This window comes from Stenotrophomonas sp. ZAC14D2_NAIMI4_6, assembly GCF_003086875.1.
Lineage (GTDB): Bacteria > Pseudomonadota > Gammaproteobacteria > Xanthomonadales > Xanthomonadaceae > Stenotrophomonas.
The window spans coordinates 4224569-4337824 of sequence record NZ_CP025996.1; the positions used below are offsets into that span (position 1 = coordinate 4224569).

107 protein-coding genes and 1 pseudogene (2 of these 108 only partly in view) are annotated in these 113256 nt (G+C 67.8%); 32 read left to right on the top strand and 76 right to left on the bottom strand.

Annotated features, from left to right (window positions below; genetic code table 11):
* Window positions 1–61: the start of a S9 family peptidase gene (locus C1933_RS19150; protein WP_108754533.1), read on the bottom strand. The gene continues 2165 nt to the left of window position 1, outside the view; the window shows 61 of its 2226 coding nt (coding positions 1–61); it begins with the start codon at window positions 59–61; the stop codon falls past the left edge of the window.
* 134 nt (window positions 62–195) lie between these two features.
* On the bottom strand, window positions 196–885 hold the full coding sequence (locus tag C1933_RS19155; RefSeq protein ID WP_108751277.1) for a glutathione S-transferase N-terminal domain-containing protein: 690 nt from the start codon (window positions 883–885) through the stop codon (window positions 196–198).
* A gap of 110 nt (window positions 886–995) precedes the next feature.
* Here C1933_RS19155 and C1933_RS19160 point away from each other — a divergent pair, with 110 nt between their 5' ends.
* The 3 genes from C1933_RS19160 to C1933_RS19170 all read left to right on the top strand — a co-directional run bounded on the left by C1933_RS19160 (window position 996) and on the right by C1933_RS19170 (window position 3685).
* Window positions 996–1619: a TIGR00645 family protein gene (locus C1933_RS19160; RefSeq protein WP_108754534.1), complete on the top strand. Its 624-nt coding sequence runs from the start codon at window positions 996–998 to the stop codon at window positions 1617–1619.
* A 199-nt stretch (window positions 1620–1818) separates the two neighbouring features.
* Entirely contained in the window at window positions 1819–2835 is a 1017-nt protein-coding gene (locus C1933_RS19165; protein ID WP_108754535.1) for a TonB family protein, read from the top strand.
* A gap of 211 nt (window positions 2836–3046) precedes the next feature.
* Window positions 3047–3685 (top strand): transposase, encoded by a 639-nt coding sequence (locus C1933_RS19170; RefSeq protein ID WP_108754536.1) that lies wholly within the window; start codon window positions 3047–3049, stop codon window positions 3683–3685.
* Here C1933_RS19170 and C1933_RS19175 read toward each other — a convergent pair.
* From C1933_RS19175 to C1933_RS19190, 4 genes are all read right to left on the bottom strand, one after another.
* On the bottom strand, window positions 3672–4856 hold the full coding sequence (locus C1933_RS19175; RefSeq protein WP_108754537.1) for an ABC transporter permease: 1185 nt from the start codon (window positions 4854–4856) through the stop codon (window positions 3672–3674). The genes C1933_RS19170 and C1933_RS19175 overlap by 14 nt on opposite strands.
* Window positions 4853–5599 (bottom strand): ATP-binding cassette domain-containing protein, encoded by a 747-nt coding sequence (locus tag C1933_RS19180; protein ID WP_108751282.1) that lies wholly within the window; start codon window positions 5597–5599, stop codon window positions 4853–4855. The genes C1933_RS19175 and C1933_RS19180 overlap by 4 nt, the downstream gene beginning before the upstream one ends.
* Entirely contained in the window at window positions 5596–7122 is a 1527-nt protein-coding gene (locus tag C1933_RS19185) for an alpha/beta fold hydrolase (protein ID WP_108754538.1), read from the bottom strand. Before C1933_RS19185 ends, C1933_RS19180 begins: the two co-directional genes overlap by 4 nt.
* Window positions 7123–7266: 144 nt before the next feature.
* Window positions 7267–8016, bottom strand: coding sequence for a ferredoxin--NADP reductase (locus C1933_RS19190; RefSeq protein ID WP_108754539.1), 750 nt, complete (start codon window positions 8014–8016; stop codon window positions 7267–7269).
* A gap of 84 nt (window positions 8017–8100) precedes the next feature.
* On the opposite strand from C1933_RS19190, the gene C1933_RS19195 reads away from it, so the two are divergent.
* The 5 genes from C1933_RS19195 to C1933_RS19215 all read left to right on the top strand — a co-directional run bounded on the left by C1933_RS19195 (window position 8101) and on the right by C1933_RS19215 (window position 12645).
* On the top strand, window positions 8101–9069 hold the full coding sequence (locus C1933_RS19195; protein WP_164274990.1) for an ABC transporter ATP-binding protein: 969 nt from the start codon (window positions 8101–8103) through the stop codon (window positions 9067–9069).
* Window positions 9066–9857, top strand: coding sequence for an ABC transporter permease (locus C1933_RS19200; RefSeq protein ID WP_108751287.1), 792 nt, complete (start codon window positions 9066–9068; stop codon window positions 9855–9857). Before C1933_RS19195 ends, C1933_RS19200 begins: the two co-directional genes overlap by 4 nt.
* Before the next feature lie 165 nt (window positions 9858–10022).
* On the top strand, window positions 10023–10574 hold the full coding sequence (locus tag C1933_RS19205; protein ID WP_159094025.1) for a hypothetical protein: 552 nt from the start codon (window positions 10023–10025) through the stop codon (window positions 10572–10574).
* Window positions 10575–10795: 221 nt separating this feature from the next.
* Window positions 10796–11734, top strand: a complete 939-nt coding sequence (gene panE / locus C1933_RS19210) for a 2-dehydropantoate 2-reductase (RefSeq protein ID WP_108754541.1) — start codon at window positions 10796–10798, stop codon at window positions 11732–11734.
* A complete protein-coding gene (locus tag C1933_RS19215; RefSeq protein ID WP_108754542.1) occupies window positions 11731–12645 on the top strand; it encodes an NAD-dependent epimerase/dehydratase family protein in 915 nt (304 codons plus the stop codon). The genes panE and C1933_RS19215 overlap by 4 nt, the downstream gene beginning before the upstream one ends.
* 311 nt (window positions 12646–12956) lie before the next feature.
* Here the strand turns inward: C1933_RS19215 and C1933_RS19225 are convergent, their stop codons facing one another.
* Window positions 12957–13754, bottom strand: coding sequence for a TatD family hydrolase (locus C1933_RS19225; protein ID WP_108754544.1), 798 nt, complete (start codon window positions 13752–13754; stop codon window positions 12957–12959).
* Between the two features lie 68 nt (window positions 13755–13822).
* Here C1933_RS19225 and hrpB point away from each other — a divergent pair, with 68 nt between their 5' ends.
* Entirely contained in the window at window positions 13823–16327 is a 2505-nt protein-coding gene (hrpB, locus tag C1933_RS19230) for an ATP-dependent helicase HrpB (protein WP_108754545.1), read from the top strand.
* Between the two features lie 214 nt (window positions 16328–16541).
* Entirely contained in the window at window positions 16542–16931 is a 390-nt protein-coding gene (locus C1933_RS19235) for a hypothetical protein (protein ID WP_108751293.1), read from the top strand.
* 98 nt (window positions 16932–17029) lie between these two features.
* On the opposite strand, the gene C1933_RS19240 is transcribed toward C1933_RS19235, so the two are convergent.
* Both C1933_RS19240 and C1933_RS19245 read right to left on the bottom strand, forming a co-directional pair.
* Complete coding sequence (locus tag C1933_RS19240) at window positions 17030–17569, bottom strand: pseudouridine synthase (RefSeq protein WP_108754546.1); 540 nt, start codon at window positions 17567–17569, stop codon at window positions 17030–17032.
* A gap of 80 nt (window positions 17570–17649) precedes the next feature.
* Window positions 17650–18510 (bottom strand): class I SAM-dependent methyltransferase, encoded by an 861-nt coding sequence (locus C1933_RS19245; protein ID WP_108754547.1) that lies wholly within the window; start codon window positions 18508–18510, stop codon window positions 17650–17652.
* A 169-nt stretch (window positions 18511–18679) separates the two neighbouring features.
* Between C1933_RS19245 and C1933_RS19250 the strand changes: the two genes are divergently transcribed.
* Together C1933_RS19250 and C1933_RS19260 are read left to right on the top strand one after the other, a co-directional pair.
* Window positions 18680–19636: an aldo/keto reductase gene (locus tag C1933_RS19250; protein WP_108754548.1), complete on the top strand. Its 957-nt coding sequence runs from the start codon at window positions 18680–18682 to the stop codon at window positions 19634–19636.
* Between the two features lie 396 nt (window positions 19637–20032).
* Window positions 20033–21253: an RtcB family protein gene (locus C1933_RS19260; RefSeq protein ID WP_108754550.1), complete on the top strand. Its 1221-nt coding sequence runs from the start codon at window positions 20033–20035 to the stop codon at window positions 21251–21253.
* Window positions 21254–21303: 50 nt separating this feature from the next.
* Here the strand turns inward: C1933_RS19260 and C1933_RS19265 are convergent, their stop codons facing one another.
* A complete protein-coding gene (locus C1933_RS19265; protein ID WP_108754551.1) occupies window positions 21304–22245 on the bottom strand; it encodes an NAD(P)/FAD-dependent oxidoreductase in 942 nt (313 codons plus the stop codon).
* Entirely contained in the window at window positions 22235–22690 is a 456-nt protein-coding gene (locus C1933_RS19270; RefSeq protein WP_108754552.1) for an Rrf2 family transcriptional regulator, read from the bottom strand. Before C1933_RS19270 ends, C1933_RS19265 begins: the two co-directional genes overlap by 11 nt.
* Window positions 22691–22873: 183 nt before the next feature.
* On the opposite strand from C1933_RS19270, the gene C1933_RS19275 reads away from it, so the two are divergent.
* The gene (locus tag C1933_RS19275) at window positions 22874–24994 is read left to right on the top strand and encodes a methyl-accepting chemotaxis protein (protein ID WP_108754553.1); all 2121 of its coding nucleotides are present in this window, start codon (window positions 22874–22876) and stop codon (window positions 24992–24994) included.
* 44 nt (window positions 24995–25038) lie between these two features.
* On the opposite strand, the gene C1933_RS19280 is transcribed toward C1933_RS19275, so the two are convergent.
* Window positions 25039–25941 carry a LysR family transcriptional regulator gene (locus tag C1933_RS19280; protein ID WP_108754554.1) on the bottom strand — a complete coding sequence of 301 codons (903 nt, stop codon included), beginning with the start codon at window positions 25939–25941 and terminating at the stop codon, window positions 25039–25041.
* Between the two features lie 105 nt (window positions 25942–26046).
* Between C1933_RS19280 and C1933_RS19285 the strand changes: the two genes are divergently transcribed.
* Window positions 26047–27261 carry an MFS transporter gene (locus C1933_RS19285; RefSeq protein ID WP_108754555.1) on the top strand — a complete coding sequence of 405 codons (1215 nt, stop codon included), beginning with the start codon at window positions 26047–26049 and terminating at the stop codon, window positions 27259–27261.
* 87 nt (window positions 27262–27348) lie between these two features.
* Window positions 27349–28158 (top strand): 2,5-didehydrogluconate reductase DkgB, encoded by an 810-nt coding sequence (dkgB, locus tag C1933_RS19290; RefSeq protein WP_108754556.1) that lies wholly within the window; start codon window positions 27349–27351, stop codon window positions 28156–28158.
* A gap of 154 nt (window positions 28159–28312) precedes the next feature.
* Here the strand turns inward: dkgB and C1933_RS19295 are convergent, their stop codons facing one another.
* Complete coding sequence (locus tag C1933_RS19295; RefSeq protein ID WP_108754557.1) at window positions 28313–29020, bottom strand: alpha/beta hydrolase; 708 nt, start codon at window positions 29018–29020, stop codon at window positions 28313–28315.
* A gap of 123 nt (window positions 29021–29143) precedes the next feature.
* On the opposite strand from C1933_RS19295, the gene C1933_RS19300 reads away from it, so the two are divergent.
* Both C1933_RS19300 and C1933_RS19305 read left to right on the top strand, forming a co-directional pair.
* A complete protein-coding gene (locus C1933_RS19300; protein WP_108754558.1) occupies window positions 29144–29524 on the top strand; it encodes a YbjQ family protein in 381 nt (126 codons plus the stop codon).
* A 122-nt stretch (window positions 29525–29646) separates the two neighbouring features.
* Complete coding sequence (locus C1933_RS19305) at window positions 29647–30006, top strand: hypothetical protein (RefSeq protein WP_108754559.1); 360 nt, start codon at window positions 29647–29649, stop codon at window positions 30004–30006.
* A gap of 31 nt (window positions 30007–30037) precedes the next feature.
* Here C1933_RS19305 and C1933_RS19310 read toward each other — a convergent pair whose 3' ends face one another.
* Together C1933_RS19310 and mgtE are read right to left on the bottom strand one after the other, a co-directional pair.
* Window positions 30038–32758 carry a bifunctional acetate--CoA ligase family protein/GNAT family N-acetyltransferase gene (locus tag C1933_RS19310; RefSeq protein WP_108754560.1) on the bottom strand — a complete coding sequence of 907 codons (2721 nt, stop codon included), beginning with the start codon at window positions 32756–32758 and terminating at the stop codon, window positions 30038–30040.
* Between the two features lie 738 nt (window positions 32759–33496).
* Window positions 33497–34867: a magnesium transporter gene (mgtE, locus tag C1933_RS19320; protein WP_108754562.1), complete on the bottom strand. Its 1371-nt coding sequence runs from the start codon at window positions 34865–34867 to the stop codon at window positions 33497–33499.
* A gap of 346 nt (window positions 34868–35213) precedes the next feature.
* Between mgtE and C1933_RS19330 the strand changes: the two genes are divergently transcribed.
* The gene (locus tag C1933_RS19330) at window positions 35214–36989 is read left to right on the top strand and encodes a monovalent cation:proton antiporter-2 (CPA2) family protein (RefSeq protein WP_108754563.1); all 1776 of its coding nucleotides are present in this window, start codon (window positions 35214–35216) and stop codon (window positions 36987–36989) included.
* An 84-nt stretch (window positions 36990–37073) separates the two neighbouring features.
* Here the strand turns inward: C1933_RS19330 and C1933_RS19335 are convergent, their stop codons facing one another.
* From C1933_RS19335 to C1933_RS19465, 27 genes are all read right to left on the bottom strand, one after another.
* Window positions 37074–40412, bottom strand: coding sequence for an ankyrin repeat domain-containing protein (locus tag C1933_RS19335; protein ID WP_108754564.1), 3339 nt, complete (start codon window positions 40410–40412; stop codon window positions 37074–37076).
* On the bottom strand, window positions 40405–40665 hold the full coding sequence (locus C1933_RS19340; RefSeq protein ID WP_108754565.1) for a YcgL domain-containing protein: 261 nt from the start codon (window positions 40663–40665) through the stop codon (window positions 40405–40407). Before C1933_RS19340 ends, C1933_RS19335 begins: the two co-directional genes overlap by 8 nt.
* A 160-nt stretch (window positions 40666–40825) precedes the next feature.
* Window positions 40826–41266, bottom strand: a complete 441-nt coding sequence (locus C1933_RS19345) for an excinuclease ATPase subunit (protein ID WP_108754566.1) — start codon at window positions 41264–41266, stop codon at window positions 40826–40828.
* A 36-nt stretch (window positions 41267–41302) separates the two neighbouring features.
* A complete protein-coding gene (locus C1933_RS19350) occupies window positions 41303–42541 on the bottom strand; it encodes a beta-ketoacyl-ACP synthase (protein WP_108754567.1) in 1239 nt (412 codons plus the stop codon).
* Window positions 42541–43272 carry a 3-ketoacyl-ACP reductase FabG2 gene (locus tag C1933_RS19355; RefSeq protein ID WP_108754568.1) on the bottom strand — a complete coding sequence of 244 codons (732 nt, stop codon included), beginning with the start codon at window positions 43270–43272 and terminating at the stop codon, window positions 42541–42543. Before C1933_RS19355 ends, C1933_RS19350 begins: the two co-directional genes overlap by 1 nt.
* Window positions 43269–43676 (bottom strand): hypothetical protein, encoded by a 408-nt coding sequence (locus tag C1933_RS19360; RefSeq protein WP_108754897.1) that lies wholly within the window; start codon window positions 43674–43676, stop codon window positions 43269–43271. The genes C1933_RS19355 and C1933_RS19360 overlap by 4 nt, the downstream gene beginning before the upstream one ends.
* 47 nt (window positions 43677–43723) lie before the next feature.
* Window positions 43724–44908 carry a beta-ketoacyl-[acyl-carrier-protein] synthase family protein gene (locus C1933_RS19365; protein WP_108754569.1) on the bottom strand — a complete coding sequence of 395 codons (1185 nt, stop codon included), beginning with the start codon at window positions 44906–44908 and terminating at the stop codon, window positions 43724–43726.
* The gene (locus C1933_RS19370; RefSeq protein WP_108754570.1) at window positions 44905–45462 is read right to left on the bottom strand and encodes a DUF3261 domain-containing protein; all 558 of its coding nucleotides are present in this window, start codon (window positions 45460–45462) and stop codon (window positions 44905–44907) included. Before C1933_RS19370 ends, C1933_RS19365 begins: the two co-directional genes overlap by 4 nt.
* Window positions 45450–46700, bottom strand: coding sequence for an NAD(P)/FAD-dependent oxidoreductase (locus tag C1933_RS19375; RefSeq protein WP_108754571.1), 1251 nt, complete (start codon window positions 46698–46700; stop codon window positions 45450–45452). Before C1933_RS19375 ends, C1933_RS19370 begins: the two co-directional genes overlap by 13 nt.
* 56 nt (window positions 46701–46756) lie before the next feature.
* Entirely contained in the window at window positions 46757–49111 is a 2355-nt protein-coding gene (locus C1933_RS19380) for an MMPL family transporter (RefSeq protein ID WP_199911392.1), read from the bottom strand.
* Complete coding sequence (locus C1933_RS19385) at window positions 49104–49733, bottom strand: outer membrane lipoprotein carrier protein LolA (RefSeq protein ID WP_108754573.1); 630 nt, start codon at window positions 49731–49733, stop codon at window positions 49104–49106. The genes C1933_RS19380 and C1933_RS19385 overlap by 8 nt, the downstream gene beginning before the upstream one ends.
* Entirely contained in the window at window positions 49730–50161 is a 432-nt protein-coding gene (locus C1933_RS19390) for an acyl-CoA thioesterase (protein ID WP_108751320.1), read from the bottom strand. The genes C1933_RS19385 and C1933_RS19390 overlap by 4 nt, the downstream gene beginning before the upstream one ends.
* The gene (locus C1933_RS19395) at window positions 50148–51698 is read right to left on the bottom strand and encodes an aromatic amino acid ammonia-lyase (protein ID WP_108754574.1); all 1551 of its coding nucleotides are present in this window, start codon (window positions 51696–51698) and stop codon (window positions 50148–50150) included. The genes C1933_RS19390 and C1933_RS19395 overlap by 14 nt, the downstream gene beginning before the upstream one ends.
* Window positions 51688–52629, bottom strand: a complete 942-nt coding sequence (locus C1933_RS19400; RefSeq protein ID WP_108754575.1) for an acyltransferase — start codon at window positions 52627–52629, stop codon at window positions 51688–51690. The genes C1933_RS19395 and C1933_RS19400 overlap by 11 nt, the downstream gene beginning before the upstream one ends.
* A 1-nt stretch (window position 52630) precedes the next feature.
* The gene (locus C1933_RS19405) at window positions 52631–53401 is read right to left on the bottom strand and encodes a glycosyltransferase family 2 protein (RefSeq protein ID WP_108754576.1); all 771 of its coding nucleotides are present in this window, start codon (window positions 53399–53401) and stop codon (window positions 52631–52633) included.
* On the bottom strand, window positions 53391–55073 hold the full coding sequence (locus tag C1933_RS19410; RefSeq protein ID WP_108754898.1) for an AMP-binding protein: 1683 nt from the start codon (window positions 55071–55073) through the stop codon (window positions 53391–53393). Before C1933_RS19410 ends, C1933_RS19405 begins: the two co-directional genes overlap by 11 nt.
* On the bottom strand, window positions 55066–55617 hold the full coding sequence (locus C1933_RS19415) for a hypothetical protein (RefSeq protein WP_108754899.1): 552 nt from the start codon (window positions 55615–55617) through the stop codon (window positions 55066–55068). Before C1933_RS19415 ends, C1933_RS19410 begins: the two co-directional genes overlap by 8 nt.
* A 22-nt stretch (window positions 55618–55639) precedes the next feature.
* The gene (locus C1933_RS19420; protein WP_108751324.1) at window positions 55640–55897 is read right to left on the bottom strand and encodes an acyl carrier protein; all 258 of its coding nucleotides are present in this window, start codon (window positions 55895–55897) and stop codon (window positions 55640–55642) included.
* Window positions 55898–55912: 15 nt separating this feature from the next.
* Window positions 55913–56170 (bottom strand): phosphopantetheine-binding protein, encoded by a 258-nt coding sequence (locus C1933_RS19425; RefSeq protein WP_005411610.1) that lies wholly within the window; start codon window positions 56168–56170, stop codon window positions 55913–55915.
* Window positions 56157–56954 (bottom strand): lysophospholipid acyltransferase family protein, encoded by a 798-nt coding sequence (locus C1933_RS19430; protein WP_108754577.1) that lies wholly within the window; start codon window positions 56952–56954, stop codon window positions 56157–56159. Before C1933_RS19430 ends, C1933_RS19425 begins: the two co-directional genes overlap by 14 nt.
* Window positions 56947–57690: a beta-ketoacyl synthase chain length factor gene (locus tag C1933_RS19435; protein ID WP_108754578.1), complete on the bottom strand. Its 744-nt coding sequence runs from the start codon at window positions 57688–57690 to the stop codon at window positions 56947–56949. The genes C1933_RS19430 and C1933_RS19435 overlap by 8 nt, the downstream gene beginning before the upstream one ends.
* 216 nt (window positions 57691–57906) lie before the next feature.
* Complete coding sequence (gene cydB / locus C1933_RS19440) at window positions 57907–58920, bottom strand: cytochrome d ubiquinol oxidase subunit II (protein WP_108754579.1); 1014 nt, start codon at window positions 58918–58920, stop codon at window positions 57907–57909.
* Between the two features lies 1 nt (window position 58921).
* Window positions 58922–60319, bottom strand: coding sequence for a cytochrome ubiquinol oxidase subunit I (locus C1933_RS19445; protein WP_108754580.1), 1398 nt, complete (start codon window positions 60317–60319; stop codon window positions 58922–58924).
* A 262-nt stretch (window positions 60320–60581) separates the two neighbouring features.
* A complete protein-coding gene (locus C1933_RS19450) occupies window positions 60582–60791 on the bottom strand; it encodes a hypothetical protein (protein ID WP_108754581.1) in 210 nt (69 codons plus the stop codon).
* Entirely contained in the window at window positions 60788–61432 is a 645-nt protein-coding gene (locus C1933_RS19455; protein WP_108754582.1) for a sigma-70 family RNA polymerase sigma factor, read from the bottom strand. The genes C1933_RS19450 and C1933_RS19455 overlap by 4 nt, the downstream gene beginning before the upstream one ends.
* A 36-nt stretch (window positions 61433–61468) precedes the next feature.
* Window positions 61469–61798 carry a hypothetical protein gene (locus C1933_RS19460; protein ID WP_108754583.1) on the bottom strand — a complete coding sequence of 110 codons (330 nt, stop codon included), beginning with the start codon at window positions 61796–61798 and terminating at the stop codon, window positions 61469–61471.
* Between the two features lie 79 nt (window positions 61799–61877).
* Complete coding sequence (locus C1933_RS19465; RefSeq protein WP_234414589.1) at window positions 61878–62387, bottom strand: hypothetical protein; 510 nt, start codon at window positions 62385–62387, stop codon at window positions 61878–61880.
* Window positions 62388–62471: 84 nt separating this feature from the next.
* Between C1933_RS19465 and C1933_RS19470 the strand changes: the two genes are divergently transcribed.
* From C1933_RS19470 to hemF, 4 genes are read left to right on the top strand one after another with little or no spacing between them, the layout of a single operon-like run.
* Window positions 62472–64838, top strand: coding sequence for a S9 family peptidase (locus C1933_RS19470; protein WP_108754585.1), 2367 nt, complete (start codon window positions 62472–62474; stop codon window positions 64836–64838).
* On the top strand, window positions 64835–65254 hold the full coding sequence (locus tag C1933_RS19475; RefSeq protein ID WP_108754586.1) for an NUDIX domain-containing protein: 420 nt from the start codon (window positions 64835–64837) through the stop codon (window positions 65252–65254). The genes C1933_RS19470 and C1933_RS19475 overlap by 4 nt, the downstream gene beginning before the upstream one ends.
* Window positions 65255–65288: 34 nt before the next feature.
* Window positions 65289–65852, top strand: coding sequence for a hypothetical protein (locus tag C1933_RS19480; RefSeq protein ID WP_108754587.1), 564 nt, complete (start codon window positions 65289–65291; stop codon window positions 65850–65852).
* 31 nt (window positions 65853–65883) lie between these two features.
* The gene (gene hemF, locus C1933_RS19485; protein ID WP_108751334.1) at window positions 65884–66780 is read left to right on the top strand and encodes an oxygen-dependent coproporphyrinogen oxidase; all 897 of its coding nucleotides are present in this window, start codon (window positions 65884–65886) and stop codon (window positions 66778–66780) included.
* A gap of 581 nt (window positions 66781–67361) precedes the next feature.
* Here hemF and C1933_RS19490 read toward each other — a convergent pair.
* Together C1933_RS19490 and polA are read right to left on the bottom strand one after the other, a co-directional pair.
* Entirely contained in the window at window positions 67362–67847 is a 486-nt protein-coding gene (locus C1933_RS19490; protein ID WP_108754588.1) for a YetF domain-containing protein, read from the bottom strand.
* Between the two features lie 316 nt (window positions 67848–68163).
* Window positions 68164–70938 (bottom strand): DNA polymerase I, encoded by a 2775-nt coding sequence (polA, locus tag C1933_RS19495; protein WP_108754589.1) that lies wholly within the window; start codon window positions 70936–70938, stop codon window positions 68164–68166.
* Between the two features lie 86 nt (window positions 70939–71024).
* On the opposite strand from polA, the gene C1933_RS19500 reads away from it, so the two are divergent.
* Window positions 71025–71309: a DUF2782 domain-containing protein gene (locus C1933_RS19500; protein ID WP_108754590.1), complete on the top strand. Its 285-nt coding sequence runs from the start codon at window positions 71025–71027 to the stop codon at window positions 71307–71309.
* A 129-nt stretch (window positions 71310–71438) separates the two neighbouring features.
* Here the strand turns inward: C1933_RS19500 and C1933_RS19505 are convergent, their stop codons facing one another.
* The 4 genes from C1933_RS19505 to C1933_RS19520 all read right to left on the bottom strand — a co-directional run bounded on the left by C1933_RS19505 (window position 71439) and on the right by C1933_RS19520 (window position 76367).
* A complete protein-coding gene (locus C1933_RS19505) occupies window positions 71439–71885 on the bottom strand; it encodes a universal stress protein (protein ID WP_108754591.1) in 447 nt (148 codons plus the stop codon).
* Between the two features lie 131 nt (window positions 71886–72016).
* Complete coding sequence (gene rtcA, locus C1933_RS19510) at window positions 72017–73033, bottom strand: RNA 3'-terminal phosphate cyclase (RefSeq protein ID WP_108754592.1); 1017 nt, start codon at window positions 73031–73033, stop codon at window positions 72017–72019.
* A gap of 57 nt (window positions 73034–73090) precedes the next feature.
* Window positions 73091–74317 carry an RtcB family protein gene (locus C1933_RS19515; RefSeq protein WP_108754593.1) on the bottom strand — a complete coding sequence of 409 codons (1227 nt, stop codon included), beginning with the start codon at window positions 74315–74317 and terminating at the stop codon, window positions 73091–73093.
* 502 nt (window positions 74318–74819) lie between these two features.
* Window positions 74820–76367: a VWA domain-containing protein gene (locus C1933_RS19520; RefSeq protein ID WP_108754594.1), complete on the bottom strand. Its 1548-nt coding sequence runs from the start codon at window positions 76365–76367 to the stop codon at window positions 74820–74822.
* Window positions 76368–76554: 187 nt separating this feature from the next.
* On the opposite strand from C1933_RS19520, the gene rtcR reads away from it, so the two are divergent.
* Window positions 76555–78150 carry an RNA repair transcriptional activator RtcR gene (rtcR, locus tag C1933_RS19525; protein ID WP_108754595.1) on the top strand — a complete coding sequence of 532 codons (1596 nt, stop codon included), beginning with the start codon at window positions 76555–76557 and terminating at the stop codon, window positions 78148–78150.
* A gap of 73 nt (window positions 78151–78223) precedes the next feature.
* A complete protein-coding gene (locus tag C1933_RS20190; protein ID WP_159094026.1) occupies window positions 78224–78370 on the top strand; it encodes a hypothetical protein in 147 nt (48 codons plus the stop codon).
* A gap of 80 nt (window positions 78371–78450) precedes the next feature.
* On the opposite strand, the gene C1933_RS19530 is transcribed toward C1933_RS20190, so the two are convergent.
* Window positions 78451–79005, bottom strand: a complete 555-nt coding sequence (locus tag C1933_RS19530) for a hypothetical protein (protein WP_108754596.1) — start codon at window positions 79003–79005, stop codon at window positions 78451–78453.
* Window positions 79006–79143: 138 nt separating this feature from the next.
* Between C1933_RS19530 and C1933_RS19535 the strand changes: the two genes are divergently transcribed.
* On the top strand, window positions 79144–79770 hold the full coding sequence (locus C1933_RS19535) for a hypothetical protein (RefSeq protein WP_108754597.1): 627 nt from the start codon (window positions 79144–79146) through the stop codon (window positions 79768–79770).
* Window positions 79771–79855: 85 nt separating this feature from the next.
* Here C1933_RS19535 and C1933_RS19540 read toward each other — a convergent pair whose 3' ends face one another.
* The 6 genes from C1933_RS19540 to rpmB all read right to left on the bottom strand — a co-directional run bounded on the left by C1933_RS19540 (window position 79856) and on the right by rpmB (window position 86024).
* Window positions 79856–80182: a low molecular weight protein tyrosine phosphatase family protein gene (locus C1933_RS19540; RefSeq protein ID WP_108754598.1), complete on the bottom strand. Its 327-nt coding sequence runs from the start codon at window positions 80180–80182 to the stop codon at window positions 79856–79858.
* Window positions 80183–80340: 158 nt separating this feature from the next.
* On the bottom strand, window positions 80341–82533 hold the full coding sequence (gene uvrD, locus C1933_RS19545) for a DNA helicase II (protein WP_108754599.1): 2193 nt from the start codon (window positions 82531–82533) through the stop codon (window positions 80341–80343).
* Between the two features lie 9 nt (window positions 82534–82542).
* Window positions 82543–83964: an FAD/NAD(P)-binding protein gene (locus C1933_RS19550; RefSeq protein WP_108754600.1), complete on the bottom strand. Its 1422-nt coding sequence runs from the start codon at window positions 83962–83964 to the stop codon at window positions 82543–82545.
* Between the two features lie 30 nt (window positions 83965–83994).
* A complete protein-coding gene (gene cls / locus C1933_RS19555) occupies window positions 83995–85413 on the bottom strand; it encodes a cardiolipin synthase (RefSeq protein ID WP_108754601.1) in 1419 nt (472 codons plus the stop codon).
* Window positions 85414–85609: 196 nt separating this feature from the next.
* Complete coding sequence (rpmG, locus tag C1933_RS19560; RefSeq protein WP_170272460.1) at window positions 85610–85777, bottom strand: 50S ribosomal protein L33; 168 nt, start codon at window positions 85775–85777, stop codon at window positions 85610–85612.
* Between the two features lie 10 nt (window positions 85778–85787).
* Window positions 85788–86024 (bottom strand): 50S ribosomal protein L28, encoded by a 237-nt coding sequence (rpmB, locus tag C1933_RS19565; protein ID WP_005411638.1) that lies wholly within the window; start codon window positions 86022–86024, stop codon window positions 85788–85790.
* A gap of 282 nt (window positions 86025–86306) precedes the next feature.
* On the opposite strand from rpmB, the gene C1933_RS19570 reads away from it, so the two are divergent.
* Entirely contained in the window at window positions 86307–87545 is a 1239-nt protein-coding gene (locus C1933_RS19570; protein ID WP_108754602.1) for a glycosyltransferase, read from the top strand.
* A 165-nt stretch (window positions 87546–87710) separates the two neighbouring features.
* Window positions 87711–88559 carry a hypothetical protein gene (locus C1933_RS20195; protein ID WP_159094027.1) on the top strand — a complete coding sequence of 283 codons (849 nt, stop codon included), beginning with the start codon at window positions 87711–87713 and terminating at the stop codon, window positions 88557–88559.
* An 89-nt stretch (window positions 88560–88648) separates the two neighbouring features.
* On the opposite strand, the gene dnaQ is transcribed toward C1933_RS20195, so the two are convergent.
* A complete protein-coding gene (gene dnaQ / locus C1933_RS19575; RefSeq protein ID WP_108754603.1) occupies window positions 88649–89158 on the bottom strand; it encodes a DNA polymerase III subunit epsilon in 510 nt (169 codons plus the stop codon).
* 146 nt (window positions 89159–89304) lie between these two features.
* Entirely contained in the window at window positions 89305–90198 is an 894-nt protein-coding gene (locus C1933_RS19580; RefSeq protein WP_108754604.1) for a LysR family transcriptional regulator, read from the bottom strand.
* Window positions 90199–90307: 109 nt separating this feature from the next.
* Here C1933_RS19580 and C1933_RS19585 point away from each other — a divergent pair, with 109 nt between their 5' ends.
* The gene (locus C1933_RS19585) at window positions 90308–90706 is read left to right on the top strand and encodes a RidA family protein (RefSeq protein ID WP_108754605.1); all 399 of its coding nucleotides are present in this window, start codon (window positions 90308–90310) and stop codon (window positions 90704–90706) included.
* Between the two features lie 6 nt (window positions 90707–90712).
* On the opposite strand, the gene C1933_RS19590 is transcribed toward C1933_RS19585, so the two are convergent.
* From C1933_RS19590 to C1933_RS19655, 14 genes and pseudogenes are all read right to left on the bottom strand, one after another.
* Window positions 90713–91399 carry a hypothetical protein gene (locus C1933_RS19590; RefSeq protein ID WP_108754606.1) on the bottom strand — a complete coding sequence of 229 codons (687 nt, stop codon included), beginning with the start codon at window positions 91397–91399 and terminating at the stop codon, window positions 90713–90715.
* Window positions 91400–91565: 166 nt separating this feature from the next.
* The gene (locus C1933_RS19595; RefSeq protein WP_199911461.1) at window positions 91566–94733 is read right to left on the bottom strand and encodes a CusA/CzcA family heavy metal efflux RND transporter; all 3168 of its coding nucleotides are present in this window, start codon (window positions 94731–94733) and stop codon (window positions 91566–91568) included.
* Window positions 94734–94752: 19 nt separating this feature from the next.
* Window positions 94753–95565 (bottom strand): annotated as a pseudogene (locus C1933_RS19600) (efflux RND transporter periplasmic adaptor subunit); the annotation flags it as partial.
* 155 nt (window positions 95566–95720) lie between these two features.
* On the bottom strand, window positions 95721–96992 hold the full coding sequence (locus C1933_RS19605; protein WP_108754609.1) for a TolC family protein: 1272 nt from the start codon (window positions 96990–96992) through the stop codon (window positions 95721–95723).
* A gap of 58 nt (window positions 96993–97050) precedes the next feature.
* Entirely contained in the window at window positions 97051–97428 is a 378-nt protein-coding gene (locus C1933_RS19610) for a hypothetical protein (protein ID WP_108754610.1), read from the bottom strand.
* Window positions 97429–97504: 76 nt separating this feature from the next.
* Entirely contained in the window at window positions 97505–99277 is a 1773-nt protein-coding gene (locus C1933_RS19615) for a DUF885 family protein (RefSeq protein ID WP_108754611.1), read from the bottom strand.
* 267 nt (window positions 99278–99544) lie between these two features.
* Window positions 99545–99886, bottom strand: a complete 342-nt coding sequence (locus C1933_RS19620; RefSeq protein ID WP_108754612.1) for a lipid-A-disaccharide synthase N-terminal domain-containing protein — start codon at window positions 99884–99886, stop codon at window positions 99545–99547.
* A complete protein-coding gene (locus tag C1933_RS19625; RefSeq protein ID WP_108754613.1) occupies window positions 99886–100608 on the bottom strand; it encodes a glycosyltransferase family 2 protein in 723 nt (240 codons plus the stop codon). Before C1933_RS19625 ends, C1933_RS19620 begins: the two co-directional genes overlap by 1 nt.
* Window positions 100609–100698: 90 nt before the next feature.
* A complete protein-coding gene (locus tag C1933_RS19630) occupies window positions 100699–101664 on the bottom strand; it encodes an NAD-dependent epimerase/dehydratase family protein (protein ID WP_108754614.1) in 966 nt (321 codons plus the stop codon).
* Between the two features lie 49 nt (window positions 101665–101713).
* The gene (locus tag C1933_RS19635; protein ID WP_108754615.1) at window positions 101714–102439 is read right to left on the bottom strand and encodes a suppressor of fused domain protein; all 726 of its coding nucleotides are present in this window, start codon (window positions 102437–102439) and stop codon (window positions 101714–101716) included.
* A 70-nt stretch (window positions 102440–102509) separates the two neighbouring features.
* Window positions 102510–103430, bottom strand: coding sequence for a ParB/RepB/Spo0J family partition protein (locus tag C1933_RS19640; RefSeq protein ID WP_108751359.1), 921 nt, complete (start codon window positions 103428–103430; stop codon window positions 102510–102512).
* Window positions 103430–104227, bottom strand: a complete 798-nt coding sequence (locus C1933_RS19645; RefSeq protein ID WP_108754616.1) for a ParA family protein — start codon at window positions 104225–104227, stop codon at window positions 103430–103432. Before C1933_RS19645 ends, C1933_RS19640 begins: the two co-directional genes overlap by 1 nt.
* Window positions 104228–104340: 113 nt before the next feature.
* Window positions 104341–104979 carry a 16S rRNA (guanine(527)-N(7))-methyltransferase RsmG gene (rsmG, locus tag C1933_RS19650; RefSeq protein ID WP_108754900.1) on the bottom strand — a complete coding sequence of 213 codons (639 nt, stop codon included), beginning with the start codon at window positions 104977–104979 and terminating at the stop codon, window positions 104341–104343.
* Window positions 104980–105031: 52 nt separating this feature from the next.
* Entirely contained in the window at window positions 105032–105631 is a 600-nt protein-coding gene (locus C1933_RS19655) for a 4'-phosphopantetheinyl transferase superfamily protein (protein WP_108754617.1), read from the bottom strand.
* Between the two features lie 84 nt (window positions 105632–105715).
* On the opposite strand from C1933_RS19655, the gene C1933_RS19660 reads away from it, so the two are divergent.
* A complete protein-coding gene (locus C1933_RS19660; RefSeq protein ID WP_108754901.1) occupies window positions 105716–105967 on the top strand; it encodes a GlsB/YeaQ/YmgE family stress response membrane protein in 252 nt (83 codons plus the stop codon).
* Between the two features lie 79 nt (window positions 105968–106046).
* Here C1933_RS19660 and xth read toward each other — a convergent pair whose 3' ends face one another.
* The 3 genes from xth to C1933_RS20200 all read right to left on the bottom strand — a co-directional run bounded on the left by xth (window position 106047) and on the right by C1933_RS20200 (window position 109147).
* Window positions 106047–106814 carry an exodeoxyribonuclease III gene (xth, locus tag C1933_RS19665; protein ID WP_108754618.1) on the bottom strand — a complete coding sequence of 256 codons (768 nt, stop codon included), beginning with the start codon at window positions 106812–106814 and terminating at the stop codon, window positions 106047–106049.
* A gap of 109 nt (window positions 106815–106923) precedes the next feature.
* Window positions 106924–108333 (bottom strand): coniferyl aldehyde dehydrogenase, encoded by a 1410-nt coding sequence (locus C1933_RS19670; protein WP_108754619.1) that lies wholly within the window; start codon window positions 108331–108333, stop codon window positions 106924–106926.
* Window positions 108334–108553: 220 nt separating this feature from the next.
* Window positions 108554–109147, bottom strand: coding sequence for a hypothetical protein (locus C1933_RS20200; protein ID WP_159094028.1), 594 nt, complete (start codon window positions 109145–109147; stop codon window positions 108554–108556).
* A 570-nt stretch (window positions 109148–109717) separates the two neighbouring features.
* On the opposite strand from C1933_RS20200, the gene C1933_RS19675 reads away from it, so the two are divergent.
* The gene (locus tag C1933_RS19675) at window positions 109718–110563 is read left to right on the top strand and encodes a hypothetical protein (protein ID WP_159094029.1); all 846 of its coding nucleotides are present in this window, start codon (window positions 109718–109720) and stop codon (window positions 110561–110563) included.
* Window positions 110564–110613: 50 nt separating this feature from the next.
* Window positions 110614–111252, top strand: coding sequence for a hypothetical protein (locus C1933_RS19680; protein WP_159094030.1), 639 nt, complete (start codon window positions 110614–110616; stop codon window positions 111250–111252).
* Between the two features lie 157 nt (window positions 111253–111409).
* Here C1933_RS19680 and C1933_RS19685 read toward each other — a convergent pair whose 3' ends face one another.
* Both C1933_RS19685 and C1933_RS19690 read right to left on the bottom strand, forming a co-directional pair.
* Window positions 111410–113074 (bottom strand): MFS transporter, encoded by a 1665-nt coding sequence (locus tag C1933_RS19685; RefSeq protein WP_108754622.1) that lies wholly within the window; start codon window positions 113072–113074, stop codon window positions 111410–111412.
* 145 nt (window positions 113075–113219) lie between these two features.
* On the bottom strand, window positions 113220–113256 hold the final stretch of the coding sequence (locus C1933_RS19690) for a DcaP family trimeric outer membrane transporter (RefSeq protein ID WP_108754623.1). 1385 nt of this gene lie beyond the right edge of the window; only the last 37 of its 1422 coding nucleotides appear in the window; the start codon falls outside the window, past its right edge; it ends in the stop codon at window positions 113220–113222.

The window sequence follows — 113256 nt, forward strand, 5'->3', positions numbered from 1 at the left end:
CGGCGTGGGCAACAGTGCTGGTGGCGATCATGAGGGCAAGCGAGGCGAACAGGTGGCGCATGGGACATCCCGGGCAACGTCAGTGTCCATCCTAACCAAGCCGGTGCGCGAAGGCAGCATGACCTTCTGCCCATGGCCAGCGGGGGGCAGAGCCCTTTGCGGCGCAAAGGGATCTGACCCCGGTTTCGCCAAGCGTCAGCGCTGGCCGAACAGCTGCTTGCGCTCTTCGTCGCTCAGCGGCTTGCCGGCGTTGGGGTTCACCTTGTCGCGCAGGGCGTAGGCGCGCTGGGTGGCCGGGCGTGCGGCGATGGCTTCGTGCCAGCGCTTCAGGTTCGGGAACGCGGCAAAGTCGACCGGAATCTTGTCGTAGGCGCCGATCCACGGGTAGCTGGCCATGTCGGCAATGCTGTACTCGGCACCGCCCAGGTAGGCGTGCTCGGCCAGGCGCTTGTCCATCACCCCGTGCAGGCGGCGCACTTCGTTGTCGTAGCGCTCGATGGCATAGCCGATCTTTTCCGGCGCATACACGTTGAAATGGCCCATCTGCCCGCTCATCGGGCCCAGCCCGGCCATCTGCCAGAACAGCCATTCCAGGGTGGCGATGCGCCCACGCGGGTTGGTGGGCAGGAACTGGCCGGTCTTTTCGGCCAGGTACAGCAGGATCGCGCCGGATTCGAACACGCTCTGCGCGGCGCCGCCGTCGGCCGGGGCATGGTCGACGATGGCCGGCATCTTGTTGTTGGGCGAAATGGCCAGGAAATCCGGCTTGAACTGGTCGCCGGCGCCGATGTTGACCGGGTGCACGCGGTAATCCAGTCCGGTTTCTTCCAGCAGCAGGGTCACTTTGTGGCCGTTCGGGGTGGGCCAGTAATACAGGTCGATCATGGCGTCGGCTCGGCGTCGTTCAGGAAAGTGCCAGTCTAGTGCCTTGGTTGGCTTGGCACCGTCATGGTGGGCCGGTAACCTCGCCGCTTCCCCGCAACGCACTGTCCTGCATGAGCCCCCAACGCCCCCTGTCCCCGCTGTCCTCGCTGATCTTCGCCTCGCGCTGGCTGCAGCTGCCGCTGTACCTGGGCCTGATCGTGGCGCAGTGCGTCTACGTGTTCCTGTTCGGCAAGGAGCTGTGGCACCTGATTTCCCACTCGGCCTCGATGGGCGAGCAGCAGATCATGCTGATCGTGCTGGGCCTGATCGACGTGGTGATGATTTCCAACCTGCTGGTGATGGTGATCGTGGGTGGCTATGAAACCTTCGTGTCGCGCCTGCGCCTGGAAGGCCACCCGGACCAGCCGGAATGGCTGAGCCACGTGAACGCCAGCGTGCTGAAGGTGAAGCTGGCGATGGCGATCATCGGCATCTCCTCCATCCACCTGCTGAAGACCTTCATCGCCACCGGCGCGCTGGGCGGCATTCCGCTGTGCACCCCGGAACAGATGGCCGTGGCCGCCGCCAACATCGGTGCGGCCCGCTGCGCCATGCTGACCGCCGATGGCGTGCTGTGGCAGACCATCATCCACTGCGTGTTCATCCTGTCGGCCATCGGCATTGCCTGGACCGACAAGCTGATGTCCAACGGCCATGAGAAGGCCGAGGGCCACGGCAAGGGCGGCGCGCACTGAGCCCTGCGGGCCGGCAGCCGCCCCGTGCTGCTGCCGGCCACGGCCACTGCCCTTGTACGCAATGGCGGCGGGGATGCTAGATTGCACCCTCGCCGCAGTCGGCGCCGGCGTCGGGAAACGCCGGCGGCCACGCCCGGATCCCGATCCCGGCGCTGCAGCCACACGCACTACGTAACGTCGTCTTCTAAAGGGGAGCAGGATGTCGCACGTCTCTACGATCGCTGCCGCGCGCCGGTGGATGCCGGTTGCCCTGGTGCTGGCCCTGGCGGCCTGCTCGGGCAAGGAAGAAACACCCGCCGCTGCCGCACCCGGGGCCGCCGCGCCCGCCGCAACGGCCCCGGCCGATGCCGCCGCACCGGCGGTCGCCGCCAAGGTGCAGTCGATGGGCACCGAACAACTGCGCGAGGCCGCCAGCCAGGCCCTGCGCGAGAACCGCATGTACGCGCCGGCCGGCGACAACGCCATCGAGTACTACCTGGCCCTGCGTGACAAGACCCCGGACGACGCCTCGGTGAAGAGCGCGCTGACCGACCTGCTGCCGTACACGCTTATTGCCGCCGAACAGCACCTGGGCCGCGAGGACTTCAGCGAAGCCCAGCGCCTGGTCGCGCTGATCGAGAAGGTGGACCCGTCCGCCCCGGCCCTGCCGCGCCTGAAGGAAGGCATGACCAAGGGCGTGCAGGTGGCTGCCAAGCGCACCGAAGACGAGACCGCCAAGGTCAAGAAGGACGCCGAAGACCGCGCCAAGCAGCTGGTGGAACAGCAGCGCCTGGCCGACCAGCGGGTGAAGGAAGCCGAGGCCGCCAAGCAGATTGCCGCCCAGCAGGACGCGGCCCGCCGCGACAGCGAGCGCCAGGATGCCGAACGCCAGGCCGCCGCACGCCGCGAGGCCGAGCAGAAGCAGCAGCAGGCGGCCGCCCAGGCCGCGACGGCCGCACGCCAGGCCGCTGCCACCGCGGCACCGAGCCTGCGCCCGGTCAGCACGCCGGCGCCGCGCTATCCGTCTGAGGCGCTGCGCTCGGGTACGTCCGGCGAAGTGCTGGTGGAGATCACCGTGGGCACCGACGGTTCGGTGACCAATGCACGCGTGCTGCGCGCCACACCGTCGCGCGTGTTCGACCGCGAGGCACTGAACGCGGTGAAGCGCTGGCGCTTCGAGCCGGTGGGGGCACCGGTCACCACCCGCCGCACGCTGGTGTTCGCGCCGGGCGGTTGATCCACCCGCCACGACTGCGAACTGCCTGCAGGGCCCGGAGCGATCCGGGCCCTGTTGCGTTGTGGGTATTGGGCCCTGTGCGGGGAACCTGTCGCGTCTGGCTGCGAGGGGGCTGCCGCCGACACGCTGCGGGCCTTGCTGGCGTGTTGCCCGCTCGCGCCGCCGTTGCGGGCCGTGCAGGCTGGGGGATTCCCTGCGCCAGGCACGCGCGATGCACCATCCGCCACTGTCCCCCTACCCGCCCTGCCTGGTGCGGCAGCGCGCGCGCCACCCGGCCACCTTGTTCGTCGACGACGACGATCGTCGCCAGCTGCTGGCCCTGCTGCACAGCGCGCTGCTGAAGCACGGGCTGCTGCTGCATGCCTACGTGGTGATGGATGACCATCTGCATCTGCTGGCTACACCGCGCACAGGCGATGGGGTGGTGCGTGCGCTGCGCGCGTGCTGCGCCGCCTACAGCCGGGCCTTCAGCCAACGGCATGGGCGCCCCGCGCCGCAGTGGCAGACCGGGCTGCAGTGCCTGCCCGTGCAGGACCCGGCGTATCTGCTGGGGGCGCACCGCCATGTGGAACGGGGACCGGTGCATGCGCGTGTGGTGGAACACCCCGAACAGCACGCCTGGTCCAGCATCCACGGCAACCTCGGGCTGCGCGAAGATGCGCTGCTGACAGCGCACCCGCAGTACCTGGCGCTGGGCGCAGATGCGCAGGAGCGTGCCCTGCGCTACGCCGCCTTCCTGTGCGATGGCACCGCGCATGCCGATGCCATCGCGATCGAGGCTCTGGCACGGCGACCGCCTGCCCTCGGGGTGGCGGTCACCCTGCGCGCGCCCCGGCTCAGCCGGAAATAGCCAGGCGCTCGTTGTGGTAGCGGCGCACGGCAGCGAACCACAGCACCGCGGCCAGGCCCAGGCTGGCACCCAGATAGATGCCCCACACCGTCGGCGAGATCGCTTCGTGGCGGATCACCTTCAACAGCATCTGGTTCTGCGACAGGAACGGCACCGCGTACTGCCACAGCTCGCTCTTCACCGGGTAGGCCATCAGCGCGTAGCCCGGCAGCATGGGCAGCAGCACCAGCCAGGTCATGTGGCTCTGCGCTTCCTTCATGCTCTTGGCGGCCGCCGACAGGTAGGTCAGCAGCGAGGTGCCGATCAGCAGCATGGGCAGCATGACCAGCAGCATCTGCAGCATGGACACGATGTTCATGTTCAACTGCCGGCCGACATTGCCGGGGGCGATCTGCGCGCTCAGTTTGAATGCCACCAGCGTGAGCAGCAGCGAGGCAAAGCCAACCACGCAGGCCGCGGCGATCTTGCCGCTGACAATCGCACTGCGCGAACCCGGCGTGGCCAGCAGCGGCTCCAGCGACTGCCGCTCACGCTCGCCGGCGGTGGAATCCATCACCAGGTAGGCGCCACCAATGAACGAGGTGAGCGTGAGCAGCACCGGCAGCAGCATGGACAGCATCATGCCGCGCTTGGCTTCGGCGCTGGCCATGTCCTGCTGGGCCACATCCAGCGGGCGTGCCACCTGCGCATCCACGCCACGTGCCATCAACCGCAGTGCCCCCACCTGGCCGTTGTAGGTGGCCAGCGCCGCCTGCAACCGCGCACTGGGCACTTCGGCGGCACGCCGGGTGCTGTCACGGATCACTTCCACCAGCGCCGGCTTGCCGTCGGCCCAGTCCTTGCCGAAATCGGCACTGATGCGCAGGGCAACATCGATGTCCTGCGAACGGATGGCCTCGGCCAGATCGGCCGGTGCGGTGGTGGCATTCAGGCCCTGTGCGGCCAGGAAGCGCACCAGGTTGGGCGCGTGTTCGGCGCCGATGGTGGGAATCTGCAGCGGCTGTTCAATCTGCGTGCGCACCCGGCTTTCCGACAGCTTGCCCATGCCCAGGATCAGCAGCGGGTACAGCAGCGGCCCGAACAGCAGGGTCAGCGCCAGCGTGCGGCGGTCACGCGACAGATCGCGCAGTTCCTTGCGCATCACCGTCATCAGGGTCGACATCATGCTCATGCGTGCAGGCCCTCTTCGCTGCCGATCAGTTTCACGAACGCATCTTCCAGATTGGTTTCGCCCGCCTGTGCACGCAGTTCATCGCTGCTGCCGGCGGCCATCACGGTGCCCTTGGCGATGATGACGATGTGGTCACACAGCGCGCCCACTTCCTGCATGATGTGGCTGGACAGGATCACGCAGCGCCCTTCTTCGCGCAGGCCCAGCAGGAACCGGCGCAGTGCGCGGGTGGTCATCACGTCCAGGCCGTTGGTGGGTTCGTCCAGGATGACGTTGCGCGGGTCGTGCACCAGCGCACGCGCGATGGCGGTCTTGGTCCGCTGGCCCTGCGAGAAGCCATCGGTCTGCCGGTCCAGGATGTCGCCCATGTCCAGCGCATGCGACAGCACCTCGGTGCGTTCGCGGATCTGCTGCGCCGACAGGCCGTGCAGTTCGCCGAAGTAGGCGATGTTCTCGCGCGCGGTCAGCCGCTTGTAGACGCCACGGGCGTCGGGCAGTACGCCCAGGTGGCGGCGCACTTCCACCGGATCGCGCGCCGCGTCGATGCCATCGACGGTGATGCTGCCCTGGTCGGGGGTCATCAGCGTGTACAGCATGCGCATGGTGGTGGTCTTGCCGGCGCCGTTGGGGCCCAGCAGGCCGGTGATGCGGCCATCAGCAGCAGTGAAGCCGACGTTGGCCACGGCCTGGATGCGGCCGGTGCGGGTGTCGAAACCCTTGTGCAGGTTCTCGGCGACGATCATGGGGCCCATCCGTTGAACGAGGTGAATGCCGGCACGTAGCTCAGCGTGTCCAGGCAGCTGGCATCCAGTGCCTTGGCGTCGGTGGTGTCGATGAACTGGCCGAGCAGGCGCGGCATGCAGCCGGCGCTGAGCGTGCCGTGGCCCTGGCCGCGGGCGACCAGGGCGCGCCCGTTGGGCAGGCCCTTGACCACCTGGTCGGCGTAACGCGGTGGGGTGACCGGGTCCAGCTCGCCGGACAGCAGCAGCACCGGAAGGTCGCCCTTCAGCGCGGCGGTGGTCGCTGCCGGTGCCGGCTGGTGCGGCCACACCGGGCAGGCGGCGAAGAACGCGCGTGCCGCCTCGGCACCGAACAGGGCGTCATCGCTTTCCGGCGGCGCCTGGAAGCGCGGCGCGTCTTCGCTGCAGATGACCGACCACTGCATGCCACGGTTGATCTGGAAATCCATGCTGCGGGTGGCACCGCGTACCAGCGAGGCCAGCGGCGCGTAACGGCCCTGCGCCGCTTCATCCAGCACCAGCGGCAGCAGCGATGAATATTCCGGCACGTAGGAGAAAGCGAACGCCAGGCCGACCACGCTGTCCGGCGACAACACGTCCTGGCGCGGCGCATTGGTGCCGGGGTCGCGGTAATCCACGGTGACCGGCGCACGGCGCAGGGTGTCGGCCACGCTGCGCAGCTGTTCGCGGGTATCCACCGGGAAGCGCTTGCTGCAGGCGGCATCCTTGCGGCACTGCGCCGACTGCAGGGTGATGGCGTTGTCGAAGGTCTTGGCGAACTCGCCGCCGACCACCAGGTCGTTGGGTACCACGCCGTCAATGACGATGCTGCGGGTGTGCTGCGGGTAGGCCATGGCATAGCGCTGGGCCACGCGCGTGCCATACGAGCCGCCCACCAGGTTCAGCTTTTCCGCGCCCAGCGCCTGGCGCACGGCGTCCAGATCGGCAATGGCTTCGGTGGTGGTGTAGAAGCGCGGGTCGGCACGGCCCTTCAGCGAGGCCAGGCACTGCGTGGCAAAGTCGCGCATCACCGCTTCGGTGGGCGCAGCGTCTTCGTCCAGCTGCAGTTCCTTGCCATCGGCACCCAGGCAGCTGAGCGGGTTGGAGCCGCCGGTGCCGCGCTGGTCGATCAGGAAGATGTCGCGCTGCTTGCGCACCTGGCGCAGGGCGGTATCGACAATGACGGCCACTTCGCTGGCGGCCTGGCCCGGCCCACCGGCCAGGAAGAACACCGGGTCCGGCGCACCGGCACCGCTGTTGCCCGCTTCCAGCAGGGCAATGCGCAGGTCGATGCTGCGGCCGGCCGGGTTGGCGCGGTCCTCGGGCACCTTGAAGGTGGCGCACTGCGCTTCCACGTTGGCGCTGGCGCCCACGGTGGACAGCGTGCAGGGACGGAAATCGATCTGGCCGTAGCGACGGCTGGGACTGTCGCCACCATCGGCGGTGCCGGCGGAAGGCGGCGCGCTGCAGCCGGCGGCAAGCAGGCTGGCCAGTACCCCGGCCAGTACAAGTGGGTGCTTTTGCATCGTGCGTGTTTCCCCTGGAGGACGTTCCTGTCGACCACGACGCGCGGTCGCGGCGGATGTGACCAACTGCAGGGGACAACTTACACGGGCACGCTGCTGGCGGCGATGGGCGCCGGTCGAAAAACCGGGCGCCCTCCAGCAGCCTTACTTGCTGCTGACGTACTTCTCGCGCCGCACCTGCGGGTTGCCCAGGCCGGCCGCCTTCAGCGCCTCGGCGCAGGCATCGACCATGTCCGGGTTGCCGCACAGGTAGGCGATGTCGGTGACCGGGTCCGGCTGGATGCCGGCCAGGGCCTGCTGCACGTAGCCGTGGTGCACGTCCGGGTGCGGCTCGGCCGGCAGTTCGCGCGACAGGCACGGCACATAGCGGAAGTTCGGGTGCTTTTCGGCGAAGCTGTAGAAATCATCGCTGTACAGCAGTTCGCCGGGGCTGCGTGCGCCCTGCAGCAGCACCACCTGCACGCCGCGCTCGGCCATGGCCGTAGCCAGCAGTGGCAGCATCGACCGGTACGGGGTGACGCCGGTGCCGGTGGCGATCAGCAGGTAGCGGGCATTGTGGTCGCCGGGCTGCAGGCAGAAGCGGCCGTAGGGGCCGGACGCGCTGACCTGGCCGCCGATGTCCAGGGCCTCGAACAGCGCCGTGGCGGCGCCGCCGGGCACGAAGCTGACGGCGATGTCGACCGCTTCGCCGGGGCCCAGGGCGTGGTCATGGATGGTTGCCAGCGAGTAGCTGCGCTTGGTTTCGGTGCCGTCGGCGTAGGCGAAATGGACCTGGATGAACTGGCCGGGCTGGAAATCCAGCGGCTGGCCGTCATCACGCACGAACTGGTAGTGGCCGATGGTCGGCGCCAGCATGCGGCGGCCGACCAGCTTGATGGGGAATTGGACAGGCACGACTTTTCGGGACAGTGTGTAGCCGGGGCAAGCCCTCGGGGTCTTCTATAATAGACCCTCCCCGCCCCTCTCCTGCGCCAGCCCATGGGCGCGAAGGCTGCAAGCTTGGCTTCCCTGAACGAAACGGCGCCCGCCCTGCGCGTGCGCGACCTGCGCAAGACCTACGACAACGGCACCCAGGCCCTGAAGGGGGTCTCGCTGGAGGTCGCCCCGGGCGACTTCTTCGCCCTGCTGGGCCCCAACGGCGCCGGCAAATCGACCCTGATCGGCATCATCAGCTCCCTGGTCAACCTGAGCCAGGGCAAGGTGGAAGTGTTCGGCAGCGACCTGGTGCAGCACCGCAGCGCCACCATGCGCCTGATCGGGCTGGTGCCGCAGGAAATCAACTTCAACCTGTTCGAGAAGCCCTTCGACATCCTGGTGAACTACGCCGGTTTCTACGGCGTGGCCCGCGAGGAAGCCGAGCAGCGCGCCGAAGAAGAGCTGAAGCGTGCCCACCTGTGGGAAAAGGCGCAGGTGATGAGCCGCACCCTGTCCGGCGGCATGAAGCGCCGGCTGATGATCGCCCGCGCGATGATGACCCGGCCGCGCCTGCTGATCCTGGACGAACCCACCGCCGGCGTGGACATCGAGATCCGCCGCGACATGTGGCGGGTGCTGAAGGAGATCAATGCCGCCGGCACCACGATCATCCTCACCACCCATTACCTGGAAGAGGCCGAGTACCTGTGCCGCAACCTGGCCATCATCAACCACGGCCAGATCGTGGAGCAGGGGCCGATGCGGACCCTGCTGGCCAAGCTTGATGTGGAAGGCTTCCTGCTGGACATCGACGGTGACCTGCCGGCGCAGCTGCCGGTGATCGAGGGCGCGACCCTGACCGCACCCGATGCGCACACGCTGGACATCGACATGCCGCGCGCCATGGACCTCAACCGCGTGTTCGCCACGCTGAACGAGGCCGGCATCCGCGTACGTTCGATGCGCACCAAGAGCAACCGCCTGGAGGAGCTGTTCGTGCGCCTCACCGGCAACCAGGAGACGTCTGCATGAGCACCACCGAGCTGACCGACGGCCAGCGCAACCGCATCGCGCTGATGACCATCGTGCGCCGGGAAGTCGCGCGCATCCTGCGCATCTGGGGCCAGACCCTGGTGCCGCCGGCGATCACCATGACCCTGTACTTCCTCATCTTCGGCCGCCTGATCGGCTCGCGGGTGGGCGACATGGGCGAATACAGCTACATGGAGTTCATCGTGCCGGGCCTGGTGATGATGAGCGTGATCCAGAACAGCTACGGCAACATCAGTTCCTCGTTCTTCGGCGCCAAGTTCGGCCGCCACGTGGAAGAGCTGCTGGTCAGCCCGATGCCGAACTGGGTGATCCTGTGGGGCTACGTGGCCGGTGCGGTGCTGCGCGGCCTGATGGTTGGCGTGATCGTGCTGATCATCGCCATGTTCTTCACCCCGGTGCGCATTCCGCACCCGCTGGTGACGCTGAGCACGGTGATCCTGGGCGCGACGATCTTCTCGCTGGCCGGCTTCATCAACGCGGTGTACGCCAAGAAGTTCGATGACGTGGCGATCGTGCCGACCTTCATCCTGACCCCGCTGACCTACCTGGGTGGCGTGTTCTATTCGGTGAAGCTGCTGCCGACCTGGGCCGAAGCGGCCACCCATGCCAACCCGATCTTCTACATGGTCAACGCGTTCCGCTACGGCCTGCTGGGCAGCAGCGACGTGCCGGTGTGGGTGGCCTATGCCCTGATGATCGGTTTCGTGGTGGTGCTGACCGCACTTGCGCTGTGGCTGCTGCGCCGCGGCGTGGGCATGCGCAGCTGAGGTAATCCCCCCCCCCTGCGTGGGGGGACCGGTTCCGGAGGCGCCAGGGCACTTGCCTGGCGCCCGGTTCGGTCGTCTAATCGGTGCGCTTCACCAGACCGACCAGCGGGCCCCCGGGCCGGCTGGTTTTTCATATGTCATGGACGCACCAGGGGACCCAACCAGATGTTCACCCGTCGTACTGCCGGCCCTGCCCGGCTCGTCGCTGCATCGCTGTTCCTGCTCGTTCTGGCCGGCTGCGCTTCCCGGCCCATTCCGTTGAACTACGCCCCCAGTTCGGTGCTGAGCGCCGAAGGCCGGGTGGATGTGACCGCGTTCGAGTACCTGCCGGCCAAGGGCGGGGAGATCAAGCCCAACCAGGTGCGCAACACCGCCATGGGCAACATCCTGTTCGAGAAGAACGTGGATGCGATCATGCGCGATGCGGTGTTTTCCGAGCTGCGCCTGGTCGGCATCAAGATGGACAAGGAAGGCAACGTCCTGAGCGGCAAGGTGGAAGAGTTCCTGATCGACGATCTGGGCTACAGCGTGGACTGGACCCTGCGCGTGCGCTACGTGGTGACCGACCCGCAGGGCCAGGTGGTCTACGACCAGGTGAAGAACGTGCAGCGCAACACGTCCAAGTTCGTGAACATCTTTGGTTCGTTGAACGAGACCATCAAGCTCAACATCGAACAGACCATCAAGGATCCGGCCTTCATCACCGCGATCAATTGAACCGTGGCGGGTCATCCATGCCCTGCGTGGATACCGTCTGCTGAAGAGCCGGGCGCATGCCCGGCTTTTCTTTCTGCTGCTGCGCCGCGCGTGGCAGTGGTCAACACCGTCAGCGCGAACGTCTTCCCGCCCCTTGTTCTGATCCGCCACCAGCTGCACCGCCACGGACTGCGATCTCCGGCACAATCTGCAGGTGACCCCACAACTGCGGTGAAGGTGTGATGCGTATCCTGATTCTTGGTGCCGGCGGCACCGGCGGTTACTTCGGCGGCCGCCTGGCCCAGTCCGGGGTGGATGTGACCTTCCTGGTGCGCCCCGCGCGCGCCGCCCAGCTCGACCGCGACGGGCTGGTGATCCAGAGCCCGCTGGGCGATGCGCGCTTCCCGGTGCAGCATGTCACCGCCGATGCCCTGCCCGCGCTGGCCGCCGCGCAGCCGTTCGACCTGGTGATGCTGAGCTGCAAGGCCTACGACCTGGACAGTTCGATTGACGCGATCGCCCCGGCCGTGGGCCCGGCGACCACCGTGCTGCCGATCCTCAATGGACTGCACCACTACGCCGCGCTGGATGCACGCTTCGGCCGCGAGGCGGTACTGGGTGGGCTGTGCTTCATCAGCGCCACCAAGGCCGCCGACGGCGCGGTGCTGCACCTGGGCCGGCCGGCCAAGCTGACCTTCGGCGAGCGTGATGGCGGCGCCCTGTCGCCGCGCGTGCAGGCCTTCGCTGCCGCCTGCGTACAGGCCGGCGTGGACCACCTGGCCAGCGGCCAGATTGGCCAGGAGCAGTGGATCAAGTACACCTTCCTGACCGCGCTGGCCGCCGCAACCTGCCTGCTGCGCGCGGACATCGGCACCATCGTGGCCACCGACGATGGCCAGGCCATCGTGCGCGGCCTGTACGACGAATGCCTGGCCGTGGCCGAGGCCGCCGGCGAACCGATTCCCGACGATGCACAGGACGTTGCCCGCAGCACCCTGACCCAGGCCGGTTCGGCGCTGAAGGCCTCGATGCTGCGCGATCTGGAGGCCGGCCAGCAGGTCGAGGCCGCGCAGATCGTGGGCGACATGCTGGCCCGTGCACGCACCGCCGGCCAGGAAGCCTTGCTGCTGCAGGTGGCCTACAGCAGCCTGCAGGCCTACCAGGCACAGCGCGCGGCGTGAACACGGCGCTGCCCGCACCGGTGCTGATCCTGGGCCTGGGCTGGAGCGGCCGCGTGCTTGCCGCCCGCCTGCAGGCGTTGGGGGTGCCAGTGGCAGGCACGGTGCGTGACCCCACCGCCGCGCCCGCTGACGGACTGCAGCGGTTCGCACTGCATGCCGATGCGGCGCCGCCAGCGGCCCTGCTGGAGGCCGTTTCGCAGGCGCAGGCCGTGCTGTGCAGCGTGCCGCCCGATGCCGACGGAGATCCGGCGCTGCGCGTGCTGCAGCCGGCGTTGCTGGCCAGCCCGGCGCTGCGCTGGGTAGGCTATCTGTCGTCCACCTCGGTGTATGCCGACCGCGACGGTGGCTGGGTGGATGCACACAGCGTGGCCGACAGCACCGAGGCGGCGGGTGTGCAGCGTCTGCGTGCGGAAGCGCAATGGCAGGCGCTGGCGAGGGAGCGCGGCATCGATTCGGCGGTGTTCCGCCTGCCGGGCCTGTATGGCCCTGGCCGCAATGCGCTGCTGCAGTTGGCGCAGGGCCGCGCCCGCCACGTGCTGCGGCCCGGGCTGGTGTTCAACCGGCTGCACGTGGAGGATCTGGCCGCGGTGGTCATCGCGGCGATGCGACGGCCCACGCCGGGGGGGTTGTACCTGCCCGCCGATGACGAACCGGCGCCACCGCAGGACGTGCTGGCGTATGCCGCGCAGCTGGGGGGCTTCACCCTGCCCCCGGCAGTGGCCTGGGACGACCCGGCGGTGAGCCCGACGCTGCGCCGCTTCTATGCCAGCAACAAGCGCATCGACAGCCGTGGCACGCGCGAAGCGCTGGGGTGGGCGCCGCGGTTTGCGACGTATAGCGAGGGGCTGGAAGATCTGGCCGCTGCGCTCGCCGGGCATGGCCCGGCGCTACCTGCTGCCGGCGTTGATTGATCCGGGCGCTCGTGGATTGCCCGCACCGCCGGGCGATGACGGATGACGGATGACGGATGACGGATGGCCGGATGGCCGGATGGCCGGATGGCCGGATGGCCGGCATCGTAGAGTCGAGCTTGCTCGACTGCTTCTGCCAACAGCAGTCGAGCAAGCTCGACTCTACGGCGCAAGGTCGGCTCGTTCGACATCGCGGCGCAATGTCGGTTCGTTCGACATCACGGCGTATGATCGATGCGTTCGACATCACGGCGTAACGTCGGTCCGTTCGACATCGCGACGCGTGGCGTTTCGCCACGCCGCCCACGCGCTCAACCCGCGTCGGGCAACCGGAAGAACGTGCGCGTGGCTGCGGTGGCGTTGGCTGCGGTCACCGCCACGTCTTCGCCACGGTCGCGAGCCAGCTCTTCCACGATGTGCGACAGGAACATCGGTTCGTTGCGGCGGTCCTTCGGCATCGGCTTCAGGGTGCGCGGCAGCAGGTACGGCGCGTCGGTCTCGATCATCAGGCGGTTGGCCGGAATGTTCTTCACCAGTTCGCGCAGGTGTGCGCCGCGGCGTTCGTCGCACAACCAGCCGGTGATGCCGATGTACCAATCCTGGTCCAGGTAATCGAACAGTTCGTCACGCTCGCCGGTGAAGCAGTGCACCACTGCCGGGCCCAGGCGGCCGTCGAAGTTCTTCATCTGCGCCATGAAATCGGCGTGCGCGTCGCGCTGGTGCAGGAACAACGGCTTCCCATTGTCGGCCGCCAGCTGCAGCTGGCGCTCGAACGCACGGTGCTGCGCCGGGCGCGGCGAGAAATCACGGAAGTAATCCAGCCCGCATTCGCCCACGGCCACCACTTCGGCATGCGCATGCAGCGCGCGCATTTCCGCATCGCATTCGTCGGTGTATTCCACCGCGTGGTGCGGGTGCACGCCGGCGGTGGCGTACAGGAAGCCCGGATGCTGCTGCGCCAGCTGCAGGGCCAGCGGCGAATGCTCGCGGCTGGCGCCGGTGATCACCATCTGCACCACCCCGGCCTGGCGTGCGCGGTCCAGTACGGCGTCGCGGTCGCGGTCGAAGGAATCGTGGGTGAGGTTGGCGCCGATATCGATCAGGTGCATGGGGGCAGCAGAGACAGGAAAACCCGCGCATTGTACCTGCGCCGCGCTGCGCCCCTTATCCTTTGCACATGAATGCCCCGCTCTTCCCGATTTCGCCGCTGCTGCCGCAGATCCAGCAGCACCTGGCCGACCACCCGCGCCTGGTGCTGGAAGCCCCGCCCGGTGCCGGCAAGACCACCCAGGTGCCGCTGGCCCTGCTGGATGCACCGTGGCTGCAGGGCCGCAGGATCATCCTGCTGGAACCGCGCCGGGTGGCCGCACGCAGCGCGGCGCTGTTCATGGCCCGGCAACTGGGCGAGGACGTGGGTGGCACGGTGGGCTACCGCATCCGCTTCGAGAACAAGGTTTCGGCGCGCACCCGCATCGAGGTGGTCACCGAGGGCATCCTGACCCGCATGCTGCAGGACGACCCGATGCTGGAGACAGTGGGCGCGATCCTGTTCGATGAATTCCACGAACGCCATCTGAGCGGCGACCTGGGGCTGGCACTGGCGCTGGACGTGCAGGCGCAGCTGCGCGAGGACCTGCGCCTGCTGGTGATGTCGGCCACCCTGGACGGTGAGCGCCTGGCGCGCTTCCTGGATGCACCACGACTGAGCAGCGAAGGCCGCAGCTACCCGGTGGCGATCAGCCACTTCCCGGCCCGGCGCGACGAGACGCTGGAACTGCAGGTGCGCCGCGCGGTGCAGCAGGCCCTGGCCGAACACCCCGGCGACGCGCTGGTGTTCCTGCCCGGCCAGCGCGAGATCGCGCGCGTACAAGCCGGCCTGCAGGACGCGCTGGACAGCAGCGTGGAGGTGCTGGCCCTGCATGGTGAACTGCCGGTGGAACAGCAGGCGCGCGTGCTGCAGGCGGCCAGCGATGGCCGACGCCGCGTGGTGCTGGCCACCAACGTGGCCGAATCGTCGGTGACCCTGCCCGGCGTGCGCGTGGTGATCGACAGTGGCCAGGCCCGCGAACCGCGCTACGACCCCAACAGCGGCTTCACCCGGCTGGACGTGGTGGCGATCGCGCAGGCCTCGGCCGACCAGCGTGCCGGCCGCGCCGGCCGCGTGGCCGAAGGCGTGGCCTGGCGGCTGTGGCCGCAGTCGCAACGGCTGGAGCCACAGCGGCGTGCGGAAATCGAACAGGTGGAACTGGCCGGGCTGGCGCTGGAGCTGGCCGCCTGGGGCAGCAGCGATCTGCGCTTCGTCGATACCCCGCCCAGCGGGCCGATGGCCGCCGCGCGCGAGCTGCTGCAACGGCTGGGCGCACTCAGCAGCAGCGGGGCGATTACCGCGCTGGGCCGACGCGTGCTGGCGCTGGGCACCCACCCGCGGCTGGCGGCGATGCTGCTGGCCGCTGCGGATGCACGCGCGCAGGCGCTGGCCGCCGATCTGGCCGCCCTGCTGGAAGCACGCGATCCGCTGCGCCAGGGCGGCGATGCGCTGGCGGCGCGCTGGCGCGCACTGGCCGCGTTCCGCAATGGCCGTGCACCGGCCGATGCCAACCGCAGCGGCCTGGCCGCGATCGATGCGGCGGCCAAGCAGTGGCGCCGACGCCTGCGATGCGATGCGCTGCCACCGGCCAGCATCGAAGCGCACGAACTGGGCGATCTGCTGGCCCATGCCTTCCCCGACCGCATCGCGTTCCAGCATCCGTCCGACCCGCTGCGCTACCTGCTGGCCAACGGCCGCAGCGCGCGCCTGCACGAGCTGAGCGACCTGCGCGGTGAACCGTGGCTGGTGGCCAGCGAATTGCGCTTCGAGGCCCGCGATGCACTGCTGCTGCGCGCCGCGCCGGTGGACGAAGGCTATCTGCGTGCCACCTGGCCGCAGCGCTTCGTGACCGAGGACACCGTGCGCTGGGACAGCGAACGGCGCGCCCTGGTGGCCCTGCGCGAGACCCGCTTCGACCGCATCGTGCTGGACAGCCGTTCGGCCGGGCGGGTGGACCCGCAGCACGCCGCGCAGGCGCTGACCGATGCCGTGGCCGAACTGGGACTGCAGGCATTGCCGTGGACCGAGGGCCTGCGCCAGTGGCAGGCGCGGGTGGAGTCGCTGCGCCGCTGGATGCCCGACCTGGGCCTGCCCGACTGCAGTGATGCGGCCCTGCTGGCCGGCCGCGCGCAGTGGCTGCAACCGGCCTTTGCCGGCAAGACGCGGCTGGATGCGCTGGACGAGAGCAGTTTCGGCGAAGCGCTGAAATCGCCGCTGGAGTGGGCGCAACGGCAACTGGTGGAACGCCATGCGCCCACCCGCATCAGCGTGCCTTCGGGACTGGAGCGGGCGATCACCTATGGCCTGGACAGTGAAACCGGCGAGCCGCAGCCGCCGGTGCTGGCGGTGAAGCTGCAGGAGCTGTTCGGCCTGGCCGACACCCCGCGCATTGCCGATGGCCGGGTGCCGCTGACCCTGCACCTGCTGTCGCCCGGCGGCCGGCCGCTGCAGGTCACCCAGGACCTGCGCAACTTCTGGGAAAACACCTATGCCGAGGTGAAGAAGGAAATGAAGGGGCGCTACCCGCGCCACCCCTGGCCGGATGACCCGTGGACGGCCACCGCGACCCACCGCGCCAAACCGCGCGGCACCTGAGTGATGGGGGTCGGATCCCTTTGCAAAGCAAAGGGCTGTGACCCTCTGGGCGCGCAGCGGGGTCAGAGCCCTTTCCCACGGGAAAGGGATCCGACCCCACCCTTCCTGTTGCTGAACGGCTGCGGTAGCGTCAAGGCGCATGCCCGCCTGCCTGACATACCGTTTACAGGCAGCACGACACACTGGACTTCGACCCGAGGCAAAGGACCCCCGCATGAGCAAGCTGACCGTAATCACCGACCGCGCCCTGGAGCGCGCCCTGGACCTGGCCCACAGCGCTGGCGATGGCCTGAAGAGTGCCGGCGGCAGCCTGCGCCACCTGGGCCCGCAGGCCAGCGACTGGATCAAGACCGGCGCTGCGCTGGGTGCGGTAAAGACCGGGGGCAAGGTGGCCACCAAGTTCGCCCGCCGCAACCCGGCGGTGACCATTGCCGCCGCAGCGGTGGGCGTGGGCCTGCTGGGCTACGCGCTGTACCGCAAGCAGCAGAAGAAGAAGGCGGCCAACGGCCATGTGGTGAATGGCCAGGCGCAGCGCATCCACGCGCGTGACCGCCGCAACGACACCGTGGTGGACGAGCACAGCGATATCGGCAGCGATACCTGAGCCCCATCAGAGGGGTCAGAGCCCTTCCTGCGGAAGGGGTCTGACCCCGATCAAGGGTCGGATCCCTTCCGCGAGGAAGGGCTCCGACCCTTTTCGTTTCAGCCGATCTGCCGCCACTGCCCCGGCTGCAGGTCGTCCAGCCGGTACGGGCCCATCGCCACGCGCACCAGGCGCAGGGTCGGCAGGTTCACCGCGGCCGTCATGCGCCGCACCTGGCGGTTGCGGCCCTCGCGAATGGTGATGGCCAGCCAGCTGTCGGGCACGGTCTTGCGGAACCGCACCGGCGGATCGCGCAGCCACAGCTCCGGCGCGGGATCGAGGCGCTCGATCTTCGCCGGCAGGGTCGGCCCGTCATTCAGTACCACGCCATCGCGCAGCTGCTGCAGCTGCTCGTCGCTGGGCGTGCCTTCCACCTGCACCCAGTAGGTCTTGTCGGCCTTGTGCCGCGGGTCGGTGAGCTTGTGTGCCAGCGTGCCGTTGTCGGTCAGCAGCAGCAGGCCCTCGCTGTCATGGTCCAGGCGGCCGGCGGCATACACGCGCGGCGGCAGGCCGAACCCGGCCAGGGTCGGCCGCGGCGGCACGCTGCGGTCGGTGAACTGGCAGAGCACGTTGAAGGGCTTGTTGAAGGCGATCAGCATTGCAGGGGGCGGCAGGCGGCGATGGGCTATTGTCCCACGCCGCGCTGCGCGCTCGCCGGGCGTGGCCCGGCGCTACCCTCTTACGGCTTCACGAACCGCAGGGTCATGCGGTCGCTCTCACCGATGGCCTGGTACTTGGCGTCGTCGGCCTTGTCATGCTGGTTGGTCGGCGGCAGGGTCCACACGCCATTGGGGTGGTCCTTGGTATCGCGCGGGTTCGCATTCACTTCGGTACGCGCGTCCAGCTTGAAGCCGGCGGCCTCGGCCATGGCGATCACCTGCTGCTGGCCCACATAGCCGGTGTCATCGTCGTCGGCCACGTCGGCCTTGGCACGGTGCTCGACCACGCCCAGCACGCCGCCCGGCTTGAGCACGTTGAAGAAGCCCTGGAACATGCCCTGCGCCTGGCCGGCCTTGCGCCAGTTGTGCACGTTGCGGAAGGTCAGCACCACATCGGCCGAAGCGGCCGGGCCGAACACCGGCTTGGCCGGGTCGTAGGCCACCACGGCGGTCTTGTCGAACTGCGCCGGGGCGCCGGCGAACTTCTTTTCCAGGCCATCACGGCTGCGCTGCTGGTAATCGCGGCCACGCCCTTCGGCCACCGCCTGCGGATCGACCACCGCGGCAATGTAATGGCCCTTGTCGCGCAGCAACGGCGCCAGGATTTCCGAGTACCAGCCGTTGCCGGGGGTGATCTCGATGACGGTCTTTTCCGGTGCCACGGTGAAGAACGCCAGCGTCTGCGCAGGATGACGGTATCCGTCACGCTTTACGTTGTTGGCATCGCGGGTAGGCGCCTTGATCGCAGCTTCCAGTGCCGGCGATACCTGGATCTTGGCCGGCGCCACGACGGCAGCGGGTGCGGCGATGGCGGGAACCGCTACCAGCAGCGCCGAAGCAAGCAGCAGGCGGCAACCACGCAGGGACGAAACAGCATTCATCGGGACGACTCCAGCGGAAGATGCGGCGAGACTAGCAGTCGCCGCGCCGCAGGTGTTCACAAAACGTTAGCGGCGTGCGCGCTGCGGAACACTGTTTTGTGGTCACCGCCGCAGCATGGTCACAGGTGGCGCTCTATGCTGGAGGACTTCCCCCAAGGAGTCCGTGTCCATGACGGCAACCCGCGAACTCGGCCGTTCCGGCCTGCATGTACGTCCGCTCGCCTTCGGCGGCAATGTGTTCGGTTGGAGCGCCGATGAAAAGGCCAGCTTCGCCCTGCTCGATGCCTTCGTCGATGCCGGGTTCAACCTGGTCGATACCGCCGATGTGTATTCGGCGTGGGTACCGGGCAACCAGGGCGGTGAATCGGAAACGCTGATCGGCAAGTGGTTCGCCCGCAGCGGCAAGCGTGACAAGGTCATCCTGGCGACCAAGGTGGCCAAGTGGGCCGAGCGCCCGGGCCTGACCCCGGACAACATCAACGCGGCGGTGGAAGATTCGCTGCGCCGCCTGCAGACCGATGTGATCGATCTGTACCAGGCCCACGAAGATGATGAGTCCACCCCGCTGGAGGCCACTCTGGCCGCGTTCGGTCGGCTGATCGAGGCCGGCAAGGTGCGCGCCATCGGCGCGTCCAATTACAGCGCCACGCGCCTGGCCGATGCGCTGAAGGTATCCAGCGATTACAAGCTGCCGCGCTACGAAACCCTGCAGCCGGAGTACAACCTGTACGACCGCGCCGGCTATGAAACCGAACTGGAGCCGCTGGTGCAGCGCGAACAGATTGGTGTGATCGGCTACTACGCGCTGGCCAGCGGCTTCCTGAGCGGAAAGTACCGCACCGCTGCCGATGCGGCCAAGAGCCCGGCGCGTGGCGAGATGGTGGTCAAGCGCTATCTGAACCCGCGCGGCCTGCGCATCCTGCAGGCGCTGGATGATGTGGCAAGCAAGCACAACGCCAGTGCCGCACAGATTGCACTGGCCTGGCAGATCGCACGGCCGTCGATCACCGCGCCGATTGTCAGCGCCACCAGCGTTGAACAGCTGCACGATCTGCTGGCCGCGGCCAACCTTGGCCTGAGCGTGCAGGACATCGCGCAGCTGGATGCGGCCAGCGCGGAAGGCTGAGGCAACGGATCAATCGCCCTGCATTGCGTGGTTGCGCACCACGGGTTCGTGGTTTATGGTGCGCGCCACGTTTCAACAGCTACCGGATTCCTTCCTTGAACACACCCGCCGTCGCCATCGCCAACCTGCTGCCATGCCTGCGCATGGACGTGGCGATTCGTGCGTCGGTGAAGGAATTCCCGCTGACAACGGCCTGATACCCGCGCTGCGGAGATCGGTCGCCCCGATCTCCGAGGCTTGGCGACGCCCTCGGAATGCAGTTCCGGGGGCGTTTTCGTTTGCGTCGTCACACGTATCGGCATTGCGCCGCGCACGCCTTCGTGCCCGCACTGCAACCACAGGAAAATGCCCACGGCCGCGCCGTGGTGCGGGCCTGTGCAGGACATTCATCACGACATGGACATTCAACACAATTATCAATGGCTGCATGCCGAAGGCAGCACGCCGATCAAGGGCTGGGTGGACGGCGTTCCGCTGGAAGCCGAGGCCCACGCGCAGCTGCGCAACATCGCCGCGATCCCGTTCGTCGGGCCGTGGGTGGCGGTCATGCCCGACGTTCACCTGGGCAAGGGCGCAACGGTCGGCTCGGTCATCCCTACCCGGGGCGCGATCATTCCCGCCGCGGTGGGCGTGGACATCGGCTGTGGCATGGCGGCGGTACGCACCACGCTGCGCGCCAACGACCTGCCCGATGACCTGCGCCAACTGCGCAGCGGCATCGAGCGCAGTGTGCCGGTCGGCAACGGCCGTGGCGGCGAACACCAGCGGCTGCCCGACAGCATCGGCACCCGATTGGTGCAGTCGGGGCTGGCCGCGGGGCTGGAGCGCATCAAGGAAAAGCACCGGAAGATCCGTACCGACAAGCTGGACTGCCAGCTGGGCACGCTGGGCGGTGGCAACCATTTCATCGAACTCTGCCTGGATGAAACCGATGCAGTGTGGGTGATGCTGCACAGCGGCTCGCGCGGCACCGGCAACCTGATCGGCACCTACTTCATCGAGCAGGCGCGGCGTGAACTGGAACGCCGCGTGCTCGGCTTCCATCTGCCCGACAGGGACCTGGCGTTCTTCATGGAAGGCGAACCGCTGTTCGACGATTACGTGCAGGCGGTGTCGTGGGCACAGGACTACGCCCGGCAGAACCGCGAAGCGATGATGGCGCGCGTGCTGGCCGAGATGCGCCAGCGCCTGCCGAAGTTCAAGCTGGCGGCGATGGCGGTGAACTGCCACCACAACTACGTGCAGAAGGAATCGCACGCCGGGCAGGAACTGCTGGTGACGCGCAAGGGTGCCGTCAGCGCCCGTGCCGGCGAACTGGGCATCATTCCCGGCAGCATGGGCACGCGCAGCTACATCGTGCGCGGCAAGGGCAACGCGGACAGCTTCCACAGCTGCAGCCACGGTGCCGGCCGGGTGATGAGCCGGGGTGCGGCGCGCCAGCAGATCACCCTGGCCCAGCACCGCGAAGCCACCGCGCACGTGGAGTGCCGCAAGGACAGCGGCGTGCTGGATGAATCACCGGCGGCGTACAAGTCGATCGATGATGTGATGGCCGCGCAGCGGGACCTGGTGGAAGTGGTGCACACGCTGCGCCAGGTGCTGTGCGTGAAGGGCTGAGGGTTCCCACCGCTCCGGTAGGTGTCGACCTTGGTCGACACATCGCGGGGTCAGAGCCCTTTCTGCGAAAGGGATCCGACCCCGGATCCGACCCCGCTGCTGTCTTCGCTCACCAGGGCGTGGTGGACGCCGATGCCGGCGCGCACGCCTTCGGCCATCGCCAGGGTGATGTTGCCCACCGTGGTCGCATCGCCGGCGGCATATACGTTCGCCACGCTGGTCTGCTTCATCGCATCCACCTGCACCAGCACGCCCAGCGGGTGTTCCACCAGCGCGCAGCCCAGCTGCTGTACCAGCGGGGTCGCCATCGCCTGCGGTGCGGCCACGAAAAGCGCACGCTGGGCGATGCGGCGGCCGTCGGCCAGCTCCACTTCCAGCCACGTGTCCTGATCGCCGCGCACGCCCAACACGGGCGTGTCTTCCACCTGCACGTTGCGCTGCTGCATGGCCGCGCGCTCGTCCTCGCTGATCGGCAGGCCCTGGCTGTAGAACGTGACATTGCCCCATTCGGCGAACAGCGGCGCCTTGCCTGCCGACAGTGGGTGGCCACCCAGCACGCCGATGGCGCCGCCGCCCACCTCGTAGCCATGGCAGTACGGGCAGTGCAGCACGGTGCTGCCCCAGCGCTCGGCCAGGCCCGGCAGATCCGGCACCTGGTCGGCGATGCCGGTGGCCAGCAGCAGCTTGCGCGCCGCCACTACCTGTCCATCGGCGGTGCGCACCTGCACGCCGTCGGCGCCGGCCTGCGCATCCACCGCTTCGCCGTGCAGCCAGCGTACGGTGGGGTAATCCAGCAGCTGCTGGCGCGCGTTCTTCAACAGATCGGCACCGCTGATGCCGTCCTGCCCCGGCACGCCGTGCGAGTGGCTGGCGAAGCGGTTGCGCGGCAGGCCGCTGTCGATGACGGTGATCGGGCGCCGTGCGCGCGCCAGGATCAGGCCGGCGGCGATGCCGGCGTAGCTGCCGCCGACGATGATGACATCAGGATTCATGGGAGCCTTCCAGGGAACGGTGATGGGCAAGGTGACGGGCGAAGTCGGCGCCCAGCTGGTCCAGCGTGCTGGCCTGCAGGCGCGCTTCCAGCAGGCGCTGGGCCTCGCGCGCGCCGTCCAGCAGCGCTTGGTTGACCAGCTGCTGGATCGGGCAGCCGCCGCCGCTGTCACGCGTACCGATCTGCACCAGCGGCGGTGAGCCCACCGCCACGTAAACGTCGTGCAGGGTGATCGCGGCCGCATCGCGGGCCAGTTGGCTGCCGCCGCCGTGGCCGCGGCTGCTGTGCACCAGCCCCGCCTTGTGCAGCTGCGCCAGCAGGCGGCGGATCACCACTGGGTGGGTGGGCAGGCACGCGGCCAGTTGTTCGGAGGTACGCGGGCCCGGCTGGCCGACCAGATGGGCCATGACATGCAGCGCGTCGGACAGTGGATTGGCGGATTTCATGTAACAACAATAGTTACATTTAAACCGCCCGTCTACTGTCCGCTTTCGTCTCGTCTGGACACATCTGTCCTATGAAACACAACCTTCACCTCCCTAAACGGAACGGTAATGTGATCTGAATCTCACTTCAGGAGGCTCAAGAACGGTCGATACCGCATCGCCATTCATCCGTGAGCCCCTTCCATGAACGTGTCGTCCGCTGCGCCGCGACTGCAGTCCAAGTTGCTCGGTGCCGTCTCTGTTGGTCTGGCTGTCGTACTGCTGTGTGCCCTGGCCGGTCTGGCCACGGCCTGGCTGAAGTTGTCCACCGAAGTGCCGCCGGAGGTCGCGCTCAGCCGCGATGCCGAGCGCCTGCAACGCGAGTTCCGCAGCCAGGTGCAGGAGTGGAAGAACGTGCTGCTGCGCGGTCACGACGACGCGCTGCGGCAGCGCCATCTGGATGCCTTCGACAGCGAGGGCCGCGTGGTGGCCGAGCTCGCGCAGCGTGTGGCGGCCAGCCCCGATGCACGCACGCGCGAGCTGGCGCAGGCCTTCAGCGCGCAGCACACGCAGCTGCAGCAGGCCTACCACGGTGCGCTGCAGGCTTTTGCCGAGGCCCAGTACGACCCGGCCGCCGGTGACACCCTGGTGCGCGGCAAGGACCGCCCGGTCGCCGCCGCGCTGGATGCCCTGGGTGACCACACTGCGAAGGTGGCCGAAGCCGCGGTGGCCGCACGGTCGCAGGCGGCGCGGCACATGCTGGTGGTCAGCGGTGGGCTGACGATAGGCGCTGCCATCGCTCTGCTGCTGGCCCTGGGCTGGTGGCTGCGGCGCGCGGTGGTGCAGCCGGTGCTGGCGGTGGAAGCCGCCGCGCGCGCGGTCGCCGCCGGCGATCTGGACCACACCGTGCAGGTCCGCAGCCGTGACGAAATCGGTCGCCTGGCGCAGGCCATGCAGGCCGTACAGAACACCCTGCGTGGCGTGCTGGCCGCACAGGCCGGCATGGCCGAGCAGCACGAGGCCGGCACCATCAGCCACCGCATGGATGCCAGCGCTTTCCCCGGCGCTTACGGGCGCATGGTGGCCGACACCAACGCATTGGTGGACGCGCACATCCAGGTAAAGATGCGCGCGATCGCCATCATGGGCCGCTATGCCATTGGCGATCTGAGCCAGGACATGGAACGCCTGCCGGGCGAAAAGGCGGTGATCACCCAGGCGCTGGATGCAGTGAAGGCGAACCTGGGGGCGATCAACGGGCAGATCCGCGGTCTGGCCGAAGCCGCGGCGGCAGGTGATTTCAGCCAGCGCGGCGACAGCAGCCGTTTCCAGCACGACTTCCGCAGCATGGTGGAAGGCCTGAACCGCCTGATGCAGACCACCGAGCACAACCTGGGCGAGGTCTCCAGCATGCTGCGCGCCATCGCCGATGGTCGCCTGGGCGCGCGCATGCACGGCGATTTCCAGGGCGTGTTCGCCCGCATTGCCGGCGATGCCAATACCACTGCCGCCCAGCTGGCTACCATCGTCACCGATATCAAGCACACCTCGGGCAGCATCCACAGTGCGGCGGCGGAAATTGCCGCGGGTAACAACGATCTGTCACGGCGCACCGAGCAGCAGGCGGCGAACCTGGAAGAAACCGCCGCTTCGATGGAAGAGCTGACCTCGACCGTGCGGCAGAACGCCGAGCACGCACGCCAGGCCAATCAACTGGCGATCGGCGCACATGGCGTGGCCTCGCAGGGCGGCGCGGTGGTCGGCCAGGTGGTGGCGACCATGGATGCGATTGAAGCGTCGTCGCGGCAGATCGCCGAGATCATCAGCGTGATCGACGGCATTGCGTTCCAGACCAACATCCTGGCGCTGAACGCAGCGGTGGAAGCGGCGCGCGCGGGCGACCAAGGCCGTGGTTTTGCGGTGGTGGCCAGTGAAGTGCGCACGTTGGCACAGCGCTCGGCCGGCGCCGCCAAGGAGATCAAGGCGCTGATCGAAGCATCAGTGGAACAGGTGGGCCAAGGCACGCAGCACGTGCGCCAGGCCGGCAACACGATGGCCGAAATCGTGGCGTCGGTGCAGCGGGTGACCGACATCATGGCCGAGATTTCCGCCGCGTCGCAGGAACAGAGCGCGGGCATTGAACAGGTCAGCCAGACGGTGATCCAGATGGATGGCACCACCCAGCAGAACGCTGCGCTGGTGGAAGAAGCCAGTGCCGCAGCACGCAGCCTGGAACAGCAGGCCGACCGCTTGATCGACGCGGTGGACGTGTTCGATCTGTCGAGCGACACCGCGACGAAGAAAGCGTTGGCGCGCGCGGCGTAACGGTGTTGCATAGGTAGCGCCCGACCGTTGGTCGGGCGACGACCTCAGCGCGGGTCCTGGCCCTGCGCCATCGCCTCGCCCAGGTAATCCAGGAACGAACTGATGCGTGCCGATACGGCGGTGTTGCGGTAGTACACCGCGTGGATTGGCTGGTACACATCCAGCGTCTGCGCGGACAGCACCGGCACCAGCGTGCCGGCGGCGCGGTCGCGCGCGGTCACGAAGTCGGACAGGCAGGTGATGCCCACGCCTTCCACCGCCAGCCGGCGCAGCGTTTCACCGCTGGAAACGGCCACGTCCGGGCGCACCAGCAACTGCCCGTCGGCATCGCCCGGCAGCGGCCAACGATTCAGCGATTCCGGTTCGTTGAAGCTCAGCAGTGTGTGCTGCCCCAGCGCCGCCACGCTGCTCGGCTCGCCGTGGGCGGCCAGGTAGGCCGGGCTGGCCACCAGCTGCAACCGATAGCGGCCCAACGGCCGCGCATGCAGGGTTGAATCGGCCAGCGGGCCAATGCGGATGGCCAGGTCGGTACGCCGCTCCAGCAGGTCGATATAGCGCTCGGAACTGTTGAGCTCCAGCTGCACTTCGGGATAGCGCGCACGATAGCCGGCCACCAGCGGTGCGATCACATGCAGTACGAACGGCATCGCCGCATCCACCCGCAGTCGACCGACCGGGCACTCGCGGCGAGCGGCCATCTGCTCCTCGGCCGATTCCACCGCATCGATGATCGCCCGCGCGTGGCGCAGGTAGGCCTCGCCTTCGGCGGTCAGGTGCAGCCGGCGCGTGGTGCGGGTCAGCAGGGTGGTACCCAGCTTTTCTTCCAGCCGGCCCAGCGCGCGGCTGACCCCCGAAGGGGTCTGCCCCAGCTGCTCGGCGGCGGCACTGATCGAACCGCTGTCGATCACCGCCAGGAAGGCCTGCATTTCGTCGAGGGTGGTCTTCATGCCGCCATTATTGACCAGCAGGCAATAGTGATTGGCGTGAAGACCGGTTTTTCAGCAAAGGTGGGCCGCGCACACTGCCCGCCTTCTCCTCCTCTGGACCCTGTCATGATCCGTGGCATTCCCCTGGCCCTGCTGGCGCTGACGCTCGGCGCGTTCGCCATCGGCACCACCGAATTCGTCATCGTCGGCCTCATCCCGACCATCGCCGCCGACCTGCACGTCAGCCTGCCCTCGGCCGGCCTGCTGGTTTCCCTGTACGCGCTGGGCGTGGCCATCGGCGCGCCGGTGCTGACCGCGCTGACCGGGCGCGTACCGCGCAAGCAGCTGCTGGTGGCGCTGATGGTGCTGTTCACCCTGGGCAACATCATTGCCTGGATGGCACCGGGCTATACCTCGCTGATCGCCGCGCGCATCCTCACTGGCCTGGCCCACGGCGTGTTCTTCTCCATCGGCTCGATCATCGCCACCGCGGTGGTGCCGAAGGAAAAGGCCGCCAGTGCCATCGCCATCATGTTCACCGGCCTGACCGTGGCGCTGGTGACCGGTGTGCCGCTGGGCACCTTCATCGGCCAGCACCTGGGCTGGCGTGTCACCTTCCTGGCCGTGGCCGCGCTGGGCGTGGTCGCCCTGCTGGGCGCGCTGCTGTTCGTGCCGCGCACGGTGCCGCAGAGCGCGCCGGCCAGCTTCCGCCAGCAACTGGGCGTGCTGGCGCAGCCGCGCCTGCTGCTGGTCTATGCGATGACCGCGCTGGGCTACGGCGGCACCTTCCTGGCCTTCACCTACCTGGCGCCGATCCTGCAGGACGTGACCGGCTTTTCGGCCAATGCGGTCAGCCTGGTGCTGCTGGTGTACGGCGTGTCGGTGGCGATCGGCAACCTGTGGGGCGGCCGCCTGGCCGACCGGCTGGGCCCGGTGCCCGCACTGAAGCGCATCTTCGCCCTGCTGGCGCTGGTGCTGTTCGTGCTCACGTTCACCGCCCACAACACCTGGTTGATGCTGCTGACCGTGCTGGCGCTGGGCGCGGTCGCCTTCGGCAACGTGCCGGGCCTGCAGGTGTACGTGGTCAAGCAGGCGCAGCGCTATGCACCGCAGGCGACCGACGTGGCCTCGGGCCTGAACATCGCCGCGTTCAACATCGGCATCGCCCTGGGCGCCTCGCTGGGTGGCCTGGTGGTGGAGCATATCGGCCTGATGCACACGCCGTGGCTGGGTGCGCTGGTGGTCCTGGCCGCCTATGCACTGACCGCACTCAGCGGCCGCCTGGACCGCCGCGATGGCGTGGACCACCGCGCCGAGGGCATTGCCGCCGCCGCACACTGACCGGCCATGCAATGCACCGTTGCCGGCATGCATACGGCCGCTGACCTACCCTTCCTGTTCACTCCTTTCCCCCCGTTGGAGCTTCCCATGACTGTCCCCGCCTTTGGCCTTGGCACCTTCCGCCTGAAAGACCAGACCGTGATCGATTCGGTGCGCAACGCACTGGACGTCGGCTACCGCGCCGTGGATACCGCGCAGATCTATGACAACGAGGCCGAAGTCGGCCAGGCGATCGCCGAATCCGGCGTGCCGCGCGAGGATATCTACCTGACCACCAAGGTGTGGATCAGCGAGTTCAAGCACGACGCGCTGCTGGCCAGCCTGCGCACCAGCCTGCAGAAGCTGCGCACCGACCATGTGGATCTGGCACTTATCCACTGGCCTTCGCCGAACGACAAGGTGGATGTGCCGATGGAGGAATACCTGCCGGCACTGGCCGAGGCCAAGGCGCAGGGCCTGACCCGCGAGATCGGCATTTCCAACTTCACCATCGCCCAGACCCGCAAGGCGATCGAGATCCTGGGCGCCGATGCCATCGCCACCAACCAGATCGAGATCCACCCGTACCTGCAGAACCGCCTGCTGGTGAAGTTCCTGCAGGACAACGGCATCCGCATTACCGCCTACATGAGCCTGGCCTATGGCGAGGTGTTGAAGGACCCCGTAATCCAGGCCATTGCCGGCCGCCACCAGGCCACCCCGGCCCAGGTTGCGCTGGCCTGGGCGCTGCAGCAGGGCTTTGCGGTCATTCCCTCGTCCACCAAGCGCGAGAACCTGGCCGGCAACCTGGAAGCCGCCGCGATCCGCCTGACCGACGATGATATGGCGCAGATCGCCAAGCTGGACCGCGGCCATCGCCTGGCCAACCCGGAAGGCATTGCCCCGGCCTGGGATTGATCCCGGCTGCGGTTACCGGCTGGAATTGGTAGGTGCCGACCTTGGTCGGCACTGGGCTCTGATCGATCGTTGAAACACCGTGCCGACCAAGGTCGGCACCTACCGGAAGCGGTGCATTGTGCCGACCAAGGTCGGCACCTACCAGAAGCGGGGTTCAGCCCCTGCTCTGCAACAGCCAGCCGCGCATTGCCGCACTGACTTCGTCCGGCTTTTCCATCGGTGCCAGGTGCCCGCAATCGGGCACCACCACCAGCTGCGACTGTGGCACCAGCGCGTGCATTTCCTCGCTTACCGCCAACGGCGTGATGCGGTCGTTGGCCCCGCAGACGATCAGCAGCGGATCGCGGTAGGCGGCCAGCACGTCATGGCCATCGCGGCGTTCCAGCCCACTCTGGCGCATGAAAACTTCCGCCCCCAGGCGTGCGGTCATATCACGTACGCGCTGCACCAGCACGTAGTCGTCCAGCCGCGAGGCATCAATGTAGCTGCGCATCAGCGCATCGCCAAACCCATGGAATTTGCCCGGCAGGCGCACGCTGGCGCGCTGACTGCGGCGCTGCTCGGCGCGCTCCGGCGAATCGGCATGGATCGAGGTATCGACCAGCGCCAGCCGCAGCACGCGCTCGGGCGCGATGCGCAGGATCTGCTGGGCGACGAAGCCGCCCAGGGAGAAACCGGCCAGCGCGAAGCGCTCGGGCGCCTGCGCCAGCACGTCCTCGGCCACAGCCTGCAGGGTTTCACCACGGGTCTGGTCGCCCACCGTGCAGTCGGCGATGTCGGCCAGATCGGCCAGCTGCGCGCGCCACAGCTCGGCATCGTTGAGCAGGCCGGGCAACAGCAGAAGGGGGATGCGTTCGGTCATGGGGGTATTGTCGCGCCGGCGGGGCGACGTGGCCATGCCGGAACGGGCGATTGCACGGTAGAGTCGAGCACAGCCAGTCGAGCACGGCTCGACTCTACAAAAGGCACCGACACGGACGCGATCATGGCAGACCCTTACAACAGCGGCATCCCTTCCCCTCCAGCCCTGCGCTTCGAGGATTCGCTGGTCACCACCGCCTTCGAGCTGCCCGGCTACCGGGTGGCCCGCAACCTGGGTGTGGTGCGCGGCATCACCGTGCGCTCGCGCTCGATCGTCGGCAATTTCCTTGGTGGCATCCAGACAATCTTTGGCGGCAACATCACCATCTACACCGAGCTGTGCGAACAGGCCCGCGAGGAGACCTACCGGGATATGGTGAAGCATGCGCGGCAGCTGGGGGCCAACGCGATCATCGGCATGCGCTACGACGCCACCGATGTGATGACCGGACTGACCGAGGTGCTGTGCTACGGCACGGCGGTGGTGGTGGAGCCGTTGCGATGATCCTGGCGTAGAGTCGAGCTTGCTCGACTGCGGTGCGCAAAGCAGTCGAGCAAGCTCGACTCTACGAAGATCCAGAGCAGTCGAGCAAGCTCGACTCTACTCTTTGTCCGGGGAGATGAGTGATGTCCAGATTGTCGATGATCACGCTGTGCCTTGTTCTGGCATGCCTACCCGTTGCGTGTGGAGCCTCCGGGAAGGTTTCGCTGCAGACACTGCCTGAAAAGACACGCGCCAATATTCTGGCCGCCAGGGAGCAACCCGACTGCGTGCGTGTTGTGGACGCCTACGTCTCGCGTACCCGGGCTTGGAAAGCCACGACCTACTTTGTAGCCCTGTCGTCCTCCGTGGCAGATGGTCGTGCCTTTGACGTATTGCATGAGGAGGACCTTGCCGATCCACTGTCCATGGCCGAACGCAGATCGTTCCATGTGGAGTTGGATCAATCCTGCAGCAAGGTGACTGAAGAGTTGCGCTTCCAGTAAGGAGCGCGGGATTGCGCTATCAAGGCGCCGGTCATGCCGGCGCCGCGGGCACCTCAACCTGCTGCACCGGCAGGGTCACCACCATCACGGTAGGGTCGTCCGGGTCCAGCTTTGCCTTGAAGCCCAGGCTCTGGCACATCGCCAGCATGGTGCTGTTCTCGCGCAGTACCTGCCCTTCCACCACGTCCAGGCCCAGCCATTTGGCGTAGTCGATCATGATCGCCATCAGGCGCCAGCCAATGCCGTGGCCCTTCAGGTCCGAGCGGATCAGGATGCCGTACTCGCCGCGGTGGTAATCGGCATCGGCGTGCAGGCGCACCGCGCCCAGCATGTCGCCGCTGCGCGGGTCGATGGCCACCAGCGCGATCGAGCGCGCGTAGTCGAGCTGGGTCAGGCGCGCGATGAATTCATGGCTGAAGTGCTTCACCGACTGGAAGAAACGCAGGCGCAGGTCTTCATCGCTGACCCGGGCGAAGAACGCGCGGAACAGCGCATCGTCTTCCGGCCGCACCGGGCGCACGAAGGCGCGGCCACCATCGGACAGATCGATGGTGCGCTCCCACTCCTTCGGGTACGGGAACACCGAGAAGCGCGGATGGCCACGGCCCTTGTGCAGGATGCGCGAGGGTGCGATGGCCACGCGCGCATCGAGGGCGAGGATGCCCTTGCTGTCCACCAGCAGGGGGTTGATGTCCAGCGTGCGCACTTCGGGAATATCGGCGGCCAGTTGTGCCAGCTTCACCAGGGCCAGCGCAAGCGCGCGTTCGTCGGCAGCAGGCACATCGCCATAGGCCTTCAGGATGCGCGACGCGCGGGTCTGGCCGATCAGTTCGTGCGCCAGGCGCAGATCCAGCGGTGGCAGCGCCAGCGCCTTGTCGTTGATCACTTCCACGGCGGTGCCGCCGCGCCCGACCACGATCACCGGCCCGAAGGTTGCATCATCGGCAATGCCGACGATGATCTCGCGCGCCTTCGGCCGCACGATGGTGGGCTGCACCAGCAGACCGTCGATGCGCGCATCGGGGCGCAGCTGGCGCGCGCGGGCAAGAATCGCGTTGGCCGCGCTCTGCACCGCCGGCAGCGTGGCCAGGTTCAGGCGCACGCCATCCACTTCCGATTTGTGCGGGATATCCGGTGACAGAATCTTCAATGCGACCGTGGCGCCGCGCTCCAGCAGCGGCTGGGCCAGGTCCATCGCCTCGTGCGCATCGCGCGCATGCAGCACCGGCGCCGACGGAATGCCGTAGGCCTTCAGCAGCTCATGGGTGGCCAGCGGATCGAGCCACTGCTGGCCGTTGCCCAGTGCAGATTCGACCAGCGCGCGCGCACGCGCGGTGTCTACGCTGAAATCCTGCGGCAGGCTGGGTGGCGTTTCCATCAGCGCGTTCTGCGCCTCGCGGTAGCGCACCAGGTGCTGGAAACCGCGCACGGCTTCGGCTTCGGTCGGATAGGTTGGTACGCGCGCGGCATTGAGCGTGGCGGTGGCCTGGTCATCGTTGCCCAGCCAGACGGCGAACACCGGCTTGTCGCGGTGGTGGCGCGGGCGCAGGCCAAGGGTGCGGGTGAGGGCCTGCGCCGCATCGGCCGACGAGGTGAACGCGGTGGGCACGTTGACCACCATCACCGCATCGTTTTCGCTGTCGGCCAGCAGCGCCTCGATGGCGGCGGCGTAGCGGTCACCATCGGCGTCCACCACGATGTCCACCGGGTTGCTGCGCGACCAGCCCTGCGGCAGCACCTTGTCCAGTGTTTCGACCGTGCTGTCGGACAGCTGTGCCAGGGTGCCGCGCAGGGCGACCAGCTGGTCCACGGCCAACCGGCCGACGCCGCCACCGTTGCTGAGCACGGCCAGTCGGCGGCCCGGGAACGTGCCGAGGCGGCCCAGGGTTTCGGCGGCGGTGAACAGCTCGTCCAGCGCACTGACGCGCAGCAGCCCGGCGCGGTTGAAGGCGGCGCCGTAGACATCATCGGCGCGGGCGAGCGCCTGCACATGGGTATCGGCGCTGCCGGGCTGAACGCGCTCGGCGCGGCCGGACTTCACCACGACCACCGGCTTGGCGCGCGCGGCGGCACGCGCGGCCGACATGAACTTGCGCGCGTCCTTGATGTGTTCGACGTACAGCAGGATGGCGCGGGTGCGATAGTCGGTGGCGAAGTAATCGAGCAGGTCACCGAAGTCGACGTCCAGGGTGTCGCCCAGCGATACCACGGCGGAGAAGCCGACCGAACGTGCGACGCCCCACTCCACCAGCGCCGCGGCAATCGCCGAGGATTCGGAAATCAACGCGAGGTCGCCGGCCTGCGGGAAATGCGCGGCGATGCTGGCATTGAGCCGCGCGTGCGGCGCGATCACGCCCAGGCAGTGCGGGCCGAGGATGCGCAGGCCATGCTTGCGCGCCACCGTTTCCACCTGTTCGGACAGCGAGCCCGGGCCTTCGCCCAGGTGCGCGGTGAGGATGATGGCCGCCTGCACGCCGCGTTCGGCGGCGGTGCGCACCACCTGCGGCACGATGGCCGCCGGCGCGGTGATCACCACCAGGTCGGGTACCCAGTCCAGGTCCTTCAGCCGCTTCACCGTGCGGATGCCATCGATCTCGGCATGGCGCGGGTTGATCCACGCCACCTTGCCGGGGAAGCCGGTGCCACGCAGGTTGCGCATCACCGCGCGGCCGGCCGAGCGTTCGCGCGGGCTGCCGCCGATCACCGCAACCGACTGCGGGCGGAACACGGACTGCAGATGGTAGGTACTCATGCGCCTACGGTACCGAAATTCCGTGGTGAAGGGGTCGGATCCCTTTCCGCAGGAAAGGGCTCTGACACCCGCGTGACCGTGGCGTGCCCACCAAGGTGGGCACCTACCAGAGCACGCGGCGCGCGTTGGTGAAGGGGTCGGATCCCTTTCCGCAGGAAAGGGCTCTGACCCCGGCGTGGCCGTTGCGTGCCCACCAAGGTGGGCACCTACCAGAGCACGCGGCGCGCGTTGGTGAAGGGGGTCGGATCCCTTTCCGCAGGAAGGGGCTCTGACCCCCCGCGTGACCGTTGCGTGCCCACCAAGGTGGGCACCTACCAGAGCACGCGGCGCGCGTTGGTGAAGGGGTCGGATCCCTTTCCGCAGGAAAGGGCTCTGACCCCGCGTGACCGTGGCGTGCCCACCAAGGTGGGCACCTACCAGAGCACGCGGCGCGCGTTGGTGAAGGGGTCGGATCCCTTTCCGCAGGAAAGGGCTCTGACCCCCGCGTGACCGTGGCGCGTGCCCACCAAGGTGGGCACCTACCAGAGCACGCGGCGCGCGTTGATGAAGGGGGTCGGATCCCTTTCCGCAGGAAAGGGCTCTGACACCCGCGTGACCGTGGCGTGCCCACCAAGGTGGGCACCTACCAGAGCACGCGGCGCGCGTTGGTGAAGGGGTCGGATCCCTTTCCGCAGGAAAGGGCTCTGACCCCGGGCGTGACCGTGGCTTGCCCACCAAGGTGGGCACCTACCAGAGCACCTACAGCAGGGTGCCGTGCAGGATCATCGCGGCGATGCTGAAGTAGATGACCAGGCCGGTTACATCCACCAGGGTGGCCACGAACGGGGCCGAGGCGCTGGCCGGGTCGAAACCCAGGCGCTTGAGGATGAAGGGCAGCATGGAACCGGACAGCGAACCGAAGGTGACGATGCCCACCAGCGCCGCACCGATGGTGATGGCCAGCAGCACCCAGTGCTCGCCGTAGTCGTGCAGGCCACCCAGCTGCCAGATGACGATGCGCACGATGGCCAGGCAGCCCAGGATCGCGCCCAGCACCATGCCGGTGGGCACTTCGCGCAGGGCCACCTTCCACCAGTCACTCAGACGCAGTTCGCGCAGGGCCAGGCTGCGGATCAGCAGCGAGGTGGCCTGGGAACCGGAATTGCCACCGGAACTCATGATGAGTGGAATGAACAGGGTCAGCACCACCGCGCGCGCCAGTTCATCCTCGTAATGCTGCATGGCGCTGGCGGTCAGCATTTCGCCCAGGAACAGCACGCTGAGCCAGCCGGCGCGCTTGCGCAGCATCTCGAAGAAGCCGATCTGCATGTACGGCTTGTCCAGCGCTTCCATGCCGCCGAACTTGTGCGCGTCCTCGGTCGACTCTTCAATCAGGGCGTCCAGCACGTCATCGACGGTGACGATGCCCAGCAGGTGCTGCTGCGCATCGACCACTGGAATGGCCAGCAGGTCGTGGCGGCGGATCAGCCGCGCTACTTCTTCCTGGTCCAGCAGGGCATCGACGGTGACCGGCGGGTTGACCTGGGCTACGTCCAGGATCGATTCCTCCGGCAGGCCGGTGATCAGCCGGCGCATGGTCACCACCTGCTGCAGCTGCTGGCTGGCCGGGTCCAGCACGTAGATGGCGTACACGGTTTCGCGGGTGCGCTCGACCTGGCGGATGTGCTGCAGGGTCTGGGCCACGGTCCAGCTGGCCGGCACCGCCACGAATTCGGTGGTCATCAGCGCGCCAGCCGTGTTCGGCGGGTAGCTGAGCAGGGTCTGGATGGCCTGGCGGGCTTCGCTGCCGAGCAGCGGAATCAGCCGGGCACGCTCGTCCTCGTCCAGCTCGTGCACGATGTCGGTGGCACGGTCGTCGGCCATCAGGCCCAGCAGCGCGGCTGCACGCGCCGGCGGCAGCGCCGCCACCAGTTCACCGCTGCGGTGCAGTTCCGGTGCTTCCAGCATCTTCACCGCGCGCGGCAGCGGCAGTGCCGCCAGCGTGTCAGCGGCGCGCTCAAGTTCCAGGGTGTTGAGGAATTCCACCGCGTCGGCGGTGTTGTAGTCGGCCAGGGGGGCGGCCAGTGCGGCGGCATCGGCCACCGGACGCAGCAATTGCTTCTGGTTCATGGATCTGCCTTTCGTGGGTGCGACCTCGCGCAACGCCAACGCAGGCAGACCGTCCCGATGTCAGGCGGTTGCCATGGCTGGCGTCGAACGAGGTCGACTTCTACTGTCGCTGGACATGGGTTGGGGACTCCGGATGGGTGTACTGCCGCAAGACACCGGCAGCGGCGGGCAGTCTGGACCTGCCCACTGCCGCGGTCAACCCCGGTTCCGGCGCTGGCCGGTTGCCGGTTGCGGTGCCGTTGTCGTTCGTGCACGGGCAGGCGCGCATAATGCGCGCAGGGCACTCCTCCGCCCTTCCCCCAACCGAACGGACGCGCCCCGGCCACTGCGATGACCAGGTATTCCCATGCATAGCGGTGGTCTGGAACTGGCACTGGTGCTGCTGCTGGCCGCGGTGATCGCCGTGCCGGTGTTCAAGAAGTTCGGCTTCGGCGCGGTGCTGGGCTACCTGGCTGCCGGCGTGGTGCTGGGCCCGGACGGGCTGGGCTTCGTGCAGGATGCCGACCGGATCCTGGGCGCGGCCGAGATTGGCGTGGTGATGCTGCTGTTCGTGATCGGGCTGGAACTGTCACCCTCGCGCCTGAAGGTGATGCGGCGGTCGGTGTTCGGTGCCGGTGCGGCCCAGGTGGCGGTGTCCGGCCTGCTGCTGGGCGGGCTGTTGCTGCTGGACCATTTCCAGTGGAAGAGCGCGCTGGTGGTGGGCATCGCGCTGGCCCTGTCGTCCACGGCGGTGGGCCTGCAGCTGCTGTCCGAACACAAGGCGCTGAACAGCGACCATGGGCGGCTGGGGTTTGCGATCCTGCTGTTCCAGGACCTGATCGCCATTCCGCTGCTGGCCGCCATTCCGCTGCTGGGCGGGGCGCGCAACCAGACCCTGCGCTGGGAAGATGTGGCGGTGGCGCTGGGTGCGCTGGCGGTGGTGATCCTGTGCGGGCGCCCGGTGCTGCGGCGGGTGTTTGGCGTCATCGCGCGCACGCGCAGCCCCGAAGTGTTCACCGCCACCGCCCTGCTGGTGGTGCTGGGCACCGCCTGGTTCATGCAGGAAGCCGGGCTGAGCCCCAGCCTGGGCGCGTTCCTGGCCGGCGTACTGCTGTCCGATTCGGAATTCCGCCATGAACTGGAAGCGCAGATCGAGCCGTTCAAGGGCCTGCTGCTGGGGTTGTTCTTCATTGCCGTGGGCATGGGCATCGACCTGGACCGCATTGCCGCCGAGCCCTGGCTGATCGCCACCGGCGTGGGCGTGCTGCTGCTGGTGAAGTTCAGCGTGCTGTATGCGATCGGCCGGGTTGCCCGACTGACAGCGCGGCAGTCGCTGCTGCTGGGCAGTGTGCTGTGGCTGGGCGGCGAGTTCGCCTTCGTGGTGTTCAACGAGGCGCAGCGCGCGCACCTGCTGGGCAATGCCAACCACGACCGGCTGGTGGCGGTGGTCGGCCTGTCGATGGCCATCACCCCGCTGTTGATGATCGCGCTGTTGAAGCTGCTGGGACGCGAGCGCGTGGCGCCGCGTGATGCCGCGCCGGCCGACAAGGTGGCGCCGGGCAACCAGCCCAAGGTGCTGATTGCCGGCATGGGCCGCTTCGGCCAGGTGATCGCGCGCCTGCTGACTGCGCAGAAGGTGCCGTTCGTGGCGCTGGAGGCGAACCCGGACACTGTGGCCGACCTGCGCCGCTTCGGCAACCAGCTGTACTACGGCGACCCGACCCGGCCGGAAATGCTGCGCGCGGCCGGTGGCGAGCGCATCGATGTGTTCGTGATCACCGTGGACGACCCGGAAACCAACCTGCGCGCGGTGCGCATGGTGCGCCGCCTGTATCCGGAAGCGAAGGTGCTGGCGCGTGCGCGCAACCGCCAGCATGCGTGGCGCTTGATGGACATGTCGGCCGAGCCGTTCCGCGAAGTGTTCGGCACCAGCCTGGAGATGAGCGGCCGCGTGCTGACCGCGCTGGGTGTGGCGCCCGATGTGGCCGAGCGCCATGTGCAGCGCTTCCGCGAGCACGACGAACAGCTGCTGCGTGACCAGTACCTGGTGTACGACGACGAAGCCGCGGTGATCCAGACCTCGCGCGATGCCCGCAACGACCTGATGCATCTGTTCGAAGCCGACGCCGAGCGCGACAAGTAGATCCACGCCGTGCGTGGATGAGCATGCATGCCGCCGTGCAGGGGTCAGAGCCCTTTCCTGCGGAAAGGGATCCGACCCCGCACCTCAGCCGTTGTCGCGCAGGAAGCGGGCCATGGAGGACACGCCGGGGACGCGCGGTTCGAATTCGCCGGCCACGTCGATGAAGCCGCGCATGACCGCGATCTCGCGCGGGCTGCGGTTCAAGCTGTCGCGGGCTTCCGGGTCGGCGCCGGCGCGCAGCAGGCGCTGCACCAGCAGCGGCAGGCCGTGCAGAGCGGCCAGATGCAGCGGGCCGAAGCCACGCGGATCGCGCACGTCCAGGCTCACCTCTTCATCCAGCAGGCGCTCCACCGCGGCCATCACCACCTGTTCGTCGCAGGCCGTGCCCGGCTCGGCGCGCGCGCCCAGCAGCAGCAGCAACGGCGTGACCGAACCGGCAGCGGCCTGGTCCGGCTCGGCACCGGCCAGCAGCAGGGTGTCCAGCAGCGCCAGCAGGCGCGAGCGGTCGCGCGCACTGAAACCGTACAGCGCTGCGCAGTGCAGCGGACCCAACTGCTGGGCATCGCCGGCATGCACGTCGGCACCGGCGGTCAGCAGGCGCGCCACGATGTCCGGCAGGCCCAGCGCCGAGGCCAGCATCAACACGGTTACGCCGCCGGGCAGGCGGTGTTCCAGCTGCGCACCGGCATCAAGCAGGGCCGACACGATATCCACCTGGCGCATGCTGACGGCCGCCGACAACGGCGTGGCACCACTGGCCGCGCCATGCTGCGGATCGGCGCCACGGGCCAGCAGCAGATCGACCACCGCCAAGTGGCCGCCACCGGCCGCGCGCAGCAGGGCCGTGCAGCCCTGTGCATCCACCGCATCGATGGCAAAGCCCAGATCGTTCAGACGACGCACGGCGTCGACGTCACCGGCCATGGCGGCGGCCGGCAGATCGCTCTCGCGCAGCGTGCGGCGCGGCAGCGGCCACACGCGCCAGTCCAGCCAGTCGGCCAGGTCGCGACGGCCGATCGACAGCGCCACGCCCAACGGAGTCTGGCCGTCGGCGGCGCGCGCTTCGGGCGATGCACCGTGCTGCACCAGCAGCTTCAATGCGCCTTCGCGGGCCAGGGCGGTAGCCAGGTGCAGGGCGGTCATGCCGTGGCTGTCGCGCGCTTCGCGGTCCACGCCGGTGTTCAGCAGGGCCTGCTGCAGGCGCAGCCAGCCCAGGCGCACGGCCAACGACAACGGCGGATCACCTGCAGGCGAAGGCGCGAACGGATCGGCGCCGCGTTCCAGCAGTTCCAGCGACAGCTGTTCCAGGCCACGGGCGGCCTGGTCGTGCTGTGCGCAGGCGGCCAGGAAGCGCGCCAGGCCACCCCGGCCGGCCGGGGACAGGCCACGCTGCAGCATCACCTGCAGCGCCGGCACGGCATCGATGCCACGCGCCAGCAGGGCGAACATCGGGGTGTCGGCGCAGGCATCGCGCACGTACGGGTCGGCGCCATGGCCCAGCAGCCAGTCCACTGCGCGCGGTTCCAGGGCCAGTTCCGGGTCCAGCAGCAGGCTGCCCAGTTCTTCGGGCTGGCACAGCCTGGCCAGGGCGGCCATGCCATCGGTATTGCCGAAGCCCAGCGCTTCGCGCAGCAGGGTCAGCGGCGGGCGGTCCGGCAGCAGGCCGCTGGCGGTGGCGGCATCGCCACGTTCGGCCAGGCCATCGCTGACGGCCGCTGGCAGCGGATAGCTGGGATCGAGCAGGGCCACGATCGCCCAGCGCCCGGCTTCGGCGGCGTAATCGACGGCGCGCCGGCCCAAGGGATCGCTGGCATCGGCGGCGATGCCCAGGTCCACCAGACGCTTGACCAGCAGCGGCGACACATCGTCGGCCATGGCGGCCAGCAGCACCGCGTTGCGGCCTTCGCCATCGACGGCGGTCAGGTCGGGCTTGTGCGGCAGCAGGTGTTCGATCACCGCTGCGCGGCCGGCACGGGCTGCTTCCAGCCACGGGGTGCGGCCCAGCGCGTCGCGGGCTTCCAGGTTGGCACCGGCGCCCAGCAGCACGCCGATGATGTCCACGTGGCCGGCCAGCGCGGCGTCGTGCAGCGCACTGCGGCGCTGGCGATCACGCGCATCGGCACGGGCCTTGTGCTTCAGCAGCAGCTGCACGCCGGCCGGGTCATCATCTTCGGTGGCCGCTGCGGCCAGCAGCACCGGGGTGCCCTCGGCCGGTTCGGTACGCGCGCCGCGCTCCAGCAGGAAGCGTGCAAGGCGCCAGTTGCCGACCTGGCAGGCCACCGCCAGCGGCGACCAGCCTTCATGGTTCAGCGCGTCCACTTCGGCAGCGGCATCGCGCAGCAGCGCGGCCACGCCGGGGTCGGAACTGCGTGCGGCATGGTGCAGCGGGGTGTTGCCATCGCTGTCGGTGGCGCGCGAATCGGCACCGTTGGCCAGCAGGGTCATCACCGCTTCGGGGCGGCCATGCCAACTGTCACGGGTGGCGGCCAGCAACGGGGTCATGCCGCGGTGCGGAGCGTTCACGTCGACGCCGCGGCCGATCAGTTCACGCAGCAGGCGCAGGTCCGGCAGCACCGCCGCCAGCACGGCCAGGCTGCGCTGGTCGCGCCAGCTCGAATCGGGCAGCGCGTGCGCGTCGGCACCGGCCTGCAGCAACTGCAGCGCGCGGTCGACACGGCCGTGGCGGGCCGCTTCGAACAGCGACGGGGTGAGTTCCTGCGGCGCCATGGCTTCCAGCGGGGTGCTGTCGGCCACGGCAGTGAACTGGGGTGCCGCGTCGTCGCTGGCGGTGTCCAGCACACGGCTGCGCAGTGCCACCAGCGGTGCCGGCTGCACCTTCTGCAGCAGCAGGTGCAGCGGCGGCGACAGCAGCAGCACGGCCAGCGCGGCCGGCCAGCGTGCGCCTTCGGGCAACAACTCCGGCCAGGCCGGCAACACCACCAGCGCGGCCAGCGCCACCACGATCGCGGCCACGCCCAGGCCACGCCAGGCGCTCAGATCGCGCCCGGCCAGTGCCTGCCAATGCGGGCCCAGGCCACCATCCAGACGTTCGACATCGTTCCACAGCGGCCAGGTACGCCAGGCCGCCAGCAACGCGGCGCTGACCAGTACGCTCAGGCCGAGCACGGCGGCCAGGCTGCCGCTGTCGCGCAGCGCCGCCAACGGCCAGGCCAACAGCAGGGCCAGCAGCAGCGGCGCAGCGAACCACAGCGCCAGCAGCGCCGGCACGTCCTGGCGCAGGGTCTGCTGCAGCGGCAGCAGGGCACGACTGCGCCGCCACCACGACACGCCCAGCGCGAACGCCGGCTGCGCCAAGGCGGCCAGCAGCGCACCCGGCAGGCCACCCAGGGCCGAACCCAGCGCCAGCACGGCGCCCAGCCCGAAGGCCGTCGTCAGGGCGCGCGAACGGGACAGCTCAGTCATAGTGGCGCGGCATCAGGCTGGCCACCGACGGCGGCACCTGCAGGTAGAAACCACGTTCGGTCAGTTCGCTGCGGACCTTGGCCGGATCGGCCTGGGCCAGGCGACGCGAAGCATCCAGCGCGATATCCAGCACGAAGGTGAGCGCGCCCAGCGACGCTGCCAGCGGCGCAGGCAGCGCACTGAAGTCATCACGACGGGCGAGATAGACGTAGGTGTCCGGCTTTTTTTGGCTTTTATAGACGTAGGCGTGCATGTCCGCGGGACGATAACCCGGGAAGAGCCATGATTGTGTCGGAAAGCCGGGGGCGGGGAAAGCCGTCACGCGACGATGGCGGCGCGATCGACGGCGTTTCCCCACCGGGGTTCAGCAATGTGGCGGCGGCGTTCAGCCAGCACCGGGCGCTGCGCGGGCCTTACTTGACCTTCGCGTAGGTGCCCTTCAGCGCCACGCCTGCCAGGATCGTGCCGGCATAGCATTCGTAGTTGGTGGCGCTCTTGAACTCGTTCTTCTTGTAGTAGCTGACGATGTCGACCACGGCGTTGGCGCCGCGCGACTTGGCGCCATCCTGCAGCGCGCGCAGCGCCGACAGGGCCACCCAGCGGCAGGCTTCTTCGTCGCTCTTGTTGGCGGCGTTGGTCTTCTTGTTGGTCACGTCCTCGCCCAGGCGCTGCTGCACGCTGACCGGCTGGCCGGCCAGGTAGAAGCGGACGCTGCCATCGATGCCGGCATCTTTGGCGGCCTGCGAATTGACCAGGTCACGCAGGGACTGCTCGACGCGGGTGTCGCGGGCCGAGGCGGTGGAGGACAGGGCCAGCAGCGCGGTGGCGGCGGCGATCAGCAGGGTGCGGCGCATCGGAACATCTCCTTGTTGGGGTGCGGGTACAGCGGGTCACTCGCTCCAGCGGCGGAACACCAGCGAGGTGTTGATGCCGCCGAAGGCGAAATTGTTGCTCATTACGTACTCGGCCTGCAGTTCACGGCCCTGGCCGGTGATGAAATCGAGCTGGCCACAGCGCGGATCGACCTCGCCCAGGTTCAGGGTGGGCGCGAACCAGCCGGCGCGCATCATCTCGATGCTCATCCAGGCCTCGAACGCGCCGCAGGCGCCCAGCATGTGGCCGACGTAGCTCTTCAGCGAGCTGATCGGCACGGCGTTGCCGAATACCTGGGCGGTGGCCTGGGTTTCGGCGATGTCGCCGTGGTCGGTGGCGGTGCCATGGGCATTCACGTAATCGATCTGCGACGGCTCAAGGCCGGCGTCTTCCAGGGCCAGGCGCATGGCCTGGGCCATGGTGTCGGCGCTGGGCTGGGTGACGTGCTGGCCATCGCTGTTGGTGCCGTAACCCACGATCTCGGCCAGGATGGTGGCACCGCGCGCCTGCGCGTGCTCCAGGTCTTCCAGGATGAGCGTGCAGGCGCCCTCGCCCAGCACCAGGCCATCGCGGCCGGCATCGAACGGGCGCGGGGTGGTCTGCGGCGCATCGTTGCGGGTGCTGGTGGCGAACAGGGTGTCGAACACCGCCGCGGCGGTGGCGTCCAGCTGTTCGGCACCGCCGGCCACCATCACCGTCTGCTTGCCACTGCGGATCGCCTCGTAGCCGGCGCCCACGCCCTGGCTGCCCGACGTGCAGGCGCTGGAGGTGGTGTAGACGCGGCCGGACAGGCCGAAGAACACGCCGATGTTCACCGGCGCGGTGTGGCTCATCATCTTCAGGTAGGTGGTGGCACTGATGCCATCGGTGGTGAATTCATGCAGCATGCGGCCGAATTCACCGGTGGCTTCATGGCTGCCCGACGACGACCCGTATGCCACGCCGGCACGGCCGCTGCGCAGCACCGGGTGCTCGTACAGACCCGCTTCGCGCAGCGCCACTTCGGTGGCGCGCACCGACATGATGGCGACCTTGCCCATCGAACGGGTGGTCTTGCGGTTGTAGTTCGGCGGCAGGTCGTAATCCTGCGCGGGCGCGGCCAGCTTGGTGTTCAGGCCGGCATAGACATCCCATTCGGGCATGCTGCGCACCGCATTGCGGCAGCTGCGCAGATGCGCCTGGATGGTCGGCCAGTCGTGGCCAAGCGGGCTGATGGCGGCGGCACCGGTCACCACGACGCGACGATCGGCGGCCATCAGATCATGCCCCCGTTCACCGAAATGACCTGGCGGGTGATGTACCCGGCCGGCTCGGACAGCAGGAAGGCCACGGTGGCGGCCACTTCGTCCGGGCGGCCGACGCGGCCGGCGGGAATCAGCTTCAATGCGTGTTCGACCACTTCTTCATTCAGCATGTCGGTCTCGATCAGGCCCGGGGCCACGCAGTTCACGGTGATCTGGCGGCTGGCCAGTTCCAGCGCCAGTGCCTTGGTGGCGCCGATGATGCCGGCCTTGGCCGCGCTGTAGTTGACCTGGCCGCGGTTGCCGGCCACGCCGGATACCGACGACAGGGTGACGATGCGGCCCGGCTTGCGACGGCGCACCATCGGCATGATCAGCGGGTGCAGCACGTTGTAGAAGCCGTCCAGGTTGGTGTGGATGACCTGGTCCCAATCGTCTTCGGACAGCGCCGGGAAGGCGCCGTCACGGGCGATGCCGGCATTGCAGACCACCCCGTAGTAGGCGCCGTGCGCTTCCACGTCGGCTTCCAGCGCCGCACGCGCGGCAGCCCGGTCGGCCACATCGAAGGCCAGCACGCGGGCCTGTTGGCCAAGCGCCTGGATTTCCGCAGCCACGGCCTGCGCTTCTTCAACGCGGCTGCGGCAATGCACCACCACGTCGAAGCCATCGCGCGCGATACGCAGCGCGATGGCCCGGCCGATACCCCGGCTGGCGCCGGTCACCAGCACACTCCGATTCCCTGTCATGCCTGTCCACTCTCCAGATAGGCCATCGAGTCGGCCGGTTCGAACACCGACACGTTGGCAACTGCCCATTCTTCGTCGCCCGCCAGGATGCAGCAGGCGAACATTCCCAGCCCATTGTCGCCCAACAGCTCGCAGCGCGCCTGTACGCGCAGACAGGTGCCGCTGGGGAAGCTGCTGCGGTGGCTGCTGTAGCGGCGGCTGCCGAGCAGGAAGCCCAGCTGCGGCGGGCGCCCGGCGGTGCGTGCGCGGCACCCCGCCCACGCGGCAATGGCCTGGGCCATGTATTCGATGCCCACCCAGGCCGGAATGCCGCCGTCTTCGACGAACAAGCCCGTCTCGGGCACGACCAGCTCGGCCTCGATGCCGTCATCGTCCCAGTGCACGATGCGCTCCAGCAGGCACATGTCCTGGCGGTGCGGCACCACCTCTTCAATGGCGTACAACGGCCGGCTCACAGGCGCTCCAGCGCCAGCACGGCGTTGCTGCCACCGAAGGCGAATGAGTTGCTGAGGGCGCGCCGCGGCGCCTGCGCCGTGCGCGTACCGGGTGCCACCAGCGGCAGCGCCGGCAGCGCCGGGTCGGCCACGCCGTCCCACCAGTGCGGCGGCAGCTGCTGCTGCGGGTTGTCGGCCAGCACGATCCAGCACAGCGCGGCTTCGATCGCGCCGGACGCGCCCAGCGTGTGCCCGGTCAGCGGCTTGGTGGAACTGGCCGGCACGGTGGTGCCCAGCACCTGCGCAACCGCCTGGCTTTCCATGGCGTCGTTGTGGCCGGTGGCGGTGCCGTGCAGGTTCACGTAGTCCACCTCCTGCGCGGCCCAGCCGGCACGCTGCAAGGCCTGCTGCAGCGCGTCGATGGCACCCAGGCCCTGCGGATCGGGTGCGGACATGTGGTGCGCATCGGCCGATTCACCCCAGCCGGCCAACCGCACGCCGCCCGGCTCGCGGGTCAGCAGGAACAGTGCGGCGCCTTCGCCGATGTTGATGCCACTGCGGTGCTGCGAGAACGGATTGCAGCGCTGCGGCGATACCGATTCCAGTGCGCTGAAACCCGCGACGGTGAAACGGCACAGCGAATCGGCGCCACCGGCGATGACGGCGTCGACAACACCGGTGCGCAGCATGCGTGCGGCCGACATCAGTGCCTTGGCGCTGGACGAACAGGCGGTGGACAGCGTCCATGCCGGGCCCTGCGCGCCACTGCGCTGGCGCACGAACTGGGCGGCGGTGCCCATTTCCTGCTGTGCGTAATCGAAACCTTCGGGCCAGTGGCCCTGCTCGGCGCGGGTGCGCAGCGCCTGTTCGGATTCACCGATGCCCGAGGTGCTGGTGCCCAGCACCACCGCCACGCGCGATGCGCCATAGCGGGCAATGGCCGCGGCAACCGACGGCGCGATCTGTGCCAGCGCGACGTCCAGCAGCGTATTGTTGCGGCCGCGCAGGGCGACCGGCAGATCGTCCAGCGCCGGCAGCGGCGTGCGCACTTCACCCAGCGCCAGGGTCTGCCCCGGCAGCAGCGTGTGGTTGTCGCTGAGCCCACCGGGGGCGTCGGCGAACAGCGCGGCGGCCACCTCGGCGCGGCCCGCGCCCAGCGCGCAGACCACGCCCAGGTCGTTCAGGAAAATCGGTGCGGTCATTCGTGCTGCCCGGCCATGTCGATCGATTCAATGCGCAGGGCGTAGCCCTCGGCGCGGTTGTCCAGTTCCACGCTGCCATCAGCGCGGCGCTGCAGCTGCAGCCACACCGTGCCGTCGCGTGAGAGCGTGCGCTGCTGGCCGTCGTCGGCCACCTGCCAACCCGGCGGCAATGCCGCGGCAATCGCGGCGGTCGGCCACAGCGCGAACTGCAGGTCGTCCAGCACGCGTTCGGCACGCACCTGCGGCGGCAGCCACGGCGCGCGCTGCTGGGTCAGCTGCTGGCCATCCCACTGCAGGCGCACGCCGGTCTGGCCCATGGCCTGCACCGCCAACTGCACCTGCTGGGCATCGGCTTCCAGCAGCGCGTCCAGGTCGCGCTCGTGGCTGCCGAAACGGAAATGCAACTGCTGCTGCAGCGCCAGCGGGGCCGGCAGACTGGCCGGCGGCAGGCGCAGCGGCGGCAGTTCGACCAGGGGCCGCGGCATGCGGCTGGCACAGGCGGCCAGCAGCACGCACAGCAGCACGGCCGTGAAACGGACGATCAGGCGCTGCACAATTCCTCCAGCACACGCATGCGGCGGCCGCTGTCATCGGCCACGTACGGGTTCTTGGTATCCCACGCATAGCCGGCCAGGATGGAGCTGATCATGTCGCGCACGGCAGGCTGCTGCTCGGGGTGGTAGATGATTTTCTGGAAACCGCCCTGGTACCAGGCTTCGACGAACCGGCGGAAGGTCTTCACGCCGGCGCGCAGCGGAATGGAGAACTCTGCTTCCCAATCCACGGTTTCACCGGCGTAGCGGCGCTTCAGGCATTCGCTGGCCAGCTGCGCCGACTTGAAGGCGATGGTGACGCCGGAGGAGAACACCGGATCGAGGAACTCGCCGGCATTGCCCAGCAACGCGTAACCCGGGCCCCACAGCGAGCTGACATTGGCCGAATAGCCGGTGATGCGGCGCACCGGCAGCACCGCCCATTCGGCGTTGGCCAGCAGGCGGGTCAGGTTCGGGTCTTCGCCCACGATGGCCTGCAGCTTCTGCAGATCGTCGCCTTCATAGCGTTCGAAGAACGACGGTTCGGCCACCACGCCCAACGAGCAGCAGCCGTTGGAGAACGGAATGGTCCAGTACCAGACGTCGATGTGCTCGGGGTGGGTGGTGATCAGGATCTTGTTGCGGTCGAAATCGGCCTCGGCCGGAATGTTGTCGCGCACGTGGCAGAAGATCGCCCCGCGCACCGGGAAGTTCGACGGCGATTCCAGGTCCAGCAGGCGCGGCAGCAGGCGTGCGAAGCCGGAGGCATCGAGGATGAAGTCGGCCTGGATGCGGTACTCGCTGCCGTCGGGACGGCGCACGCTGACCACCGGCTGTTCGCCCGGCTCGACCGCCAGCACTTCATCGCCGAAGCGCAGCGTGGTGCCCATGCGCTCGGCGCCACGCGCCAGCACGTTGTCGAAGTCGGCGCGCTGCACCTGGTAGGTGGTGCCCCAGCCCGGCGAGAACTTCTGGCGGAAATCGAAGGCGGTACGCGCTTCGCCGTGCACGAAGGCCGCACCGTTCTTGTACTGGAAGCCCGCTTCCACCACGTCCTGCAGCAGGCCAGCCGCTTCGATGTATTCCATGCTCTGCGGCAGCAGGCTTTCGCCGATGGAGAAGCGCGGGAACTGCTGACGCTCCAGCATCAGCACCTGGCGCCCCTGCTGGCGCAGCATCGCGGCGGCCACCGAACCGGCAGGACCGGCACCGATGATCAGGATTTCAGTACGTTCGACAGCATCCACAGCAGTGTTCATCGGTGCGTCCTTGTTGCTCGATCAGGTGGGAAGAAGGGAATACGGCGGTGCCGGCGTCATGCCGGCGGCAGGTCGTGCGGCGGTGGCCGGAACAGCGGCGAAATCAGCCAGACCAGGCCGATGCCGAACAGCAGGGTGAGCCCGAACGCGCGCAGCGCCGGGGTCTGCGACAGGCCGAGCAGGCCGAACGACAGCCAGGTGCTGGCCGCGCCCACGCACACCGCCAGCCAGGCACTGGCATCGCCGCGATGCTCGATCAGGAAGATGCCGTAGTCGATGCCCATGCCCAGCAGCAGCATCAGCGCCAGCACGTTGAACAGCTGCAGCGGCTGCCCGAACAGGCCCAGCAGGCCCAGGGTGAGCGCACCGGCTATCAGCGTGGGTGCGAATACCCGCCACGCCTGGCGGCGGTAGCGCAGCCACAGCGCACCGAACACCAGCGCGATGCCGACCAGCAGCAGGCCGCCCATCAGCTTGCGGTAGTGGCCCAGCAGCTTGGAGAAATCGGCGGTGCGATCGACCCAGCGCACGCCGGGCAGGCCTTCGGCCGCGCCCTGCAGGGTGGCCAGCGCATCGGCACGCGACAGGTCGTCCACCATCACCACGCTGACCTTCTGCCCGCCCACGCTGCCCACCCACAGGTGGCGGAACGGCTTGGATGCTGGCGATGCCAGGAATGCCTGCGCGGTCAGCGGACCGGCAGCGAAATCCGGGCGCGGCAGCGGTTCGCCCACCGCTTCGCCCACCGCCGACAACACGCCCGGTTCGACCTTCGCCGTCAGCGCGGCATCGGCCTGCTGGCGCGCCGGCGACGGCAGCCAATCGCTGATCGCACGGTAGCCACCGATGCGCTTGTCGTGGGCCAGCACGCGCAGGCGCTCGGTCAGCGCTTCTTCGCGCTGCAGCAGCTGTGCGTCATCTTCGCCCTGCACCAGGTAGAACTGCGCCGGGCTGGGCATGCCCAGCAACTGGCTCAGGCGGATCTGTTCGGCCATCAGCGCCGGCGGCGACGACTGCAGGCTGCGCAGATCGTCGTTGCTCTGCAGACGCGCGATGCCGATGGCCGACAGCGCCAGTGCGGCCACGATGAACAGCGTGACCGGGCGCGTACCGTGCAGGCGCGGGAAGCGCTCCAGGGTGTTGCCCAGCCACTGCGAGAAACGCGTCTGGCGGATGTCACCGCCGTCCAGCCACGGGAACCAGAAGATCACCGTCAGGAACGCGGCGGCCAGGCCCACCACCGAGAACAGCGCCATCTGCCGCAGGCCGGGGAACGGGGCCAGGCCCAGTGCCAGGTAGGCCAGCGCGCTGGTCAGCAGGGCCAGCCACAGGCCGGGCAGCAGGTGCCGCAGCAGCTTCCAGCGGCGGTCCGCCGGTTCGGCTTGGCGCGAGGCGAACCAGTGGATGCCGTAGTCCTCGGCCACGCCCACCAGCGATGCACCGAACACCAGGGTCAGCACGTGTACCTTGCCGAACACCAGCACGGTGACCGCCAGCGCCACGCCACAGCCGATCAGCAGCGAGGCGGCCACCAGCAGGATCGGGCGCAGCGAACGGAACGCCAGCCAGACCAGCAGCAGCACGGCGGCCAGCGACCCCCAGCCGATGGTGTTGATTTCCTGGTTGGCCTGTACGGCCGCGGCTTCGGCATGCAACGGCACGCCGGCATGCAGGATCTCCAGATCCGGTGCAGCCGCCTTGGCGGCTTGGCCGGCACGTTCCAGCAGGCCATCGATATGACGTTCGCCATCGAGCTGGAACGCCGAGCCCGGCGTATCGAACTGCAGCGCGGCCCAGTGCTTGCCTTCGGCTTCCAGCAGGCCATCATCGCCCAGGCGCAGGCCCGAGCCCTGTGCCTGCTGCTGCCACCACTGCGGCCACAGCGACAGCGGGTCCTGCCGCCAATCGGTCAGCCGCGGTGCGCCCATCGGCCCGTACAGCGCGCCCAAGGCCTGTTCTGCCAGCGCACCCGGTTCGGCCTGCTGCAACTGTTCGCGCTGGCCTGGGGTCAGCAGGCGGTCGCGGTACGGCGCGTAGAACGCGCGCGCCTCATCGAACCAACCTTCGATCGAGCCACTGGGGACCAGCAGCCCGCTGTCGGCATCGCCGGCCATCGCCTTGGCGAAGGCGGCCTGCGCGCGCTTGGCGGCGGCGCCATCGGTACTGCCCAGCAGCACCACCACCTGGCGCGAGCTGCCATCGGCAATGCGCCGGGTGACATCGCTCAACAGGCGATCGTGTGCATCCTGCGGCAACAGCGCCAGAATGTCGGTGTCGATCCGCGACTGTTCGCTCCACAGCCGCCACTGCTGCACGCCCAGCACCAGCAGCACCAGCAGCCAGGCAATGCCCAGCCAGTGCCACCAGCGGCGCAGGCGGTCCGCTCCGTTCGCGCTTCCCAGATCAGTCAAAGCGGCGCGCCTCGTCGGCATTCAGCGTGGCCGGTGCTTCGCTCAACGCGTTGAACTGGATCTGCGTGCGGTCCTTGTTGGCCTCCACGATCTGCACCTGGCGCACGTAGCGGTCGCCCTGCAGGGTCAGCGATTCGAAAGCCTTGGCCAGCATCGCCGACTTCGGGGTCAGCTTCAGCGTCCAGCCCTGCCCTTCGCGGCTGGCCTGCACGTTGAACTGGCTGGACAGCGCCTGCACGTCACCGCTCATCAGCGCGAACATGATCGCGTTCACCGAGCGCATGGCCGGCTGCTGCCGCGCATCCAGTTCGACCCGGGTGCTGCCGTCGCGCTGGCGGCTGAGGATGCGGTCGGCGGTGACCACCACTTCCGAGGGGAAGGGCTTGAGCGTGGTCCAGATGACGCCGTGCTGGCGCGCGACCACGAACTGGCCCTGCGAACGCAGCGGGTTCTTGAAGCCGCTGACCTGCTTTTCCTGGGTGAACTGGCCACGCAGTACGTCTGGCCGCGCCACCGCCTGGGTGATCGCATCCACCGCCGGGTCGGCGGCCTGGGCCAGCGGCGCGGCGGCCAGCAACAGCGCGCACAGCAGCGCGCGCGGAACAGTGAACAGGGTCTTCATGGTGCAGGCACTCCCAGGCGCTGCCACAGCACCGGCGGGCACTGGTACAGCATTTCCTTGCTGGCCGCGTCCACCGCGACCTGGATGGTCATTGCACGGGTCAAGCGCTGGCCGCTGCCCGCATCGAAGATTTCGTACTCGATCTTCAGCCGGTTCTCCCATTCCACGATGCGCGCCACGATGCGCAACGGCTGGTTGAACAACAGCGGGCGCACGTACTTCACCCGCGCATCGACCACCGGCCACAGGTAGCCCGATTCGAGCATCTGCGGGTAGTCGTAGTCGTAGCGGCCGAGCAGCGCGCAGCGCGCGATCTCGAAATATTTAAAGTAGTTGCCGTGCCAGACCACGTTCATCGGATCGCAGTCATGGAAGGCAGGGGTCAGGGTGATTTCCCCGACCAGTTCCGTGTGTTCATTCACCGGCATACAGTTCCCAGCGTTGCGCGCGGATCTCCACCAGCAGTTCCCGCAGTTCGCGATCCAGCGCGCGGTCTTCTTCGACCAGGGCGAGGCGCTGCCCCAGGTCGGCATACATGTCGGCCAGACTGCCATGCAGCTGCGCGTTCAGGCCAACCCGTTCGCGCAAGGCCAGGCCCTGGCGGGCGGCGATCAGCATCGCGGCCACCACCTGCTCGGTCAGTTCGATCACGCGCAGGCAGTCGCGCGCGGCGATGGTGCCCATGCTGACCTTGTCCTGGTTGTGGCATTCGGTCGAACGCGAGAACACGCTGGCCGGCATGGTCTGCTTCAGGGCTTCGGCGGTCCACGCCGACACGCTGATCTGCAGCGCCTTCAGGCCATGGTTGATGGCCGCGCGCGGGCCGGTGGCCGCCGACAGGTTGGCCGGCAGGCCGTGGTTGTAGCGGGCGTCGACCACCAGCGCCAGCTGCCGGTCCAGCAGGTCGGCCACGTTGGCCACGGTGTTCTTCAGCGTATCCATCGCCAGCGCGATGTGGCCGCCGTAGAAATGACCGCCATGCAGGATGCGCTCGCCGTCGGCATCGATCAGCGGGTTGTCGTTGGCGCTGTTCAGTTCGGTTTCGATCAGCTGGCGCAGGAACGGCAGGCTGTCTTCCAGCACACCGATCACGTGCGGCGCGCAGCGCAGCGAATAGCGGTCCTGCAGGCGCTGTTCGTTGCGCGGCGGGCGCTCGCTGTGCAGGTCGCTGCGCAGGCGCGCGGCAATGCGGCCCTGGCCGGGGTGCGGCTTGGCGGCGAACAGGGTTTCATCGAAGTGGTGCGCGTTGCCGTCGCTGGACAACACGTTGAAGGCAGTCAGGCGCGTGGCCATGCGGGCCAGGTAGTCGGCGCGCTGCCAGGCCAGGCAGGCCAGGCCGGTCATCACCGCGGTGCCGTTCATGATCGCCAGGCCTTCCTTCGGGCGCAGCTTCAGCGGGGTCATGCCGATCTTCGCCAGCACCGGACCGGCCGCCTGTACCTGGCCTTCGAACAGCACCTCGCGCTCGCCACACAGCACGGCGGCCACGTAGGACAGCGGGGTCAGGTCACCACTGGCGCCGACCGAGCCTTCGGCCGGAATCAGCGGCAGCACGTCGTGCTGCAGCAGGGTGGCCAGGCCTTCCAGCAGCGGCACGCTGACGCCGGACATGCCACGCACCAGCGAGGCCAGGCGCGCGGCCAGCACGGCACGCGTTTCCGCCGGGTCCAGGTAACGGCCCAGGCCGCAGCCGTGGTAGGTGTACAGGTGGTGCGGCAGCTCGGCCACCAGCGCCGGCGGAATGTTCACCGTGCACGAATCACCGTAGCCGGTGGTCACGCCATAGATCACCCCATCCTCGCGCAGCAGGCGGTCGAGGAAATCGGCGCCGCGCTGGATGTGCGCGCGGAACGCGGGCGCCTCACTCAGGGCGGCCTCGCACTGGCGCTGGGCCAGCGCCACCACGTCTTCAATGGTCAGCGGTGCATCACCGAAACGGCATACGGGTACGGAGTCAGTCGTCATGGGGGGCCTGATCCCAGAAGGGGAAGAAATTGAACCAGTCCAACGGGGACTGGATGACCTGGAGTTCCAGCCAGCGCGCGAAGCGCTGCGCCTGTTCGGCCAGGGCGGCATCACGCGAACCGCGCGGCAGCACCACGCGTTCGGCGAACTGTTCAAACGCCACGCGATAGCCATCGCCATCGTGCAGGCAGGACATGGTGTAGACCGGGCAGGCCAGCGCAGAGGCCAGCACATAGGCACCGATCGGGAACGGCGCGCGGTGGCCCAGGAAATCGGCCATCACGCTGCGCCCGCCCTGCACCGGCACGCGGTCGCCGACGATGGCCACGAAGCCACCGGAAGCGACCTTGTCGGCCAGCAGCATCGCCGTGGCTGGGCCCATTTCGGTCACCTGCACCAGCTCCACCGCGGCCAGCGGGTCCAGCCGCTGCAGCAGGCGGTTGAAGCGCTGCGCATGGGCGGTGTGGACCAGCACGGTAATGCGGAAGCCGGGCACCTGTTCGGCCAGCACCTGGCACAGTTCCAGGCAGCCGATATGCGCGGTCAGGATCAGGCCGCCTTCGCGGCGCGCGATCTTGCCCAGCACCAGGTCGCGCTGCAGGTGGATGCGTTCGGGCGGGTAGCGCCCGCCCAGGCCCAGCAGCTTGTCCAGCAGGGTATCGGCGAAGCTGAAGAAGTGGCGCAGGCTGTCGCGCCAGGTGGGCGCATGGCCCAGCGCGCCGCTGTGCGCCTGCAGCCGCTGCAGGTACTGCATCGACGCCTGGCGGCCGACACGGTTGCCCAGCCAGTGGCAGGCCACCACCGGCCACACGCACAGGTGGAACGGCCAGCGCCCGAACCAGCGGTGCACCCAGCACAGGAACAGCACACCGGCCACCGAGGTGGATTCGCCGATGTCGGCCCAATGCGGTGCGTCCTGCGTGCGCGCCATGTCAGCCCTGGCCCCGCAGGCGGCGCCACAGCAGGCGCGGCGCGCGCGGCAGCATGCCGAAGAACAGGCGTGTGTGCATGCGGCTGATGCGCACGTTGTCGCGCCACACATCGAAGTGCGACACGCCATCGGCCGGATAGGTCACGCGCGTGGCCAGGTGCTCTACCGGCACCTGCCGCCAGTACAGGCGGACCATGATTTCCGTATCGAAATCCATGCGCCGGCCGATGGTTTCCTGGCCGACCAAGGCCAGCACCGGTGGCAGCGGATAGACCCGGAAGCCACACATGGTGTCGCGCAGGTGCAGCGACAGCGTGTTGATCCAGACCCAGATATGGGTGGCGTAGCGACCGTACAGGCGCGCCTTGGGCACGCTGGCATCGTAGGCGGGAATGCCGCAGATCACCGCCTGCGGGCGGGCCCGGGCAGCGGCGATGAAGCGCGGCAGATCGCCGGTGTCATGCTGGCCGTCGGCATCGATCTGCAGCACATGGCTGTAGCCGCGCCGGGCCGCTTCGGCAAAACCGGCCAGCATGGCACCGCCCTTGCCCTGGTTCTGGTCCAGCCGCAGCAGATCGACGCCGGGCTGCGTGGACAACGCGCGCAGCACGGCCGCGCACGCAGGCGATGATCCATCGTCCACCAGCAGGCACGGCAGGCCCGCGGCCTGCACGCCCTGCACCACGGCGCCGATGGCGTGTTCGTGGTCGTACACGGGAATGACCACCAGCGGCGCGAAGGCGCCCCCGGTCGGCGCCGGCTCAGTGCGCATCGGTCAGGATCACCTTGCCGCTGGCATGCACGCCGTGCAGGGAGGTGTAGCGGAAAGTCAGCACGCCGCGCGGCGCATCCCAGTCCAGCTGCAGGGTCAGCTCATCGCCGGGCCGCGCCACCTTCTGGAACTTCACCACATCCATGCGCACGAAGCCGCCTGGCAGATCGAAGGCCTGGCGGCCGAAGCGCACCGCCCAATCCAGCTGGGCCACGCCGGGCAGGATCGCCGCCTGCGGGAAGTGGCCCTGGAACGCGCGCAGCGCCGGGGCCAGGGTCATGCGCAGGGTCGCGCTGGCGTCGCCGCGCTGGTCCCACTGCGGCACCGGCAGCAACGGCTGGAACAATGCCGCCAGCGCGGCCTGGGTCACCTTGCCCTGGGCATTGATCGGCAGTGCCTGCACCAGCCGCCAGCGGCGCGGGCGGGTCACCGCATCATGGCCCTGCGCCAGGCGGGCGCCCAGCCGCTGGCCCAGCGCGCGACGTGCGGCATCACCGGCCTCGGCCAGCGCCGGATCGGCGGGCACCACCACGGCGGCCAGTTGTTCACGGTGCCCTTGCAGCACCAGCACGCGCGCGTCCTCCACTTCGGGGTCTTCGCGCAGGGCGCGTTCCAGTGCGTCCAGGGAAACCCGGCGCTCTTCGATCTTGACGATGCGGTCGGCGCGCCCCAGCAGACGGAAGCGGCCATCGGCCAGGGCTTCCACCCGATCCTGGGTCCGCCACCAGTCGGCGCTTTCCAGGTGCGCCGAGGCCACGGCCAGGCAACCCTCTTCAATGCGCCACTGCACGCCCGGCAGCGGCTGCCACGGCGGCATGTCGGTATCCCAGCGGCGCCAGGCGATGCCGCCGGTCTCGCTGCTGCCATACACCTCGGTGGGTGCCACGCCCAGCCAGCCGCGCACCTGTCGTGCGGCGTCTTCGGGCAGCGGGCCGCCGGAAGAAAACACTGCGCGCAGGCGCCCATGCAGGCTGGCCCAGTCCAGTTGTTCGGGCAGGCGCTTGAGGTGCGCCGGGGTCGCCACCAGCACGCTGTCGGCCGCGGCCAAGGTCGCCACCAGATCTTCATGGAAGAACCGCCGCGGCTGCACCGGCCGCCCCGCCGCCAGCGGCCATAGCACGCGGAACAGCAGGCCGTAGATATGCTGGTGGGACACGGTGCCGTGCACCTGTGCGCCCTCCACCTGCGCACCGAAGGCCGCCTGCAGCGCATCGACCTCGCGCGCCAGCTGGTCCATGCGCTTGCTGATCGCACTGGGCTGGCCGGTGCTGCCGGAGGTGAACACGCACAGCTCGCAGGCGCGCTCATCCAGCGCGTGCAGCGCGCCATCGGTGGGAGCAGCGGGAACCAGCGGCCGGTAATCGGCCGAGACGTCGCCGGCAAAGCCTGCGACCTGCGGCTGCAGCGCCTGCAGGGTGGCCGGCAGGTTGTCGGCGGCCAGGAACACGCGCTTGCCGGCATGCCATGCGCCGAACAGGGCCGCGGCGAAGGCGATGGCATCGTCGAAATACAGCGCCCAGTCGCGGCCATCGGCTGCGGCGAAGGCATCACGCCAGGCCACCACGCGCTGGCGCAGCGCGCTGTGGTCCAGCGCCACTTCGCCACACAGACCGACCGGGCGACCCGGCTGCGCGGTGACCATCAGGCGGTCCAGGGCGATCCAGTCAGCCATGCGCATGTGCCGCCTTCACCCGCCGCCGCACCAGCCATTCACCTGCAAACAACACGCCCATCATCACGTACGCCAACAGTCCGTTGTAGAGCATCCAGACCCGATCCGACGCGTACAGCGCGGTGAGCAGGGCCAGGCCTCCGTTGAAAACAAAAAAGCCGCACCACACCTGGGTGACGCGACGGGTATAGACCACCGCGAACGGTGGCAGGTCCGGTTCCTGCAGGCGCGCCAGGCGCTCCACCAGCGGCGGGCCGAAGCGCAGGCTGGTGGCGAACACGCACAGCATCACCACGTTCACCAGCGCCGGGTACAGCTTCAGCGGCAGCGCCTGGTTGAGGAGGGTGGCCAGCGCGGCCAGCAGGCCGGCACCGGCGGCGGCGGCCCACCACAGCGGTTGCCGGGTGGTCAGCGCGCGCAGCAGGGCCAGGCCGAACAGCAGCAGCGACAGCCAGCGTGGCTCGAAGCGGCCCATCGCGGCGTACACCAGCACGGGGTAGGCCAGCGAAAGCGCTGCCACCACGACCACGCGTGCCCGAGCCATGGCCGTGCCGTCTGCGCTGCGGTCAGGCGGCAGCCTGACCAGGCAGCAGGCCATGCACGACATCAACGATGTCCTGCACGGTGCGCACGGCCTTGAAGGCTTCCGGCTGAAGATTGCGACCCAGCAGCGGCTTCAGCTGCACGATCAGGTCGACCGCATCGATGCTGTCGATGTCCAGGTCGTCATACAGGCGCGCCTCCGGGGTGATCCGGGCCGGCTCGATCTCGAAGCTGTCGGTCAAGATGCGGACGATGCGCTCGAAAAGTTCATTCTTGGTCATGGCTGTTCCTGCGCCTTACGACTGGCGGGCGGCGACGAACTCGCCGAGCGCGCGCACGCTGGAGAAATGGCGACGGGTTTCTTCAGAGTCGGCCGAGAGGCTGACACCGTACTTCTTCTGCAGCGCCAGGCCCAGTTCCAGCGCATCGATCGAATCGAGGCCCAGGCCTTCAACGAACAGCGGCGCGGTCGGATCGATGTCCTCCGGCGTGATGTCCTCCAGTGACAGCGAGGAAATGATCAATTCCTTGATCTCGTGCTCAAGTGCTTGCACGGGTCGGATCTCCAGACAGGTCGAAATAACGAGTGAGGTGGTCGGTGACGCGACGGGCCGCCAAGGCATCCCCCCTCGGCGAGTCATCTTCGGCCAGGAACGGCGCGATCGCGATATCTTCGCCGATCTGCAGCTGAACGTGAAAACGACGTGAGGGCACACGATACCACTTCTGGCCCTTGGTCAGCGTGGGTGGGGTGCAGGTAATGCGCACCGGGGTGATGTCCAGCCGGCCGCGCACGGCGATGTTGGCCGCGCCGCGCTGCAGGCGCAGCGGCTGGCCCTGCACGGTGCGGGTGCCTTCGGGGAAGATGACCAGGGTGCCGCCGGCATGCACGGCTGCCACGCAGTCATCCACCAGCCCGGCGCCATCGTCGTTGGCGATGTAGCCGGCGGCGCGTACCGGGCCGCGCATGAACGGGTTGCAGGCCACGGCCCGCTTCACCACGCAGTCGGCATTGGGCAGCAGCGCGATCAGGCAGACCACGTCGATCAGCGTGGGGTGGTTGGCCAGCACCAGCAGGCCGTCGCGCTGCAGGCGCTCGCGCCCTTCCACCTGCAGGGTCATCACCCCCAGCCGGCACATCAGCCAGACATGGCTGGCAAACGCGCCCTGCACCACCCGCCGCGCACGCCGCCGCCGCGCCACCGGGTCGCGCATCAGCAGCAGCAGGGGCATCACTAACACGCCCAGCAGCAGCCCGCCCACGCCGAAGGCAGCAAAGCTCAGGCCGGTGCCGAACACCCGCCAGGCGTGATCGAGGCGGCGCAGCGCCTCAGACACGGCGGCTCCAGCACCAGCGCTGGCCCTGGCTGACGTGCTCCAGGCCGGCGTCCTGGCCGAGCAGGAAGCGGTGCAGGTCCAGCGCATGCGGCAGCAGGCCCGGGGCGGTCTGCGGCTCATCTTCGGCCGCCTGCCAGGCCAGGCGCAGGCCGGTATCGGCCGCGTCGACCGGTGCCAGACGCCAGCACCAGGCGAAGAACGGGTCGGGTTCGTCGGCGAATTCCGCGTAAACGTCGGGCAACGGCGATTCGTAGACCACGATGCGCACTTCCGGCGCACCATCAGCCAGCAGCCCCACCGCTTCCAGGCAGGCCGCTTCCACGGTGGCCTGGCCGGCGGCCAGCGCCAGGTAGTTGCCGCGGTGGCCGCGGGCGATGGAATACAGCGCGGCGATGGCGTTGTGCACCGACAACCCGAAGCCGGTGGGCGACAGCGGCTCGTTGGCCGCCAGCGAGCCCAGCAGTTCCATGGAACGGGCCACATCGCCATGGCGGCTGGCGAACACCAGCGGCACCTGGCTGTCGGCGCCCTGCCCGTCTTCGCACCAGCAGGCGGTCTGGATGGCCATGCGGCCCAGGCGCTCGATGCGGCGCCGCTGCATGGCGGGAATTTCGGCCAGCGCAGGCGTGCCCTCGCCCTGCGGCAGGAACGGCGTGCGGGCCCAGTCCATCCATTGGCTGCGTTCGGTCAGCCCGGGTGCCCAGGCAGCCCAGTCGACTACGGAAAATTCAATCATTACCGGTGATGTTTGGATGGGCAAACAATAGGCACGAGCCATTTACGGCGACGCGCGGCGGCCCCCCATTCCTGCAGCCGTGCGTCCGTCCAGGACGTCGCCGGCAGCCCCCCTGGCGGCCGGAAAGGAGCGCACGCTAGCACGTCCGGCGCAGGGAATACATGTTTCACAAACCCCAACGGGCAGCGGTCACCGTCCGCTGCCGTGGGTCACGCCTCAGTGGTAACCGGCGCCGGCGTGCACCTTGCCGCGGAACACCCGGTACGACCATGCGGTATAGCCCAGGATGACCGGCAGCAGCATGACCAGCCCGACCAGGCTGAAGCCCAGCGACGAGGCCGGGGCCGCGGCCTGCCACAGGGTCATCGACGGCGGCAGCAGGTAGGGCCACATGCCCAGCACCAGACCGGCGAAGCCGAGCACGAACAGGCCCAGGCTGAGCAGGAACGGCGGCAGGTCGCGGCGCGGGTGGGTGGCACTGCGCCACAGCGCGGCCGCCACCGCCAGGGTCAGCAGCGGAACGGGCGACAGCCACCAGAAGTTGCCATCGCTGAACCAGCGGTCCATCAGCCGCGAGTGCAGGAACGGCAGCCAGCTGCTGACCAGGCCCATCGCCACGATCACCGCGGCCACCAGCGGCCGGGTCAGCTGCCGCGCCAGTGCCTGCACGCGCCCTTCGGTCTTCAGGATCAGCCAGGTGCTGCCCAGCAGCGCGTAGCCGGCCACCAGCGCGGCACCGGTCAGCATCGCGAACGGGCTGAACCAGACGAACGCCCCACCGCTGAAGCGACCCTCCAGCAGCGGAATGCCCTGCACCAGGGTGCCCAGGATCACGCCCTGGGCGAAGGTCGCCAGCAGCGAGCCCAGGCCGAAGGCCACGCTCCACAGCCGCCGCGAACGGTGCGCCTTGAAGCGGAATTCGAAGGCCACGCCACGGAACACCAGCGCCACCACCAGCAGCAGCACCGGCAGATACAGCGCCGACAGCAGCAACGCATAGGCCTTGGGGAACGCGGCCAGCAGGCCGGCACCGCCCAGCACCAGCCAGGTCTCGTTGCCGTCCCAGATGGGCGCAGCGGTGTTCATCATCAGGTCCAGTTGCTCTTCATCCTCGGCGAACGGGGCCAGGATGCCGATGCCGAGCACGAAGCCATCCAGCACCACATACATCAGCACGCCGAAGCCGATCACCGCGAACCATGCCACCGGCAGCCAGGTCATCAGGTCCATCTCAGCGCTCCTCCAGCGGTTCATCGGCCGCCGACAGCGGGCGCGCCGGGGTGTGGCTGCCATGGTCCAGCGACGGCCCGTGCTCATGGGGCTGCGGGCCATGGCGCAGGATCTTCACCAGGTACCAGATGCCCCAGCCGAACACGAAGGCGTAGCCCACCACGTACACCGTCAGCGACAACGCGGTCATCCACGCGCTCTGCGGTCCCACTGCATCGGCGGTGCGCAGCACGCCATACACCACCCAGGGCTGGCGGCCCATCTCGGTCACGAACCAACCGGACACCAGCGCGATGAAGCCGCTGGGCAGCATCCAGTTCCAGCCGCGCAGCAGCCACGGCGAATCCAGCAGCTTCTTCCGCCACAGCTGCACGGTCGACACCCAGGCCAGCAGCAGCATCAGCGTGCCCAGCCCGACCATGATGCGGAAGGCAAAGAACACCGGCGTCACCGGCGGCCGCTCGCTGGCCGGCACGGAAGTCAGCGGATCGAAGGTGCCGTCCAGCGAATGGGTCAGGATCACGCTGCCCAGCTTGGGAATGGCCACTTCGAAATCGTTGCGCTGCTCTTTCTCGTTGGGCAGGGCGAACACCACCAGCGGCACGCCCTCGCCTTCCTTGCTTCCATGCCAGTGCGCTTCCACCGCGGCGATCTTCAGCGGCTGGTGCTTCAGCGTGTTCAGGCCATGCATGTCGCCAACGAAGATCTGCACCGGCACGGTCAGCGCGGCGAAGGCCACGGCAGCAATCAGCATGCGCCGGCCCGCTTCGACGTGCGTACCCTTGCGCAGGTACCAGGCGCCCACCCCACCAATCACGAAACAGGTGGTGATGAACGAGCCCAGCGCCATGTGCGCCAAGCGGTAGGGGAAGGACGGGTTGAACACCACCTGCCACCAGTCCACCGGGTGCACGATGCCGTTGATCATTTCGTAGCCGGCCGGCGTGTGCAGCCAGCTGTTGGACGACAGGATCCAGAACGTGGAGAACAGCGTGCCCAGCGCCACCATGCAGGTGGACAGGAAGTGCAGGCGCGGCGAGACCCGGCCCCAGCCGAACATCATCACGCCCAGGAAGCTGGCTTCCAGGAAGAAGGCGGTCAGCACTTCATAGGTCAGCAGCGGGCCGATCACGGTGCCGGCCACTTCGCTCAGTCGCGGCCAGTTGGTGCCGAATTGGAAGGCCATGACGATGCCGCTGACCACGCCCATGCCGAAAGACACGGCGAAGATCTTCTGCCAGAAGAAGTAGAGATCGCGCCAGATAGGCAACTTCGTGCGCAGCCAGCGCCATTCAACGAAGGCCAGCCAGCTGGCGGTGCCGATGGTGAAGGCGGGGAACAGCACATGGAAACTGATGACGAATCCGAACTGGATCCGCGACAACAACAACGCGTCCAAGGGACGCCTCCTGCCGGGTACGGGTGGGATACCGGACCACTTTAGGAAGATATCGCCGTACTGGGATGCGACGCGGTGTCGCGCTGCTTCACTGTGTCGCAGGGGGCAGACGCCGCCGGCGCCCTGCTCTGGTGGGTGCCAACCGACCCGCCCTGGTAGGTGCCAACTCCCCCGCCCTGGTAGGTGCCAACCTTGGTTGGCACACCCCAAATCGCCGACCAAGGTCGGCCGCTACCAGAAGCGATTGCAGCCGGCGGGGGCTTCACCGCCAGAAATACCAAACGCCGGCGGCCAGCAGCGCACACACCAGCAGCACCTGCACCACCACGTAGCCCACGCCGCTGTCGCGGGTTTCCGCCTGCAGCCGCCGCTGCAGCGCCTCGCTCACGTCGGGCGTCGCTGCTTCCTGCTCGCGCAGCGCCTGCGATAGCGCGCGCGCATCGGCATCGCGGGGGTCGTTGGCTTCGCTCACAGCAGCTCTCCGGCGGTGGCGCGTCGGGTCAGCTCCTGCTTCAGGGTCTGCCGTGCGCGGAACAGATGGCTCTTGATGGTACCGCGTGGCAACCCGGTTACCTGCTCGATCTCGGCCAGGTCGAAATCCTCCAGGTAGTGCAGGCCCATGATCAGGCGCTGCGGCGGGGTGAGACGATCCAGCGCGGCTCCCAGCTGGCGGCCGGCCTGAAGCGCCTCGCTCAGCTCGGCCGGGCCCGGCCCTTCGTCGCCGATGCCCAGTTCCTCGGGCACCTCCACCGCCACCATCCACTGCATTTCCAGCCGGCGGCGGCGCAGGTGCTGCAGCGCCGTCGTATAGGCCACCCGCGAAACCCAGGTGCGCAGCGAGGATTCGAAGCGGAACCGGTGCAGCTGGCGGAACACCGCCAGGAAAGTTTCCTGCAGCAGGTCGGCCACCTGGTCACGGTCGCCGACCATGCGTCCGATCACGTGCGCGCAGGTGCGCTGGTGGGCCTGCACCAACTGCGCGAACGCCGGCTGCGAACCATCGATGATCGCCCGCACCAGCGCGCGGTCGTCGTCAGCTTCCGGTAGAGGCGCTGCGGGGACGTCGCGGCGACGCCCCCGCAATGCAGCCAGTGCTCCGCCCAGCAGGCTCATGCGCGGGGCGCCCCCTGTGCCCGTGGCATGCCGGCCTCAGCCCTTGCGCAGGGCAGGACGGGTGAAGTGCCAGGCCAGCAGCTGGCCCAGCCCGGCACTGCCGGCCAGCGCCGCAGCCGCGCCAAAGGTCAGCTCGCGCGCCCCCATCGCCTCCAGCAGGCCCATGGCCACGGCAAGGCTGACCAGGCTGATGCCCCAGCGCAGCGCGCCCTGGCGGCGGCGCTCTTCTTCCAGCACCGCCAGCGAACGGATCACCTCCTCCGGCACGTGGGGGGCAACCAGCTTGCTGCGGGCGCGGGCATCGGCCAGGGCATGGATCGCATAGGCGATGCAGATGAAGAGGGTGATCGGAATGAGTTCCTGCATGGTCGGGCTCCTGTTCGGTGGATGATGCGGGTTCAGGAGATTGGATGCGCAGGACCGGCGACCGGTTGCAGCGGATGTTTCAGGCCTCGTCGTCGGTCCCGGGGTCGACCGGCGAATCGGGAAAATAGGTTTCCAGATGGAAGCCCAGTCGGAGATCAGCCATCAGTCGCACCAGCGCGTCGTCCAGTTCAAACCCGGCCCAGGCGCGTTTGCCAAAAACGCCGATACGCAGACCAATCTCGGCGCCTTCCTGGTTCAATGCCTGGATCACCTCCACCCGTGCCTGCAGGATCCCGACCACCTGCGGCCAGGCGTCCATCAACCAGCCATCCTTGCCCTCGGCCAGCTCGAACAGCACCCAGGTGTGTGCATGCACGCGGATCAGCCTGCCATCGGCGCCACGCAGGTCTGTGCCGACATCGCGGAAGAAGCTCCGTTCCAACCCCAGCCGGGCGGAGATGTCGGCGCTGGAGCGCACGGGGTGCTGCACCCCCAGGGAAATGCGGTAGTCGTAGGAGTACATGGTCGGTTCCGTCCGGATCAGGCGCCCATCATGCGCCACGCGATGCCCTGCCGGGCCTTTGCCCAAGCGGGTTGCATGACCTGTGGCCCCCTCCCCCGGCGCGGGCGGCTGCTACCCTTGCCCGGTTTCCTCTTCTGGTGCCGTCCGCCCATGTCCCGAGTGCTGCCCCTGTCCCTTCTGCTGTCGGCCATCCTGGCCGCACCGGCCGCGCATGCCGCGCCCACGCCGATCACCATCGAACAGGCCATGGCCGACCCGGACTGGATCGGTCCGCCGGTGGAAAAGGCCTGGTGGTCGTGGAACAGCCAGCAGGTGGAATACCAGCTCAAGCGCAATGGCAGCCCGGTGCGCGACACCTTCCGCCAGCCGCTGGCCGGTGGCGCCGCCGCGCAGGTGGCCGATGACCAGCGCGGCAGCCTGGACGTGGCCGATCCGGTCTACGACCGCACCCGCAGCCGCAGCGCCTTCGTGCGCAATGGCGATGTGTTCGTGCGCGACCTGCGCAGCGGCGCGCTGACCCAGCTGACCCGCAGCAACGAGCGTGCCACCGGGGTGAACTTCGCCGCCGACAACGGCGTGATCTGGCGCGTGGGCCAGAACTGGTTCCACTGGACCGCCGCCAGCGGCGTGCAGCAGGTGGCCAGCCTGAAGGCCGACAAGGACCCGGCCAGCAAGCCCAAGGATGACCTGCTGCGCGACCAGCAGCTGCGCACCCTGGAAACCCTGCGCCGCGACCGTGACCAGCGCGAAGCGCTAAAGGACCAGGACCAGCGCTGGCGCCAGGCCGACCCGACCCGCGCGGCCGCACCGATCTACCTGGGCGCCGACGTGGAGATCGTCGACAGCCTGCTGTCGCCGGACCTGGGCCACCTGATCGTGGCCACCAAAGCCAAGGATTTCGATGACGGCCGCACCAGCAAGATGCCGCTGTACGTGACCGAATCGGGCTACGAGGAAACCGAAGACACCCGTACCCGAGTCGGCCGCAACGGCTTTGAACCGCACACCCTGTGGTTCGTGGACGTGCGTACCGGCAAGGCGCAGAAGCTGTCGCTGTCGGGCCTGCCGGGCATCGGCACCGACCCGCTGGCCGAGCTGCGCCGCAAGGCCGGCAAGGACGCGCTGAAGGGCGACCGCAGCGTGCAGGTGATGAGCGACTTCATGGGCGGCGGCATGCGCTGGAGCGCCGATGGCCAGCAGGCCGCGGTGATGCTGCGCGCCAACGACAACAAGGACCGCTGGATCGTCAGCGTGGGCAACGATGGCCGCGTGCAGAACCGCCACCGGCTGACCGACAACGCCTGGATCAACTGGGGCTTCAACGATTTCGGCTGGATGGCCGACGGCCGCACGCTGTGGCTGCTTTCGGAAGAATCGGGCTACTCGCACCTGTATACCCAGGCCGGCACGGCCAAGCCGCAGGCGCTGACCGGCGGCAAGTGGGAAACCTCCGCGCCGGTGCTGTCGGCCGACGGCAAGGGCTTCTACTTCCTGTGCAACCAGCAGGCCCCGCACGACTACGAAGTCTGCGCGGTCGACACCGGCAGCCGCCAGGTGCGCGAACTGACCAGCCTGAACGGCGTGGAAGACTTCTCGCTGTCGCCGGACGGCCAGCAGCTGCTGGTGCGCTATTCCGGCGCCTACCTGCCGCCGCAGCTGGCGGTGCTGCCGTCCTCGGGTGGCCAGGCCCGCGTGCTGACCGACACCCGCACCGCCGAATACAAGGCGCGTGAGTGGGTGCAGCCGAAGCTGGTGGCGGTGCCGTCCAAGCACGGCGCCGGCGTGGTCTGGGCCAAGTACTACGAACCCGAGCACAAGGAACCGGGCAAGAAGTACCCGATCGTGATGTTCGTGCACGGCGCCGGCTACCTGCAGAACGTGCACCAGCGCTACCCGGCCTATTTCCGCGAGCAGATGTTCCACAACCTGCTGGTGGAAAAGGGCTACATCGTGCTAGATATGGATTACCGCGGCAGCGAGGGCTACGGCCGCGACTGGCGCACGGCCATCTACCGCAACATGGGCCACCCGGAACTGGAAGACTACAAGGACGGCCTGGACTGGCTGGTGGACACCCAGCAGGGTGACCGCGACCACGCCGGCATCTACGGCGGTTCCTACGGCGGTTTCATGACCTTCATGGCGCTGTTCCGTTCGCCGGGCACGTTCAAGGCCGGCGCCGCACTGCGCCCGGTGGTGGACTGGAACAACTACAACCACGCCTACACCAGCAACATCCTGAACACCCCGGACATCGACCCGGAGGCGTACCGCACGTCCTCGCCCATCGAGTACGCGCAGAACCTGCAGGACAACCTGCTGATCGCCCACGGCATGATGGATGACAACGTGTTCTTCCAGGATTCGGTGCACCTGACCCAGCGCCTGATCGAGCTGCACAAGGACAACTGGTCCATCGCGCCGTACCCGCTGGAGCGCCACGGCTATACCCGTGCCGATTCCTGGCTGGACCAGTACAAGCGCATCCTCAAGCTGTTCGAGCAGAACCTGAAGTGAGCAACGCCGCGGCCACGATCCAGATCGTGGCCGCGGTCATCCTGGATGACCGCGGCCGGGCGCTGGTGGTGCGCAAGCACGGCGCCCAGCGCTTCATCCAGCCCGGTGGCAAGCCCGAGCCCGGCGAAGCGGCGCTGACCGCGCTGGCGCGCGAGCTGCACGAGGAACTGGGCGTACGGCTGCAGCCTGATTCGGCCATCGCCTTGGGCCGCTTCCAGGAGTGGGCGGTGAACGAACCCGGCCACCGGGTGCAGGCCGATGCCTGGTGGGTAAAGGTGGCGGGCACGCCCCGCGCGCAGGCGGAGATTGCCGAACTGGCCTGGGTGCCGCTGCAGCCGCCGCACGGCCTGCCCTTGGCACCCTTGAGTGAACACCATATCCTGCCGGCGGTCGCCGCCCTGGCGACGGCCCGCTGACCTGGCGGGCGCCATCGCAGTGCAAGGACACCGGATGTCTCCCTCCATTCCCGATCTTCCCTCGCCGGCCGCGGCCCCCCTCAACACGTGGGTGAAACCGCTGGCGCAGGGCTCGTTCTGGCTCTGCCTGCTGATGGTGGTCTACTTCCTGGGCCAGGCCGTGGTGGCGGCCGTGCTGGCGCCGACCGCGCTTTGGCAGGCGCTGGTGAAGCTGGCCTGGGAAAACCAATTGGACGGCAGCCTGTTATGGATGCTCGCGCACCCGCTGGCGACGTCGCTGATCGCTGCGCTGCTGTGCCTGGGCTCCACCCTGGCCAGCTGGGGCCTGTGGCGCGAGCGCCGCTGGGGCCTGTGGGCCTTCGTGTGGGCGCTGGGCCTGAGCGCACTGGCCAACTTCGTCATCACCTGGTGGCTGGATGTGGTGATGCTGCAGTTCATCGGGCTGGCCGCCAATGATGCCGAGCTGCAGCAGCAGCTGCAGGTGCAGCGCCTGCTGATGACGCTCACGCTGCTGGGCACCTCGGTGCTGTTCGCCGGCCTGCAGGGCTGGCTGGGCTGGCGCCTGCTGCGGCCGGACATCCGCGCGCGGTTCCGCTGAACGGCGCGGTCGCTGCGGTAAAGTACGCGGCATGAACGAATTCGAGCGCGTACGCGCCTACCTGACCGACCTGCAGGACCGCATCTGTGCGGCCATTGAAGCCGCCGATGGCAGCGCGCGCTTCCAGGAAGACCTGTGGCAGCGCGCCGAGGGCGGTGGCGGGCGTACCCGCGTGCTGCGCGACGGTGCGGTGTTCGAACAGGCCGGCATCGGCTTTTCCGATGTCTGCGGCAGCCGCCTGCCGCCGTCGGCGTCGGCCAACCGGCCGGAGCTGGCGGGCGCATCGTGGCGCGCCACGGGCGTGTCGCTGGTGTTCCATCCGCTGAACCCGCACGTGCCCACCACCCACGCCAACGTGCGCTTCTTCCAGGCACAGCGCGACGGAGAAGTGGTGGCCAGCTGGTTCGGCGGCGGCTTCGACCTGACCCCGTTCTATCCGCAGGACGAGGACGTGCAGCACTGGCATGGGGTGGCCCGCGACCTGTGCGCGCCGTTCGGTGAAGAACGCTACGCCGCCCACAAGCGCTGGTGCGACGAGTACTTCTTCCTGCGCCACCGCAACGAAACGCGCGGCGTGGGCGGGCTGTTCTTCGACGACCTGCACGGCGATTTCGAACGCGATTTCGACTACCTGCGCGCGGTGGGCGATGGCTTCCTGCAGGCTTACCTGCCGATCGTGCAGCGACGCAAGGATGCCGCCTACGGTGAACGGGAGCGCGAGTTCCAGCTGTACCGTCGCGGCCGCTATGTGGAATTCAACCTGGTCTACGACCGCGGCACCCTGTTCGGGCTGCAGAGCGGCGGCCGCAGCGAAAGCATCCTGATGAGCCTGCCGCCGCGCGTGCGCTGGGAATACGGGTTCAGCCCCGAAGCCGGCAGCGCCGAGGCGCGCCTGGCCGATTACCTGGTGCCCCGCGACTGGGTGTAACGCAACGCCGCAATGCCCGTAGAGTCGAGCTTGCTCGACTGCTTTTCGCATGGCGCCAACCGCAGTCGAGCAAGCTCGACTCTACCGGAGCAGGACTTGCGGTCGGGACCGCGCGACTGGGTGTAACGCCACGCCGCAATGCCCGTAGAGTCGAGCTTGCTCGACTGCTTTTCGCATGGCGCCAAACGCAGTCGAGCAAGCTCGACTCTACCGGAGCGGAGCTTGCGGTCGGGACCGCGCGACTGGGTGTAACGCAACGCCGCGATGCCCGTAGAGTCGAGCTTGCTCGACTGCTTTTCGCATGGCGCCAACCGCAGTCGAGCAAGCTCGACTCTACCGGAGCGGAGCTTGCGGTCGGGACCGCGCGACTGGGTGTAACGCAACGCCGCGATGCCCGTAGCGTCGAGCTTGCTCGACTGCTTTTCGCATGGCGCCAAACGCAGTCGAGCAAGCTCGACTCTACCGGAGCGGGACGCACGGTCGAGTGCGTTCGACATTGCGGGCGCGGGCCCCATGGTCGAGCACGCGCGATGTTGCGAGGGCGGGGCGCAGGGTCGAGCGCGTTCAACATCGCGCGGCTATCACGCGGCCGTCTTCTGCCGTGGAATGATGGTGATGTGGCCGTTGTTCTCCAGCAGCGCCAGGGCCACTTCTTCCACGCCCAGGCAGCCCTGCTGGCGCAGCGCGGCTTCCACGTCGGCGCGGGTCACCTGTTCACGGCGCAGCACGCCGTCGAACCAGCGCCCATCGCGCCCGATCACCACCGGCTCGCCTTCGATCACCCGCTCCATGCGCCGGCTGCGCGTGGTCAGCCAGCCCACGGCGTAGTTCAGCAGGATCAGCGTGGCCGCCAGCAGCAGGCCACCGCCCAGTGACGTATCACTGCCCAGCAAGGCATTCTGTACAGCGTTGCCCAGCAGCACGATCAGCAGCACGTCGAACGGGGTGATCTGCCCCAGCGCGCGCTTGCCTCCCAGCCGCACCATGCCCAGCACCACGGTGTAGACCACCACCGCGCGCAGGATGAATTCCCACCACGGCATGGCCAGTGCGAACAGGTCGTGCATTGCCGGTTCCCCTGCGGAGCGATGGCCCAGCGTGGCTCAGCAGGGCACAAATAAAAAGCCCCGCTGACCAGGGGGAGGTCAACGGGGCCGGGGAACGGGCGCTTGGGGAGGAGCCCCCGTTCCGAGATCTGCTCCAGGGGATGGGAGAGATCCACAACAGGCGTTGCGCCTGTCGAGAGTTATAGAAGCACTCCGAACACTAACGGTTCGTGAAGGGCGCCCATTTAATCGTGCGCCTACCCAGGAACATTCATCTTCGAGTCAGAAAATCCCCTGAAATGAATGAATTCACGTCGTTAATGGCCCGAAATGCGACTCAATGCGCTTCGTCCCAGTTGCTGCCAATGCCCGTATCGACCACCAGCGGCACCCGCAACTGTGCCGCTTGCGACATGTGTTCGACCACCTGCTTACGCAATTCCTCTGTGAAACCGGCCGCGCTTTCGAAGACCAGTTCATCGTGCACCTGCAGGATCATCCGCGCCGGTGCCCCGCTGTCGCGCAGCCACTGGTCCACGGACACCATCGCCCGCTTGATGATGTCCGCCGCCGTGCCCTGCATGGGGGCGTTGATGGCTGCCCGTTCGGCGCCGGCGCGCAGGCCCTGGTTGCGGGCGTTGATGTCGTTCAGGTACAGGCGGCGGCCGAACAGGGTTTCCACATAGCCCTGCTCGCGCGCCTGCTGGCGCATGCGCTCCATGAAGTCGCGCACGCCCGGGTAGCGGCTGAAGTACAGCGCCACGTAGTCCTGCGCCTGGCCGCGGTCGATGCCCAGGTTGCGGGCCAGGCCGAACGCGCTCATGCCGTACATCAGGCCGAAGTTGATGGCCTTGGCGGCGCGGCGCTCGTTGGGCGTCACCTCGTCCAGGGTGCGGCCGAACACTTCGGCGGCGGTGGCACGGTGCACGTCGGCGCCCTGCTCGAAGGCGCGCACCAGGCCCGGGTCTTCGGACAGGTGGGCCATGATCCGCAGCTCGATCTGCGAATAGTCGGCGGCCAGCAGCTGGCAGCCGTCCGGGGCGACGAAGGCGCGGCGGATGCGGCGGCCATCGTCGGTGCGGATCGGAATGTTCTGCAGGTTCGGGTCCGACGAGGACAGGCGGCCGGTAGCGGCGCCGGACTGGTGGTAGCTGGTGTGCACGCGGCCGGTGTCCGGGTTCACCATCTCCGGCAGCTTGTCGGTGTAGGTGCTGCGCAGCTTGGCCAGGCCACGGTATTCCAGGATCACCCGCGGCAGCTCGTGCTGGTCGGCAATGGCCTCCAGTGCTTCCTCGTTCGTGCTGGGCTGGCCCTTGGGGGTCTTCACCACCGCCGGCAGCTTCAGCTCGTCGAACAGCACGGCCTGCAGCTGCTTGGGCGAATCCAGGTTGAAGCTGCGGCCGGCCAGTTCGGTGGCCTTCTGCTGCGCGGCCAGCATGCGCGAGGACAGGTCCTGGCTCTGCCGGCGCAGTTCGGCGGTGTCGATGTGCACGCCGTTGGCTTCGATGGTGGTCAGCACCGGCACCAGCGGCATCTCGATGCTGCGGTACACGCTGTCCAGGCTCGGCTCGGCCAGCAGCTGCGGGCGCAGCGCGTGGTGCAGGCGCAAGGTGATGTCGGCGTCCTCGGCCGCGTAGCCGCTGGCTTCGTCGATACCCACCTGCGAGAACGGAATCTGCTTGGCGCCCTTGCCGGCCACATCCTCGAACTTGATGGTGTTGTAGCCCAGGTAGCGCAGGGCCAGCGAATCCATGTCGTGGCGGGTGGCCGTGGAATTGAGCACGAAGCTCTCAAGCATGCTGTCGTCGTGGTAACCCTGCACCTCCACGCCGTGGCGGCGCAGCACGTGCAGGTCGTACTTGCCGTGCTGGCCCAGCTTCTTCTTCGCCGGGTCCTGCAGCAGCGGGCGCAGTGCATCCAGCACCTGCTGCAGCGGCAGCTGTGCCGGCGCCCCGGGGTAGTCGTGGCCGACCGGAATGTAGGCGGCCTTGCCCGGCTCCACCGCCAGGCTGATGCCGACCAGGCGCGCACGCATCGCGTCCAGCGCATCGGTTTCGGTGTCGAAGCTGATCAGCTCGGCCTGCTGCAGGCGCTGCACCCAGGCCTGCAACTGTTCGTCGGTCAGCACGGTTTCGTACTCGCCCGGTGCGGCCAGCGCCGGGTCCAGTTCACCCGCCGCTGGCGCTTCGGCGCTGCCGCGGGCGAAACCGGCGGCGGTGCCGCGCAGGCTGGGGGTGGCTTCGCTGGCGGCGGTCGGGGCCGGCAGCGGCGCACCCAGCTCCTTCAGCGCCTGGGTGAAGCCGTAGCGCGCGTAGAGCTCGGTCAGCACCGGCACGTCCTGCTCGCGCAGCGCCAGCGTGGACGGGCTCGCCTCCAGCTCCACGTCGGTGCGGATGGTCACCAGATCGCGGTTCAGCGGCAGGCGGTCCAGCGCCGCGCGCAGGTTTTCGCCGATCTTGCCCTTCATGGTCGGGGCAGCGGCCATCACCCCGTCCAGCGTCTGGTATTCGGCCAGCCACTTGGCCGCGGTCTTCGGGCCGCACTTCTCCACACCCGGCACGTTGTCCACGGTGTCGCCCATCAGCGCCAGCAGGTCGATGATCTGGTCGGCACGCACGCCGAACTTGTCCATGACGGCCGCATCTGAATCCATGCGGCTGCCGGTCATGGTGTTCACCAGTTCGATGCCCGGGCGCACCAGCTGGGCGAAATCCTTGTCGCCGGTGGAAATGGTCACCTTCAGGTCCTGCGCCACGCCCTGCAGGGCCAGCGTGCCGATCACATCGTCGGCCTCCACGCCGGGAATGCGCAGGATGCTGATGCCCAGCGCTTCGACGATGCGGCACATCGGTTCCACCTGGCTGCGCAGGTCGTCGGGCATGGGCGGGCGATTGGCCTTGTACTGGTCGTACAGGTCATCGCGGAAGGTCTTGCCTGGCGCATCCACCACGAAGGCGACGTAGGCCGGGCGCTCCTTCAGTGTGGACCGCAGCATGTTGACCACGCCGAACAGCGCGCCGGTGGGTTCACCCTGTGCATTGGACAGGGGCGGCAGCGCGTGGAACGCGCGGTACAGGTAACTGGACCCGTCGATCAGGACTAATCTGCTCATGCGGCGATTCTACGCGCCCGCGCCTGCACGGCGGCGACACGGTGATGGGGCATAATCAAGACCCGTTCCAGGCAAAGGCCCTGCCGATGAAGACCCTGATGCTGGCGTCCGTGCTCCTGCTTGCTGGCTGCGCCAGCATGGGCAGTGCCGGCGCTCCCCCGGTGGACGTGAAGGGTGCCGAAGTGTCCAGCCGCACCATGGACAACGGCGATACCATCGAGGAGTACCGCGTGTCCGGCCAGCTGCGCATGGTCAAGGTCACCCCGTCGCGGGGCGCACCGTTCTACATGTATGACCGGAACGGCGACGGCCGAATGGACAACGACAAGGATGGCGTGTCGCCGGTGTATTGGAAGCTGTACAGCTGGTGATGCAGTGCGGGGTCGGATCCCTTTCCGCAGGAAAGGGCTCTGACCCCATCACGCCCGAACGCCACAAAAGATGACGCCGGTACGCATCCTGCGCACCGGCGTCGGTCCCCTCCCCGGGAACGCGTGAATTCAGCGGATGACCAGCACCGGCAGCGAGCTGCGCGCCAGCACTTCGGCGGTCTGGCTGCCCAGCAGCACGCGGGTCACCCCACGGCGGCCGTGCGAGGTCATCACGATCAGATCGCTGTTGCGATCAGCGGCGGTTTCGATGATGCCGTCGGCCGCGTAGCGGTCCAGCACATGCACCGGGTTGGCCTTGATGCCCTGTTCGGCAGCCTTGGCCAGCGCCGGCTGCAGCACCTTCTGGGCCCCTTCCTCGCGGTCGGCCTTGTACTCGGGGCTGTTCATGTAGCCCACGCTCCAGCCCATGGCGTCGTACATGCCGACCGCCCACGGCTCGGACACCGTCACGATATCGACCTCGGCGTTGAGGTCCTTGGCCAGCTCCAGGCCCTTGGCCAGGCCCTTGTCGGCCAGCTCGGAACCGTCGGTGGCGATCAGGATGCGCGTGTACATGGTGGGGCTCCGTGGCGATCTGCCGAATGGGAACACCACCATTACACAGCCGATGTGCACGCCGTGCCTTGAGCAGGATCAATGCGCGGGGTTGACGCCCGCCGGGCATGGCCCGGCGAGCCCCAGGATGCCTACGCCTCGACGGTCACCCGCCAGGCCCCCTCGTGCGGCTGCCAGTCGAATTCCACCGGCAGGAACTTCTCGATCAGCCGGGCGTTGCTGGCCAGGTGATCGCTGATGACGTGGGTGGTGAAGGCGCCGCCGCCGGCCAGGGCCATCGGCAGCAGCAGCTGGTCGGACAGGTATTCACCCACGTAGGCGTTGCCCTGCAGGTACTGCTGCACGCGTGCGGACAGGCGAGCGCCCACCTGTTCGGCACTCACCCCGCGCTCGCCGTGGCCATCGAACACTTCCACGTGGCTGCCATGCTGCACGCGCACCAGGGCGACATTGCCCGGGCCCAAGGCCGGGCGGATCGACTGCACGTGACGCGGGTGCGGATCGACGCCCAGGGTGTCGGCCAGCACTTGCAGCTCGCGCAGGCCGATGCTGCTGGACAAGCCGGACATCAGCACCTGCGCCTGCATCGATTCCAGGGCCGGCCGCTGCTCCAGCTGCGGTGCCTGCAACGCGGCGCACGGCTGCACCTGCACTTCAATCACGCCGCCGCCGGCCGGGTGGAAGCCATGCTGCAGCAACTGCATTTCGGCCTGCACGCCCATGCGACCCAGTGACGGCAGGTAGCTGTCGGCGATGAAATCGGCGCTGGGCGCCAGCGGGTTGTGAGTGCCACCTTCCAGCCGCAGGCGCGACGGCTGCTGCGCACGCCACAACGCCGGCAGCACGGTCTGCAGCACCAGCGTGGCCGAACCGGCACTGCCGGTTGCGAAGTGGTAGTCGCCAGCGGTCACCACGCCCGGCTCGAAGCGCAGGGTGGTGGCACCCAGCGCAGCGCCGTGCGTGCAGGCGTTTCCGACCCGCGCGGCCGCATTTACGGCAGTCAGGTGCTGGCGCATCAAGCCCGGCTTGCGCCGGATCGCGCGGATGTTCTGCAGGGTGAAGCCAATGCCGGTGCACAGGCTCAAGGTCAGGGCCGAGCGCAGCAGCTGCCCGCCGCCCTGCCCGCCATCAAGTTCAATCATATCCATGTGTAGGTTCCTCCATCCTGCCGCGCGCGGCGCAGTGTACGCCGCGCGCGGCCCGCTTCATCCCTTCACGCACACCACCTGGCGCAGCGTATGCACGATCTCGACCAGATCGCGCTGGGCCTCCATCACCGCCTCGATCGGCTTGTAGGCCGCCGGCGATTCATCCACCACCTCCGCATCCTTGCGGCATTCCACGTGCGCGGTGGCCTTGGCGTGTTCATCCACGGTAATCAGCTTGCGCGCCTGGGTACGGCTCATCACGCGGCCGGCGCCGTGGCTGCAGCTGTGGAAGCTGTCCTCGTTGCCCAGCCCGCGCACGATGAAGCTCTTGGCACCCATGCTGCCGGGAATGATGCCCAGCTCGCCCTTGCGCGCACTGACCGCACCCTTGCGGGTCAGCATCACCTCCTTGCCGAAGTGGGTCTCGCGGTTCACATAGTTGTGGTGGCAGTTCACCGCTTCGGCCTGGGCCTCGAACGGCTTGCTGATGACCATGCGCACGGCGGCCACCACGTTGCGCATCATCACCTCGCGGTTCATGCGTGCGAAACGCTGTGCCCACTCCACGGCGAACACGTAGTCGCCGTAGTGCTGGCTGCCCTCGGGCAGGTACGCCAGGTCCTGGTCGGGCAGGTTGATCATCCAGCGGCGCATTTCCTGCTTGGCCAGTTCGATGAAGTAGGTGCCGATGGCATTGCCGACGCCACGCGAGCCGGAGTGCAGCATGAACCACACGCGCTGGTCCTGGTCCAGGCACACTTCCACGAAGTGGTTGCCGGTACCCAGGGTGCCCAGGTGCTTGAGGTTGTTGGTGTTCTTCAGGCGCGGGTGGCGCTCGCAGATCAGCGCGAAGTCATCCACCAGCTGCTTCCAGCCTTCGATGGCCAGCTCCGGCGGCGTATCCCAGCTGCCCTTGTCACGGCCACCACGGGTCACGCTGCGGCCATGCGGCACCGCTCGTTCGATCGCGCTGCGCACGGCCGACAGATTGTCCGGCAGGTCGCTGGCATCGAGCGTGGTGCGCACGGCCATCATGCCGCAGCCGATATCCACGCCCACCGCGGCGGGAATGATAGCCCCCACGGTCGGTACCACCGAACCCACGGTTGCCCCCTTGCCAAGGTGCACGTCGGGCATCACCGCAATCCACTTGTGGATGAACGGCAGGCGCGCGATGTTCTGCAGCTGTTCGCGTGCCTGGTCTTCCAGCGGCACCCCGCGCGTCCACAGCTTGATGGGTGCAGCGCCGGGCTGCTGGATCACGTCATGGTTCATCGTGGTCATGGTGATGTTTCCTTTCATCCAATACAAAAACAAAGAAGGTGCGGTGACAAAGGTGGCCGAACGCACCACCTGCCGCGTTGCCGTGGCAGGTGGCCGGGACTTGAACCCGACCCCGAAGGGTTTCCGATGTAGTTCGGCCGGCATTCCCCGCGCAACGAAAGCAAAGGTGCCGGCAGCACGACGAGGGGTGGAGGAACATCCTGCTCTACCACTGAGCTACCGCTGCGTTGCCACAGCGGGCGGGGCTCGAACCCGCGACCCGGAGCTTAGAAGGCTGTAGTTCCTCCGGCATTCGCAGTGCCGGCGTTGAAACAGGTGCGGTGACAAAAGGAGTGGAACATCTCTTTCCCCACACCCGGCAGGAAAGGCGGGATTTGAACCCGACCCCGAAGGGACAACCAATGTAGTTCCACCAGCATTCACCGCGAAAACTCGAATTCCGGGTCCCTGCCCGGCTGGCCCTATTGCCAGCCGGGCGGTCCCTGGCGACATCCTTGCCGCCTTACAACGTCATGTCCTGGATGCACTGCACCCAGCCACTGCCATCGGCCGGTGCCTGCGCGTACTGGCCCAGCAGATCGAACACGGCATCGCTGAAGCCGCCGATGTGCAGCACGTCTTCGCGCTGCACGGTCTGGCTGCTGGCCACCGGCTGCAGGTCGATGCAGACCAGGCGCGCCTGCGGGCAACGCTGCTTCAGCACCTCCCACGCCCGCATCGTGGCCGTCGCACCGCCCTGGCGGGTGTCGCGCCAGCTCTCGTTGTCCGACACCAGCACCACCAGGTCGACCTGCGCGCGGCGACGGTTGAGGTCTTCCAGCGGTGCGCTGACCGAGGTGCCGCCGCCGTTGATCGCCAACTGCGCGGCCAGGGTCATCACGCTGTCGCGCGGGTTCAACCGCACCGGCCGCACCTGGGTGTCGAACGGCAGCACCGTGGCCTGCGGCTGACCGCGCAGCACACAAGCCGCGATCAAGGCCGCCACGTCCACACAGCGCACCGACGTACTGGCGCCCTTGCGGTAGCCGGTCAGCGGCCACTGCATGGACCCGGACACGTCCACCGCGACCACCACCCGCCCCGGCAGCACCGGTACCGATGCCGTGGCGATCTCCATGGCATCCTGCAGTGCATCCAGGATCGGCAACGGCAGGCCCTTGCCGGCGTGGAACGCCATCAGCAACTGGTACGGCAGCACCCGCGAACGACGTACCTGCTGCGGGTCACGCAGCCGCGCGGCAATCAGGTCCACCATCGCCGCATCGTCGAACACGCCGTTGCGGGCGAACGTGTTGAGGTTCATCCGCATCGACTGCCACGACGCGCTGCGCGCCAGCGCCGACCACTGCGCCGCATCCAGCGGCAGCGTGCTGAAGTACTGGAACGGCAGCGCCGGCGGCAGTCCCTGCGGGTCACGCTTGAACGCTTCGTAGGCCTGCACCAGCGCCGGCAGCTGCGCCGCGTCATACGGACGACCGACAACCCAGGCATACAGCGCCTTGCGCTCGGCATCGACCGGCTTCGGGTGCACCATGCGGATCAGATCCGCCAGCGACGGCTGCTGGCCGATGGCTGCACGCACCAGCGTTTCCACCGGGGCCTGCTGGATCCACTCACGCACCAGACGCTTGGGCAGCGAGCCCAGCGAACGGCGCCCGACCTGGCCGCTGCGCATGATCTGCACGAAGGTGCGCAGCTGGCGACCGTTGTCGATCACCCGCGGGAACACCTGGGCGAACACCGCGGCATCGCGCAGGCTGAGCACCGCCAGCAGCAGCGCCGGCATGTCCTTCATATGCGCCACCTGGCGGGCATACACCGCGGTGCGCGCCACGAAGTTCGGCTCGACCTGCGCGGTCAGCGCCAGCACCTGCCGCAGCTGCGCGTCGGCGTTGCTGTAGAAGGTGTTGTTGAGGCAGCCGGTGGCCGCATACAGGGCCAGCGCAGCACGCGGGTCGCGGCGGTAGGCCAGGCCACCGGCTTCATTGACGGTGGTGGCCGGCGGCAGCGCCGGGGCACGCATGTTGGAGAAGAGCGTCAGGTTGGCCATGGTGGTGTCCTCGGCGGGAACTGCCCGCGTCGTGTCTTGCCTGGAATAGAGCAATGGCCGTGCCAACTTTTGATCGACTTGATCAAGACGTTGTTTTTACTGCGTTTTTGTTCGATTCAAGCAAGAATCTCCGGCGTCGCGCTCGAAGAATGTATATAGTTGAAGCGCGTCTTTTATAGGAATGGATATGACACGGCGACAGGTCGTCTTCGGCATGCTCGGCACCCAGCTCGACGCGGGCGAAGGACCGGGCCGGTGGCAGAAATGGCGGCCGACGGTATCGCTGGGCATGCACGAGGATTTCCTGCCGGACCGGGTCGAACTGCTGCTGGACGAGCGTCGCTACGCCAAGCTGGCGCGAGTGGTGTGCGACGACCTGGCACAGGCCGCACCGGGCCTGCAGGTGCGCCGGCACGACACCTACCTGGCCGATCCGTGGGAGTTCGAAGGGGTCTACGCCACCCTGCACGACTTCCTGGCCGGCTACCCGTTCCAGCCGGAGGAGGAGGACTACTACGTCCACATCACCACCGGCACGCACGTGGCGCAGATCTGCTGGTTCCTGCTCACCGAGAGCCGGCATTTCCCCGGCCGCCTGCTGCAGACCTCGCCGCCGCGCAAGCAGGATGGCGCGGCCGGCAGCTACGCCGTCATCGACCTGGACCTGTCGCGCTACGACCACATCGCCCAGCGTTTCGCCCAGCAGCAACTGCAGGATCGCGATCTGCTGAAGAGCGGCATCGCCACCCGCAACGCCGCCTTCAACGCGATGATCGAGCAGATTGAAACGGTGGCCACGCGTTCGCGCGCACCGATGCTGCTGATGGGCCCCACCGGTGCCGGCAAGAGCCAGCTGGCCAAGCGCGTGTTCGAACTGAAGAAGCTCAAACACCAGTTGCCCGGCCGCTTCGTTGAAGTGAACTGCGCCACGCTGCGCGGCGACGGTGCGATGAGCACGCTGTTCGGCCATACCAAGGGCGCCTACACCGGTGCATCGTCGGACCGCGCCGGCCTGCTGCGTTCGGCGCACCAGGGGCTGCTGTTCCTGGATGAAATCGGCGAACTGGGGCTGGACGAACAGGCCATGCTGCTGCGTGCACTGGAGGAGAAACGCTTCCTGCCGGTGGGCAGCGATCGCGAAGTGGAAAGCGAGTTCCAGCTGATTGCCGGCACCAACCGCGACCTGCAGCAATCGGTGCTGGAAGGCCGCTTCCGCGAAGACCTGCTGGCACGCCTGAACCTGTGGACCTACCACCTGCCGGGCCTGGCCCAGCGCAGCGCGGACATCGAGCCGAACATCGAGTTCGAGCTGGAGCGCTGGTCACAGCAGCAGCACGCGCGGGTGCGCTTCAACGTGGAAGCACGTGCGCGCTATCTGGCCTTCGCTACCAGCGCCGAGGCGGCCTGGCGCGGCAACTTCCGCGACCTGGGCGCATCGATCATGCGCCTGGCCACCCTGGCCACGGCCGGGCGTATCCAGACCGAGGGCGTGGACGAGGAGATTGCCCGCCTGCGCCGGCAGTGGCGCGGCGGCGAAGCGCCCTCACCGCTGCAGGCACTGCTGGGCGAGGCAGCGGACCAGCTGGACCGCTTCGACCGCGTGCAGCTGGAAGAAGTGGTGCGGGTCTGCGCGCGCTCAAAGTCGCTTTCTGCCGCTGGACGCGAGCTGTTCGCGGTATCACGCACCCAGCGCGCCAGTACCAACGACGCCGACCGCCTGCGCAAGTACCTGGCGAAGTTCGGCCTGGACTGGGAGCAGGTGCGCAGCCCCGGTTCTGCGTAGCGTCGAGCTTGCTCGACGAAGGGCCCCGGTACATGCTGGCCGCGCAGCATCCATCGCTTTCAAGGAGATCGCCATGCACGAACGCAAACCAGAACCCGCCGCCGTCCCACGCACACTTGTATGGGTTGTCATCGGCGTTTTCGCCGTGCTTTACGGCGGCTATCAGGTCGGCAAGGAACTGGCCCTGCGCGACAATGCCAAGCAGGCGGCGGGCCAGTAGCGTCGAGCTTGCTCGACTGCTTTCTGTGATCGGAAGCATCGTGCCAACCAAGGTTGGCACCTACCGGTAAACGTCTACGCTCAGGCGATCTGCACGATGCGCGCGTTCTGGCACAGCGGGTAGCTGGCGACGAACTCGGCAATGGCTGCCTGCATCGCGGCAAACGACTGGCCATACATGTACAGCGCGGTTTCGGTCGGGCCCTGCCACCAGCTGCAGATTTCGCCCAGGCCATCGATGCGCTCGGACAGCTGCTCGAACACATGGTTCGAATCGCACTGCTCGTACACCTCGTCCGGCAGGTTCAGACCGTCCAGGTAGATGCCCAGCCCCTCGGTGACGCCAAAGCTGCGATCGGCCTCACCCGCGCCCTGCACCTTGGACCCCTTCGGTGCGCCCAGCTGTTCCAGCAGGTCAACCAGCTTGGGCACGCCGGCCGCGTCGTTCAGCGCGATTTCGATATCGCCGTACTCCACTTCCCCCTCGTCGGAGATCGCGGTGCCGCCGCCGGTGATCTCACCGATCGCGGCCGCCTGCAGCAGCGCATCCAGCGGGTCCTCGAACAGCTCGTGGCGGTGTTCGGGCTGCAACTTGGCGTTCAAGCTCACGGTGACGTGCAGCGTGGGTTCGGTCATGGCGGCGTTCCTGGAAGATGTCACCGCCCATTGTAGAGTCGAGCTCGCTCGACTGCTGCTTCGGCGAGGCCTCCCCCGGGACCCGTCGGCCACGCGATAATGCGCGGTACAGAAACATCATTCCAACAGGGGGAATTCATGAAGTCGATCATTGCAGCCACACTGCTGCTGGTGCTCACGGGCTGCGGCATCCGCACTGAAGTCGTGCGCGTGAACGTGCCTGACATCCGGGTCAATCCCGAGCAGGGCCCGGTGGTCGTCGTCGCGCCGGTGCGCGATGGGCGCACGACGTACTTCCCGCAGGTGGCGGCTGCGGAGCGCCCGCAGAGCATCGGTGGCGTCATCCGCGGCAACAATGGCGTGCTGGTGTCCCTTGAGTCGTCCACCGCCCCGGACAAGGCGCGCGAGATCATGATCCAGGCCCTGCGCAACATGGGCTACCGCACGACAGACCAGTGCACGGGCACCTGCACGGAACTGGAGGCAACCTTGACCGATTTCTCGGTGAAGATGCCGATGAACTTCTGGCGTGCCGCATCTTCAACCCAGCAGATGCTGGCCGACATAGCGGTCGATGTGACCGCCCGCAAGGACGGTCAGGCCCGAACCTTCACGGCCACCGGCCACGGCGCCAACATTTTCCAGATCGTCTCGCGCGAGAACTGGGAGATCGCGTTGGAGCGCGCGGTGAAGAACTTCACCAGCAGCCTGCAGCAGTCGATGTCCGAGCAGGATGCCGCGACGGGCTCAAAGGCGCAGGACTGAGGCCCCGATCCGTAGAGTCGAGCTTGCTTGACTGCTCTTCGTAGGGGCAGTCGAGCAAGCTCGACTCTACGGGACGTTCCCACGCTCAGCGCAGGAACTGTGGCACCTTGCGCTTCAGCAGTTCCACCAGCACCGGGTCCATGTAGTCGTAGTCGTCGGGGATATCCAGGCAGATCACCCGCTTGCCGTTCAGCCATGCCTTGTAGCGGCTGGACAGCCGGTTGCGGTGCGCCTTTTCCATCACGAACACCAGGTCGGCCCACTGCAGCAGCTCGGGGCTGAGCACTTCCTCGGCGTCGGCCAGCAAGCCCGCCGAGGCGGTCTCGATGCCGGGCCAATCGGCGAACACCTGCTCGGCCGTGGGGCTGCGCAGGCGGTTCTGGCTGCAGAGGAAGAGCACGTTGCGGGTCATGGGATTCTGCCGTTGTAGAGTCGAGCTTGCTCGACTGCTTTTTGTAGAGTCGAGCTTGCTCGACTGAACGCGCAGAGCAGTCGAGCAAGCTCGACTCTACAGGAGCTCGAAGACCGGGTCAGAGCCCTCCCGCGGGAGGGATCTGACCCCGACGGTAATCAGATCACCGTCAGGTTGGCGTAGGCCATCACCAGCCACTTGCTGCCGGCATCGGCGAATTCGACCTGCACGCGGGCGTGCGCGCCGCTGCCTTCGTAGTCGGTCACCATGCCTTCGCCGAACTTGGGATGGGTGACCAGGGCACCCAGCTTCAGCGGCGGCGCCTCGATCGAGGCGTGGCCCATCACCCGGCTGCTGCCCAGCGAGGCCGGGCGTGAGACCTGCACCTTCGGGCGCACCTCGTGCAGCAGTTCGCGCGGGATTTCGCGCAGGAAGCGCGAGGGCAGGCTGTAGTTGTCCTGGCCGTGGATGCGCCGCGATTCGGCGTAGCACAGCACCAGCTTCTGCCGTGCACGGGTAATGCCCACGTAAGCCAGGCGGCGCTCTTCTTCCAGCCGCCCGCTTTCTTCCAGTGAGCGCGCACTCGGGAACAGGCCGTCTTCCATCCCGGCCAGGAACACCAGCGGGAATTCCAGGCCCTTGGCCGAGTGCAGGGTCATCAGCTGCACGCCCTCCTCGCCCGCCTGCGCCTGGCCCTCACCGGCCTCCAGCGCGGCGTAGGCCAGGAAGGCGACCAGCTCATCCATCTCCTCGCCCACTTCCTCGATGTCATCGGCACGGCGCACGAAGCGCGAGGCCACCGACACCAGTTCGTCCAGGTTGTCGGTGCGCGATTCCGAATCCAGCGAGTTGCGGCTTTCCTTGCTCCAGTGCTCGCGCAGCTGCGAGCGCGACAGGATGTGGTCCACGCGCTCGGCCAGGGTCATGTGCAGGGTCTGTGCCTGCAGCTCGTTCACCAGCACCAGGAAGCCGGCCAGCGCGTTGCGTGCGCGTGCGGCCAGCGCACTGCCCTGGGTGACCAGCATGGTGGCTTCCCACAGCGACAGGCCCTGCGCACGCGCTTCGCGGCGCACTTCGTCCAGCGTGCGTTCGCCAATGCCACGGGTGGGCGTGTTCACCGCGCGCTCGAAGGCGGCATCGTCGTTGCGGTTGGACAGCAGGCGCAGGTAGGCCAGCGCGTCCTTGATTTCGGCGCGCTCGAAGAAGCGCATGCCGCCGTACACGCGGTACGGCACCTGTTCGCTCAGCAGCGCTTCTTCCAGCGCGCGCGACTGCGCGTTGCTGCGGTAGAGCACGGCCACTTCGGTGTAGCTGCCGCCGTCGCGCACCCACTGGCGGGCACGTTCGACGATGTAACGCGCCTCGTCCATTTCGTTGTACGCGGCGTACAGATCGATCGGCTCGCCATCGCCACTGTCGGTCCACAGTTCCTTGCCGATGCGGTCCGGGTTGTGCGCGATCACCGCGTTGGCGGCGCCCAGGATGTTGGCGGTGGAACGGTAGTTCTGTTCCAGGCGGATGGTCTGCGCGCCGGGGAAATCGCGCAGGAAGCCCTGCACGTTCTCGACCTTGGCGCCACGCCAGCCGTAGATGGCCTGGTCATCGTCACCGACCACGAACACGTGGCCTTCGTGGCCGGCCAGCACGCGCACGAAGGCGTACTGGATGGCATTGGTATCCTGGAACTCATCCACCAGGATTTCGCGGAAGCGGGCGCGATAGTGGGCCAGCAGGGCCGGGTTGTCGCGCAGCAGTTCGTGCGCGCGCAGCAGTAGTTCGGCGAAGTCGACCAGGCCGGCGCGGTCGCAGCGCGCCTGGTATTCGATGTAGGCCTGGCGCATGGTTTCCAGCCACGCATCGTGCGGCTCGGGCTGGATGTGCTGCGGGCGGCGCCCCTCGTCCTTCTGCTCGTTGATCCACCACGCAATCTGCTTGGGCGGGTGCTTGCTGTCGTCGATTTCCAGCGCCTGCACCACGCGCTTGACCAGCCGCAGCTGGTCGTCCGAATCCATCACCTGGAAGCCTTCGGGCAGCTTGGCGTCCTGCCAGTGCAGGCGCAGCAGGCGGTTGGCCAGGCCGTGGAAGGTGCCGATCCACATGCCGCGGCTGCCGTTGGGCAGCTGCGCGTCGATGCGGTGGCGCATTTCACCGGCCGCCTTGTTGGTGAAGGTGACCGCGAAAATGCCGTGGGTGGGCACGCCGAAGACTTCATGCAGCCAGGCGATGCGGTGGGTAAGCACGCGGGTCTTGCCCGAGCCGGCGCCGGCCAGCACCAGGTGGTGGCCAGGGGGAGCAGAGACGGCGTCGCGCTGGGCCGGGTTCAGGCCATCAAGCAGGTGGGAGACATCCATGCCCCCATTTTACGGCATCGCGGTCGCGTGCCCTGCGACCACCTGCGTGGCCAATGCCTGTGCCTGCTGACGGAGTTCAGGCACGGCCAGGCTTTCCCACAGGCTGCCGATGCGCAGGCTGCCGAGCACGCCCAGCCGCGGCTGCGGCCGGCCCTGCGCGTCGTGCAGGCGATCGCCGGGCACGCCGCTGTCCAGGCCCAGCCCATGCGGTCCCGGCCGTGCCACGCCATCGGCCAGCAGCTGCTGCAGCAACGGGTTGCGCAGGGCGCTGGCACGGGTTTCCACGCCGGTGGCATTGATGATGCCGGCCACCGCCCAGGTCTGGTCACCACCGTCAGCGCTGCGCCCGCTCAGCAGCAGGGCGTCGTCCTGCTGGCGCACCTGCTGCAACCGTGCGCGGTGGATCTGCAGCTGGCCACTGGCCTGCAGCGCCTGCAGCTGCGCATCGATGCCTTCGGCAATGCGATGACGATGCACGTCCCAGTAGCGCACCACATGGCGCAGGAAGCGACGCTGGTCGGCTGCATCCAGGCTGCACCACAGGGCCTGCCCGTGGGCGCGGATGCGGTCCATCACGCCCTGCCACGGCTGCCCGGCGGCCTGCAGTTCACCGGCGTGCTGGCGCAGTGCGCGCAGCCGCTGGCGCAGGGTAAGCGGCAGCAGGCTGGCGGGATCGAAGCTCGGCAGCGCGCCATGGTCGTGCGGCAGCGGCAGCAGGCCATGACGGGAAATGACATGCAGCGGACCGCTATGGCCGGCAGCCACCAGGGCCAGCACGGTATCGGCCATGCTCAGGCCCGAGCCGACGATGGCCAATGCCTGCGTACCGGCCAGGGTCCGCACGCCGTCGTAATCCCAGGCTTCGACCACCGCATCGGCCGTCAATGCGTCGGCGCCGGGCACCGGCAGCGGGCGCATGCTGTTGCCGGTGGCCAGCACCGCCTGCGCGGCGCGCAGCACCTGTCCATCGCCCAGCTGCAACTGGCAGCCGTGCGCGTCCACCCGCAGGGCCAGCACCGGCTGGGCGATGACCTGCACCTGCGCCGGGCTGGCCGCAGCGGCCTGCTGCAGGCGATGCTGCAGGTAGCTGGCGAAGTAATGGCGGCAGACATAGCGCTCGCCCAGCACATCGCGTGCTTCACCCGGGTAGGCGTTGGCCGCTTCCAGGTAATCGAGGAAATCGCCGGGCTGTTCCGGGAATGCGCTCATCTTTGCCGCCGGCACGTTCAGCAGGTGCTCCGGCCACGGTGTGGAGTAGGCAATGCCCTGTGCCGGCTGCGAGGCCGGCTCGAACAGCGTGATGCACAGCGGCTGCCGGGCCTGCTGCAGCACGTGGAGGGCCACCAGTACGCCGGCGGCGCCGCCACCGATGATCGCCAGGTCCGCTTCAGCGGTTCGCGCGGAATCAGTCATGCGGGGATTGTAGGCCATGGCTGGCGTGACCCGCGCCAACGCGCCCGTTTACATCAGCGCATCGGCCAGCCGTGCGATGCCTTCACGGCTGCGCCGCCACGCCGGCCGCTGCCGCCACTGCTCCAGGTCCAGCAGCGTCGACTGCCGCAGGTAGTCGTCTTCGATCGCGCACAGTTGCTTCACCAGCGGGCGGTCGTAGCAGATCAGGCCGATCTCGGCATTCAGCGCGAACGAACGGATATCCATGTTGATCGAGCCCAGCACCGCGATGTCTTCGTCCACGCTCATGTGCTTGGCATGCAGGAACTGCGGCTCGTACAGCGCGATCTGCACGCCACAGCGCAGCAGTTCTTCGTAGTACGCCTCCTGCGCCCAGGACGTCAGCCGCTGGTTGTTGCTGGCCGACAGGATCAACTGCACCTGCACGCCCGACAGCGCGGCGATGCGCAGCGCGCTCAGGGTCGCCTCGTCGGGCACGAAGTACGGGGTCACCATCACCAGTCGCCGCCGTGCCAGGTGGATGAGCGCGGCCACGGCATCGCGCGCATTGCTGTACGGGTAGGCCGGGCCGCTGGGCAGCAGCTGGGTGGCGATGTCGTCGCTGCACACCGGCACGTTGGCGATCACCTCCAGGCGCTGCCCGGTTTCCATGTACCAGTCGCTGGCGAACACCGCTTCCAGATGGGCCACCGCCGGACCGCGCACGCGCGCCACCAGTTCACGGTTGGGATGGCCGGGCACGAACTGCGGGCCGGCCAGGTTCTGCGAACCCACGTAGGCCACTTCGTTGTCGATCACCGCGATCTTGCGGTGGTTGCGCAGGTCCATGCGGCCGCTGCGGCGCCAGCGCAGGCCGCCCGGCAGCATCGCGCGCACTTCCACATCGCGTGCCTGCAGCCGCTTGCGGTAGGCGCGCAGGCCGCGCTTGGCGCCGACGGCATCAAGCAGCACGCGGCACTGCACGCCACGCGCGGCGGCTCGCTGCAGGGCTTCGACGATGGCCTCGCCCACGGCGTCATCGAACATCAGGTAGTACAGCAGGTGCACGCGGTCTTCGGCCTGGTCGATATCGGCAATCAGGCTGTGCAGCGATTCGTCGTAGTCGGTCAGCAGATCGACGGCGTTGCCATGCACCGGCATGAAGTCGCCCTGGCGCTGCACCAGCGGCACGATCTCGGCAGTGGCGGTGTCGGGCTGCGGCACCCAGCGCAGACGCCGCTGCAGCGCCTGCTCTTCGCGGATGACCAGCGATGCCTCGGCCTGGCGGCGGATGCGTTCGCGCGACAGCCAGGGGTGGCCGAACAGCAGGTACAACGGCAGGCCCAGCAGGGGCACGAAGCCGACCAGCAGCAGCCAGCTGCGTGCGGCCCCCGGCGTGGTGCGGGTGGGAATCCAGCACAGCGCGACCAGGCGGATGAGCCAGTCGATCAACAGCAGGTAGGAGCCCAGCAGCCACTCGAACAGCATCGCGTCGCCCGTCGGGAGGTGTGCAGCCATTCTGCCCAGCAGGGTGTGTAGAGTCGAGCCATGCTCGACTGCATGGAAGCATGTGCCAACCAAGGTTGGCACCTACCGGGCGGGGTGCGCGCCCACCGGGCGCCGGGCATGAAAAAACCCGCCACAAGGGCGGGTTTTTCCGGAGGCGATCAGCAACCCTTGCGGATTACTTGATCTTGCCTTCCTTGTACGGGACGTGCTTGCGCACGACCGGATCGTACTTGGAGAATTCCATCTTCCCCGGGGTGTTCTTCTTGTTCTTGTCGGTCGTGTAGAAGTGACCGGTACCGGCGGTCGAAATCATACGGACCTTATCGCGCTTGCCTGCCATGATCGTCTACTCCTCAGACCTTTTCGCCGCGCGCACGCAGCTCAGCCAGAACGGAATCGATGCCGTTCTTGTCGATGGTGCGCAGTGCATGCGCGGAAACACGAAGCTTCACCCAGCGGTTTTCGCTGGCAACCCAGAAGCGGCGCTCGTGCAGGTTGGGCAGGAAACGACGACGGGTCTTGTTGTTGGCGTGCGAGACGTTGTTACCCGTCTGCACTCGCTTGCCGGAAACCTGGCATACGCGGGACATTGCGCACCTCGATAGTTAATTGTGTCAGCCCGTAGCCCGGGAGACGGCGGCCTCGGTGGTTGCCCACCACACGTCAAGAGAATCAAAGGGTTACGCTGGCGTTGGGCGGCCGGGGACGTGCTCCCGGGGGTGCCGCCCGGCACGAAACCGGACACAGCGAGTCGCGCATTATGCAGGCTTTCAATCACTTGCGCAAGTTGTCCACAGGGCAAAGGCTGAACGTGGCACGCCGTGTTCATGCCGGGTCTGACCATACTGGCGGCCCCTCCCGCGAGCCCTTCCATGCGACTGCTGGCCCTGACCTATGGCACCGAAGGCGACACCCGGCCGCTGGTGATGCTGTGCCACGGGCTGCGCCAGGCGGGCCATGAGGTGATGCTGCTGGCCGAACAGGGCACGCTGGGCAGCGCACGCGACCTGGGCGTGCCGCACGCGGCGCTGGAGGGCGACATTCACGACGAGGTGGTGGCCCTGGTGGCACGCGGCAACAACCTGGCTGCCGCCTCGCGCGGTCTGGGGCGGATGTCCGGCCGCCACGTGCCGGCCTGGATGGCGCAGGCCGATGCGGCCGCCGCAGGCTGCGACGCCATACTGACGGGGGGTCTGGCCGCCCTGGTGGGCTTGAGCGTGGCCGAACGGCACGACCTGCCAGCCATCGGCACCGGCATGATTCCGCTCACCCCGACGCGGGTCTTTGCATCCCCCTTCCTGCCGCCGCTGCCGCTGCCCGGGTTCCTGCGCCGGGCCAGCTACGGGCTGGTCAACCAGGCGGTGTGGCGCACGTTCCGCAAGCCGATCAACGTGGCGCGCGCCGCACTGGGGCAAGCCCCGCGCCGCACGCTGTGGACCGGCCTGCCAATGCTGTACGGCATTTCCCCGCAACTGCTGCCGCCGCCGCCGGACTGGCCGGCCGACCACGTGGTGTGCGGGCAATGGCGGATGCCGGAGCAACCGTGGTTGCCGCCGCCAGACCTGCAGGCCTTCCTCGATGCCGGTCCGCCACCGGTGTACCTGGGCTTCGGCAGCATGACCGGCTTCGACCGCGAGCGTGTGTTGCCGGCGCTGCTGCACGCGTTGGCACCGCGACGCGTGCTGCTGTTTCCCGGCTGGGCGGGCCTGCCTGCAGGCGACCTGCCGGCGAACGTGTTCGTCGTTGGCCCGACACCGCATGAAGCGTTGTTCCCGCGCTGCGCGCTGGCCATCCATCACGGTGGCAGTGGCACCACGCATTCGGCCTGCCGCGCGGGTATTCCCTCACTGGTGATGCCCTTCGCTGCCGATCAGTTCTTCTGGGCGCGGCGCCTGCAGGCGCTCGGTGTTGCGCCAGCACCGCTGTCGCCGAAGCGCTTGCATGCGGCCACGCTGGCGACGGCCATCGCGTTCGCCGAAGACCCGGAAACGCGCGCACGTGCCGCTGCACTGGGTGCAGCGATGGCCAGCGAAGATGGCGTGGCCACCGCCGTCGCCGCGATTGACGGAAATCGACCTTACCCCCCGCCTGACGTTGCTGTAGAACGTTGAAATGGCTCTGCCAGCCCCCTTGCCCAGCCTATGAAATGCCGGGGTGAACACAGCACACGGAAAGCTGGCGGACAAAAAAAACCCCGGACCCATCACTCACGTGAAGCATGTGAGGAGAGGAGCTTGCCGGGGTATGCGCTGCCGATGCTAGGGGAAGATCACACCGTGTTCAAGAGTCCGCATTGGGCATCGCTCATTGATGTGAAGATCGCTGACGGGTTGGTAGCAGCAGTGTCATCGACCAGATTGGCACCCTACGGATTGCCAGCTGCGCCCGCCGCCGCAGTTGTGATCGATCCCGTCAACCAAGCACCCGGTGGCGCGCTGGGCTCGGCGCTGGCCGGCGCTCTGAAGATCCACCAAGCATCCGCCACTGTCGCCCAGCCTCAGCAGGTGGCATCGGTAGCCCACTCATACGGAAATATGGGCATTGAGGCCGTAGCAAGGCACGCCAGAAACATGCTTCTGTGCGAGGCCCTGTATCCAGTGCTTCATATGCTGGAGGTGGTGATGCGCAACAGCATTCACAACGCTTTCAGCCGCCACTTCGGGGCGCGCGATTGGTATGCGCAGGCCTGGCTCAATGCGAACCATGCACGTATGGTCCTGGAGGCAAAAGCAACGCTCTCCAAGCGCAACAAGCCCCATGATCCGGATCGAATCGTTGCAGAACTCGGGTTCGGCTTCTGGTGCGGGATGTTTCACTTCGCCTATGAACATGGAGGACGGGCAGCGTGGCCTGCCCTCCTCGGCACGGTTCTACCTGGCGTTCCCAAATCCTGGAGAACCAGAGCAAAGGTTCAACGTCGGGTCGAAGGCGCGCGCGCTCTGCGGAATCGCGTTTTCCACCATGAACCCATCACCTTCCATCAGGATCTGCGTGATAGACACCGACACTTGGTGGAAGTGCTTGGCTGGTTCTCACCCGAGGCGCGGCAACACATAGAACATGTCTGCAGGTTCAATCGCGTGCATGACGACAACTTGTGCTTGCACTGCCCTGCAGAGGCGTAGCGTCAGGCACACGGGTGTCGTCACGGCCTCCCGATGGGGTTGGATCCCGCCTCGACAGACGCGGGCTCTGACCCCTGCTGCAGGCCAACTCAACGCAGGTGCGGAATCACCTGGGCCAGCAGATGTGCATCCTTCAGCGCGCCGTGCAGGCCGCGCTCGCCGGGAATGCCCAGGCGTTGCAGCAGGTCATCCAGCTTGTTGGGCTGCCCCGGCCAGCGCTGCTGGGCGATCTTCAGGCTGCAGGTCACGCGGCAATGGTGGGCCAGGGCCACCGTGTGGCCGGCCAGGCGAAGTTCATGGTCCAGGAAGCCGACGTCGAACGTGGCGTTATGGGCCACCAGTTCACTGCCACGTAGAAATTCAAGCAGTTCGACCGCCTTGTTGGAGAACAACGGCTTGCCGACCAGCATGGCGTCGCTGATGCCGTGCACACGTTGTGCGAAAGGGTCCACGCGACGCTGTGGCTGCAGGAACGTGTGGAACTGGCGACCCGTGATTCGTCCGTCGATCATTTCCACCGCACCGATTTCGATGATGCGATGGCCCTGCTTGTGCGACAGGCCGGTGGTTTCGGTGTCCAGTGCAACGATACGACTCATGTGGCAATCCATTTCCTTTGTGGCGTGCCGGAAATGGTCGCACGAACGTTGACGCCATCGACCTAGGAACAGTTGCAAAACTTTGCGGTCGGGAGGCTGTAGCGCCGAGCAGAAGCGGTCGAGCAACGCTCGACGCTACAAAGGCATTACCCCAGCACCTCCACCACCCAATCGATGAACACCCGCAGGCGCTGGCTCATGTGCCGGTTCGGCGGGAACATCACGTGCATCGGCATGGCCGGCAGCTGCCAGTCCTGCAGCACCGGCTGCAGTTCGCCGCGGGCCACGTGCGGCTGCGCCATGTAGCTGGGCAGGGCGACCACGCCCAGTCCGGCCACAGCGGCCGCCAGGTAGGCGTTGCCATCATCGAAGCCCACCGTGTAACGGCCCTGCACCTCGATGCGCTCATCGCCACGGCGGGCGCTGAACACCCGCGCGCGACCGCTGCGCGGGCTGAGGAAGCCGACCACGTGATGGTCCGGTCCTTCCAGCGCGCGCGGGTGGTCGGGCGCGCCGAAGCGTTGCAGGTAGGCAGCGCTGGCGTAGAAGCCGAGCGGCAGGCTGGCCAGCGGCCGTGCAACCAGCGCCGGGTCGGCCGGCGTGCCACCGCGTATCACGCAGTCCACGTTGTCGGCGATGACATCCACTTCGCGATCGCTCACCCCGATGTCCAGCTGGATCTCCGGGTAGCGTGCATGGAAATCCGCCAGCGCCGGCACCAGCCGCAGCCGTGCATAGGGGCCGGGCACATCGATGCGCAGGCGCCCGCGCGGCTGGCTGGCGGCCTCGCCCAAGCCGCCTTCCACCGCCTCCAGTTCGGCCAGCAGGCGGGCGATACGCGGGTAGTACGCCGCGCCGTCGGCGGTGGTGCTGACGCGCCGGGTGGTGCGGTTGAGCAGGCGCAGGCGCAGGTGCGCTTCCAGCTGCTGCACCAGCTGGGTGACCGTGGTGCGGCTGACCTGCAGGGTGTGCGCGGCGCGGGTGAAGCTGCCGGTTTCCACCACCCGGGCGAAGGCCCGCATTGCCTCGAAACGGTCCATGGGCGGCCCGCAATTGTTTGGGATCGACAATCAATCTAGGCCGATTATCGCGGTTTATCCAGACAGCCTTGGCGAGGAGGATGGCCCTCTCTCCCACGGGATAGCCCCCATGTCACAGCGTGATGTCGTGTTCCCCGCCGGTCGCCAGGCCCTCTACGAGCGCAACCGCTACTCGCCGGCCATCCGGTCCAATGGCTTCCTGTTCGTCTCCGGCCAGGTCGGCAGCCGCGAAGACGGCTCGCCCGAGCCGGACTTCGAGACCCAGGTGCGCCGCGCCTTCGACAACCTCAATGCGGTGCTGGCAGCCGCCGGCTGCACGTTCGACGATGTGATCGACGTAACCGTGTTCCTGGTCGATCCGGAGAGGAATTTCGAGAAGGCCTGGGCGATCGTGCCCGAGTACTGGGGCCAGGCGCCGCACCCGACCCTGACCGGCATCGGCGTGACTTGGCTGTACGGGTTCCAGTTCGAGATCAAGGTGATTGCGAAGCTGCCCGCACCCAAGTAGTACGAATCACTCTGCGGCAAATTCCAGTGTGCGGCGCCAACGCAAAGGTTTCGTCGCACGCGCCGGGTCGGGGCCGAACCGGTTCAACCAGCCCGCGGCCAATGCACGCGCGCGCAGGCGTTCGCCAACACCTTCGGCCATTTCAACTTCAACGTGGGTCACTCTGCCTTCTGCATCCACGTCCGTTGCCCAGACCAACTTGCCCACCCATTCGGCCGCCGGAACGGACGGATCGTAGTTTGGGCGACCCGCAACGTAGGGTCCGTCGTGCCCAAGGTAAAGCGGGGAGTCCTCCAGGCGGTGATCGACGCGAACGTCTGCTCTGCCGGTGCGGCCGTCGCCAAGCGTGGCATCCACCGTCCACATGCCGGCTGCCCCTGCGGTGCCGATGTCCGCAGGGAAACACGTCTTCCGGCCACGGAAACCGGCATGCCTTACGTGCGAGATGCGAACGCCCTTGGCATCACGAATGGTGAGCTCCAGCCCGCCCACATCGGCGTCCTCTCCACCGGCGGCAACGCAGATGCGGTGGTCATGCTGGCCATCGGCAACGAACTGGTAGGCCACCGACCGTGCGATCGCATCTGCGGGCGTCGGCGCCCACAGCAACTCCACGTAGACATCCCCGGCGGCGAATGCAGCCGGACTGGCCAGGACCAGCAGCAGACCGGCTGCGGCAGCGCGTGCAGTCATCGTTCCATCCTTGGTGGCGATTCCCGATCCTCACCGATGGTGCACGGCGGCGCAACCAGGCAGTGGTGTCGGCGCAATTACCTGCGGCAGGGGTCGGCAGCCAGCGGAAGCCGCTGGAGGGGATGGGGTCAGAGCCCTTCCTGCGGAAGGGATCTGACCCCTCCGGTCAGGGCTCGCGGCGGTGCAGCCAGCGGTACAGCACGGGCAGCACCAGCAGGGTCAGCAGCGTGGACGAGACGATGCCGCCGATCACCACGGTGGCCAGGGGCCGCTGCACCTCCGAACCCGCACCGACATTGAAGGCCATCGGCACGAAGCCCAGCGAGGCGACGAGGGCGGTCATCAGCACCGGGCGCAGACGCCCCAGCGCGCCTTCGCGCACCGCATCCAGCAGGGGCAGACCCTGTTCGCGCAGGTGGCGCACGAAGCTGATCATCACCAGGCCGTTGAGCACCGCCACACCCGACAACGCAATGAAGCCCACGCCGGCCGAGATCGACAGCGGCAAGCCACGCAACGCCAGCGCCAGGACGCCGCCGGTCAGGGCCAGCGGCACGCCGCTGAACACGATGGCCGCATCACGCACCGATCCGAACGCCCAGAACAGCAGCACGAAGATCAGCAGCAGCGTGACCGGCACCACCACGGCCAGGCGCTGGCTGGCCGAAATCAGCTGCTGGAAGCTGCCGCCGTAGTCGATCCAGTAGCCGGCCGGCAGTTCCACCCTGCCCTGCACCGCCTGCTGCAGGTCCGCCACGAAACTGCCCAGGTCACGATCGCGCACGTTGGCGGTGACCACGATGCGGCGCTTGCCGTTGTCGCGGTTGATCTGGTTCGGCCCTTCGCTGGTTTCGATGCGGGCCAGTTCACGCAGCGGCACGGTGCGCGGTGCACCGCTGCCCGCGGCCACGCCCCGGCTCAGTTCATCGCCGTTGTCGCTGGCCAGCGCCGGTTCCAGCGAAATGGGCAGGTCGGCCAAGGCGGCCGGGTCCTGGCGCAGGGCTTCGGGCAGGCGCACCACGATGTCGAAGCGGCGGTCACCTTCGAACAGCTGCCCGGCCACCTGCCCACCCACGGCGGTGGCCACGGTGGACTGCACCTGGCCCGGGTTCAAGCCATACCCGGCCAGCCGCTGCCGATCCGGCAGCACGGTCAGCAGCGGCAGGCCGGTGGTCTCTTCCAGCCGCACATCGGCCGCACCCGCTACCGCTGCGACCACGCGCTGCAGGCGCTGGCCGACGTTGCGCAGGGTGTCCAGGTCATCGCCGTACAGCATCACCGCCACATCGGCACGCACGCCGGAAATCAGCTCGTTCATGCGCATCTGGATCGGCTGGGTGAACTCGTAGTTGTTGCCGGGCAGCGATTCCACCGTGCGTTCCAGCTCGGCCAGCAGCGTGGCGCGCGACTTGCGCGGGTCGGGCCACTGGCTGCGGGGCTTCATCATGATCAAGGTGTCGGCCACCGAGGGCGGCATCGGGTCGGACGCCACTTCCGGCGTGCCGATCTTGGAAAACACCTTGGCCACTTCCGGCACCTGCAGCAGGCGGCGTTCAATCTGCACCTGCATCTGCACCGACTGCGCCAGGCTGGTGCCGGGAATGCGCATGGCATGCATGGCCACATCGCCTTCGTCCAGGCTGGGCACGAATTCGCTGCCCAGCCGCGTGGCCAGGGCACCGCAGACCAGCACCAGCACCAGGGCGCCCACGGCGACCCAGCGGCCGCGGCGCAGGGTGAACGCCAACAGCGGCTGGTAGCGCCGCCGCAGCCAGGCCATCAGGCGGTTCTCCTGTTCCTGCACGCGGCCACCGAGGAACAGCGCGATGGCGGCCGGCACGAAGGTCAAGCACAGCAGCATGGCGCCGGTCAGCGCCAGCACCACCGTGATCGCCATCGGGTGGAACATTTTTCCTTCCACGCCGGTGAGCGCGAAGATCGGCAGGTACACCGCGGTGATGATGCCCAGGCCGAACAGGCTGGGGCGGATCACTTCGGCGGTGGCGCTGGCGGTTTCGGCAAAGCGTTCGGCCACGGTCATGTCGCGGCCCAGCGCGTGCTGGCGTTCGCCGAAGCGGCGCAGGCAGTTCTCGATGATGATGACCGCGCCATCGACGATCAGGCCGAAGTCGAGCGCGCCCAGGCTCATCAGGTTGGCCGACACGCCGCCACGGGCCATGCCGGTGAGGGTGAACAGCATGGCCAGCGGAATGACCGCCGCGGTGATCAACGCGGCACGCACGTTGCCCAGCAGCAGAAACAGCACCACGATCACCAGCAGCGCACCTTCCAGCAGGTTGCGCGCCACGGTCTGGATGGTGCGGTCGACCAGCGCGGTGCGGTCGTAGCTGGCGGTAACGGTCACCCCCGCGGGCAGGCTGGCCTGCGCCTGCTGCAGGCGAGCGGCCGCGGCCTGCGCGACCTCGCGACTGTTGGCACCGACCAGCATCACCACGGTGCCCATCACTACTTCGTGGCCATTCTGGGTGGCCGCGCCGCTGCGCAGTTCCGGGCCGTCGGCCACGCTGGCCACGTCGTGCACGTGGATCGGCACGCCTTCGCGGCGGTCCAGCACGATGTTGCCGATCTCCTGCAGATCGGCCACCTGGCCGGGAATGCGCACCAGGAACTGCTGGCCATTGCGTTCGATGTAGCCGGCACCGACGTTCTGGTTGTTGGCCTGCACGGCTTCGGCCACGTCGTCCAGGCTGAAGCCCAGCGCGCGCAGTCGCGCCGGATCCGGGGTGATGTGCACCTGGCGCTGGAAACCACCGATGGTGTTGACCTCGGTCACGCCCGGCACGTTGCGCAGCTGCGGGCGGATCACCCAGTCCTGCAGCGTGCGCAGATCGGTGGCGGTGTAGGCCGTGCCGTCGGGCTTGCGTGCCTTGGGATCGGCGTCGATGGTGTACATGAAGATCTCGCCCAGGCCGGTGGCAATCGGCCCCAGCTGCGGGTCCAGCCCGGCCGGAATCTGCGAGCGCACCTGCTGCAGGCGTTCGGCCACCTGCTGGCGGGCGAAATACAGGTCGGTGCCGTCCTTGAACACCACGGTGACCTGCGAAAGGCCGTAGCGCGACAGCGAACGCACGTGGTCCAGCTTCGGCAGGCCGGCCATCGCCGTTTCCACCGCGTAGGTGATGCGCTGTTCGCTTTCCAGCGGCGAATAGCCGGGCGCGGCGGTGTTCACCTGCACCTGCACGTTGGTGATGTCCGGGGTGGCGTCGATCGGCAGCCGGGTGAAACTCCAGATGCCGACCGCCACCAGCACCAGGGTCAGGCCCAGCATCAGCCAGCGGCGCTGGATGGCTGAGGCGATGATGCGTTCCAGCAGCCCGTGGCGGGCGTTGGGGTCAGTGCTCATGGCTGGCACCCGCCTTGCCGATGTCGGCCTTCACGGTGTAGCTCTGCTGCACCACCACCTGCTCGCCGGCACGCAGCCCGGCACTGACCGCCACCTGCTGCGCATCGCGTGCGCCCAGGGTGACCGGTCGCGCGGTATAGGTGTCGCCCTCGCGCACGAACACCACGTCCTTGCCGTCCAGGGTCTGCAACGCGCTGAGCGGCACCACGATACCGGCCGGCGTGCTGGCCACCACGATGCGCGCGCGCACCGCCGCACCTGGCCGCCACAGGCCATCGGCATTGTCCACGCTGGCGCGCGCCACGGTGCTCTGGCTGGCGGTGGCGGTGCCGGGCAGCACGCGTTCCAGCGTGGTGATCTGGCTGACGCCGTCGGTCATGCGGGTGACGGTAACCGGTACGCCGGCGGTGATGTGCTGGGTATCGGCACCGAAGATGTGCAGGTCCACCCACAGCTGCGACAGATCGCCTATCTCGAACAGCACCTGGCCCTCGCCCGCCATGGCGCCCACCTGCACCTGCCGCGACAGCACCACGCCGCTGATCGGCGCGGCCACGCTGTAGGTGGTCAGGCTGAGGTTGCTGTCGATGCTGGCCAGCGGCTGGCCGGCGCGCACGCGGTCGCCCACGTTCGCGCGCAGCGCGCGCACCGGGCCCGGGAAGCGTGCGGTGACCTGTGCGCTGCGCCCGTCGACCGGGGCCAGCAGGCCCTGCACGTCGTGTTCGTCGGCAATGGTGCCGGGGCCCGCTGCGGCGCTGACGATGCCCGCCTCGGCCGCCTGCGCGGCGGTGATGGTAGTGCGCTCGGGCGCATCGTCGGCATGCGCGGCTTCGCCTTCGGCGTGATCGTGGTCATCGTCCGCAGGCGACGCGGCCTGCGGGCCGCCGTTGCCACACGCGCTCAGCGCGGCCAGCAGCGCGGCCACGGTGGCCAGACGGATCAGGGAGGTGACAGCCTTCATGGCAGGGTTCCTTCAGCAGAGGCGGCCAGCAGCGGTTGTCCGCTCAGGCGCTGGATTTCGATCAGGGCGGACTGTGCCGACAGCGCGGCATCCAACTGGCGCTGCCGCGCTTCAATGCGCATGGCCTGCAGCTGGGCCCATTCCAGGTAGCTGATGGCACCGGCGCGCCATGCGGTTTCGGCGGCCTTTTCGGCCTTCTGCAGTTGCGGCAGCACGTCGCGCTGCATGCGCTGCACCTCCAGCCGGGCGGTTTCGTAGCGGCCGTGCGCCTCGGCCAGGGTGGCGTACAGCTGCAACGCGCGGGCCTCGCGCTCGACTGCGCTCAGGGCCAGTTCGGCTTCTGCGGCGCGGATCTCCGGCGCCGCACGGCGCGCACTGCCCAGCGCCATGCTGAAGCCGGCCAGCAAGGCGCTGTCGCCGCTGTCACGCATGTGGCGCACGCCCAGCTGCCAGGACAAATCACTGCGCTGCTGGCTGCGCGCCAACTGCAGTTGCGCTTCGCGCACGCGCGCTTCGGTGGCGATCACCGCCAGTTCCGGCGTGCGCTGCAGCAGCTGCGCCAGTTGCTGGAAGTCCTGCAGCGCGGGCAGCTGCAAGGGGTCGCCGGTGATGGCGTCGAAATCCACTTCGCGCGCGTTCCACAGCGCCGCCAGCGCCATGCGCGCGGCGCGTGCCGCCTGCAGGCTGCGGTCGCGGTCCAGTTCGGCCTGGGCCAGTGCCGCCTGCGCGGTCAGCAGCGTGGATGCTGGCGAGGCACCGGCCTGAAGGCGCAAACGTGCGGCGGCCACCGCGCGACGGCGCTGCTCGATATCGTCCACGGCGATGCGGCGCTGCTGTTCGGCCGCGCTGATGGCCAGGTAGCGGCGCGCGGTTTCGGCCAGCAGATCCAGGCGGGTGATCTCGCGCTGCGGGGCCAGCGCGTCCAGGTTGGCCTGGGCCACGGCACGACGCGCGTCCAGCTTGCCGCCGCGTTCCAGCACGCCGGCCAGGGTGACGGTGGCTTCGGCGGCATCGAAGCCGCGGGTGCTGCCGGTGCCCAGCACGTTCTCCAGCTCCACGCCGAGCACCAGCGCGGGGGTGAGGGCGGCGCCGTCCAGGCGGGCTTCGGCGGCCTGGCGCTGCAGGGTGGGCAGGCGCAGGTCGGGATGGGTACGGGCGACACGGTCGACGGCCGCGTCCAGGGTCAGGGGGTCAAGCGACGACGGCGCCTGCGCATGCACGCACGGCGCGATCGCCAGGGCCGCGACAGCGGCCAGGCGGATCCACATGGGAATACTCCGGAAATCTCAGGACAGGATCGGAAGCCCGCGCGCGGCGGGCGATGGATCAGGCCTGGATCGGAGGACGCAGCAGCGATTCCAGCGGCGCGGCACGGCCGTCGGTGTCGATCGTGGTCGGCGCGACCGCCGACGGCGGCGGTGGCAGTTCCCAGCTGGCCAATGCGAACGGCAAGACGCCGCCCTGGCCGTGACAGTGCCCGCAATGCACCAGCGCGTGCAGCAGGCGAGCGCTGGTGTCGTCCGGGTCGTGCCCGGCATCGAGCCCGGCGGCATCGTGCGGCGCCGCCGGATGGTCCAGATGCGACATCTCGTGCAGCTCGCCCAGTGCCGACGCCGTGGCGCCGCCCGCGCTGCCGATCGCCACCACCACCAGCATCAGCAGGCGGAGCAGGAACGACGGGCGGCGGCGCACGAAGCGGATCATGCCGGGAGGGTAGCGGGCGTTGCAGCCGTTACACAATCGCAGCCGCTCGCCGGGCATGGCCCGGCGGCGTGACCGGTCAGGCCTTCCGGCGTTCGGCGATATACGCCTGGATCTGCCGTTCCAGCACCGGCAGCGGCACCGAACCCTGCTTCAGCACGGCATCGTGGAAGCCCTTGATGTCGAACTTGTCGCCCAGCTCCTTCTCGGCCTGGGCACGCAGGCGCACGATGGCGATCTCACCCAGCTTGTAGCTCAGCGCCTGGCCGGGCCAGGAAATGTAGCGATCCACTTCGGTGGTCACTTCGTGCTCGCTCAGCGCGGTGTGGTCGCGCAGATAGGCCAGCGCCTGGTCGCGCGTCCAGCCCTTGCTGTGTACGCCGGTGTCGATGACCAGGCGCGCGGCGCGCCACATTTCGTAGGTCAGGCGCCCGAAATCCTCGTAGGGGGTTTCGTAGATGCCCATTTCCACGCCCAGCTTCTCGCAGTACAGCGCCCAGCCTTCGCCGTAGGCCGAGATGTAGGCACTGCGGCGGAACTCGGGCTGTTCGCCCTGCTCGGCCGCCAGCGCGCCCTGCAGGGCGTGGCCCGGGTCGGATTCGTGCAGGGTGAGCGCCGGCAGGTTGTACAGCGGGCGCGACGGCAGATCGTAGGTGTTCACCCAGTAGGTGCCCATGCCACCGCGACCCGCGGTCCAGAACGGAGCGATATCCGGCGGCACCGGCACGATGGTGAAGCGGGCGCGCGGCAGGGTCATGAACTTGCCGATCTGGCCGTCGGCACGCTTGGAGATCCACGCAGCGCGCGACAGCAGCTCTTCCGGCGTCTTGGCATAGAACTGCGGGTCGGTGCGCAGGAAAGTGAGGAAGTCGGCGAAGCTGCCCTTGAACTCCACCTGCTTGATGATGGCGTTCATTTCCTGCTGGATGCGGGCCACTTCTTCCAGGCCGATCCGGTGGATCTGGTCGGGCGACAGATCCAGCGTGGTGTACTCGTGGATCTGCTGCTTGTAGTACGCCTTGCCGCCCGGCATCGCTTCGGCGGCCAGGGTGGTGCGGGCCTGAGGCACGTATTCGTTCACGAAGAAGGTGCGCAGCTGCTGGAACGCCGGCACCACCTTGCCGCCGATCGCCGCCACTGCCTGCTCGCGCAGCGCGGCCTGTTCGGCGGCCGGAATGCTGTTGGGCAGTTTCTTGAACGGTGCGTACAGCGGCGACTGGGTCGGGTCCTTCAGTTCGGCCACGGTGGCGATGGACACTTCGCGGCCATCAAGCACCGCGCGCGGCACGCTGAAGCCGCGCTTCAGGCCGGCGCGCATGTTGTCGGTCTGCTGGCCGAAGTAGCGCGGCACATCGTTCAGGCGCGCAATGTAGTTGCGGTAGTCCTGCGCGGTCTTCATCTCGCGCCGGGCCATGAAGGACAGGTTGGACCAGAACGAGGAATCGGAATTGAACGGCATTTCGTAGCCGCGCAGGCGGGTTTCCTCGGCCAGGTTGAACACCTGGTCGCGATAGATCGCGTAGTTCACCTGGTTGGCCGCGCTGAGCGTGGCCGGGTCGATCTTTTTCAGGTCGGCCAGGGTCTGGTCCCAGACCTTCAGCCGGCCCTGCTGGGCGGCGGCGCCGACATCGGGCAGGCGGGTGGCATTGGCCGGTGCATCGCCGTCTTCGCTGGCTTCACCACCGCCGTCCTGGCGCCACTTCCATTCTTTCTCGTAGATCGCGCGGAACGCCGCGTCGGCGGGCGATTCGGCGGCCATGCTGGCCGGTGCAGCGCCAGCGGGCGGCGCGGCCAGGGCAACGGCCGGCGAGGCCAGGGCGATCAGCAGGGCAACGGCAAGACGGGTTTTCACAAGCACAGGTTCCCGGGAAGGCAGACCCCGATGATCGCACCGCCAGCCCCGTGCAGGCATGGGACGAAGGTCCTGCCTGCAACGCAGGCAGGACCTGGGCACCGGCCGCAGGCTGGGGCCCGAGCGCCGAAGGCGCGTGGTAGAGCCGACTGGGTAGAGCCGACTGTTAGTCGGCTACCCCTCCGCCACAGATGGCAAGGCCCGCGCTTCGCGCGAAAGTCGACTGACAGTCGACTCTACCCACTGCAGGCGCGCGCCCCCCGGCCCTCAATGGCCGGCTTTGTCGCGCTTCCAGCCGCGGTGCTTGATGTCCAGGTGCAGGCTGTACAGCGCGGTGAACGCCGGGAACAGGTTCTGCAGCACGCCCACCGAATCCTGCTTGGCCGAAAACAGGAAGTAGCTGAGCGTCATCAGGCTGCCGACCACGCTCATGTACCAGAACAGGCGCGGGATGACCGGCTTGCCCGCCCGCTTGGAGGCCACGAACTGCACCAGCCAGCGGCCACCGAACATCAGCGCGCCGGTGTAGCCGATCAGCTTCCAGCCGGTCACGTGCAGGCCGGTCCAGTACAGCCAGGTCAGCGGTTGGTCCAGCCAGTGCAGCTCCATCAACGCTCCTCCACCGCAGTGCGCTTGCTGCGGGTGATCAGCCACGCCACGCCGCGCAGGTCGCGGATGCCGACCAGCGCGCGGCCCAGGTTGTTGTACTTGGAAACCCCGGCGGTGCGATGGCGATGGTTCACCGGCACGCTGGTGGTCTTCCAGCCGGCCCGCTGCATCAGCGCCGGCAGGTAGCGGTGCATGTGGTCGAAATACGGCAGGTCGAGGAAGGCGGCGCGTTCGAACAGCTTGATGCCGCAGCCGGTATCGGGGGTGTCGTCGCGCAGCATGCGCGCACGGATTGCATTGGCCCAGCGGCTGGCCCAGCGCTTGCTGCCGCTGTCCTGGCGATTCACCCGCCAGCCGGCGAACAGCTTTACCTGCGCATCGGCGGCGGCGCGGGCGGCCAGCAGCTTGGGAATATCGGCCGGATCGTTCTGGCCATCACCATCGAGGGTGGCGATCCACGGCGCGCGCGCGTGCTTGACCCCGGTGCGCACGGCGGTGCTCTGTCCGCTCTGGCTGACATGGTGCAGCACCCGCAGTTCCGGGGTGGTGGCCTTCAGACCCTGCAGCACGGCCAGGGTGTCGTCGCGCGAATGGTCGTCGATGTAGACGATCTCGAACGGCAGATGGCCGCGCAGGGCGGCGGTGATCTCGGCCACCAGCGGGGCGACATTGTCGCGCTCGTTGAACACCGGAACGACAACGGAAAGCTCAGGTTGGCTCATGGGGCACTCGGCCAAGAGGGAAACAAAGACCGCGCATTGTCCGCAGCCGAGGTTATCCGAAGATGAACCCGGCTGCGTGAGGAGCCTTCCTCAGGCGCGATCGCCAAAGTACTCGCGGCACCACTGCACCACCGGCGGCAGCCCCTGTTCGATCGGGGTGACCGCGTCGAAGCCGAATGCGTCATGGGCGCGCCGGGTGTCGGCCATGGTGCGCACCATGTCGCCGGGCTGCATGGGCTTGTAGACCTTCTGCGCCGGGCGCCCGGCCGCCTGTTCGATCACACCGATGAAGCGCTCCAGCTCGACCGGGGTGTGGTTGCCCAGGTTGAACACGCGGTGCGGCACCGGCTCGGTGGACGGGTGCGCGAGGGCGCCGAGGATACCGGCCACGATGTCGGAAACATGTGTGAAGTCGCGCTGCATGCGCCCTTCGTTGAACACATCGATGGGGCGGCCGGCCAGCACTGCGCGGGAGAACAGCAGCGGCGCCATGTCCGGGCGGCCCCACGGGCCATACACGGTGAAGAAGCGCAGGCCGGTGGCATGCAGGCCATACAGCTGGGCATAGGTGTAGGCCATCAGCTCGTTGGCGGCCTTGGTGGCCGCGTACAGCGAGCGCGGCTGGTCCACGCGCTGGTCTTCGGAGAACGGCGGCGTGGCCGAATCACCGTACACCGAGCTGCTGGAGGCGTACACCAGGTGCTGCACGCCCCGGTGGCGGCACAGTTCCAGCATGTTGACGAAGCCGGTCAGGTTGCTGTCGACGTAGGCGTGCGGGTTTTCCAGCGAATAGCGCACGCCGGCCTGCGCGGCCAGGTGGATCACCGCACTGGGCTGCACTTCGTCGAACAGCGCGGCCAGGCCTTCGCGGTCGGTCAGGTCCAGCGTGCGCAGGTCCAGCGTGGGGCACAGCGCGGCCACGCGGTCGCGCTTGATCTGCGGGTCGTAGTAATCGTTGAAGTTGTCCAGGCCGACCACGGCCTGGCCCTGCTCCAGCAGGGCGCGGGCGGTGTAGGCACCGATGAAGCCGGCAGCGCCGGTGAGCAGGAGGGTCATGGCGGGGGCTCTACGCGCAGGAATGCAGCACAGATGTTACCCGCCTGGCTCAGGACAGGCCCAGCCGTGGCCGCGCCACGTTGAAGCGGCCGGTGTCGATGCGGTCGTCGATGCACTTGGCCTGCAGGCGTTCGAGCAGTTCATCGGCCCCTTCCTGCAGCTTCAACGCCATCTCTTCGGGGTACAGCGGCAGCACCGCGCGGAAGGCGATCGTGCGGCCATCATCGTCCAGCAGTTCGCCAAAGGCCGGCGGCACCGTAGCCGGATACACCACCATGGCGCCGTCGAACCGCACGTCAGCCGCGTAGGGTTCGGCCGGATTGCCATGCGGCACGGTGTGCCCGGGTGCCAGCCAGGTGTCATACAGATGCGGCAGGCGTGCCAGCGTCTGCAGCAGGCGCACCGGCCAGTAGAAACGCTCGTCCTGCAGCGATTGCGCATCCAGCGGCCAGTGGGCCGGCAGGGTCAGCATCAGTTCGGCGAAATGCGGAACATCCACGCCCGGCGGCAGGTTCATCGGCAGATCGCTCATGCCCGAGGTGACCAGCTGCAGCCAGGGACGGTCGGCGGTGGGCGGCACCACATGCACCAGCACGCGCACCGTATCGGGCAGCGCATCGTCGAACGCGCCCGCGACCGGCCCCAGGTGGCGCTCGATATAGGCACGGATCTGCGCCGTGTGCGGTTGGCCCTGTGCAGGCGAATGCACGGTGTCGCGGCGGTGCAGGTGCATGCGGCTGCCACCGGGGCTGACATCGTCGAAGTCATTGCTCATGCACGGTTCCCTGTCAGGCCCCGGGGCACGGCGCAGGCGCGCCGTGCGCGGGGCAGAAACCCGGCCGGGCTCAGCCCTGGCGCGTACGCAGCTTTTCCAGCACGCCGTCCAGGGTATCCAGGTCGGTGTAGTGGATGATCAGCTTGCCCTTGCCGCCGCGGCCATGGTTGATGGCCACCTTGGTGCCCAGCGATTCGGACAGTTCGGTTTCCAGCGACGCGATATCGGCCTGCTGCACCTTCGGCGTGGCCACCGGGCGGTTGCTGGGCACCTTGCCGGCGGCGAAGGCCTGCGCGCGGCGCTCGACCTCGCGCACCGACCAACCTTCGTCGGCCGCTTCCTGGGCCAGTTTGCCGGCCAGTTCCGGGGCCAGGGTCAGCAGCGCGCGGGCGTGGCCCATTTCCAGACGGCGGGTTTCCAGCAGCAGGCGGATCGCCACCGGCAGTTCCAGCAGGCGCAGCAGGTTGGACACCGCAGCGCGCGAGCGGCCCACCGCTTCGGCGGCCTCGGCGTGGGTCAGGGTGAATTCGCTGATGAGCCGCTGCAGCGCTTCGGCTTCTTCCAGCGGGTTCAGGTCTTCGCGCTGGATGTTCTCGATCAGCGCCATCGCGATGACGGTGCGGTCTTCCAGCTCGCGCACCACCACCGGCACTTCGTCCAGCCCGGCCAGCTGCGAAGCGCGCCAGCGGCGTTCGCCGGCCACGATTTCGTAGTTGCCGGCCGGCAGCTGGCGCACCAGGATCGGCTGGATCACGCCCTGCGACTTGATCGAATCGGCCAGCTCGGAGAGCTTGCCTTCGTCCATCTCGCGGCGCGGCTGGTACTTGCCCGGCTGCAGCTGGCCCACGGCCAGCTTGCGCAGCACTTCACCCGGCAGCGGCTCGATGACAGCAGTGGTGGCCTGCACCTGGCTGACCGCGCCCTTCGGACCCAGCAGGGCGTCCAGGCCGCGGCCGAGGCCTCGCTTCTTGGCTGCAGGCTTGCTGGTCATCAGGCGGTCTCCACGGCCTTGGCGGCCTTGTTGCGTTCGTTGTTGCGACGGATGATCTCGCCGGCCAGGCCCAGGTAGGCCACGCCACCGCGCGAGGCACGGTCGTAGCCGACGATGCTCTGGCCATGGCTGGGGGCTTCGGCCAGGCGCACGTTGCGCGGCACGATGGTGCGGAACACGCGATCACCGAAGTGTTCGGTCAGTTCGGCCGACACCGCGTTGGCCAAGTTGTTGCGCACGTCGAACATGGTGCGCAGCACGCCTTCGATCTCCAGCGCCGGGTTCAGGTTGGCACGCAGCGCTTCGATGGTTTCCACCAGCGCGCTCAGGCCTTCCAGTGCGTAGTACTCGCACTGCATCGGCACGATCACCGAATCGGCGGCGGCCAGTGCGTTCAGCGTGAGCAGCGACAGCGCCGGCGGGCAGTCGATCAGGATGTAGTCGTACTCATCGCGGATCGGCGCCAGCGCGCGCTTCAGGCGCTGCTCGCGCGCTTCCTGTGCCATCAGCTGGATCTCGGCCGCGGTCAGGTCGATGTTGCCCGGCAGCAGGTCGTAGCCTTCGGCGGTGGCCACGCGCACATCGGCGGCGTTGGCTTCACCCAGCAGCAGATCGTAGGTGGAGGCGACCAGTTCGCGCTTGTCCACGCCGCTGCCCATGGTCGCATTGCCCTGCGAATCGAGATCGACCAGCAGCACCCGCTTGGGTGCGTTGGCCAGGGAAGCGGCCAGGTTGACGGCGGTCGTGGTCTTGCCGACGCCACCCTTCTGGTTGGCGATGGCGATGATGCGGGCCATGCAGGTGTGCCTCGTCGACGGATGGTTGGGACCGGTCATTATGCGTACAACCGGCCCCGGGCGGAAATCGTGGATCGCCAACCCGTTGTTGCACAAGGGGTCGACGAGCGGGTTCAAGGGCCGGTAACGGTGACCAGATGGCGTTCGCCGGCCAGGCCGGGCACGCTCAGCGGGGTCACCTCGCGCACCTGCCAGCCCGCCGGCAGTGCGGCGATCTCGTCATGCGGGTAGACCCCCTTCATGGCCAGCAGCACGCCGCCGGGGCGCAGCAGGTGCCCGCCCACGCGGACGATGCCGGCCAGGGTGTCCATGGCGCGCGCGGTCAGCTGGTCGTAGGCGCCGGCCTCGTCCAGCGCCTCGGCGCGCGACTCGGCCACGCGGGCATTGGCCAGGCCCAGCTGGCGCACGGCTTCGCGCATGAAGCGCGCCTTCTTGCCGTTGCTTTCCACCAGGGTGACCTGCAGGCCCGGGCAGGCGATGGCCAGCGGGATGCCGGGCAGGCCGGGGCCGGTGCCCAGGTCGGCCAGGCTGCCATCGGCCACGAACGGCTGCATGGCCAGCGAATCGAGCAGGTGGCGGGTGACCATCTCCTGCGGGTCGCGGATGGCGGTCAGGTTGTAGGTGCCGTTCCAGCGGTGCAGCAGGGCCAGGTAGCGCAGCAGCGGCGGCGCCAAGTCGGCCGCCAGGCCCATGCTGGCCAGGCCCTGTTCCAGCGTGGCAACCACGCCGGCGGGAAGATCATGTTCGCTCATGCCGCCATTATCGCCGGTTTTGCCCGCCGGTTCGCCGCTTCGGTGCGCGGCATCAATCGGCATGCCAGGCCAATGCGGCGCGGAACTGGCCGCTGGCCTGCCATTCGTGCAGGTGCCAGCGCTCGGCCTGGCCCAGTTCGGCGTCGCAGGCCAGCAGGTGCAGCGCGCCATCGCGGCCGGGGGCCAGGCGCAGGCGGTGCAGGCCGAAGGAAATGCCCTGCCCGTGCGCCTTCAGGATCGCCTCCTTGGCGCACCAGACGCGGAAGAACCAGTGTTCGCGCTCGGCCACGGACAACCCTTCCAGCCAGGCCACCTCGTCGGGGTGGAAGAAGCGCTGCACGATTTCCAGCAGCCGCGGGCGTGGGCGCAGCAGTTCCAGGTCCACCCCCAGGCGCACGCCCTCGCCCAGCGCCACCAGCAGCACCTCGCCGCTGTGGCTCCAGCCGGTGCCGTAGTGGGCCAGCGCACCGGCCAGCTCGGGCCGACCCTTGTCATCGCGCACCAGCGGCAACGCCTCCGGTTCGACCCCCAGCGCCTGCGCCAGCACCTGCCGCGCCTGCGGCTCGCCCCGCTGGCCGGGCACATGCGGGCGCCGCCAGACGGTCACCGGGCCGAACCGCCAGGGGCCGTCCAGGGTGGCCGGCAGGCTCATCCGCACGCCCCCGTCACGGGATTGCACGACGGGTTCACGGCGCTGCGCGTCAACTGGCTGCGTTCCCTTCCGGAGGTCACGTACATGGGCATCATCATCTGGTTGATCGTGGGCGGCGTGGTGGGCTGGCTGGCCAGCATCATCATGCGACGCGACGCCCAGCAGGGCATCATCCTCAACATCGTGGTCGGCATCGTCGGCGCGTTGATCGCCGGCTGGTTGTTCGGCGGCGGCATCAACGAAGCGATTACGATCCGCACGTTCCTGTTCTCGCTGATCGGCGCGGTGATCCTGCTGGCCATCGTCAACCTGTTCACCCGCAAGAGCATACGGTGATCCGAGGGGTAGCGCCGGGCAATGCCCGGCGTCTCCCTGCCGCCGCTTCGCTCGCCGGGCATGGCCCGGCGCTACCGCTTCAACCCAATTCCACCCATGCCGGGGCATGGTCGCTGGGGCGTTCCCAGGTACGCGGCTCGCGGTCGATGCCCGAGGCCACCGCACTGCCCTTCAGCGCATCGGACACCAGGGTCAGGTCGATGCGCAGGCCCAGGTTGCGGCGGAAGCCGGCCGCACGGTAATCCCACCAGCTGAACACACCGGCCTCGTCGTTGTGCAGGCGGAAGCCATCGTGCAGGCCCAGCTGCAGCAGCTTGCTCAGCGCGCCGCGCTCGGCGGTGGAGGTGAGGATGTGGTTTTCGTTCCACACCTCCGGGTCGTGCACGTCGCGCGCGTCCGGGGCGATGTTGAAGTCGCCCATCACGATCAGCTTCGGGTGGCGCTGCAGCTCCTGCGCGATCCAGGCATGCACGGCTTCCAGCCAGCGCAGCTTGTAGTCGTACTTGTCGGTGCCGATGTCCTGGCCGTTGACCACGTACAGGTTGATCACCCGCAGATCACCGAAGGTGCCGGCGATGACGCGCTTCTGCTCGTCCTCGAAGCCGGGAATGCCGATCTGCACGTCCTGCGCCGGCTCACGCGACAGCAGGGCCACGCCGTTGTAGGTCTTCTGGCCAGCGAACACGCTGCGGTAGCCGGCGGCGATCAGCGCCGCTTCGGGGAACCTGTGGTCCTCCAGCTTGGTTTCCTGGATACCGACGATGTCCGGGCCGAAATCCTTGAGCCACTGCTCCAGGTGCGGCAGGCGGACATTGAGCGAATTGACGTTCCACGAGGCGATTTTCATGGGGGCATTCTACCCGGCCCTGCTTTGGTAGGCGCCAAACCCGCGTGCCAACCAAGGTTGGCACCTACCGGAACGCGGCCCCGTCAGTAGAGCCACGCCATGCGTGGCTTCACCGCAACAACACCTTCAACAACCCCGCAATCTTCGAATACGGCGGCCGCAGCCGGTCACTGGCCGCCCAGCGTGACTGCCACAGCACCGGCAGCAGCTTGCTCATGGCATCGAACCCGGCCCGGCCGTGGTACGCGCCCATGCCGCTGGCCCCCACCCCGCCAAACGGCAGGCCGTCGGCGGCGAAATGCAGCAGCGTGTCATTCACCGTCACCCCGCCGGCCACCACCTGGTCGAGGATGCGCTCCACCGTCGCGCGGTCCTGGCTGAAGGGGTACAGCGCCAGCGGGCGGTCACGCGACACCACGTCGGCCAGCGCCGCATCCAGGTCCGGGTAGGCCCGCACCGGCAGGATCGGGCCGAAGATCTCCTCGCGCATCAGGTCCAAGTCATCCGGCGGGTCCAGCACCACCGTGGGCACCAGCAGGCGCTCGCGGTCGGCGCGCGCGGCATCCACCTGGGCCAACGCAATGACCGGCACGCCGCGTTCGCGGGCCTGCGCCAGATAGCCCTGCAGGCGCTGGTACTGCCCCTCGTTGATGATGCGCGTGTAGTCGTCGGCATCGGCGAAATCCCCGTAACGCGCACGCACCTGCTGCTGCAGCGCCTGCACGAACTCGCGCTGGCGCAGGGTATCAATCAGCACGTAATCGGGCGCGATACAGGTCTGCCCGGCATTGAACCACTTGCCGGTGGCCAGCCGCGCGGCGGCTTTCTCAAGCGGGAAATCGCGGCAGACAATGGCCGGCGACTTTCCGCCCAACTCCAGGGTAAGCGGCACCAGATGCTCGGCCGCCGCCGCCATCACCTTGCGGCCGACGGCCGTTGAGCCGGTGAACACCAGGTGGTCCAGCGCCAGCGAGGAGACGGCCGCGGCCACGTCCGCACCACCCTGCACCACCGCCACGCGATCGGGCGGAAACACGCTGGCCAGCAGATCGGCCAGGAACGCGCTGGTGCGCGGCGTGTGTTCGGACGGTTTAAGCAGCACGTGGTTGCCCGCCGCGATGGCCGTGGCCAGCGGCACCAAGGCCAGAGTGACCGGGTAGTTCCAGGGCGAAATCACCCCGACCACGCCCAGCGGCGTCGGCCGCAGCTGTGCGCGCGCCGGCCACAGCTTCCAGCCGGCCGATGCCCGCTGCGGCTTGGACCAGCGCCGCAGGTGCCGGCGCAGATGGTTGATGGCCGACAGCACGCTCATGCCATCGGCCAGTTTCGATTCAACGTGGGCGCGGTGGCCGAAGTCCTCGGCAATGGCCTGGGCCATTTCATCCATGCGGGTCTGCAGCGCCTCGCGCAGGCGGCGCAGGTCGGCGTCGCGCTGGTCAAGCGAAGGGCGCTGGGCCTGCCAGGCGCTGCGCAGGGTATGCAGGATGGCGGGAAGGTCGGCTGGGGCGTTGGTGGTCATGGGCCGACTATACGAGCTACGGCGGTCATCGCCGCATGACAGGGGTCTGGAATCAACGGGGTCGGGTCGACTGGGTAGAGTCGACTGTTAGTCGACTGCTCCTGGCGCTATATCTGATTACCCCCGCGCTACGCACGATAGTCGACTCTACCCCGCTTCGCTTCTACCACTCCCTCAAGCAGAAAGGCGATGGTTCGAACCGTGGACTCTTCTTCGTTCCCTACTCAGGCACAGACTCCAGCCGCCAATCACGCAGGAGCTCGACCTCTCTCGCGATCGGACCTGCCTCTGCCCACGGAACGTCCGGCGATACTTCGTCCGCCGCCGGAATCCTCTGCAAAGGAGTACCCGTTTTTCCCGTGAAAAAATGGGGCATGAAGCAATACGGTGCATCTCCACTGTGACTGGGTATCTTCACCAACGTTGCAAATACCGCATTCAATGGCATCTTCGGCTTGTCGCCTGAGCACCAAGGATGCGAGGTAAAAGTATCCGGCACCTGTGCGCCAATCCGCTTGAACTCCGCGACGCTGGACACCTTGCCCAGAGAGAAGCGGCGTACCCGCGCCTCATCGTCCTCCAGTCCCGTCTCGATCAACCAACCCCAATTGTCATGCGCCGTACCGCCGTAGTCGCAGGTTACCAGTGTTACGTTTGGTGCTGCGTTGTTCCAGGACAGCCAGACCTTGTTCGTTCCGCACGCCGCTTTGATCAGGGGTGATCTTTTTTCGATCTGAACGTTGCCCTGACGCTTTGAGCTGATGACCGCCTTCACAACCTGGCGGTCGCTGGCTAATCCGGCCGGATCCTGCATCCTCCATGTCCACTCTACGGGCAGATGACGCCGTGACTCCAAGGGGTTCAGTCCCACCCCAAAGTAGTAATCACCGCGGAAATAGAATGCTGAGCAGGTAGCTTGCCACCCGGAGCCACAAGCAACCTCCGGATAGTCCGGATAAGCCGGCCAAGGACGAAGGTCATCTGCGTGCAGCGGTACCCATCCTGCATCAAGCAGCATCCTGCGTACCTGTGTGTACTCCATACCTTCTCGCACGCCAGTCACCCTATCGGCTTCTGCACGCTTCGCGGGGGGTGCGGGTGTGTCCGCCACCACAACGGACACCGCAACTAGAAGAAAGCCGAACATTATCTACTCTGGTGGGATCGCTTCTTCATACTATTCGGCGTGTGGACGCTTCGTCCGGCCCAGGGCAGTTCGCGCCACGCATTGTCGGATTCAACCAGGATTTCCCTCGTACTCCTTGCCAATTGCGTCAACTCGCGGCCTCATACAGGGAAGCCTGCAGCTTCGTACTTGTTTCATTGCCGATCAGCTTTACGTCCCTCAAGGTGAGCACCCGCCTGCCATGGTCATCGAGATGATGTGCAGGTTTCTGCATTTTTGGCTGGCTCCGCGATCTTTCTTGGAACGCAGGAATCATTCAACGTTGCACAATCTGTACAGTGGCTTCCAGCGCATGCAATCCGACTTGACCAGCAACCTGAAGTTCGCGAGATGATGGTGGCGCTAGCGATGGCCGCAGTGCTGTCTCTGTCTTCAGCGTCGAATGCACCTCTGCCGCCCAATGCCCATTTCGCGCTGGATGCAGAGCGCGAGTATTTCCCGATGGTGGGCGACAACCTTGCTTCGCTTGTGGGCGAGTTGGACGGTGAGTCCCCCTCCGGCGCCTCCATCAAGCGGGTGCTGGCCACGTTAGAGCAGCGACTGAATCGCACCTCATGCAAGCCAGAAAGCCCAGACACTACGCAGTCGCAGCCACGCGAAGTCATCTGCAACGTACCTGATGTAGAGCGCATATTTCCCTACTACGCAGACCTGCGGCAGGCAGAAACACCGGCGGAACATGATCGGCACGGCCGTCGCTTCCTCGACGCTTATGCGACATTGCTCAAGGATGCGGCGGATGTCGCCATCACTCGACCAAGCGAGGATGAGGCGGTGGATGGCTTGTTACATGTGCTATTCCCGTTCGAGGCCTGGGACGTGAGACTGGACATGCCACGCCCTGGCGGGCACTTCCCGTTTGTTCCTGTGTGCAACCTCGTTGTCGCTCGCGCTGCGCGCTGCCCAGGAGCCGACCAGTTGCGTAGAGAGATCGGGCAGGCAGGCGATGGGAGTGAACAGCGCTTGTTCTGCCTCAAGGAGTTCTCGAGGCGAAAGCTGGCGGAGGAAGGTGAGTGCCCCGAAATGGCCATCACAAACCCCTGATACCCATCGCATGCTCGCGCCTGCAAATGACGGTTTCCTGGAGAATGAACTTGTTGAGCTTGATCTTGGCAGTGCTCGCAACACTGGCTTCAACAGAGGATGCGAAGGCTGACGGCGGAAAATCGGTAAACGCTGGCAGCAACATCACACTCCGATACGACGGTGAGCAGAACGGTCGCTACCGGAACGTGTCAGTGATGAAGCACGGCAAGCTGGTGCGCCGCATGACACTGGGCGAGCGCTCTTACTTCCTGTTCGAGTACGACCCCGATCCGGCGACGTCTCCTGACGGCCGGTATGTGCTCGTCTCTGATGTGGAATCCGGAGAGGTTGGCATGCCGGATGGGCGCGGTTCTCTGCATGAAAGGCAGTATTGCGGTTTCATCGACACACAAAGCGGCTGCCTGCTGGCGCGACAGACCGGGCAATTCTGTGGAGGGCAATTCAATGACGCTGGCGCCTGGGTATCTCCTGCCCCTCCTGACCTGACCCTTGCGGATGGGCGCCCTACCGCAGAGGACTATGCCTCAGGCCGCCTGAGTTCCTCGGATGCACCGGATGGCTCCCTCGACAATCTGCTTCGCTGTGACCCGCCAGGACCAGGCAACTGGCACCACTACAGGAAGCTGATCGATGCAGGGACATTTGAGGTCACGCCTTTGGAGAGAGACGCGCTGTATGGGGGGTAGAGTCGACTGTCAGTCGACTGTCGCGCGCAGCGCGGGGTTTTCAGCGGTACCGCCAAGAGCAGTCGACCAACGGTCGACTCTACCCCAGCCGCATTCCCACAAACAGAAAGGCCGTGGTCTGCACCACGGCCTTTCCTTCATCCGATGAACATCATGCTTACTTGGTGATATCCACGTCCTTGGTCTCCCGCAGGAACAGGCCGCCGATCACCACCGACATCAGCGCGATGATGATGGGGTACCACAGGCCGTAGTACAGGTTGCCGGTACCGGCCACCAGTGCGAACGAAATGGCCGGCAGGAAGCCACCGAACCAGCCGTTGCCGATGTGGTACGGCAGCGACATCGAGGTGTAGCGGATGCGGGTCGGGAACAGTTCGACCAGGTAGGCGGCGATCGGGCCGTAGACCATGGTCACGTACAGCACCAGCAGCCACAGCATGAAGATCGTGCCGGCGTAGTTGATGCGCGAACCATCGGCCTTGGCCGGGTAGCCGGCGGTGGTCAGCGCGCCCTTCAGTTCGGCACCGAAGGCATCGGCCTTGGCCTTGCCTTCTTCCTTGGTCAGGCCGGCGGCCTCATACGAGGTCACGCTGGCCGTGCCCACGTTCACCATGGCCAGCGAACCGGCTGCGGCGGGCTGCACGTCGTAGGGCACGCCCGCCTTGGTCAGCGCGGCGGTGGCCACGTCGCAGGAGCTGGTGAACTTGCGCAGGCCGACCGGATCGAACTGGAACGAGCAGGTGTTGGGATCGGCAACCACCAGGGCCGGCGAGCTGCTGCGGGCTTCTTCGATGGCCGGGTTGGCGAAGTGGGTCAGGCCCTTGAAGATCGGGATGTAGGTGACGGCGGCCAGCAGGCAGCCGGCCAGGATGATCTTCTTGCGGCCGATACGGTCGGACAGCCAGCCGAAGAAGATGAAGAACGGCACGCCCAGCGCCAGCGCGGCGGCAATCAGCAGGTAAGAGGTGGTGGCATCGACCTTCAGCATGCTGCTCAGGAAGAACAGCGCGTAGAACTGGCCGCCGTACCAGACCACGGCCTGGCCGGCCGCGGCACCCAGCAGCACCAGCAGCATCAGCTTCAGGTTGCCGCCCTTCAGGCTGTCACGGAACGGGGTCTTGGAACCCTTGCCTTCGGACTTCATCTGCTGGAACAGCGGCGATTCGCTCAGCTGCAGGCGGATCCACACCGAAACGCCCAGCAGCAGGATCGACACCAGGAACGGAATGCGCCAGCCCCAGGCTTCGAAGGCTTCGTTGCCCAGGAAGTAGCGGCAGGCCAGGATGATCAGCAGCGACATGAACAGACCCAGCGTGGCGGTGCACTGGATGAAGCTGGTGTACAGGCCGCGCTTGTCGTCCGGCGCGTGCTCGGCCACGTAGGTGGCGGCACCGCCGTATTCACCGCCCATGGCCAGGCCCTGGGCCAGGCGCAGGATGATCAGGATCACCGGTGCGGCGAAGCCGATCGAGGCGTAGTTGGGCAGCACGCCGACCAGGAAGGTCGAGATGCCCATGATCAGGATGGTGACCAGGAAGGTGTACTTGCGGCCGATGCGGTCGCCGAGGCTGCCGAAGAAGGCCGCGCCGAACGGTCGCACGAAGAAGCCGGCGGCGAAGGCCAGCAGGGCGAAGATCATGCCGGTGGTTTCATTCACACCACTGAAGAACTGCTTGGCGATGATCGCGGCCAGGGAGCCGTACAGGAAGAAGTCATACCACTCGAAGACCGTGCCGAGGCTCGATGCGAAGATGACCTTCTTGTGGCCTTTGGTCAGGCTGCCCGCGGCGTTATGCGCGGTGCTGGGTGTACTGGACATGAGACGTTTTCCCCTTTGTAGGTGCCGACCGAGGGTCGGCACTCAATCTCGGTACGTGCCAACCAAGGTCGGCACCGTTTTCTGGTAGGTGCCGACCTTGGTCGGCCCCCAATCTCGGTAGGTGCCGACCTTGGTCGGCACGCTGTTAGAAGCTGTATTTCGTGGTGAACTGCACGCGGTTG

What these genes read in the sequence shown, in the direction of transcription:
- C1933_RS19155 (WP_108751277.1), bottom strand. Translation starts at nt 885, where the DNA reads ATGATCGACCTGTATTACTGGCCCACCCCGAACGGCCACAAAGTGACC.
- C1933_RS19160 (WP_108754534.1), top strand. Translation starts at nt 996, where the DNA reads ATGAGCCCCCAACGCCCCCTGTCCCCGCTGTCCTCGCTGATCTTCGCC.
- C1933_RS19165 (WP_108754535.1), top strand. Translation starts at nt 1,819, where the DNA reads ATGTCGCACGTCTCTACGATCGCTGCCGCGCGCCGGTGGATGCCGGTT.
- C1933_RS19170 (WP_108754536.1), top strand. Translation starts at nt 3,047, where the DNA reads ATGCACCATCCGCCACTGTCCCCCTACCCGCCCTGCCTGGTGCGGCAG.
- C1933_RS19175 (WP_108754537.1), bottom strand. Translation starts at nt 4,856, where the DNA reads ATGAGCATGATGTCGACCCTGATGACGGTGATGCGCAAGGAACTGCGC.
- C1933_RS19180 (WP_108751282.1), bottom strand. Translation starts at nt 5,599, where the DNA reads ATGATCGTCGCCGAGAACCTGCACAAGGGTTTCGACACCCGCACCGGC.
- C1933_RS19185 (WP_108754538.1), bottom strand. Translation starts at nt 7,122, where the DNA reads ATGCAAAAGCACCCACTTGTACTGGCCGGGGTACTGGCCAGCCTGCTT.
- C1933_RS19195 (WP_164274990.1), top strand. Translation starts at nt 8,101, where the DNA reads ATGGGCGCGAAGGCTGCAAGCTTGGCTTCCCTGAACGAAACGGCGCCC.
- C1933_RS19200 (WP_108751287.1), top strand. Translation starts at nt 9,066, where the DNA reads ATGAGCACCACCGAGCTGACCGACGGCCAGCGCAACCGCATCGCGCTG.
- C1933_RS19205 (WP_159094025.1), top strand. Translation starts at nt 10,023, where the DNA reads ATGTTCACCCGTCGTACTGCCGGCCCTGCCCGGCTCGTCGCTGCATCG.
- panE (WP_108754541.1), top strand. Translation starts at nt 10,796, where the DNA reads ATGCGTATCCTGATTCTTGGTGCCGGCGGCACCGGCGGTTACTTCGGC.
- C1933_RS19225 (WP_108754544.1), bottom strand. Translation starts at nt 13,754, where the DNA reads ATGCACCTGATCGATATCGGCGCCAACCTCACCCACGATTCCTTCGAC.
- hrpB (WP_108754545.1), top strand. Translation starts at nt 13,823, where the DNA reads ATGAATGCCCCGCTCTTCCCGATTTCGCCGCTGCTGCCGCAGATCCAG.
- C1933_RS19235 (WP_108751293.1), top strand. Translation starts at nt 16,542, where the DNA reads ATGAGCAAGCTGACCGTAATCACCGACCGCGCCCTGGAGCGCGCCCTG.
- C1933_RS19240 (WP_108754546.1), bottom strand. Translation starts at nt 17,569, where the DNA reads ATGCTGATCGCCTTCAACAAGCCCTTCAACGTGCTCTGCCAGTTCACC.
- C1933_RS19245 (WP_108754547.1), bottom strand. Translation starts at nt 18,510, where the DNA reads ATGAATGCTGTTTCGTCCCTGCGTGGTTGCCGCCTGCTGCTTGCTTCG.
- C1933_RS19250 (WP_108754548.1), top strand. Translation starts at nt 18,680, where the DNA reads ATGACGGCAACCCGCGAACTCGGCCGTTCCGGCCTGCATGTACGTCCG.
- C1933_RS19260 (WP_108754550.1), top strand. Translation starts at nt 20,033, where the DNA reads ATGGACATTCAACACAATTATCAATGGCTGCATGCCGAAGGCAGCACG.
- C1933_RS19265 (WP_108754551.1), bottom strand. Translation starts at nt 22,245, where the DNA reads ATGAATCCTGATGTCATCATCGTCGGCGGCAGCTACGCCGGCATCGCC.
- C1933_RS19270 (WP_108754552.1), bottom strand. Translation starts at nt 22,690, where the DNA reads ATGAAATCCGCCAATCCACTGTCCGACGCGCTGCATGTCATGGCCCAT.
- C1933_RS19275 (WP_108754553.1), top strand. Translation starts at nt 22,874, where the DNA reads ATGAACGTGTCGTCCGCTGCGCCGCGACTGCAGTCCAAGTTGCTCGGT.
- C1933_RS19280 (WP_108754554.1), bottom strand. Translation starts at nt 25,941, where the DNA reads ATGAAGACCACCCTCGACGAAATGCAGGCCTTCCTGGCGGTGATCGAC.
- C1933_RS19285 (WP_108754555.1), top strand. Translation starts at nt 26,047, where the DNA reads ATGATCCGTGGCATTCCCCTGGCCCTGCTGGCGCTGACGCTCGGCGCG.
- dkgB (WP_108754556.1), top strand. Translation starts at nt 27,349, where the DNA reads ATGACTGTCCCCGCCTTTGGCCTTGGCACCTTCCGCCTGAAAGACCAG.
- C1933_RS19295 (WP_108754557.1), bottom strand. Translation starts at nt 29,020, where the DNA reads ATGACCGAACGCATCCCCCTTCTGCTGTTGCCCGGCCTGCTCAACGAT.
- C1933_RS19300 (WP_108754558.1), top strand. Translation starts at nt 29,144, where the DNA reads ATGGCAGACCCTTACAACAGCGGCATCCCTTCCCCTCCAGCCCTGCGC.
- C1933_RS19305 (WP_108754559.1), top strand. Translation starts at nt 29,647, where the DNA reads ATGTCCAGATTGTCGATGATCACGCTGTGCCTTGTTCTGGCATGCCTA.
- C1933_RS19310 (WP_108754560.1), bottom strand. Translation starts at nt 32,758, where the DNA reads ATGAGTACCTACCATCTGCAGTCCGTGTTCCGCCCGCAGTCGGTTGCG.
- mgtE (WP_108754562.1), bottom strand. Translation starts at nt 34,867, where the DNA reads ATGAACCAGAAGCAATTGCTGCGTCCGGTGGCCGATGCCGCCGCACTG.
- C1933_RS19330 (WP_108754563.1), top strand. Translation starts at nt 35,214, where the DNA reads ATGCATAGCGGTGGTCTGGAACTGGCACTGGTGCTGCTGCTGGCCGCG.
- C1933_RS19335 (WP_108754564.1), bottom strand. Translation starts at nt 40,412, where the DNA reads ATGACTGAGCTGTCCCGTTCGCGCGCCCTGACGACGGCCTTCGGGCTG.
- C1933_RS19340 (WP_108754565.1), bottom strand. Translation starts at nt 40,665, where the DNA reads ATGCACGCCTACGTCTATAAAAGCCAAAAAAAGCCGGACACCTACGTC.
- C1933_RS19345 (WP_108754566.1), bottom strand. Translation starts at nt 41,266, where the DNA reads ATGCGCCGCACCCTGCTGATCGCCGCCGCCACCGCGCTGCTGGCCCTG.
- C1933_RS19350 (WP_108754567.1), bottom strand. Translation starts at nt 42,541, where the DNA reads ATGGCCGCCGATCGTCGCGTCGTGGTGACCGGTGCCGCCGCCATCAGC.
- C1933_RS19355 (WP_108754568.1), bottom strand. Translation starts at nt 43,272, where the DNA reads ATGACAGGGAATCGGAGTGTGCTGGTGACCGGCGCCAGCCGGGGTATC.
- C1933_RS19360 (WP_108754897.1), bottom strand. Translation starts at nt 43,676, where the DNA reads ATGTGCCTGCTGGAGCGCATCGTGCACTGGGACGATGACGGCATCGAG.
- C1933_RS19365 (WP_108754569.1), bottom strand. Translation starts at nt 44,908, where the DNA reads ATGACCGCACCGATTTTCCTGAACGACCTGGGCGTGGTCTGCGCGCTG.
- C1933_RS19375 (WP_108754571.1), bottom strand. Translation starts at nt 46,700, where the DNA reads ATGAACACTGCTGTGGATGCTGTCGAACGTACTGAAATCCTGATCATC.
- C1933_RS19385 (WP_108754573.1), bottom strand. Translation starts at nt 49,733, where the DNA reads ATGAAGACCCTGTTCACTGTTCCGCGCGCGCTGCTGTGCGCGCTGTTG.
- C1933_RS19390 (WP_108751320.1), bottom strand. Translation starts at nt 50,161, where the DNA reads ATGCCGGTGAATGAACACACGGAACTGGTCGGGGAAATCACCCTGACC.
- C1933_RS19395 (WP_108754574.1), bottom strand. Translation starts at nt 51,698, where the DNA reads ATGACGACTGACTCCGTACCCGTATGCCGTTTCGGTGATGCACCGCTG.
- C1933_RS19400 (WP_108754575.1), bottom strand. Translation starts at nt 52,629, where the DNA reads ATGGCGCGCACGCAGGACGCACCGCATTGGGCCGACATCGGCGAATCC.
- C1933_RS19405 (WP_108754576.1), bottom strand. Translation starts at nt 53,401, where the DNA reads ATGCGCACTGAGCCGGCGCCGACCGGGGGCGCCTTCGCGCCGCTGGTG.
- C1933_RS19410 (WP_108754898.1), bottom strand. Translation starts at nt 55,073, where the DNA reads ATGGCTGACTGGATCGCCCTGGACCGCCTGATGGTCACCGCGCAGCCG.
- C1933_RS19415 (WP_108754899.1), bottom strand. Translation starts at nt 55,617, where the DNA reads ATGGCTCGGGCACGCGTGGTCGTGGTGGCAGCGCTTTCGCTGGCCTAC.
- C1933_RS19420 (WP_108751324.1), bottom strand. Translation starts at nt 55,897, where the DNA reads ATGACCAAGAATGAACTTTTCGAGCGCATCGTCCGCATCTTGACCGAC.
- C1933_RS19435 (WP_108754578.1), bottom strand. Translation starts at nt 57,690, where the DNA reads ATGATTGAATTTTCCGTAGTCGACTGGGCTGCCTGGGCACCCGGGCTG.
- cydB (WP_108754579.1), bottom strand. Translation starts at nt 58,920, where the DNA reads ATGGACCTGATGACCTGGCTGCCGGTGGCATGGTTCGCGGTGATCGGC.
- C1933_RS19455 (WP_108754582.1), bottom strand. Translation starts at nt 61,432, where the DNA reads ATGAGCCTGCTGGGCGGAGCACTGGCTGCATTGCGGGGGCGTCGCCGC.
- C1933_RS19460 (WP_108754583.1), bottom strand. Translation starts at nt 61,798, where the DNA reads ATGCAGGAACTCATTCCGATCACCCTCTTCATCTGCATCGCCTATGCG.
- C1933_RS19470 (WP_108754585.1), top strand. Translation starts at nt 62,472, where the DNA reads ATGTCCCGAGTGCTGCCCCTGTCCCTTCTGCTGTCGGCCATCCTGGCC.
- C1933_RS19480 (WP_108754587.1), top strand. Translation starts at nt 65,289, where the DNA reads ATGTCTCCCTCCATTCCCGATCTTCCCTCGCCGGCCGCGGCCCCCCTC.
- hemF (WP_108751334.1), top strand. Translation starts at nt 65,884, where the DNA reads ATGAACGAATTCGAGCGCGTACGCGCCTACCTGACCGACCTGCAGGAC.
- C1933_RS19490 (WP_108754588.1), bottom strand. Translation starts at nt 67,847, where the DNA reads ATGCACGACCTGTTCGCACTGGCCATGCCGTGGTGGGAATTCATCCTG.
- polA (WP_108754589.1), bottom strand. Translation starts at nt 70,938, where the DNA reads ATGAGCAGATTAGTCCTGATCGACGGGTCCAGTTACCTGTACCGCGCG.
- C1933_RS19500 (WP_108754590.1), top strand. Translation starts at nt 71,025, where the DNA reads ATGAAGACCCTGATGCTGGCGTCCGTGCTCCTGCTTGCTGGCTGCGCC.
- C1933_RS19505 (WP_108754591.1), bottom strand. Translation starts at nt 71,885, where the DNA reads ATGTACACGCGCATCCTGATCGCCACCGACGGTTCCGAGCTGGCCGAC.
- rtcA (WP_108754592.1), bottom strand. Translation starts at nt 73,033, where the DNA reads ATGGATATGATTGAACTTGATGGCGGGCAGGGCGGCGGGCAGCTGCTG.
- C1933_RS19515 (WP_108754593.1), bottom strand. Translation starts at nt 74,317, where the DNA reads ATGACCACGATGAACCATGACGTGATCCAGCAGCCCGGCGCTGCACCC.
- C1933_RS19520 (WP_108754594.1), bottom strand. Translation starts at nt 76,367, where the DNA reads ATGGCCAACCTGACGCTCTTCTCCAACATGCGTGCCCCGGCGCTGCCG.
- rtcR (WP_108754595.1), top strand. Translation starts at nt 76,555, where the DNA reads ATGACACGGCGACAGGTCGTCTTCGGCATGCTCGGCACCCAGCTCGAC.
- C1933_RS20190 (WP_159094026.1), top strand. Translation starts at nt 78,224, where the DNA reads ATGCACGAACGCAAACCAGAACCCGCCGCCGTCCCACGCACACTTGTA.
- C1933_RS19530 (WP_108754596.1), bottom strand. Translation starts at nt 79,005, where the DNA reads ATGACCGAACCCACGCTGCACGTCACCGTGAGCTTGAACGCCAAGTTG.
- C1933_RS19535 (WP_108754597.1), top strand. Translation starts at nt 79,144, where the DNA reads ATGAAGTCGATCATTGCAGCCACACTGCTGCTGGTGCTCACGGGCTGC.
- C1933_RS19540 (WP_108754598.1), bottom strand. Translation starts at nt 80,182, where the DNA reads ATGACCCGCAACGTGCTCTTCCTCTGCAGCCAGAACCGCCTGCGCAGC.
- uvrD (WP_108754599.1), bottom strand. Translation starts at nt 82,533, where the DNA reads ATGGATGTCTCCCACCTGCTTGATGGCCTGAACCCGGCCCAGCGCGAC.
- C1933_RS19550 (WP_108754600.1), bottom strand. Translation starts at nt 83,964, where the DNA reads ATGGCCTACAATCCCCGCATGACTGATTCCGCGCGAACCGCTGAAGCG.
- cls (WP_108754601.1), bottom strand. Translation starts at nt 85,413, where the DNA reads ATGCTGTTCGAGTGGCTGCTGGGCTCCTACCTGCTGTTGATCGACTGG.
- rpmB (WP_005411638.1), bottom strand. Translation starts at nt 86,024, where the DNA reads ATGTCCCGCGTATGCCAGGTTTCCGGCAAGCGAGTGCAGACGGGTAAC.
- C1933_RS19570 (WP_108754602.1), top strand. Translation starts at nt 86,307, where the DNA reads ATGCGACTGCTGGCCCTGACCTATGGCACCGAAGGCGACACCCGGCCG.
- dnaQ (WP_108754603.1), bottom strand. Translation starts at nt 89,158, where the DNA reads ATGAGTCGTATCGTTGCACTGGACACCGAAACCACCGGCCTGTCGCAC.
- C1933_RS19580 (WP_108754604.1), bottom strand. Translation starts at nt 90,198, where the DNA reads ATGGACCGTTTCGAGGCAATGCGGGCCTTCGCCCGGGTGGTGGAAACC.
- C1933_RS19585 (WP_108754605.1), top strand. Translation starts at nt 90,308, where the DNA reads ATGTCACAGCGTGATGTCGTGTTCCCCGCCGGTCGCCAGGCCCTCTAC.
- C1933_RS19590 (WP_108754606.1), bottom strand. Translation starts at nt 91,399, where the DNA reads ATGACTGCACGCGCTGCCGCAGCCGGTCTGCTGCTGGTCCTGGCCAGT.
- C1933_RS19605 (WP_108754609.1), bottom strand. Translation starts at nt 96,992, where the DNA reads ATGTGGATCCGCCTGGCCGCTGTCGCGGCCCTGGCGATCGCGCCGTGC.
- C1933_RS19610 (WP_108754610.1), bottom strand. Translation starts at nt 97,428, where the DNA reads ATGATCCGCTTCGTGCGCCGCCGCCCGTCGTTCCTGCTCCGCCTGCTG.
- C1933_RS19620 (WP_108754612.1), bottom strand. Translation starts at nt 99,886, where the DNA reads ATGGAGCTGCACTGGCTGGACCAACCGCTGACCTGGCTGTACTGGACC.
- C1933_RS19625 (WP_108754613.1), bottom strand. Translation starts at nt 100,608, where the DNA reads ATGAGCCAACCTGAGCTTTCCGTTGTCGTTCCGGTGTTCAACGAGCGC.
- C1933_RS19630 (WP_108754614.1), bottom strand. Translation starts at nt 101,664, where the DNA reads ATGACCCTCCTGCTCACCGGCGCTGCCGGCTTCATCGGTGCCTACACC.
- C1933_RS19635 (WP_108754615.1), bottom strand. Translation starts at nt 102,439, where the DNA reads ATGAGCAATGACTTCGACGATGTCAGCCCCGGTGGCAGCCGCATGCAC.
- C1933_RS19640 (WP_108751359.1), bottom strand. Translation starts at nt 103,430, where the DNA reads ATGACCAGCAAGCCTGCAGCCAAGAAGCGAGGCCTCGGCCGCGGCCTG.
- C1933_RS19645 (WP_108754616.1), bottom strand. Translation starts at nt 104,227, where the DNA reads ATGGCCCGCATCATCGCCATCGCCAACCAGAAGGGTGGCGTCGGCAAG.
- rsmG (WP_108754900.1), bottom strand. Translation starts at nt 104,979, where the DNA reads ATGAGCGAACATGATCTTCCCGCCGGCGTGGTTGCCACGCTGGAACAG.
- C1933_RS19655 (WP_108754617.1), bottom strand. Translation starts at nt 105,631, where the DNA reads ATGAGCCTGCCGGCCACCCTGGACGGCCCCTGGCGGTTCGGCCCGGTG.
- C1933_RS19660 (WP_108754901.1), top strand. Translation starts at nt 105,716, where the DNA reads ATGGGCATCATCATCTGGTTGATCGTGGGCGGCGTGGTGGGCTGGCTG.
- xth (WP_108754618.1), bottom strand. Translation starts at nt 106,814, where the DNA reads ATGAAAATCGCCTCGTGGAACGTCAATTCGCTCAATGTCCGCCTGCCG.
- C1933_RS19670 (WP_108754619.1), bottom strand. Translation starts at nt 108,333, where the DNA reads ATGACCACCAACGCCCCAGCCGACCTTCCCGCCATCCTGCATACCCTG.
- C1933_RS20200 (WP_159094028.1), bottom strand. Translation starts at nt 109,147, where the DNA reads ATGCAGGATCCGGCCGGATTAGCCAGCGACCGCCAGGTTGTGAAGGCG.
- C1933_RS19685 (WP_108754622.1), bottom strand. Translation starts at nt 113,074, where the DNA reads ATGTCCAGTACACCCAGCACCGCGCATAACGCCGCGGGCAGCCTGACC.